The sequence below is a fragment of the Niveibacterium sp. 24ML genome, assembly GCF_026586805.1.
In the GTDB taxonomy this organism is placed as follows: Bacteria; Pseudomonadota; Gammaproteobacteria; order Burkholderiales; family Rhodocyclaceae; genus Niveibacterium.
Genome location: NZ_JAPFHA010000011.1, coordinates 1 through 115,343, shown reverse-complemented (window position 1 = coordinate 115,343; position 115,343 = coordinate 1). Strand labels below are relative to the sequence as shown.

Genomic DNA, 115,343 nt, shown 5'->3' with positions numbered 1-115,343 from the left:
CGGCTTCGCCAGTTGCGATGTTGCCGCCGATCACCTGCACTTGCGGGAAGTTCTTCTTGACCCAGTTCACCCGCTCCAGCACGCCTTGCGAATGGCCGTGTGCGGTATCCACGATCAAGACGTCAACGCCCGCCTCGACGAGGCATTCGGCGCGCTCTTCCGTGCCGGCGCCAACGCCAATCGCCGCGCCGACACGCAGGCGGCCCAGTTCATCCTTGGACGCAAGCGGATGCTCGGTGGACTTGAGGATGTCCTTGACGGTCATCAGCCCCACCATCTCACCGGCTTCATTCAGGACCAGCACGCGCTCCAGGCGGTGCTTGTGCATCAGCGCCTTGGCTTCGTCGACGCTTGCGCCTTCACGAACATAAACAAGACGCTCGCGCGGCGTCATGATCGCGGACACCGGTTGGTCGTACTGCATTTCGAAGCGCAGATCGCGGTTGGTCACGATGCCGACAACACGTTTGCCCTCAACGACCGGGAGGCCGGAGATCCGGTGCTGTCGTGTTACGGCAATCACTTCGCGCACGCTCATGCTTGGCGGCACGGTGATCGGATCCTTCAGTACACCAGACTCGAAACGCTTTACCTTGGCCACTTCAATGGCCTGGTCACGGGGCGTCAGGTTCTTATGAACAATCCCGATGCCGCCTTCTTGCGCAAGGGCAATGGCCAGACGAGCTTCGGTTACCGTGTCCATGGCTGCGGACACCAGAGGAATGTTCAATCGGATGTTGCGCGTCAGCTGGGTAGCAAGACTGACATCACGAGGCAGAACCGTGGAATGAGCGGGGACGAGAAGGACGTCGTCGAACGTCAGCGCTTTCCTGACGAGTCGCATGGCTGTCATCCTTTCGGGCAAATACGTATTATACCGGGATGCCGCTTTTGCCGGCAAATCAACGGTTTCCGGAGCGCTCGCATGAAGCATCTGACACTTGTAGTACTGGCCACCCTGCTCGCTCAGGGTTCCGCGATTTCGGCTGAGGTTTACACATGGAAAGACAAGAACGGTCGCGTTCATTACTCTGACCAGCCAAACGCCGACCCGAATGCAAAGAGCATTACCACTACCGAGTCAAGCGGCGGCGTCGGTCTGACCAGCAAGCAGACTGCCGAATCTGCCCGCGCGCTGAACGAGCAGCAAGCCAAGCGTGGCGACGCCGAGAAGACGGCGAGTGAGGAGGCCGCGCGCAAGGCGGCACGCGATGCTGCGTGCAACAGCCTGAAGGACCGGATTGCCTTGTTCGAGCAAGGCGGCCGCATCGTGACCAACAAGGGCGGTGAGCGCGAATACCTTTCCGATGAGCAGATTGCGTCCGAACTGAGCAAGATGAAGGGGCAGCAAAGCAAGGACTGCAAGTGAGTCCGCGAGCCGGCTGCGCGGAGGCTTGACACGAGCCTGAACGGACTACGAACACCCGAACGCTGACACCCTTGCAGGGGCTCATACTGCCCTTCCTTGAGCGGGTGCCGCCAGAGCAGCCCATATCGAGTCTTATCGGCAACAGACAGCATCCAGAAGAAAAAAGCGCCGGCATTGCCGGCGCTTTTGCTTGGGTATGCCGCCTTACAGCAAGTGCTCGTCGATCGCCATAGCCCCCACCGCGCCAGCGCACACCGTGTGTGAAAGCCCCGCCGCCTGTGACAGCACGTGGTCTGCGTAGAAGCGTGAGGTCAAAATCTTGGATCGGTAGAAGTCCGCATCCCCACTGCCCTCTGCAAGCTTGCGTTGCGCGGCAAGGCTTGCGCGAGCCATCTGCCAGCCGCCACACACGATACCCATGAGATTGAGCATCGGAACGGCGCCCACGTGGACCGCCTTGATATCCGTAGCAAAATTCGCCAGCACGTAGGACACCGCGCGCTCAACCGCCATGCCGCCTTCAGCCAGCGCCTTGCGCACCACTGCAACATGCTCGCCCAGCGTACCGGCCTCCGCTTCGGCAAGCTGGCTGTCCAGGGCCTTCATTGTGGCAATCAGCGCCTTGACGGTTACGCCACCTTCGCGCGCCATCTTGCGACCTATCAGGTCATTGGCCTGAATGCCGGTCGTCCCCTCGTAGATCGCCGAGATTCGGGCATCGCGAAGGTACTGCGCGGCCCCCGTCTCTTCGATGAAGCCCATGCCACCGTGCACCTGAATGCCCGTCGAGGCCATCTGGATCCCGGTTTCGGTGCACCAACCCTTGACGATCGGGATCATCAGATCGGTAAAGGCTTGGGCCTTCGCGCGCTCCTGCTCGTCGGCGTGGTGATGCGCGGTATCAATCGCAGCCGCTGTGACGTAGGCCAACGCACGCATTGCCTCGACATGCGCTTTCATCGACATCAACATGCGGCGCACATCCGGATGCTTGATGATTGCGACCTTGCCGCCGCCCTTCACGCCCAGCTCGGTGCCCTGCGTGCGTTCGCGCGCGTACTGCAATGCCTTCTGGTAGGCGCGTTCGCTGATTGCGAGGCCCTCCATGCCAACCGAAAAGCGGGCCTCATTCATCATGATGAACATGTACTCAAGGCCACGGTTTGCTTCACCGACGAGGTAACCGACCGCGCCGCCCTTGTCACCGAAGGACATGACGCAGGTCGGGCTGCCGTGGATGCCGAGCTTGTGTTCGATCGACACGCAATGCACATCGTTGCGGGCACCCAGTGTACCGTCGTCGTTGACCATGAATTTGGGCACAACGAACAGGGAGATACCCTTCACCCCTTCTGGCGCATCCGGCAAGCGCGCCAGGACGAGATGAACGATGTTCTCCGTCATGTCGTGTTCGCCGTAGGTAATGAAAATCTTCTGGCCTGAAATCAGATAGCTGCCGTCTGCCTGCGGAATGGCTTTGCTGCGAACCGCTGCGAGGTCTGAACCGGCTTGTGGCTCGGTCAGATTCATCGTCCCCGTCCAGATGCCGGCCACCATGTTGTTGAGATACCTGGCCTTGAGTTCGTCAGAGCCGCGCAAGACCAGTGCCTCGATTGCGCCCTGCGTGAGCATCGGCCCGAGCGAAAAGGCGAGGTTGGCGGATTTGAACATCTCCGAAACCGGAATCGACACGAGCTTTGGCAGGCCTTGCCCACCGAATTCGGTCGGGCAGCCGATCGCCGTCCAGCCAGACTCCGCGAACTGTTGGTAGGCTTCCTTCCAGCCGGGCGCAGTCGTGACCGCGCCCTGATCCCACTTGGCACCATGGCGGTCACCCACCCAGTTCAACGGGGCCAGCACGCCACTGGCGAACTTGCCGCCCTCTTCCATGATTGCGTCAACGAGATCCGGCGATGCTTCTTCGCAGCCGGGCATGTTGGCATGCTCGCCCAGCCCCGCGAGTTCGTTCAGAACGAATTGCATGTCGCGAATCGGTGCAACGTACTGGCTCATTTTCTCTCCCCCCAAAACACCGCGGCACGGTGCCGCGCGGATTACTTCTTCAACAGGTAGCGGCGATCATCGAAACTGCAGACCCAGCCCGGACAAAACACCACCAGCAAGGTGATCGCCATTCCGCTCAGCCATGCTTCGGCAAAGCTGAGCAACAGGAAATACGGCAGATACTCGTCAAGCAAGACATGTGGTGCCGAGCCCCCCAGCCACAGCACCAGCGTTGCTGCACTACCGACTGCCAGCATGCACACCGCAGCAAGCGCGCAGGCATTGGCAAAGATGAAAACAAAAATGTGCGTTGGTAGCCGTGCCTGAAGCTGCCGATTACAGAAGTCGCTCAGGTAAGCAGGCAACACACCCAGCAAGGCATAGTTGATCGGCCAAGATAGCAATTCCCCGCTCGTTCCAATCGTCGCAGCGAGACTGCCCAAGGCCACGGCGAGAAGCGCCCGGGCTCGGCCAAACGTCAGCACGAGCACCGTTACGCCCAGCAAGTGCAACCTGTAGCCGGGCGCCAAGTCAGCCTTGAGGCTCCAGAGCAGCATCAGAACAACCGATGCGCCCAGCAGCCGCCCCAGTTGCACACCATTGGCCAGGTCGCGCCAGCCGACTCGCTGTGACTCGTACCACAGCACAGCGAGGACCAGCGCCGCGCTGATCCAGACCAGTTCAGCGGGCAGGGATGCGATGCTGAAATCCACCTCCCCACCCCGCTCCGGTCAGTTCAGTGCCGCGGTCAGTTGTGGGACGAGCTCGAAAAGGTCACCCACCAGGCCGTAATCTGCCACCTGGAAGATCGGCGCATCGGGATCCTTGTTGATCGCAACGATCACTTTTGAATCCTTCATGCCGGCCAGGTGCTGGATCGCCCCTGAGATACCAATCGCCAGGTAGAGCTGCGGCGCGACCACCTTGCCGGTCTGCCCGACCTGATAATCGTTCGGCACATAACCGGCATCAACCGCTGCGCGCGACGCGCCCATCGCAGCGCCCAGCTTGTCGGCAAGCGGTTCGAGCACCTGGCGGTAATTGTCACCGCTTCCCAGGCCACGGCCACCCGAAACGATGATTCGCGCAGCGCCGAGTTCCGGGCGGGCGCTGATGGTCAGCTCGCGGCCCACGAGTTTGGAGAGCCCAAGGTCGGCAGCGGCAGGAATGCTCTCGATCACCGCCGCCCCGCCGAGCGCCGCGGCATCGAAGGCGGCTGTCCGCACGGTGACGACCTTGATCGGATCGCTGCTCTGCACCGTGGCGAGTGCGTTACCGGCAAAGATGGGGCGCACGAAGGTGTCTGCCGACTCCACCGCAATGATGTCGGAGACCTGCGCGACATCCAGCAGCGCAGCAACGCGAGGCATGAAATTCTTGCCAAAGGTCGTCGCCGGGGCCAGCACATGCCCGTAGGCGCCGGCCAAACCGACTACCAGGGCGGCAATGTTCTCGGCCAGATGATCAGCGTAATGCGCCGCGTCAGCATGCAGCACTTTCGCCACGCCACTCACCTCTGCGGCAGCCTTCGCCGCCGCAGCAGCGTTGTGCCCCGCGAGCAGAATGTGGATCTCACCGCCAATCGCCTTGGCAGCGCTGACTGCGTTGAGGGTCGAAGCCTTGAGGGTAGCGTTGTCGTGTTCAGCAATTACCAGAATCGTCATGCTCGTCTCCTCAGATGGCTTTGGCTTCGTTCTTGAGCTTGGCCACCAGCTCCTGCACATCGGCTACCTTGACGCCGCCGGCGCGCTTGGGCGGCTCGGTGACCTTCAGCGTCTTGAGGCGCGGCGCTGGATCAACGCCCAGGTCGCTCGGTTTGATGGTTTCGAGCGGCTTCTTCTTCGCCTTCATGATGTTCGGGAGAGTTGCGTAGCGCGGCTCGTTCAGACGCAGATCCGTCGTGATGATTGCCGGCAATGGGACATCTACTGTCTCAAGGCCGCCGTCGATTTCGCGCATCACAACGGCGCGGCCGCCCGCAACCTGAACCTTGGAGGCAAAGGTCGCCTGCGGCCAGCCAAGCAGGGCCGCCAGCATTTGTCCGACCTGGTTGGCATCATCGTCAATGGCTTGTTTGCCAAGAATCACCAGCTGCGGCTGCTCACGCTCCACGACTGCCTTGAGAAGCTTGGCCACGGCCAGCGGCTGGAGTTCAGCGTCGGTTTCGACGAGAATTGCACGGTCGACACCAATGGCCATGGCGGTGCGCAAGGTTTCCTGGCTGCTGGCTGCACCGCAGGAGACCGCGACGGTTTCGGTTGCGATGCCGCCTTCGCGCAGACGAACCGCTTCTTCGACAGCGATTTCGTCAAACGGATTCATCGACATTTTTACGTTCGCGAGCTCTACGCCGGTTCCGTCACTCTTGACGCGAACCTTCACGTTGTAATCGACGACTCGCTTTACGGGTACAAGGATCTTCAACTCGATCTCCTCCAAACGGACGTGGGATAGGCGTCATCAACGCTCACCCCTACATTATCGCGCCGGCCAGCCCAAACATTGACACTGCAGCCTAGTAGCCCGACAATCAGCCATACGTTTGCGTATGGCTATCCATACGGTATCGTATGGCTATCCCCCCTGTCAATTGCGGATGCAATGGAAAAGAAACCGACGACAAAGCCGCGAGCGAGTGCCGCAGCACGCCCTCCCCTTGACCGCAAAGCCTGGATCCAGGCCGCCACCGACGCGCTGGCCGAAGAGGGGCTGACGGGCCTGCGGGTCGAAGTGCTGGCTAAACGCTGCGGCGTGACCAAGGGCAGCTTCTACTGGCACTTTCGTGACAGGCAGGAGCTCCTTGATGAGGTTCTCAACCTCTGGAAAGACGGTCGCATCCGCGATGTCAGCAAACAAGCCAAGGGTGAGTCTGGCAAGCCGCTGGAGCAGATTGTCCGCGTGATCGATGTGTATTCGTCGTCGCGCAATCGGCGCGGCATCCAGATCGAGCTGGCCGTGCGTGATTGGGCGCGGCGCGACCCGAAAGCGGCCAAGGTTGTCGAAGAGGTCGATCAATGGCGCCTGAAAAGCGCCAAAGACCTGTTCATCGGTTCGGGCATGACCCCACAGGAAGCCGCCAGCCGATCGCTTTTGCTCTACGCGTATTCGTTCGGCTTGAGCCTCATGATCTACGAGCACTTTGATGGCGACGTGGTCGCCCTGCGCGCTCAGATCGCTGACTTTATTGCCCGCGGGGCAACGCCGGCCTGACGCGGGCGGCGAGTCCGGGAAGCGCATCGAGGGCGTTGCGGCTTGTCTGCAGCGCGACCGTGTCGACCGAAATGCCGCGCAACTCGGCCAACTCGGCCGCGTAGCGCGGCAGTTCGGCCGGCAAAGATGGGCCCTGCGGCCGCCATGCAGGCGCAATGTCTGGCCCGTCGGTTTCAAGCACGATGCACTCGAGCGGCAACTCGCGCGCCAGCGCGCGAATCCTGCTGGAGCCGGTGTAGGTCATCGCTCCCCCAAAACCCAGTTTGAAGCCAAGTGCGATGAAAGCGTCGGCTTGCTGGCGACTGCCGTTGAAGGCGTGTGCGATGCCGCCGCGGACCCGGATGCGTCGCAGATGCTTGAGGACGTCGTCCTGCGCGCGGCGCAGATGCAGCAGGACCGGGAGCTCGAATTCGCGCGCGAGTTTGAGTTGCGCGAGATACACCTGCTGCAAGCGCTCGCGATCGAGTCCCTCGACGTAGTAGTCGAGTCCGATCTCGCCAACCGCGACTGCGCCGCCTTGAGCAAGCTGTTGCCGCAACGCAAGCAGCGCGCCATCGTCGATTCGATCCACATACAGCGGATGGATCCCGTAGGCGGGCGCTACGTCGGCGTTTTCGCTCGCTAGCGCGGCGACAGCCGAGAAGTTGGCGGGCTCGACAGCAGGTAGCACAAATCCCGCGACACCAGCTTGCCGCGCCCGGGTCAGAACATCGGGCAGGCTGGTCCGGTACTCCTCGGCGTCAAGATGAATATGGGTGTCGATCAGCACCTTGCATGCGCTCAGGCGCCCTTCCAGACCGGCGGGCGTTTTTCGATGAATGCATCGATCCCCTCAGCCGCGTCGGGCGCCATCATGTTTGCCGCCATGGCTTCGCCGGCAAGCTGATACGCTGCCTCGATACCCATTTCAAGCTGGCGATAGAAGATCCGCTTGCCCGCAGCAATGACCGCCGGGCTCTTTGCGCAAATGGCCCGTGCAATCCGGCCAACTTCGGCGTCGAGTTGTTCAAGCGGCACGGCGCGGTTGATCAGGCCGGCTTGCGCCGCCTCCGTTGCGTCGACGAAGTCGCCTGTAACCAGCATTTCGAAGGCACGCTTGCGCCCAAGATTGCGTGATAGCGCCACCGCGGGCGTCGCGCAGAACAGGCCGACGTTGATGCCTGAAACCGAAAAACGGGCCGAATCGGCCGCAAGCGCAAGGTCGCACATCGCCACCAGTTGGCAACCCGCCGCGGTAGCAATGCCATGCACCCGGGCAATGACCGGTTGCGGCTGCGAAAGCAATTGCGCCATCAGCTTGTTCGCCCGTGCGAACAGATTGCGTTGAAACGCATGCGCCGGATTGGCGCGCATTTCTTTCAGGTCGTGCCCGGCACAGAATGCCTTGCCGGCGCCCGCAAGCACGATTACGCGAATCGAATCGTCGCTTGCCAGCTCGCGCAGCGCGGCGGTCAGCGCATCGAGCATGTCGATCGAAAGCGCATTGAACTGCGCCGGGCGATTGAGCGTCAGGCTTGCAACGCCATCCAGGTCGCTGCGGAGAACAAACGCTTGGGCCTCGTCGTCCATTCGCGCGCTCCGCTTCGCTCAGGGCTGGTTGCGTGCGGGCGAGGCATTCGCCGGCACATTGATCAAGGGTGCGATGTTTGAGCCTGCGGGCAGGATCACGGTGTTCGAATTGCCTTTTCGTGCAAACTCGACCAGCGCCTGGTTGGCTTCGTGCTGCAGATACTCACGCGTGAGCGATTGATTGATGATGCGGTTTGCCTCGGCGATGCCGTGTGCTTCGGTGATCTTTACCTCAGCCTCTTTCTTGGCAATCTCTGTCTGTACGGCCATGGCTTCCAGTTTCTTCTGGTTGGCCACGGCTTCCTGAATCGAGCGCTCGATCGATGGATCGGTAATCACTGAACGGACCACCACGCGCGTCACGTGAAAGGTGCCGGGATCGCTCTTGTCGAGCTCGGTCTGCATGTTGCGCTTGATGGCTGAAGCCAGTTCGTCGCGCTTGGTGTGCATGACCAGCGAATCGACCCGCGCCACTTCTTCGTAAGCGATGTTTCGCGCCACCCGCATCACAAGCTCGTAAGCCGGGAGCCAATAGCCCTGCTCCGAGCGGACAGACTGGCCGGCATACTTCGCCTGCAAGGCGGCTATCCGCGAATCCTGAGCGCGGTAGTAAATGGTGAGATCCATGTCGCGCAGGCTCAGGTTGTCTTTGGCCTTTGGCGTCAGATCCGATAGATCGATGTTGATCTCCTTGGCGGAGAACTCCTGCACCGTCGAGATGAAAGGCCACTTCACATAGATGCCGGGCGAGACCTCCCCGACACTGATCAGCCCAAGCGTGGTGCGAACGCCAACGTTGCCGGTGCCGATGGTGCCGGCGCTGGAAAACAGCGCGATCACCGCAATGATCACGATGACGACACTGCCGCTCAACAGGCGCCGCAGGCCTCCGCCAAGTCCGCCAAGCTCCATCACGAGTCTCCTTGTATCCGTCGCGCTCAGCTGGCCGTGCAGCGGCGCAGGTCGGTTGTATCGAGCCAGCGGGCAGCCTCAGCCGCCATGCTGGCGCTCACCTCCCGCAGCGCCAATGCGCCCCCGGCGGCATCGGCGCTTGGTGCGGGGCGTTTTAGCACGAAAGCCTGCTGCGCCAGCACTTCATCGGCCCGGTCGGCGAGCAAGCGGAAGCTGCCTGCTGCATAGCCAACACTGCTGCCGTTCTGCGCAAAAATCTGCACGAACTCATCGAGCCGCACTTGCAGTTTGCAATGGCCGCCTTTGCCATCGGCGATCAGCATGCGTGACAAGTGCGCTTCGAGCAATTGCTGCGGTGTCGCGCTCCAGCGGTTGTCTGCATAACTCAAGCGACGCGTGGATTGCTCGCCCTCGTAGCGATACTGCATCGCCAGGCCAGAGAGCACCGGCGCAGCGATCACCTCAACGCGGCGCAGGGCCAGCTTGGTCTGCGCGCTCCCGGCCACCGGTGGCAAGCCCAGATCGTGCTGGGTTGGCGCCGCACCGCTCGGCCCACGTGAGACACAAGCGGCAAGCAGGAAGATTGCTACAAACAGAATCGGGGATGGAGTTCGCATGTGTTGTCGCTCAATTGCGCGCAGGGGGTACGTAGCCTGATTCGCCGGGGCCGGGCTCGGCCTTTGGGCGCCCGAGCAGCAGTGATTGCGGGTTCCGCTCAAGCGTTGCGATCAGGGCAGACAACTCGGCGCTGGTACGCCGCAACTCTTCAAGCGTCCCGCCCAGTTGCCCACCGCCATCGCCAATCAGCCGTGTCTGGACATCGCTGCCGAGGGCTTCCCAGCGCGCAGTCAGGGTTTCAAGGCTCACCAGCGTGCTGCGCAGCGTTGCAAGCGTGGCCGGCAACTCGCGCGTGGTGCGGTCGACGTTGCTCAGCATGCTGTCGATCTTGTCGGTATCAAAGCGTGCGATCACGCTGTCGGCCTTGGCGATCAGCGCCGGCGCCTGGGCCAGCGTGGCATCAAGGTGCCGCGTACTTGCGGCCACATGCTCAAGGCTGGTCCGAAGGTTGCCTAGGTTCTGGTCGTCGAGCACCAGGGTCAGTCGATCTGCGACGTCCCTGATCCGGTTGAGTGCGTTGATCGCAGCCTCGGTGGTGTTGGTATTCGATTTTTCGAGCGGAAGGCGCGGCAACTCATCGCCCACGGTTTCAAGCGGCCGGGGATCGCTGCCGTCGTCTTCGAGTTGCACAAAGATGAAGCCGGTCAACCCCTGCGTGGCAAGACGGGCGCGGGTCGCGCGCGACAGCTGCAAGCTGGCATCGACCCGCAGGCGGATGAGGATTCGCCGCGGCGTTTCAGGGTCCAGGTCGATATCGGTCACCCGCCCGGCGCGGATTCCGCGAAACCGGACTGCCGCCTGTTCGTTGAGGCTGCCAACGCTGCCATCGGTGTAAAGCAGCACATCGTAAGTGCGTTCGGTTCGGCCGGAGAACCACCAGAACGAGGCGGCGGTCGCAAGCCCCACGACAATCGTGAAGATGCCCACGGCGAGCGCATAGGCGCGGTTTTCCATCAGTTTGTACCCATGCCGCGGCGCATCGCATGCAAGCTGCGCTCGCTTCTGAAAAAGCGTTCGATAAAGGGGTGATCAACGTTCACAACTTCGTCCAGCGTGCCGGTGGCGATGATCTGCCCTTCCGACAACACGGCGATCCGGTTGGCCAGTGCGGCCAGGGTATCGAGGTCGTGGGTGACAAAGACCACCGTGAGGTTCAGCGCCTCGTGCAGCGTCCGGATCAACTGCACAAAGGCCGCGCTGCGATCCGGATCGAGCCCGGCGGTAGGCTCATCAAGCAGCAGCAATTCCGGGTCCAGCGCCAGTGCCCGCGCCAGCGCAATGCGCTTGATCATGCCACCCGACAGCTCCGCTGGCATGCGCCAGGCGGCGTCCCGGTCGATCTCGACCATGCCCAGCTTCGTAAAGACCAGATCGCTGATTTCGTCTTCACGCAGGGTGCGAAGTTCCCGCAAGGGAAACGCGACGTTGTCGAATACGTTCAGTGCCGAAAACAGCGCACCGTGCTGAAAGAGCATGCCGAAACGCCTGCGGCGCGCCGCGCGCGCCTCGCGCCCGCCTTGCTGAAGCGGTTCGCCGAACAGGCTGACCTGGCCTTCGGTTGGTGTGAGCAGCCCGACAATCTGCCGCAGCAAAGTGGTCTTCCCGCTGCCCGACCCACCCACGAGGGCAAGCAGCGCACCCCGCGGCACCTGCAGGTTGATGCCGCGCAAGACCCAGCGAGGCCCAAAACGCGTGCCCAATCCTGTCAGTTCAACCGGCAAGGGCGCGCTCATCCGCGCCCCAGCCCGATGTTGCGGGTTGCCAGGGCGAACAAGGCGTCCAGCAGGATGACGAGGGTGATGGCCGTAACCACCGAACGGGTGGTGTTGCCCGACAGGCTCTCGGTGTTGGGTTGCACACGCAAGCCATAGTGGCACGCAACGATCGCGATCGACATTCCAAAAACGACGCCTTTGGCAATCGCGATCCAGAGGTTGGGCAGCGGGACAACCCGCGGCAGGTTGCTGATAAAGAACTGATAGTCGAGCCCGAGCTCGTAGTGGGCGGCCAACATGCCGCCAGCGAGGGCGATCATGCAGGTCCAGGCCACCAGCAATGGCATCGCGATGCCGAGCGCGACCACTTTCGGAAACACCAACCGCAGATGGCGCGGTACGCCCATCGTCGCCAAAGCATCGATCTCTTCTGTGACACGCATGGTGCCAAGCTGGGCCGTCATGGCCGAGCCGGATCGCCCCGCCACCAGCACCGCAACCAGCACCGGCCCCAATTCCCGGATGATGCCGATACCCAGCACATCGACAATGAAGGCTTCACCACCAAAGCGTTTGAGCTGCAGCGCAAACAAGTAGCTCAGCACGATACCGATCAGAAACGCGACCAGCGCGGCAACCGGCATTGCCCGCACCCCTGCCTTGTGCAGGTTGGCTGAAATTTCCAGCCAGGGAATCTGTCTTGGTGTTCGGAGCACATACGCCAGTTCGATCACCAGTTGCCCCACCAGCGTAACGAAACTCGCGATGTGAGACACGATCCCTTGCACACCCTGGCCCAGCGCGATAACCCACGCCAGCGGATCGCGTGGCGGACGATGGCTGGCCCCCGCGGCAACATGCATCTGCAAACGCGCAAAGAGCGCCTTGTATTCGTCAGGAACTTGCGCCGACGCTGGCAAGGCACGCCCCCAGGCACGCCAGAGCGTGACGGCGCCGTAGGTATCGAGCGACGCGAGTCCGCTCAAGTCCCAGGCGGTGTCGGCGGCATAAGCGCCAAGTCGATTGCGAAGGCTTGGTGCGGCCTTGGTCAGCGCAGCAAGCGTCCAGTGCCCGGAGAGATAGACGGTGCCGCCGGACTCACGCAAGGCGGGGGCGTCAGACTCAGCCATCCTGCTTACCGATCCGCAGGCGCATCGGCATGCCGCACGCTTCCCACTGGGCGCCCTCCTCCTGCAACAAGGCCATCGTGAGCGGACGGTTCTCGAACTCCTGCGGGCCGGCCATCACTTCGAAACCCTTGCGCGATGCTGTGACAGTGAGCGCAGGCACCGGCACATCGTCGCGAGTGCGATGCAGGATGACGGCAATGCGGATACACAGAATCAGCAGTAGATCGCCCGGATTGGGCGGCAAGGCCAGCACACGTTCGAGCTTGCCGCGGTGCCCCAGAGCGAGGCAGGCCAGGCGCGCCTGATCCTTGCGCGAAAAGCCTGGCATGTCGGCGTTGGCCAACACGTATGCGCTGTGCTTGTGATAGCTCGAATGCGCCACGCTCAGGCCCACTTCGTGCAGGCGCGCTGCCCACATCAGGAAGCGCCGATCAACATGATCCGGATCTGCCGCTGCCGGCATGGCCTGTGCCAACAAGGAAACCGCCGTGTTGGCAACGCGCGTGGCATGGGCCGCTTCAACTCCATGGCGGCGCATGAAGGTCTCGACGGTCGTGTCGCGCAGATCATGATGGGTTGCACGGCCAAGCAGGTCGTAGAGCACCCCTTGCCGGAGCGCAGCATCGCAGAAGTTCACCTGGTCAAGCCGCAGCGCTTCCATTGCGGCGGACAGGATTGCAAACCCACCCAGCAGAACGGGCAGGCGATCGGCGCGCGTGCCGACAAGATTGAGTCGATTGACGTTGCCGGCCTTGATCAGTTCATTGCGCAGGCGTGAGACACCGCTGCGGGTAATGCCGCCACTTGAAAACTGGTTCATTTCAAGGATTTCGGCGATCGCTTTTGCGCTGCCGCTCGATGCGATTGCCTGCTCCCAGCCGACCTCCCGATAGGTCGCCGCAATCGTTTCGAGCTCACGAATCGCAGCAAGCTCGGCCGCTCGCATGGCCGACTTGTCCACCCGCCCGTCGGGAAAGAAGCGCAGGCTGTAACTCACGCAGCCCATGTACAAAGACTCAAGGACGATGGGCTCCATACCCCGCCCGATGATGAACTCGGTGGAGCCTCCGCCGATATCGAAAACCAGTTGCTTGCGGGTCGCATCAGGCAAGGAGTGCGCCACGCCCAGGTAGATCAGGCGCGCTTCCTCGCGCCCGGCGATGACTTCGATCGGAAAACCAAGGGCGGCCTCGGCTTCGGTCAGGAAGCTGCCCGCGTTCTTTGCCACACGCAGCGTGTTCGTTGCAACCGCGCGCACCTCATCGGCGCGAAACCCGCGCAGGCGCTCGCCGAATTTGCGCAAGGCGGCCAGTGCGCGGGCCTGCGATGCGGCGTCCAGGTGCTTGTCGGGCGATAAACCGGCAGCCAGGCGCACGGACTCCTTGAGGTTATCTAGCGCAAAAATCTGCTCGCCAACCACCCTGCCGACGATCAGGCGAAAACTGTTTGAGCCAAGGTCTACCGCGGCAATCACTTCTTGTTTCATCAACTGGGCGTGTTCCAGGGCGGGATTGTGGTGCAATTGAAACGGCGCCGATTTTAGCCCGGAAGGCCGCCTGGGGGGCGAAAGGCTTCTTCCCGGGGGCTGACTGAAAAGGAAATCGGCCCACGTCAACGAACCGTAATCGAAATGTCACACAATAGCGGGATCGATTCGAACGGATTGCAAAGATGCGCGCAAATCAAATTCAACGCCAACACCCTGCAGACCACTACCTGAATCGCGAAATGTCGCTGCTCGCTTTTCAGCGCCGGGTTTTGGCGCAAGCCGCCGATCCTTCTGTACCGCTGCTTGAGCGCTTGAAGTTTCTTTGTATCGTCTCAAGCAATCTTGACGAGTTTTTCGAGATTCGCGTCGCAGGGGTGCGCGCCCAGACCGCGCTGAGCGCCGACTCAAGCGCGCCGGATGCGATGCCGCCGCGTGAGCTCTATTCGCGCATCTGTAGCGAAGTGCACGGCATCATCGCTGAGCAGTATGCCTTGCTGAACGATACGATTCTCCCCGCGCTTGCCGCCGAGGGAATCCGATTCCTTCGTCGCAGTGTATGGACCCCCGAGCAGCAGGACTGGATTCGCGACTTCTTCTATCGCGAAATGATGCCGGTGCTCACGCCGATCGGGCTTGACCCCGCCCATCCGTTCCCGCGGGTGCTTAACAAGAGCCTGAACTTTGCGGTTGAGCTGGAAGGCCGCGACGCCTTTGGCCGGGTATCGAATTCGGCCATCGTGCAGGCGCCGCGCGCCCTGCCGCGCGTGATCCACTTGCCGCCGGAACTTGGCGGCAGTCCCCACACATTCGTTTTCCTGTCTTCAATCCTGCACGCACATGTGGGCGTGTTGTTTGAAGGCATGACCGTGCTCGGTTGCTACCAGTTCCGGGTAACCCGCAACAGCGATCTCCTCTTTGATGAAGACGACGTCAAGGATCTGCGCACCACTCTGCAAGGCGAGTTGCAGCATCGGCACTTCGGCGACGAAGTGCGCCTGGAAGTGGCCGACAATTGCTCTGAGCGAATGGCCGACTTCTTGTTGCAACAGTTCGATCTGCGGCGTGAAGAGCTCTACCAGGTGCCCGGGATCGTGAACCTGGTGCGCCTGATGCAGGTGCCCGATTGGGTTGACCGCCCGGACCTGAAGTTCAAGCCCTTCAGCCCGGTGGTCCCCAAGGAACTTGAGTCGCGCAACGACATCTTCGCCGCAATTCGCAAGCGCGATCACTTGCTCCATCACCCCTTCCAGAGTTTTGCGCCAGTGATCGACTTTCTGCGCAAGGCAGCCGACGATCCGCAGGTGGTGGCGATCAAGATGACGGTGTATCGCACCGGCACCGACTCAGTTCTGATGGAGCACCTGATCCGCGCCGCACGCAAAGGCAAGGAAGTGACAGTCGTGGTGGAGCTCCTCGCACGCTTTGACGAGGAAGCCAACATCGGATGGGCGTCCTTGCTGGAAGAGGCTGGCGCGCATGTGGTTTACGGCGTCGTGGGGTACAAGACGCATGCAAAGATGCTGATGGTGGTTCGTCGGGAAGATAACGACGGCAGCAATCCTGGCGTTCTGCGCCGCTATGTGCATCTGGGCACCGGCAACTATCACCCCCGCACCACGCGCTTCTACACCGATTTCGGCCTGTTCACCGCGAATGAAGATATCGGCGCAGATGTGAGCGACATCTTCAAGCAATTGACCGGGCTGGGGCATCCGCGGGCACTGCGCTTCCTTTGGCAGGCCCCCTTCACCTTGCAACCGAGCGTGGTCGCCTTGATTCGCAACGAGGCCGACATTGCCCGTGCTGGCGGCAAGGGCCGCATCATTGCCAAGATGAACGCCCTGCTTGAATCTGAAACGATTGAGGCGCTCTACGATGCAGGCGCCGCCGGCGTCGAGATCGATCTGATCGTGCGTGGCCCATGCGCACTTCGCCCACAGGTGCCAGGTTTGTCAGAGAACATTCGCGTTCGTTCGGTGATCGGGCGCTTCCTTGAACACACGCGGGTGCTCTACTTCGGCGCGAACGGCGAAGACAAGGTCTACCTCTCCAGCGCCGACTGGATGCAGCGTAATTTCTTCCGGCGTATCGAAACCGCTTTCCCGGTGCTGGATCCAAAGCTCAAGCGCCGCGTCATCAAGGAGGGCCTGCGCCCATATCTTGGCGACAACTGCCAGGCGTGGGATCTGGATGGCACGACCGGCAGTTACCGTCGCAAACAAGGCCGAGCGATCCGGCGTTCAGCGCAGGAAATCCTGCTCGCGGAACTGGCTGGCGGAAAAACAGAAGGCTGATCAAGCCCGCCGCGCGCGTTCAACCCCTGAGACATCGCCGATCAGGGTGAGCGCGCGCTGCGCCTGGCTTGCGTTGCGCACTTCAATCGTGAAGCGCATGAAGGCGCGCCCGCTCTTGGACATCGTATTGACTGCAATCACGTTGAGTTTCTCGCGCGAAAGGATCTCTGAAATATCGCGCAGCAGGCCCTGCCGATCGTTCGCTTCGACCGCGATATCGATCGGATAGACGTCCGCCACATTTGCGGCCGCTTCGCTGGCGCCCCACGCAGCTGCCACAACCCGCTCGGGGTGACGAATCGCCAGATGTTTGAAGTCACGGCAATCGGCTCGATGAATCGATACACCCTTGCCCCGTGTCACGAAGCCGGTAATCGCGTCGGGCGGCGCCGGTTTGCAGCAGCGCCCCAGGTTGGTCAACAAGCGCCCTACCCCTACGATGAGGATCTTGTCGTCGGAGTTGCGCTTGCGACTCCGCCCAATCACGACATCGGGTGCCGGCTCTGGCGTGCTGCTGTCACCACGCAAGGCGAGCTGAATCTGGCGGGTGCCAACATCGCCCCGCCCAACAGCAATCAGGAACGCATCGGTATTCTTGAAGCCGAGGCGTGAGCCAAGATCATCCAGACTTGAATGGGCATGGCCCTCACGCTGCAGTTCCTTGAGCGCAATGGTGCGCCCTTGCGAAAGCGTTTCCGCTTCGTCCTGCAGCGTGAACCAACGGCGCACTTTCGAGCGCGCATTCGAGGTGGCCAGATACCCGAGCTGGGGATTGAGCCAGTCACGTGACGGGCCGCCCTGCTTGGCCGCAATGATGTCGACAACCTGCCCGTTCTCGAGCGCGGTGTTCAGCGAGACCATCTGGCCATTGACCTTCGCGCCACGGCAGCGGTGCCCCAGATCAGTGTGCACGCGGTAGGCGAAATCAATTGGCGTTGCCCCGCTCGTCAGGTCAACAACCCGGCCCTGCGGGGTCATCACGTAGATCGTATCGTCGAGCGACGCATTCTTGTAATGCGACTCCCATTGCGATGAATCGCTGATTTCGTCACGCCATGAGAGCAGTTGCCTGAGCAAGGCGATCTTTTCGTCGTACTCGCCCGTCTCACGCGAGCCTTCCTTGTAGCGCCAGTGTGCGGCGATACCCAGCTCGGCGTGTCGATGCATTTCCAGCGTGCGGATCTGCACCTCCAGCGCCCGCCCGTCGGCGGCGCGGACGGCAGTGTGAAGGCTTTGGTAGTTGTTGCCCTTGGGCTTGGAGATGTAGTCGTCGTACTCCCCGGCGATGGGCTGCCAGATCGAATGCACCAGGCCAAGTGCGGTGTAGCACTCGCGCACGTCATGCACCAGCACGCGCAAGGCACGTACGTCGTACACCTGAGAGAAATCGAGGTGCTTGGCCGCCATCTTGTTGTAGATGGAGTAGATGTGCTTCGGCCGGCCATAGACCTCGGCTTCCACGCCCGCTGCCGCAAGATCATTGCGCAAGCGGGTGGTTGCGTTCTCGATGAAGGCCTCGCGCTCAACGCGCCGCTCATCGAGCATCTTTGCGATGCGCTTGTATGTCTGCGGCTCAAGGAAGCGGAACGAGAGATCCTCAAGCTCCCACTTCAGTTGCCAAACGCCCAGGCGGTTTGCCAGCGGCGCATACAAAGCCATGCTCTCGCGCGCCAGTTCCTCGCGCGAGTCGCACTCGTGTTCGGTCAGGTAGCGCAGTGTCTGAGTCCGGCTGGCAAGGCGAAGCAAGACCACACGAATGTCTTCCACCATTGCGAGCAGCATCTTGCGCAGCACTTCGGTCTGCGCGCGAACATCCGGCGCCGTCGACTGCGCTGCCTGCCGGGTAATCAAACGCAAGCCACTGAGCCGGGCCATTCCATCGGTCAGCCGCGCCACGTCGCGACCGAAGCGGCGTTCGATTTCTTCGCCGGGTTGATCGACATACTCGACCACCGCGAACAGCATCGCCGCAAGTCGTGTTTCCAGATCAAGGCGCAATGACACCGTAATCAGCGTCATCCCAAGGGCGTGCCGCAGCACCGGCTCGCCGGTGTTGAGGGTGTGTTCGCCATAGAGCGGCACAATCCACTCAAGCGCAGCTTGCAAAGGCGCGGCCGCACCCTCCCCCAGGCCTTCAGCGAGCGATGCCGCCGACGGGAGTGCGGAGTCGGAATTGGCGAGAGAATGGGCAACTTGGACCATAGCCGCATTATTCCACAAGGCGCCGCGCACTCGCGCCCCGGGCCCGGCTGCTAGACTTTGCCGATGCATTGGCTAAGGCAAATTCTCAACCGAACACCTGCGCCTGAACTCGACAGCGCTGCCGCCTGGAGCGAGGCCGAGGGCCGCCTTCCATTCCTTGATCGACTGACGCCAGAGGCGCGGGGACGCCTGCGGATACTCGCGATCGAGTTTCTCGCGACAAAGGAATTCTTCGGAGCAGAAGGATTCAGCGTGAGCAATGCAATGCGGCTTGAGATCGCACTGCAGGCCTGCCTGCCAGTGCTCGAATTCGGGCTGGATGCCTATCGCGATTGGGTTGGGATTGTCGTGTATCAGGGCGAGTTCGTCGCCCGACGCCGCATTCTGGACGAGGACGGTATCGAGCACGAGTACGACGAAACCGCGATGGGTGAAGCCTCAAACTTCGGGCCGGTGGTCCTGGGCTGGTTCGACGATTTCGCTGAAGCCGATGGCGCGAATGTGGTGATTCACGAATTTGCGCACAAGCTGGACATGCTCAACGGGGATGCCGACGGCTGCCCGCCGCTGCACCGCGGCATGTCACTCGATTCATGGATTGAGGCATTCGACCTTGCCTTCAATGACTTCTGCGCGCGGGTCGACGCAGGCGAAGACACCTGGATTGATCCGTACGCATCAGAAGACCCGGCTGAGTTTTTCGCTGTCTGCAGTGAAGTCTTCTTCACCGGATCAGAAGTACTCAAGCGCGAGTATCCGGAGGTCTATCAACAGCTTGCGCTGTTCTACAAACAAGATCCTGCAAAGCAGGACGCGTGAGAAAAAGGGGCCGCAATGCGGCCCCTTTTTCTGATGCAAGAATCCCTGGAAAATCAGGGCAAAGGCTTGTCGGCCGGCCAGGTCGCCAGATGCGGCATCTTGTCCTGTCCCGTGCGGCCAGAGAGTGCGCAGAGCTCGGCCAGGCGGCGGCCGGCTTCAGGCCCCACGTAATCCCACTTGAAGCGCCATGTCCAGCATCCGACAAGACCCGGCGTATTCATGCGGTGGTAGCCGTCGAGTCCCAAGACGTCCTGGAACTGATAGATCGCCATTTTCGCAACCGACATCGCCGCGGCACGAATCATCACCCAATGGATGTCATGACCGTTGGTAGCCAGGTAATGCCGCGCGAAATCGCGCTCGCGTTCGGTACACGTCGCCCACCAGCCGCGAATAGTGTCGTTGTCGTGTGTCCCCGTGTACACAACCGTGTTTGCCACATAGTTGTGCGGTAGGAAGTTGTGATCGGGACCCGCCGCGAACGCGAACTCAAGGATGCGCATGCCGGGCAGATCAAAGCTGTCGCGCAGGTCTTCGACGTCAGGCGTAATGACGCCCAGATCTTCAGCAATGATTGGCAGCTTGCCGAGCGCCTTCTCGATCGCCGAGAACAACGCCTTGCCGGGGCCGGGAACCCAGCGACCGTGAATCGCAGTGGGCTCGGAAGCCGGGATTTCCCAGTAGCCAGCGAAACCACGGAAGTGGTCAATCCGGACAACGTCGGCCAGCGCCAATTGCCGCTTGATACGCTCAATCCACCATGCGTAGCCGTCCTTGTCCATCGCGGCCCAGTCGTACAGCGGGTTACCCCAACGCTGGCCGGTCGCAGAGAAGAAATCGGGCGGAACACCCGCGATGACCGTCGGCCACTTGTTTTCGTCCAGGTAGTACAGATCCGGGCGGGCCCAACAATCAGCGCTGTGGTGTGCAACAAAAATCGGCATGTCGCCAACAAGTTGAACGCCGCGAGAATTCGCGTATGCCTTGACCGCCTTCCACTGACGGTCGAAACACCACTGGACGAACTGCCAGAAGCTGATTGCATCCGCGTAGTCCTTGCGGGCCTTGGTCAGCGCCTTGGCGTCGCGTTTCGCAAGCGGCGCATCCCATTCCGGCCAGAGCTTGCCGGAAAAGCGCTCGTCCAGCGTCATGAACAGTGCGTAGTCATCAAGCCAGTTGGCTTCGGCTTTGCAGAACGCAGCGAAGGCTGCCTTGTCCTCCGCCGACGCAAGCTTCGAGAAGCCTGCAAAAGCGGCGCGCAGCTTGTCGTTACGGAAGGGGACTACTTTGGCGTAGTTGACTTCAGTGTCGCTGAACCCCTCGCGCTCGCTCGCAGTGATCGGCGCCAGCCAACCCTTTGACACCAGTTCTTCCAGATCGACCAGCAGCGGGTTTCCAGCAAATGCCGAAACGCTCATGTAGGGGGAGTCGGCGGGGCCAATCGGCATCAAGGGCAAAACTTGCCACAGCGATTGACCTGCACCCACCAGCCAATCAACGAAGTGGTAAGACGACGAACCTAGATCACCACAGCCATTCGGCCCGGGCAAGGATGTGGGATGCAGCAAAATGCCGCTGGTGCGTCTATCGAAGACCATCTGCGAGTCCTTTCAGTTTCGGGAGTAATGCAATGTTCGATCGGAAATCAGGGGGTCCCGATCGGAAGTGAAAACAGGGCGGCAACCGCGCGGCGCGCCAGCAGGTAGCGCCCACTGCAGCTGGCTGGTTGGAAGGGTTCTTCCAGATCAGTATCGAACACCCGCTGCCACGGGCCACTGGGCAGTTCAAAGTTGACTGCTTCCAAGTCGCCGTTCAGCAACAGGGCCAGGCGTGGGCCACGGGTGCCCGGAGCGGGCGTAAAGATGGCGCTGAAGCTGTGCTCGTGGCTTTGGTTCCAGTCTTCCGAGGTCATGATGCCGCCGTGCGGGTTGTACCAGACCAGGTCATACGGTGCGTGCGCGGCGTCCATGCGGCCGCCCCACATCGCGTTCGGCATGGCGCCGTGTACGCCCCGCAACCGAATTAGCAGCGCTACGAACTCACAAAGCTTGTCGTCAAACTTGGACCAGTCAAGCCACGTGATCTCGTTGTCCTGGCAGTACGCGTTGTTGTTCCCGCCTTGCGAACAACCGAACTCGTCACCCGCCAACAGCATCGGTGTTCCGCGCGAGAGCAGCAGCGTCGCAAGCAGGGCCCGCTTCAGGCGACGACGTTCAAGTAGCACCGCCGGTTTGTCCGAAGGCCCCTCTTCGCCGCAATTCGTCGTGAGGTTGTGCGAATGCCCGTCGCGGTTGTCTTCGCCGTTGGCTTCGTTGTGCTTCTCGGTGTAGCTGACGCAGTCTTCGAGCGTAAAACCGTCATGCGCAGTGATGAAATTGACGCTGCACAGAGGTGCCCGATGGGAGCCCTGGAAGATATCGCTTGACGCCATGATGCGACGAGCAAACTCGCCACGCCCGCGACTGCGCTGCAGCCAGAAGCTACGCGAGGTATCGCGATACTTGTCGTTCCACTCCATCCAGGCAGTGGGAAAGTGGCCGAGGCGATAACCATCGTGCCCAAGATCCCAAGGCTCAGCGATTCGCTTGACGGTTGAGAGGACGGGGTCCTGCTCGAATGCAACAAAGAAGGCTGCATCCGGGTCGAAACCATGCGCCCGCCGCCCGACAGCCGGCGCCAAGTCAAAGCGGAACCCATCGACGCCAAAGTTATTCACCCAGTACCTGAGTGAGTCGAGCACCAGTTGAGTAACGCGCGGGTGCGCAACGTTAACGGTGTTGCCACACCCGGTCAGGTTCTCGCAGTGCGCCGGATCGTTGGTCAGCAGTCGGTAATAGCTCTGATGATCGATCCCGCGATAGCTGAGGGTTGGGCCGGTCTCACCGGCCTCGGCGGTATGGTTGTACACCACGTCGATCACGACCTCGAGCCCCGCCGCATGGAGGGTATCAACCATCTCGCGGAACTCCGACTCCGGAGAAGGCGTGGTCCGCGACCAGTAGCGCGGCTCGACCGCAAAGTAGGCAAGCGGGTTGTAATTCCAGTAGTTCGTCATTCCGCGAGCAACGACGTGTTGCTCAGGAATGCCAAAATGCACCGGCAACAGTTCGATGGTCGTGACGCCAAGCTTGACCATGTGCTCGACCACGGCCGGATGACACACCCCCAGATAGGTGCCCCGGATCTCCTCCGGGACCTTCGGGTGCAGCATCGTCAAGCCTTTGACGTGTGCCTCATAAATCACCGTCTGTTCGGGCGGAACACGTGGCCGGATCTCGCCGGTCGATGGCAGATCGAGTACCACCCGCGCCTTCAGCGCCGTGCGGCCATTGTCCGTGGCGCTGAACGACCGATGGCCGTCCGGATGGCGCATCTCGAACCCGAAATGCTCGTTTCGCCAGCGGAACTCTCCAACGATCTCGCGCGCGTAGGGATCCAGCAAAAGCTTGTTCGGGTTGAAACGATGGCCGCGTTCAGGGGCGTAGGGACCATGCACCCGATACCCATACACAAGCCCCGGCCCAACCGACTCGAGGTAGCCATGCCACACGTCACCGGTCCGGGCAGGCATCGGGAAGCGCGTGATCTCGGTCGTGCCGTCGTGATTGAAGATGCACAGCTCGACTCGGGTCGCATTGGCCGAGAAGAGCGCGAAGTTTACGCCCTCCCCGTCGGCCGTTGCGCCCAGGGGCCAGGCACGCCCGTTTGCGAGTTGAGATGGCAAATGCATCAGCAAACCCGCTCAAGCACGATCGTCGCGAGCGGCGGCAAGGTGACAAGAATCGATTGCTCGTGACCGGCCCACGGGACGGGCTCGCTTTCAATCAACCCGACCCCATTACCGAGGTTCGAGCCACCATAGTGTTCGGAATCACTGTTGATCGCTTCGCGATAGCTCCCTGCACATGGCACTCCAATGCGATAGCCGAAGCGCGGTTCAGGGGTGAAGTTGCAGGCAGTGACTGCCAGCGCGTTCTCGTCACGCCCAAATCGGGCGAACACCAGCACCGACCAGTCTGCGTTATGCATATCCAGCCATGAAAAACCTGCATGCTCGCAGTCACGCTGGTGCAGCGCCGGCAGGCGCTTGTACATGGCATTCAGATCGCGGACGAAGCTTTGCACGCCGCGGTGCAACGGATGCTCAAGCAAATGCCAATCCAGGCTTCGGTCGTGGTTCCATTCGCGGCCTTGAGCAAACTCGCAGCCCATGAAGAGCAATTTCTTGCCCGGATGCGTCCACATGAATCCGTAATAGGCGCGCAGGTTCGCGAACTTCTGCCACGCATCGCCCGGCATCTTGTCGAGCAGCGAGCCCTTGCCATGCACGACCTCATCATGCGATAGCGGCAGCATGAAGTTCTCGTCAAACGCGTACACCAGACCGAAAGTGAGCTGGTCATGGTGGTAGCGGCGATGAACAGGCTCCCGCTTCATGTATTCGAGCGTGTCGTGCATCCAGCCCATGTTCCACTTGTAGTGAAAGCCCAGACCGCCGGCATACGTCGGCCGTGACACTGCTGGCCAGGCCGTCGACTCTTCGGCGGCCATGATCGCGCCCGGACAGTGCTCGCCGACCACTTCGTTTGCTCGCCGCAGGAAGCCGATCGCCTCCAGGTTTTCACGACCACCATAGGCGTTCGGAATCCACTCGCCGGCCTTGCGCGAATAGTCGCGATAGAGCATCGACGCCACAGCATCGACGCGCAGGCCGTCAGTACCCCAGCGCTCAATCCAGTAGAGCGCATTGCCGACCAGGTAGTTTTTCACCTCGGTACGGCCATAGTTGAAGATCAGCGTATTCCAGTCCGGGTGATAGCCCTCGCGCGGATCTTCATGCTCGTAAAGTGCGGTGCCGTCAAAACGACCAAGACCATGCGCGTCGGTCGGGAAGTGCCCTGGCACCCAGTCAAGCAGCACACCAAGACCCGCCGCATGGGCCGCTTCAATGAAACGCCCGAAGCCGTCGGGCGTGCCGAATCGAGCCGTCGGCGCGTACATCCCGACAGGCTGATAACCCCAGGAGCCATCGAACGGATGCTCGGAGATCGGCATCAGTTCCAAGTGGGTGAAGCCTAGATCTCGGGCATACGGAATCAGGTCCGCTGCCAGTTCGTCCCAGTTCAGGAAGCGATCACCTTCCTCGGGCACGCGCTTCCAGGAACCAAGATGTACCTCATATACGCTGACTGGCGCGTCAAGCGCATTGGCTTCGCGACGCCCTTCTGGCAGGGGCTTGCGAGGCGGCAATACCGCCACAGTGCTCGCCGTCCGCGGGCGTAGTTCGGATCCGAAGCCGCATGGGTCGGCTTTCACCATCAGTTCGCCGTGGTGGCTTCGCAACTCGAACTTGTAGAGCGTCCCCACCCCAACCGCCGGAATGAAGATCTCCCATACGCCGCATTCGCGGCGCAGGCGCATCGGATTGCGCCGTCCATCCCATTGGTTGAATTCACCTACGACCGACACGCGCTGCGCATTGGGCGCCCAAACCGCAAAAGCGGTTCCTTGCACACCTTCCATCTCTCGCAGGTGAGCACCAAGCACCTCAAAGGGCCTCAGATGCGTTCCCTCAGCAAGCAGCCAAGCGTCCGTTTCCCCCAGGATCGGCGGAAAGCGGTAGGGGTCGTCGAGTTCCGACACGACCCCGTCATGCCAGCTCACCCGAAAGCGATAGGCGAAGGTCTCCCGTCGCCGAGGAATGACTCCCTCGTAAAGACCGTCTGCGTGCAGGCAGTCAAGCGCAACAACATCGCGCCCGTCCGTTGCATCAACGCATACGACTTCCGTTGCGCCAGGAAAAAACGCTGACAGTCGCAAGCGACCGTCAGCGTCAGTGTGCATGCCGAGCACGGCGAATGGATCACCGTGCCTGGCTTCTAGTAGTGCCGCAATGTCGTCGGCTGTCAGCATGTCAGCGAGTCTTTATGCCCCAGATGTTTTTGCAGTACTCGCCGATCGTACGGTCTGAGGAGAACATACCCATACCGCTGATGTTATTGACAACCTTGGTCAGCCAAGCCGAGCGGTCGCGATAGGCAGCGTCCACCTGACGATGTGCTTCGACATAGGCAGCAAAGTCGGCGAGCAGGAAGTACTGGTCGCGGCCAAGCAGTGAATCGAAGACGGGCTGATAGCGATTCGGCTCTTCCGGAGTGAAATAGCCGCTGGCGATCATGTCGAGCACAGCCTTCAGATCTGCATTGCCGTCATACCAGGCACGAGGATTGTAGCCGTCTTGCGTCAGTTTCTCGACTTCTTCGGTACGCAGGCCGAAGACGAAGATATTGTCCAGACCAACGTTCTCGGCGATCTCGATGTTTGCACCGTCCCAGGTACCCACGGTAAGCGCGCCGTTGAGGGCGAACTTCATGTTGCCCGTACCGGATGCTTCAGTACCTGCGGTCGAGATCTGCTCGGAGATATCCGCAGCCGGGAAGATCTTCTCTGCCACCGAGACGCGGTAGTCAGGCAGGAACACAACCTTGAGGCGATCCTTGATCCGCGGGTCGTTGTTGACCGTGCGGGCGACGTCGTGAATCAGGCGGATGATCAGCTTCGCCATCTTGTAGGCCGAAGCAGCCTTGCCGGCGAAGATGTGCACACGCGGTTGCCAATCAGCTTCCGGGTTCGCGATCATTTCGCGATAGCGCTGGACCACGTGCAGGACGTTGAGCAACTGACGCTTGTACTCGTGAATCCGCTTGACCTGGATGTCGAACAGCGCATTCGGATCGACCACGATACCGGTTTCGCGCTTGATGTAAGCAGCCAGACGCTCCTTGTTTGCAAGCTTCACCTTCCCGACTTCGGCGCAGAAAGCCTCGTCGTTGGCAAACTTCTTGAGCTTGGAAAGCTGATCAAGATCGATCTGCCACTGACCGCGCAGTTTCTTGCTGATCAGCTTGGTCAAGCCGGGGTTGCACTGACCGAGCCAGCGACGCGGTGTCACACCGTTGGTCACGTTGGTGAAACGATCCGGGAAGATCTTCGCGAAGTCGGCAAAAATCGTCTGAACCATCAGATCGGAGTGCAGCTGCGCAACACCGTTGACCTTGGTCGAAGCCACGATCGACAGGTTGCCCATGCGAACGCGCTTCTCACCGTCTTCGGCAACGAGCGAAACGCGGCTCAGCAGAGCGGTGTCGCCGGGGAAGCGTGCTGCCACCATCGCCAGGAAGCGGCGGTTGATTTCGTAAATGATCTCAAGGTGACGCGGCAGCAGGTACTGCATGATGCCGACCGGCCAGGTTTCGATCGCTTCCGGCATCAGGGTATGGTTGGTGTAAGAGATGATGCGCGAGGTCTGGTACCAGGCGTCGTCCCAAGTCATGCCCTGCTCGTCCATCAGCAAACGCATCAGCTCCGGCACAGCAAGCGCCGGGTGCGTGTCGTTAAGCTGGATCGCTGCCTTCTCGTGCAGATTGTTCAGCGTGCTGTAAGCGCGGATGTGGCGCTGGATGATGTCCTGCAGCGACGCCGTAACGAAGAAGAATTCCTGACGCAGACGCAGCTCGCGACCTTGCGGCGTGCTGTCATCCGGGTAAAGCACCCACGAGATGTTCTCAGCCTTGCTGCGGGTTTCAGCAGCGCGGGCGTAGTCACCACGGGTGTGTGCCGACAGATCGAGCTCTTCAAGCGCAGTGGCCTTCCACAGGCGCAGGGTCGACACGCGCTCGGTGCCGTGACCGGGAATAACCATGTCGTAGGCGCGCGCCATGATGCGCTCGGACGGGGTCCAGACTGCACGGCCATTGACGTACTCAACCCAACCGCCAAACGGCACGATGTAGTGAATGTCACGGCGGGGGAATTCCCACGGGTTGCCATTGGCAAGCCAGTTGTCCGGCATTTCAACTTGCTTGCCGTCCTGGATGCGCTGGGTGAACATGCCAAACTCGTAGCGGATGCCGTAGCCAAAAGATGGCACGCCAAGCGTGGCCAGCGAGTCAAGGAAGCAGGCTGCAAGACGACCCAGGCCACCGTTACCCAGCGCGGCATCGGGCTCGGCTTCGAGAACGTCAGCCGGCTCCAGCTTGAGCTTCTTCATTTCCGCAGCGAAATCCTTGTCGAGGTTCAGTGCTGCGAGCGCGTTGCTCATTGCACGACCGATCAGGAATTCGGCGGACAGGTAGTAAGCGCGGCGTGCGCCTTCAGCATTATCGTCATGCTGGGTTTGCAGCCAGCGAGCGGCGAGACCTTCTCGAGCCGTCAATGCGGTGGCGCGCATCCAGTCTGCGGGGGTGGCCGTCGCCTGCGTGGCGCCGACTTCATTCTTGAGGTGACGTTCAACGGCAACGTCGAAAGTGATATCGAGACCGCCCTGATCGAGAGGTTCGGAGCCCATCTTGTTCATCACTGCTCCTTGAAAAGACAACAGGCCAAGAGTTCGGGGGGACATTGGTTTGACTCCTCAACGCATGCTGCGTATTTGCCAAACCGCTCCGGTGCTGCATGTACCAGTTAAATAGCACATTTGTCGCTCACGTGGCTGTCTGCCTGACGCAAGTGCAGCGGATATTGCCGGTGCGGTAACGTGGGGCGGAAGTTACCGGTCAGGGCAGCCCCCTTCTTGATCTGCATTGCTTGATAAATGCCCTTTATCGGGCCGGCGATGCGGCGCCTCAGGACGATGAGGCAGCGCAACGCACTGAAGGACGGCGCCACCTCATGAGATCCTTTTCCTTTATCAAACAAGGGTCTAGTCTGAGATTTCGTGCCGATTCGCACGGGTCTGACACCTGAGGAGGATTGTTATGTCGATTACATGGGTGCTCGTTGCCAACGCCCGTTCTGCCGCGCTTTACGAAAACCAGGGACCGAACAAAGGTTTGACTTTAGTCAAACAGATCGAGCCCGAGGCGGATGGCTTGGTCGAGGATCTGTCGATCGGCGCGATGGATCGAAGTGCGTGGCACGGGCCTGGAGACCTTCGACGAAACAGGGCGAAAGGCTTTGCGCACCGGCTCGCGGGCGAGCTTCGCAGCGGCCGCAATCGAAACAGCTTTGCGCGCGCGGTGTTGGTGGCGCCGCCGACCTTCATGGGGCTGCTCAACGCCGAACTCGATACACCCACCGCGCAGAAGGTCAGCGGGCGACTTGAAAAGGACTACACCCGCAACACGACCAGTGACCTGTGCGGGAAGCTCAGTGACTGTCTCTGCGCCTGATTGACGCCGACTCCTCACCCCCTGCGAGCGGCCAGCGCGCGATCAATTCATAGCGCGCACCGCTCGCTTCTTTTGCCGCTCTCGCCAACACGAACTCATTGCACTGCCAGCGCAGGGTCTGCTCGAGCGTGGCGGCAGCCGCCGCCTTTGCGCCGCGCAGCAAGGTAATGTGAGGCACCGTCAGCGCGGGGGCCTCCACGATGCCTTCAAGCGCCTCGCGCAGCCGCGCCAACAGTGAGGCCAATCCGGCCGCCGGGTCGCCCAGGCCGGCCCAGACAATGCGGTTATGCGGCCAGTAGTTCAGGCCAGCAGTCTCAAGCGGGAAACCCGGATGTGTGACGCGGCTCGCGCAGGCCAGTACTGCATCAAGTTGATCCGCGTCGAGCCGACCGAGGAAAGACAAGGTGCAGTGAAGCGAGCCCGTCGGCATTGCACGACCACCCACCTGCGCAAGCGCGGCATCACGGGTCAGTGCAAGGGCGTCGGCCACCCATGGGAGCGGCCATACGGCGAAGAAGACGCGCTGCGAATCGCCCGTCTCAGGGCTCACGACGAACCAGCAGCGCCACGGCCTCGGCGGCAATGCCTTCGCCCCGCCCGGTGAAGCCCAGCCGCTCGGTGGTTTTGCCCTTGAGGTTGACCGCGGCTTCGGCCACGCAGAGGTCTTGCGCGATGTTGGCGACCATCGCTTCGACGTAGGGCAGCACTTTGGGCGCCTGGGCGATGATGGTTGCGTCGATATTGCCCACCCGCCAGCCGGCTGCATGCACCGCTGCAACTGCCTCGCGCAGCAAGACACGGCTGTCCGCGCCGGCGTAGCGCCCATCAGTGTCGGGGAAATGCCTGCCGATGTCGCCCAGCCCTGCGCCGCCGAGCACGGCATCGGTGATCGCGTGCAGCAGCACATCGGCGTCGGAATGGCCCAGAAGGCCGCGATCAAACGGAATCGTGACGCCGCCCATGATGAGCTTGCGCCCGGGCACCAGTGCGTGGACGTCAAAGCCCTGTCCGATACGGTAGGGAATCATGCGTTTTCCTTGACTTGCGACCCCAGCAAGCGCGCGGCCATCGCGAGGTCTTGCGGAAAGGTCAATTTGAAATTGGTGGCGTCCGATTCGATCAGCCGGGGCTTAAGGCCAATGGCCTCGATGGCGCCGGCTTCATCGGTCACATCCGGGTGCGCCGCCAGCGCGGCACGAAGCATCCCGATCCTGAACATCTGCGGTGTCTGTGCCTGCCACAAACCCGCACGGGGAATAGTCTGCGCGACGCGGCCGTCAGCGCCGATGCGCTTGAGGGTATCGGCGACCGGCATGGCGAGCAGGCCACCGACCGGGTCATCGGCCAGGGTCTCGATCATTGCCGACACTTGTGCACTTGAAATGCACGCCCGCGCGGCATCGTGCACCAGCACCCAGCTGTCTGCCGAGGCGCTTTCAACAATTCGCGCAAGCCCGTTTGCCACGCTCGCGGCCCGTGAAGGGCCGCCCACCCGCAGAACTTTCAGGCGCGGATCGGCCGGCCAGACAAACTGATCCCAGTGTTCGTCTTCGGGCGAGAGCACCACCCAGACCGAGGCAAGGGCGGACACGCCCAGCAGTGCATCGATGGTGTGGCGGATCACCGGGCGGCCAAGCAGGTCGATGTACTGCTTGGGCTGTTCGTGGCCCATTCGGCTGCCGCTGCCAGCGGCGGGGATCAGCGCATGAAAGCGTTCGGGTGTGTGGATGGATGTCATGCCGCGATTTTAGCGTGGCGCGATGCCCCACCAGCCGCAACAAGTTTTATGCTCCGCCTTGCAAAGGGGGCATCGCGATGGAGTTCGCTCACACGCAGGTCTTGTCGAACATGCAGTTGCTGGTGATCAGCGCAGGCATCGGCTTCCTGATCGGCCTGGAACGAGAACGCAATCCCGCGGCAAGGGCCGGCGTGCGTACCTTCACGCTGGTCGCACTGTTCGGTGCCCTGGCCACCTTCATGGGGCAACTGACCGCAGCGCCGTGGATCACGGCCGTTGGCCTGCTTGCAGTGGCCGCGATGATCATCGCGGCCCACCTGCGTCACCCCGATCCGCTCGACGCCGGCACCACGTCGGTGGTGGCCGTGCTGACGTGCTACCTGCTGGGTGCGATGGTTTGGCTGGGGCAGACACCGCTGGCGGTGATCGTGGCGGTTGCGGTCACGGCACTGCTCTATTTCAAGACCGAGCTTTCGGGTATCGCCAGTCGCCTCACCCGCACCGAGTGGATCTCGATGCTGCAGTTCGCCACGCTCAGCCTGGTGGTGCTGCCGATACTGCCTGACAAGGGCTATGGCCCGTACGGCGCAATCAACCCCCACCAAGTGTGGTGGATGGTGGTGCTGATCTCGGGCGTGAGCCTGGCCGGCTATGCCGGTTTGCGGCTGTTCGGCGATCGCTATGGCACCTTGCTCGTCGGCTTGGCGGGGGGGCTTGTGTCGTCTACCGCCACCACCCTGATCTTTGCCCGCCATGCGCGCGGCGACATGCGCTTTGCGTCAACGGCGGGGCGGGTGATCCTGCTGGCCAACTTGGTGATGCTGGTCCGCCTGAGCCTGTTTGCCGCCGTGGTGGCGCCCTCTGCATTTATGCCGATCGCCACCAGCATGGCCGCCGGGCTGATTCCCGGCGCGCTGTTCCTGTTGCTTTCGTGGCGCCGCGATGCGAACACCGGCAGCTTGCCGCTGCCCCAGACGCGCAACCCGACCGAAGTGCGCGTTGCAATCGGCTTTGCCGTCATGTATGGCGCAGTGCTGCTGATCTCAACCTGGCTGACCGAAACCGTGGGGACCAGCGGCCTCTACGCCGTTGCACTTGCCTCGGGCCTGACCGATGTGGATGCGATCTCGCTGTCGAGTCTGCAACTGCAGGCATCGGGAAAACTCGCGCCTGCCGCTGCCGCCACCGCCGTCGTGCTGGCGGCCTTGTCCAACCTCGCCTTCAAGGCCGGCACAGCGCTGGTGATCGGTGGCCGGGAACTCGCCCGCCCGGTGGCCGCCGGGATGGGGCTGGTGGGCGGCGGCCTCGCATGCGCACTGGTCTTCCAGCAAAGCATGGGGTGATCGGCCCGCGGTTTCTATAATCAAAGAGCCCGCATCTCGCGACGCGTCAAGGAGCAGCGATGAATCAAGCCTGTATCCGCCAACCTGCCGTTGCCGGGGCCTTCTATCCCGGCGACGCGGCAAGCCTGAATGCAAACGTGGTCAGAATGCTCGGGCATGCCGCCGCGTCTGCACAGAAGGCACACGCAAGCTGCCCCAAATGCCTGATCGTGCCCCATGCCGGCTATGTGTACTCCGGCAACACGGCCGCACACGCCTACGCGCTTCTGAAGCCCTGGGCGCGGCAGATCCACCGTGTCGTGCTACTAGGGCCAAGTCACCGCGTGCCGCTGCATGGCATCGCGCTGCCGGATGTCGATGCCTTCGCCACGCCGCTGGGTTTGATCCCGCTCGATCAGGACGCAATCGCCCTGGTACGCACGATGCCCGGCATCTGCGTTTATGACGCGGCCCATGCGGCCGAGCACAGCCTCGAAGTGCAGCTGCCTTTCCTGCAAACGGTGCTGACGCAATTCACGCTGGTGCCGCTTTCTGTCGGCCACGCCGATGCGCAAACCGTGGCCGCTGTGATCAGCCAGCTATGGGGCGGGCCGGAGACACTGATCGTGCTCAGCACCGATCTCTCCCACTTCCACGCCTACCGTGAAGCGCAGGAACTTGATCACGACACGGTGGCGAACATCCTTGCACTTGCGCCCACCGTTACGCCTGAACAGGCTTGCGGCGCCTACCCCCTGAACGGCCTGCTCAAGGCGGCAGAGCGGCACCACCTGAGCACCGAACTGCTCGACCACTGCAATTCGGGCGACACCGCAGGCGACCACCGGCGGGTGGTCGGATACTGCGCGGTCGCCTTGTACGAGACCCCGGGCCATGTCGTCTGAGCCAGGCAAGACCTTGCTGGCGATTGCGCGCCATGCCATTGCACAGCGCCTGGGGGACGATGCGCCCGCACCTGATGCAGCCGCGTTCCAGAAGCCCGGCGCAAGCTTTGTCACCCTCACGCGATCAGGCCGCCTGCGCGGCTGCATCGGATCATTGAGCCCCACCCGCAGTCTGTGCGACGACGTCAAGGCCAACGCGCTGGCAGCCGCCTTCAAGGACCCGCGCTTCCCGCCGCTCGGCGCGCTGGAATGGCCAGACGTCAAGATCGAGGTGTCGGTGCTTGGCGCCACCGAATGGCGCAACTGCCCCAGTCTTGCTGACGCAATTGCGTGGCTGCGCCCGCATCGTGATGGCGCCATTCTGGAAGACGGGGGCCGTCGCGCAACCTTCCTGCCGCAAGTGTGGGAATCGCTTCCCGACCCGAACGACTTCCTCGCCGAACTCCGGCGCAAGGCAGGCATGCGCAGCGACACATGGCCCGAGACCATGAAAGTCGGCCGTTACCCGGTCTTGAAGTACCGTGAAACCTGAGTTCAGCGCGCCGGCACAGGACTATCCGGCACGCTGGTGGCATTGGCTGGACGATGGCCGCATCCAGTGCGATCTGTGCCCGCGCGAGTGCAGGCTGCATGCCGATCAGCGTGGCGCCTGCTTTGTTCGCGAGCGCCGTGGCAACACGATGGTGCTGAGCACCTACGGGCGCAGTTCCGGCTTCTGCATTGATCCGATCGAGAAGAAACCGCTCAACCATTTCTACCCTGGCAGCAGCGTGCTTTCCTTCGGCACGGCGGGCTGCAACCTGGCCTGCAAGTTCTGCCAGAACTGGGATATCTCCAAGTCGCGCGATATGGATCGGCTGATGGATCAGGCGCCGCCGCAGGCCATTGCCGAAGCCGCCGTGCGCCATGGCGCAGCAAGCGTCGCCTTCACGTACAACGATCCGGTGATCTTTGCCGAGTACGCCATCGACACCGCTGCGGCCTGCCACGAACGCGGCGTGCGCACCGTCGCGGTGACCGCCGGCTACATTTCGCCACCCGCACGGCGTGAGTTCTATGCCGGCATGGACGCGGCGAACGTCGACCTCAAGGCCTTTTCCGACGACTTCTACATCAAACTCACCGGCGGGCGGCTCGCGCCGGTGCTCGATACCCTGAGCTGGCTGCGGCACGAATCTCAGGTTTGGCTTGAAATCACGACCTTGCTGATCCCCGGTGCGAACGACAGCACCGAGGAAGTTGCCGCCATGAGCCAGTGGATCTACCGCGAGCTGGGGCCAGATGTCCCGCTGCATTTCACCGCCTTCCACCCCGACTACAAGCTGCGAGACCGGGCGGCCACCCCCGCGGCCACACTGACGCGCTCACGGCAGATCGCGCGCGACGCCGGCCTGCGCCACGTCTACACCGGCAATATTCACGACGAAGCAGGCGGAACAACCTATTGTTCCGCCTGTGGCGTGCCGTTAATCATTCGAGACTGGTACAACATTCGCGCCTACCGGCTTGATGAAGCCGGCGCGTGCCAGCACTGCGGCCATCGGCTTGCCGGGCATTTCGGCAAGTTCGGCACACCCTTCGGGGCAAGGCGGATTCCGATACGGCTCGGTGAGCGCGTTTGAAGCAAAGAACCAAAGAGAGCCTGCCGGCGTCATGCCTCGCTACATACATCGCCATACCGACTTGAGCATCCCCGCCCGCAATGCGTGGCTGGCCGCCCTGCTCTCGCACATCCCGGACGCCAAAGCCCTGGTGGTGCTGTTTTGCCCGGCACCCGCCGCGAACCGCAGTTCGCGCGAGTTCGTCTTTGCCAGCAGCTTTCAGGCCGAAGGCTATGCAACCCTGATTCTCGAAGGCTTGACCAGCTACGAAGAAAAGCGCGACCCCGACTCACGTTTTGATGTGCCCAAGCTCGCCGAACGGCTTGGCGCTGCACTCGAATGGGTGGCCCATCAACCGCTGCTGGCACAGCTGGGGGTGGCGATCTGCGCCTCGGGCACTGCGGCTGCGGCCATGGTGAAGGCGCCGGTGGCCGACGATACCTGCCTGTTTGCCATGGTCAGCCGGGCCGGCCGCCTCGACCTTGCAGGTGCTGCCCCGTTGCGGCGTAATCGCGTGCCGCTGCTGGCCATTGCCGGCGGCGCCGACGACGCGACACGCGGCCCGGCAACCCAGGCCTATGCCTTGATCGACGGCCCCAAGGCCTGGCAGGAAATCAGCAACGCCAGCGACCGATTCATCGAACCCGGCGCGCTCGACGCTGCGGCCAATGCAAGTCTGCAATGGATCGAACGCTGGCGCCCGGCGACGCTCGATTTGTCCGGCACCGGCTGAGTCCCCGCTTCGCACCCCAGCAAGCCGGCCGCCAGGCCGGCCTGAAACCCGGTCGTACCCTCGCCGCACAAGGCTTTCAGGGCTAGGCTTCCATGCAGGAGGCCCGCGATGCTCGGTGGCGTCGACGCGAGTTTTGTCAGCCAGACTTTCTCCGCCAAGGGGGCGGAATGGGCAAGCTCGCGCCAAAGACCAGCAGCCGCAGGCGGTAGCGCCAATGCCGCCGAGCGCGATCCGGAGGTCCAGCGCAAGATCGAGCAGTTCAAGGCGCGCGATGCCGAAGTGCGCGCCCATGAAGCGGCGCATGTGGCGGCGGGCGGCAATCTGGTGCAGGGCGGTGCGAGCTTCACCTACGTCACCGGGCCCGATGGCAAGCGCTACGCCAGCGGCGGCGAAGTCTCCATCGATGTCTCCAAGGGCCGCGATGCGCGCGAGACCTTGAGCAAGGCGGATCAGATCCGCCGCGCTGCACTCGCGCCCGCTGACCCGTCACCGCAGGACTACCAGGTTGCCGCCCAGGCCGCCCGCATGGCGCTGGAGGCCTCGGCCGAACTGGCCACCCAGGCGCGCGAAAAGGCGAACGCCGGCGATGGCCGCGCTAGTTCCAGCAGCGCGCTTGCCGCCTACCGCGATGCAGCCGACGCCTTCAGCGGATTTGTCGGTGGCTTGATCAGCGCCCGCGCCTGACCTCCGCTGCCCCGCCACGGCAGGCGCACGACGGTGGCGCGTATAATCGCGGCCCTCGCTCCCCTGCTACGCACCAATGACCCAGCCGCTCCCGCTACGTCTGTCCGCCATCGACGCAAGCCCGTTTCCAGCCGCTGGCCGGCGGCTTGATTTGCCGCGTTTGCACGGCTCGGCCGATGCGTTGGCGCTGGCCCAGCTGGCAGGCACCCACCCGCTGGTGGTGATCACCGCCAATCCGCTCGACGCGCAACGCCTGCGCGACGAAATCGCGTGGTTTGCGCCGGGTGTGCGGGTGCATCTGCTGCCAGACTGGGAAACCCTGCCCTACGACGCCTTCTCCCCACACCAGGATCTGGTGTCGGAGCGGCTCGCGACGCTCTACGCGATCCAGCGCGGCGAGGCGGACATCACGCTGGTGCCAGCCTCCACCGCGCTGTACCGGCTTTGCCCGCCCTCCTTTCTGGCTGCGCACACCTTCTTCATCAAGCAGGGCGACAAGCTCGATGCCGATGCATTGCGCAAGCAGATGGTGGTGGCGGGCTACGAGCATGTGACCCAGGTGGTGCGGCCGGGCGAGTTCTCGGTGCGCGGCGGCCTGATCGACCTGTTCCCGATGGGCTCGGCCCTTCCCTTCCGCATCGAACTGTTCGACGAAGACGTCGACACGATCCGCACCTTCGACCCGGACTCGCAGCGCACGGTGTATCCGACCAAGGAAATCCGTCTGCTGCCGGCGCGCGAGTTTCCGCTCGACGAGAAGGCGCGCGCAGCCTTCCGCGCCCGCTTCCGCGAAGTGTTCGAGGGCGACCCCTCGCGCAGCCCGATCTACAAGGATGTGTCGAACGGCCTCGCGCCCGCCGGTATCGAGTACTACCTGCCGTTGTTCTTCGAGAACACCGCTACGGTGCTCGACTACCTGCCCGACAACGCGGCGCTCACGCTGCATGGCAAGGTGCCGGCGGCGATCGACGACTTCTGGCGCGAGACCAACAGCCGCTTCAAGCTGATGGCGGGCGACCCGGCGCGGCCGCTGCTGCCGCCCGCGCAGTTGTTTTTGTCCGCCGAGCAGTTCTTCGTTTCGGCCGGCGAACGCCCGCGCATCGTCGTTGGCGAGAAATCGGACGTCGACGCCAGCAAGCCGCTGCCGGATCTGGCGGTTGAACGCCGTGCGGCCGACCCGCTGCACCGCCTCAAGCACTTCACCGAAAGCTTCGACGGCCGTGTGCTGGTCGTCGCCGAATCCGCCGGCCGCCAGCAAACCTTGCTGGAGTACTTCGCCGAGTACGGTTTGAAGGCCAGCGCAACGGCTGATCTGGCCGGCTTCGTCGCCTCGGATGCGCCGCTTGGCGTGCTCTACGGCCTGCTAGGCAGCGGCTTCATCCTGCCGCAAGCCAAGCTGGCAATCGTGACCGAGAACGAGCTGTACGTGACGCAGGCTCGCACCCGCTCACGCCGCGACAACCGCAAGGCCGCGACGATGGAAGGCTGGCTGCGCGACCTCTCGGAGCTGCGCGCGGGCGACCCGGTGGTGCACGTCTCGCACGGCATCGGCCGCTACCTTGGGCTGGTACACCTCGACCTTGGCGAGGGCGAAACCGAGTTCCTGCATCTTGAGTACAACGGCGGCGACAAGCTCTACGTGCCGGTGTCGCAGCTGCATGTGATCAGCCGCTATGCCGGCGCCGACCCCGAGAACGTCGACCTGCACCGGCTCGGCAGCGGCCAGTGGGAGAAAGCCAAGCGCAAGGCCGCCCAGCAGGTGCGCGACACCGCAGCCGAGCTGCTGGCGCTCTACGCCAAGCGCGCGGCGCGCGAAGGTCACCGTTTCGATTTCAAGCAACACGATCTGGAAGCCTTCGCCGAAGGCTTTGGCTTCGAAGAAACGCCGGACCAGCTCGCGGCGATCGAGGCTGTGGTGGCAGACATGCGATCCGGCCGGCCGATGGATCGCCTGGTGTGCGGTGATGTGGGCTTCGGCAAAACCGAAGTCGCGTTGCGCGCCGCCTTCATCGCAGTGGCCGATGGCAAACAGGTAGCGGTGCTCGCGCCCACCACCCTGCTCACCGAACAGCACTACCAGACCTTTGCCGACCGCTTCGCTGACTGGCCAGTCAAGGTGGCCGAGCTCTCGCGCTTCCGCAGCCAGAAGGAACAGGCCGAGGCGCTGAAGTTGCTGTCAGAAGGCAAGGTGGACATCCTCATCGGCACCCACCGCCTGCTGCAGAAAGACGTCGAATTCAAGCGACTCGGGCTGGTGATCATCGACGAAGAGCACCGTTTTGGCGTGCGCCAGAAAGAGGCGCTCAAGACCTTGCGGGCGGAAGTGGACATCCTCACGCTCACCGCCACGCCGATCCCCCGCACCTTGGGCCTGGCGATGGAAGGCCTGCGCGAGTTCTCGGTGATTGCCACCGCGCCGCAGAAGCGCTTGGCGATCAAGACCTTCGTGCAGAAGCACTCGAAGGGCGTGGTGCGCGAAGCCGTGCTGCGGGAGTTCAAGCGCGGCGGGCAGGTGTACTTCTTGCACAACGAAGTCGACACGATCGAGAACATCCGCCAGGAACTGACCGAGATGCTGCCAGAGGCGCGCATCGTGGTCGGCCACGGCCAGTTGCCGGAGCGCGAACTCGAACGCGTGATGCGCGATTTCACCGCACAGCGCGCCAACCTGCTGTTGTGCACCACGATCATCGAAACCGGCATCAACATCCCCACCGCCAACACGATCATCATCCACCGCGCCGATCGCTTCGGCCTTGCGCAGTTGCACCAGCTGCGCGGCCGCGTCGGGCGCTCGCACCACCAGGCTTACGCCTACCTGCTGACCGATCCGCACGCCAAGCCCACGCCGCATGCGCAGAAGCGGCTCGAAGCCATTTCGATGATGGAAGAACTCGGCTCGGGCTTCTACCTCGCAATGCACGACCTTGAAATCCGCGGTGCCGGCGAGGTGCTGGGCGAAAACCAGAGCGGCGAGATCCAGCAGATCGGCTTCTCGCTCTACAGCGAAATGCTCAAGCGTGCGGTGAAAGACCTGCAGAACGGCAAAGAGCCGGATCTGTCACAACCGCTCGACGTGACCTCTGAAATCAACCTGCACGCACCGGCATTGCTGACCAGCGACTACTGCAGCGACATCGGCGAGCGACTCACGCTCTACAAGCGCATGGCCAACGCCGAGGCGGCCGATGATTTGCAGGCGATCCAGGAAGAGTTGATCGACCGCTTCGGCGAGTTGCCACCGCAAACCCAGACCCTGCTCGATACCCACCGGCTGCGCATTGCCGCCAAGCCGCTGGGCATCATCAAGATCGACGCGTCGGAGACGCGCATCAACCTGCAGTTCGTGCCCAATCCGCCGATCGAACCGATCCGCATCATCCAGCTGATCCAGAAGAACCGCAGCTACAAGCTCGCCGGGCAGGACAAACTGACCGTGACAGCGGTCACCGAGACGCTGAAGGATCGCGTATTGAAGGTGCGTGAGGTGCTCAAGGCTCTGGCCGCCTGAAGGGCGTTCAGGCGCCAGACCGCAGGCCCCCGTTTGCTTGCCATGGCCGCTGCTTTGCCATGGCGCAAGCGCGACGAAGGAGTCCGGTGATAAGGTTCGGATTTCCCCAACCGCCCCCGAAAACGATGACCGAAGAAGCCATCGCTGCACAGCAAAGGCAGGCCGCAAAGCCGGCCCAACCAGGTATTCCGGACTACATGAACGAAGTGTACGACTGGGCCTATGTCGATCCGCGCTGGGTGCGCCGGCTCGACTGCAACGCCGTCGTCACCACTTTGCTCTTTGGCAACGCCCGCCGCCTGATGAACGCCTACCTGGCCAAGATTCATCCCGGCATGAAGGTTTGGCAGGTCGCCCACGTCTATGGCGATCTGGTTCAGCAAGTGGCCGCGAAAGTGGGCCCCTCCGGGCATTTCGATCTGACCGACGTGACGCCGATCCAGGTTGCCCAGGCGAAGAAGAAACTTGCTGGCACCGCACATGCGCGTGTGATCGAGCACGACGCGGCCACTTGGTCCGGCGGTGCCGACTACGACCTGGTTTGCAGTTTCTTCCTCCTGCACGAGGTACCCGACGATCTCAAGCGAGCGATCGTCGATCGCATGCTCACGCGCGTCGCGCCGGGCGGAAAACTGCTCTTCGTTGATTATCACCGCCCTGCCCTGCTGCACCCGGTTGGCTGGCTACTGCGTGTCGTTAACCACTACCTGGAACCGTTCGCCAACACCCTGTGGCGGATGGAGATCAGCGAGTTAGCCAGCAAGGCCAAGGAATTCAGCTGGCGCAAGCGCACCGTCTTCGGCGGCGTCTATCAGATCGTCGAAGCAGAGCGGATCGTGCCCTGAAGCTTGCGTGAGCCATTTCGCCGGTGCGACGCCGATGGTGCCGGCGAATTGTTGCTGCAGCGATGCCACACCCCTCAAGCATGTGAGCGGCAAGCCGTAAACAGGGGCAGGAGGATCACCACATCGTCATGTCGGAACCCGACTCCCATTACGTATCCCCCGAGCAGCTGAGAACCGGGCTTTTCGTTCACCTCGATCTGGGGTGGATGGATCATCCCTTCTCGTTCTCATCGTTCAAGATTCGCAATGACACGCAGCTTGCCCAGCTGCGCGCGCTTGGCTTGGCCCGCATTCGTTACTCGCCTGAGCGCAGCGACTGCGAGCCTTTGCCCAAGCCTGCGGAAAACGCCGTGGTGATCCCGCTCCACCCGGAGGCGCCCCCTGTACGCGACGAATCGTACGAAGACCCGGCGATTGCAGAAAAGCGCGCACGCGCCCAGCGCCTGAAGGCGCGAAGGGCCCTGTTTTCGCGCTGCGAACGCGAATTCCAGAAAACAACCCAGGCAGTCAAGCTGCTCAACCAGAACCTGAGCGCACGCCCGGACTGGGCGCGCGAAGAAGCCAAGGCCATGGTCGGGCAGCTGGTTGACTGCTTGAGTGCGGACGGCGATGTCGCGATCAACCTGATGGCAGACCGCATCGGCGCCGACGATGTCTACGTTCACTCCCTCAATGTGGCGGTGCTCTCGCTGATGCTGGCGCGTGAGCAAGGAATGGGGCACGACGAACTGGTCAGCCTGGGCCTGGGGGCCTTGATGCACGACATCGGAAAGATGGATGTGCCACCCAAGGTGCTGATGAAGCAGGATGCACTGACCAGCGCCGAGAACGCACTCCTCAAGGAACACGTGAGCTTTGGCGTGAAGAGCGCCGCACGGATTGGCCTGGCGCCTGACGTTCTGGCGGTGATTGCGCAGCATCATGAGCATGTGGACGGCAGCGGCTACCCGCGTGGTCTGACTGGCGACAAAATTTCGCTGCTCGCAAAGATCGTCGCCATCGCCAACACCTACGACAACCTGTGCAACCCGCAAAACCCCGCGCGGGGCATGACGCCGCACGAGGCGCTTGCGCTGATGTACGCGCAGCATCGCAACCGCTTCGAAGTGGCCCCTCTGAACACCTTCATTCGCTGTCTGGGCGTGTATCCGCCAGGTACGATCGTTGTACTCAACAACGACAATTTCGGACTGGTGGTTTCGGTGAACTCAAGCCGTCCGCTCAAGCCGGAAATCGTGCTCTACGACCCTGCGATTCCAAAGGAAGAGGCGATCATCCTCAGCCTTGAGAACGAGCCAGAGATCCAGATCGCACGCACCTTGCGGCCGGCACAGCTACCGCGCAGCATCTTTGACTACCTCTCACCGCGCAAGCGTGTGGCCTACTACTTTGAGGCGCATTCGTCCGACGACGGCAGTGCGGAAGGAAAGGCGGCCTGAGCGCCGATCCCGATCAAACGCGGGCGGGCGCAATTCCCGTAGAATCGGCCGCCTATGAGCCGACACATTCACCCCGCAAACACATCGCCCCTTCACCGCTTGCTTGCCGGCATCAAGGGCTGCCTCAACAGCATCATCATTGCGCTGAACACCATCATCATGTTCAGCATGATGATTCCCTTCGCGCTGCTCAAGGCAGCGCTTCGCGTCGCGCCGGTCAGGCGATTCGCCGATCGCTGCCTCAATGCGCTGGCAACCACCTGGGTGCGCATCAACGGTTGGTGGATCAGCGCGTCGCAGGATATCCGCTGGGATGTGGAAGGCATCGCATCGCTTGAGCCGCGCGGCTGGTACCTGGTGAGCAGCAACCACCAAAGCTGGGTGGATATTCTGGTGCTGCAGAAGGTGTTCATCGGCCATATCCCCTTCCTGAAGTTCTTTCTGAAACGCGAGCTGATCTACGTGCCGGTCATCGGCTTAGCCTGGTGGGCACTGGACTTCCCCTTCATGCAGCGCAAGGGCGGCATGAAGAGCGGCAAGACCGATCTCGCAACCACCCGCAAAGCCTGCGAGCGCTTCAAACTGATCCCGACCTCGGTGATGAACTTCCTCGAAGGCACCCGCTTCACCGACGCGAAGCACAAGACGCAGCGCTCGCCGTACAAGCATCTGCTCAAGCCCCGCGTCGGCGGCCTTTCGACTGCATTGGCCACGATGGGCGAAACCTTCGACTGCCTGCTCGATGTCACCATCGTTTATCCGCAAGGGGTTCCCACGTTCTGGGAGATCCTGGCGGGCGAAGTGCGGGAGGTCATCGTTCGCGTCCGCCAGGTCGAGATCCCCGCAGCGATGCTTGGCGGAGACTATGAGCGCGACGCCGCCTACCGCAGCAGTATCCAGGCCTGGGTCGGCGAGATGTGGGCATTCAAGGATGCACAAATCGGTCAGTTACTGGCCGATTCAGACGCCCGTAACGCGCCGCACAAGGGCTGATCGCGCCCGCCTGCCCGGTTAGTGCGGCTGACCGCACACCAACCGGGCCAGCACAAGGCTTCCTGCGCGCGACCCGGCCCTGCCGGATCGCGTAAAATCCTGCCTCCGCAGATCCGGACACACCGCCATGATTGCGCAAACCGAAAACCTCAACATCGCCGGGCTCGATCCGATGCCCTCGCCGGCCAACATCAAGGCGCTCGTGCCGCTTACCGAGAAGGCCGCGTCGACCGTGGTCGATGGTCGCCGCACGCTGATGCGCATTCTCGATCGCGAAGACCCGCGGCTGGTCGTGGTGGTGGGCCCCTGCTCCATCCATGATCCGCTCGCCGGCATCGACTATGCCAAGCGCCTCAAAGCGCTGGCCGACGAGGTGGCCGATACGCTCTACATCGTGATGCGTGTTTACTTCGAAAAGCCCCGTACGACCACTGGCTGGAAGGGCTTCATCAACGATCCGCACATGAACGATTCCTTCAACATCGTTGAAGGCATGCAGCGCGGCCGCCAGTTTCTGCGCGACGTGGCGGAACTGGGTCTGCCCGCGGCAACCGAGGCGCTCGACCCGATCGCGCCGCAGTACTACGGCGATCTGATCAGCTGGACAGCAATCGGCGCGCGCACATCCGAATCCCAGACCCACCGCGAGATGGCCTCGGGCCTGTCTACACCGGTGGGTTTCAAGAACGGCACCGACGGCTCCCTGGATGCAGCCATCAACGGCATTCTTTCCGCCGCGGCGCCGCACAGCTTTCTGGGCATGAACGAACGCGGCGAGGCGTCCATCATTCGAACCGGCGGTAACAAGTACGGCCATGTCGTGCTGCGGGGCGGTGGCGGGCGGCCGAACTACGACAGCGTTTCAATCAAGCTCGCGGAGCAGGCACTGGCAAAAGGTGGTCAGAAGCAGAATCTGATGGTCGATTGCTCGCATGCCAACTCCTGGAAGAAGCCCGAGTTTCAGCCCCTGGTGCTGCGCGATGTGGTGCACCAGATCCGCGAGGGCAACAGCTCCATCATCGGCGCCATGATCGAAAGCTTCATCGAAGCCGGCAACCAGGCGATTCCGAAGGACTTGGCCGAGTTGCGCTACGGCTGTTCGGTGACTGACGCTTGCGTGAGCTGGGAGACCACCGAAGAAATGTTGCGCCACGCCCGTGAGGTGCTGGCGCCCGTGATTTCTGCGCGAGGCCTTGGGTGAGTGAGTTTCTGGTCGTACAGGGGCGCGATATTGCTACCCCTGCACTCAAACGGATTGCTCACCTGACGGGCGCTGCCGGCATCGAGCAGATTCACACCGATGCGTTTCGCCTGCTCGGTGCGGCAAGGCATTCGGAACTGGCCGAGCACTGCGCCGCGGCGCAAGCGGACTTCGGATGGGTTCCTGCGGGCCGTCAGCTCGGCGATTACGGCCTCTTCGTCACCGACATGGATTCCACGCTGATCACGATCGAGTGCATCGACGAGATCGCAGACATGATCGGGGTCAAGCCGCAGGTGTCCGAAATCACCGAAGCAGCTATGCGCGGCGAGATCGATTTCGCCGAATCGCTGACGCGCCGGGTGAGCCTGCTTGCCGGGCTGGAAGAGTCTGCGCTGGATCGCGTCTACGCTGAGCGTCTGGCCCTGAACCCGGGCGCTGAAGCACTGATGAAGCGCCTGCAGGCTGCCGGCCTGCGTACCGTGCTGGTTTCCGGCGGTTTCACATTCTTTACCGATCGCCTGCGCACACGCCTCGGCTTCGATCACAGCTTTGCCAACGTGCTCGAAACCCATGGCGGGCGCCTGACCGGCCGGGTCGAAGGCCCGATCATCGACGCTGCTGCCAAGCGCAAGGCACTCGAAAGCCTGCGCGACCAGTACGGCATTGCACCAAGCGCCACGCTGGCAGCGGGCGACGGCGCCAACGATCTGGAAATGTTCTCGGCCGCAGGGCTGTCTTTTGCCTTCCGCGCAAAGCCGGTTGTCCGTGCGCAGGCCAGCTACGCGCTGGACTTTGCTGGCCTCGACGGCATCTTGCCTTTCGTCAGCGCCAACTGAAAAAGGCCCGGATCGCTCCGGGCCTTTTCGTTTCTGCCTGCGTTCTGCTCAGCTGGGCTTGCGGAAGGTGATCTTGCCGGCCTCGGCATCCACCACCACCGTATCCTTCGGGCCAAAGCGGCCTTCGAGAATCAGCTTGGCAAGCGGGTTCTCGATGTGCTCCTGGATTGCGCGCTTGAGCGGGCGCGCACCGAACACCGGGTCGAAGCCCGCTTTCGCCACATCGTCCAGAGCCGCATCCGATGTGGTCAAGCCAATCTCAAGCCGCGCGAGGCGCTTCTCGAGGTAGGCGAGCTGGATCTTCGCAATCGAGCGGATATGCGCGTTGGCCAGGGCATGGAAGACCACCACCTCGTCGATCCGGTTGATGAACTCGGGCCGGAAGTAGGTCTTGACCTCCTGCATCACCGCTTCCTTCACCGCCTCGTAGGTCTGCCCCGCCATCGCCTGGATCATCTGGCTGCCGAGGTTCGACGTCATGACGATCACGGTGTTCTTGAAGTCCACCGTGCGGCCCTGCCCGTCGGTCATGCGGCCGTCGTCCAGCACCTGCAGCAGTACGTTGAACACGTCCGGGTGCGCCTTTTCGACCTCATCGAACAGGATCACCGAGTACGGCTTGCGACGCACCTGCTCGGTGAGGTAGCCACCCTCCTCGTAGCCTACGTATCCCGGCGGCGCGCCGATCAGGCGTGCAACCGAGTGCTTCTCCATGAACTCGCTCATGTCGATGCGGATCAGGTGTTCCTCTGAATCGAACAGGAAGCCTGCCAGCGTTTTGCACAGCTCGGTCTTGCCGACGCCGGTCGGGCCGAGGAACAGGAAGGAGCCGTAAGGCCGGTTCTCTTCCGACAAACCGGCGCGCGAGCGGCGGATGGCGTCGGACACCCGTTGCACCGCCTCGTCCTGGCCAATCACTCGCTCGTGCAGCTTTGCCTCCATCTGCAGCAGCTTCTCGCGCTCGCCCTGCATCATCTTGCTGACCGGAATGCCGGTTGCGCGCGACACCACCTCGGCGATTTCTTCTGCCCCAACCTCGGTGCGCAAGAGCTTGTTCGGCGTAGCGTCGTTGCTGACGCCTTCGGAAGCCTTCAGCTGCGCCTCCAGCTTGGGCAACTCGCCGTATTGCAGTTCGCTCATCTTCTGCCAGTCGCCACGGCGCTTGGCGTCTTCCATCTGCACGCGCAGTTTGTCGATCGCCTCCTTGATGTGCTGGCTGCCGGCCACCTTGGCCTTCTCGGCTTTCCAGATCTCGTCGAGGTCGGCGTATTCCTTGTCCAGCCGCGCAATCTCTTCTTCGATCAGTCCGAAGCGGCGGATCGAGGCCTCATCCTTTTCCTTCTTCACCGCCTCGCGCTCAATCTTCAACTGGATCAGCCGGCGATCAAGCTTGTCCATCGACTCAGGCTTGGAGTCGATCTCCATCTTGATCCGTGCCGCGGCTTCGTCGATCAGGTCGATGGCCTTGTCAGGCAGGAAGCGGTCGGTGATGTAGCGGTGGGACAGCTCGGCAGCAGCAACGATCGCCGGGTCGGTGATGTTCACGCCGTGATGCAGCTCGTACTTCTCCTGCAGGCCGCGCAGGATCGCGATTGTCGATTCCACCGTAGGCTCGTCCACCAGCACCTTCTGGAAGCGGCGCTCAAGCGCGGCGTCTTTCTCGATGTACTTGCGGTATTCGTCCAGCGTGGTGGCGCCGATGCAGTGCAACTCGCCGCGCGCCAGCGCGGGCTTGAGCATGTTGCCGGCGTCGATCGCGCCTTCGGCCTTGCCCGCGCCCACCATGGTGTGGATCTCGTCGATGAAGACGATGATCTGCCCCTCTTCTTTGGCGATGTCGTTGAGCACCGCCTTCAGGCGCTCCTCAAACTCGCCGCGATACTTCGCGCCCGCAAGCAGGGCTGCCATGTCGAGCGACATCACGCGCTTGCCCTTGAGCGTTTCGGGCACTTCGCCATTCACGATGCGCTGCGCAAGCCCTTCCACGATCGCCGTTTTGCCCACGCCGGGCTCGCCGATCAGAACCGGGTTGTTCTTGGTGCGGCGTTGCAGAATCTGGATCGCGCGGCGGATCTCGTCGTCGCGGCCGATCACCGGATCCAGCTTGCCACTGCGGGCACGTTCGGTCAGATCAAGGCAGTACTTCTTTAACGATTCGCGCTGTGCTTCCGCGTCGGCCGACCCGACACTTGCGCCGCCACGGACCGCCTCGATAGCGGTTTCGAGCGCCTTGCGCTGCAGGCCGTATTCCTTGGCCATGCGGCCCGCTTCACCTTTGTCCTCGGTCAGCGCGAGCAGGAACATCTCGCTGGCGATGAACTGATCGCCGCGCTTCTGCGCTTCCTTGTCGGTGAGATTGAGCAGGTTGCCCAGATCACGGCCGATCTGCACCTCGCCACCACCGCCCTGAATCTTGGGCACGCGATCGAGTGCCTGTTCGAGCGCGCGCTTGAGCGGCGGCACATTGGCGCCGGCTCGTTGCAGTAGCGACACGGTGCTACCGTCGTCTTGATTGATCAGCGCCAGCAGCAAGTGCTGAGGCTCGATCGCCGGATTGTCGTTCCCCACCGCAATGCTCTGGGCATCGGCCAGGGCAGACTGGAACTTGGTCGTCAGCTTGTCGAAACGCATGATGGCATTCCTCCGATTGGTACTGTCTCGAAGATGGGGAGCGTGTCGAGGATTTCAATCAGGTGGCATCATCGCTTGACCACAATCAAGCGCCGAAAAGCATTTATTGCGGTGCAGCATTCGCGGTGCTAAGGTGAAGGCGTCCAACCAACCACACCGGGAGCGAACATGACGAACAAGGATATGGGCCTTCAGGCCATGCAGCAGCGCAATATGGAGCTGGCCTCACGCATGGCACAGATGTCGTTCGAGAACGCCCGCAAGATCATCGAGCTTCAGGTGAACCTGGCGCGTGAGCTTTTCGAAGACGGTCTGGCCAATGCCAAGGACACCACCGCTCTTACCGACCCGGCCGCGGCAATGGAAGCACGCACCCGCATGGCGCAGAAGACCGCTGAACGCATGATGGGTGCAACCCGTGAAATCGCCAGCATGACTGCCGAAGCGCAGGCGGAGATCGGCAAGATTGTTGGCCAGCAGCTGAGCGGCGGCACCGATATCACCGAGGCCATGCAACAGGCCTTCAAGGGCGCTGGCTTCAACCCGGCCGACGCGATGGCGGTGGCGCAAAACGCGTTTGACGCCGCGCGGGGCATGTACGAGCAGATCGCCAAGGTTTCGATGGGCGCCTTGAGCGGCGCCGCAGCACCGCGCAAGACCGGCAAGTAAGCCCTCAGGGCTGAACCGAACCGGGCCGGTCGAGCGCCGGCTCACACATCAGAACGCGCCGCTTGCCGGCGCGTTTTGCTCTGAGCAAGGCGCCGTCCGCCAGACTAAGCAAGGTTTCCTCGCGGCTGGCATGGGCCGGGTAGGCCGCCACACCGGCCGAGAAACCCAGCCCCGTCAGCACCTCGCCGCTCTCCAGCGCGAATTGGAGTTCAGCAAAGCAGGTCAGGATCGAGTCGATTCGCTCGCTTGCAATTGCAGCCTCGAGCCCCGGAAACACCACGCAGAATTCTTCACCGCCGTAGCGGCAGCAGTAGTCCGCCGCACGAGTGCAATCCTTAAGCAAGGCCGCCAGCCGGCGCAAGACTTCGTCGCCCAACGCATGCCCGTGACGATCGTTGACCTCCTTGAAGGCATCAACGTCGAGGATCACAAAGGAAAGCGCCGTACCGTCACGTTCGGCCCGCTCGATCTCGCGCGGCAGTACCTCGTTCAACAAGCGGCGATTGGACAGACCGGTCAGCGGGTCGGTCACCACCTGCTCCTGCAGCGCGCCTTGCAAAGACTGAATTTCCCCGAGGCGGTTGCGCAGGTTCTGGTTGAGCCGTTCAACGGTACTGCGCGCGGTTTCGGCCTCTTCGCGCTTGCGTCGCTGGAAGTCACGCTCTACCTGGCTGCGGTAAAGGTCGTAGCGGGCCTGCATCGAGAGCTTTTCTGCCCGCGCGGCCTGCTGCTGAGTGAGTTGGTAGCGATCGCGGTGACGGCGCTCGTAAGCGTAGGCACTGGCCCAATCTTCACGCGCCGCGAACAGCTCGGCTGCTTCCGAGAGCAGGCGCAGATAATTCGGATGCGAGCGAGTCAGCGCCGTATCGTTCTCGATTGCGCGCAAGGCGGTCAAGGCTTCTTCGAGGCGACCTTCGGCACGCAACTGGCAGAACTCACAGACCAGGCTCAGGGTCGCGAGTTGCGAAAAGAAATCTCGATCCGGCCCCGCCGTCGCGCGATCAAGCCATGCACGGGCTTCATCAGTGCGGCCCAACTGGTTGAGCGCCATGTTCATCACCAGGGCGTAGGAGCGCCGGTCATAAGGTGAATCCGCCTCCTCTGTCACCGTTTCCAGCAACGCGAGTGCGCCTTCCGGATCGCCCAGTTCAATTTTCGCTGAAGCGAGATTGGCGGCGAGGATCGTGTGACTGTCGGTCATCCCGATGCTCTGCGCAGCCTCGAGCGCCTCTTCGTAGAGCGACTGTGCGGTTGTAAAGTTGTACAGATCCGCCTGGGTTGCGCCCAGGTTCATCAGAGCGAACACCAGTTCCGGCCCCAACGGGCAGCGCCGCAGCATTTCGATGCTTTCGTATCGCATGCAGAAGCCTTCTTCGTCGCGCCCCTGCCGGATCAGCATGCCGCCCAGGGTGGAGCGGACCCAGGCGCGGTCTTGCTCGTAGACTTCGTTCGCGTCGGTTGCAAGCCAGATCCGCAAGGCTTCATAGGCGCTCTCAACCCCCACCATCATCTGATCGCGCGCGCCGTGCAGGTTTGCCAAAGCGCGCCAGCGTTCGTCGCCGGCCAGCGCGAAGACGCCACTGAGTGCGCCCGAATACTGCGCGCCCGTCCGCACGACCTGTTGCTCAAACTGCTCCAGCGACAGCAGGATCAGGTCGAAGCGCGCGGTATCCACCGCTTCGCCGCGCCGCATGGAACGCTCCCGCGCCGTCTGCGCCAGGCCCCGCACCAGGGCGGGCCAGCCCATGCGCGCGCGCCAGAGTCGATCGGCGATGCTGCGCCAGTCGCCCTCAAGCGCGCTGATGCGATCTAGCCCGAAGGGCAGCGGCGCTTGGGCGTGCAGGCTCATGCTTGCCCCTCGCGCGGCAGCTCACTGGCCTGGACGATGCGGTTCCGGCCCGCACGCTTGGCCGCATAAAGCGCGGCGTCGGCGCGCGCAATCAGCTGTTCAACCGCGCGCGGGTGCTGGTGAATGTCGGCCGTCAGTTCCGCTATGCCGCCCGAGAAGCTGACCTTGAAATCGGGCGAGATCGCCAGAATTTCGGGCTTGTTTGAAAAGTCGGCGCGCAGGCTTTCAAGCAGGGCCATCGACCGATGGCGGTCGAAATTGGGCAGGACAACGCAGAACTCTTCGCCACCGAAACGCGCCACAACGATGCCACTTGCCTCCAGCGCCAGCAGGCTGCCACCCAGGGCCTTGAGGACCGTGTCGCCCACCTGGTGGCCAAAACTGTCGTTGACGCGTTTGAAGTGGTCGGCGTCGATCAGGCACAGGCAGAAATCGCTGCCATCACGGGCGCAACGTGCCAGTTCGGCGGGCAGGAGTTCCTGCAGGAAGCGGCGGTTGTACACGCCGGTCAGCGGGTCCCGGATCGCCTGCTCGCGCAAGCTGCCCTGGAGCGCTTCGATTTCGGCGACTCGCGCTTCAAGTTGCGCATTGAGCTCGGCAATCTCGGCGTGGGCGGCCTCCGCCTCATGCCGCATGCGAACTTCGAAATCACGATCCACCAGAGTCTTGTGAACCTCGTAGCGGGTGTGCAAGGACATGAAATCCGCGCGCTGGAACTCGCGGTTCATTTCGATCGCGTACATGTGATGCTGGCGCGCGTAGCGGTAGGCTTCGCGATAGTCGCCCACCAATTCCATGATCTGCGCCGCCTCAAGCAGAAACTGCAGCTCATAGCCGGGGTCTTCGATGTGCATCGGATCGGCTTCGGCCTTGCGCAAGGCCGCCACGGCCTCATCAGCGCGCCCTTCGCGACGCATTTGCCGCATCCATGCAATACGCAGGTAATGCTTGTTCTGAAGGTCCATGCATTCCGGGCCGAGCGCTTCAACCTGCTCAAGACAGGCGCGCGATTCTGCCAGCCGGCCCAAGGCGCAAAGCGCTTCGGCACGAATCGTCAGGAAGAAGGCGTACTCACGCAGGTCGTAGTCACGCTGCACATCCGGCGCGAGCGCTTCGAGGAACTGGCAGGCCTCGTTCGCCCGGCCCAACTGCAGCAGATTGTTCCCCAGATTGCCGGCGCACACGTTGACCACGGCAGTGAGCCCCTGGCGCTGGATCAACTCGAAGGCTTCGCGCAGATGCGGCTCCGCTGCGGCAAAGTTGCCAAAGCGCATGTACATCACGCCAATGTTGAGCGTGACCATCGCAAAGACCGGCGTTGGCGCAATCGCGCTCAGGTGTTCAAGCGCCTCGTACCAGGCGGACACGGCTTCGGCGTGGCAGCCCTCGTCGACATGTATCGCGCCATATGAATTGAGCAGCCGCCCCAGATCGGGCGGACCAAGCAGCCTCCGCGCGGCGGGCAGACTTGCTTCGACCAGCGCAATCGCGTCGCGTCGCCGTTCGAGATCCGCCAGGGCGTTCGCTTCGATGACGATGCAGCGCGCTGCGTTGCCCTCGTCGCCGATCGCACCCAGGGCGGCGTGGATGCGGCGCGCTTCGTCGGCCACTTCGGCCGGGTCATGCGCCATCCGCGAACGCACGGCCAGGCTGAGCAACTCCCCCAGCAAGGTTGCGTGGGCGTCACCGGCAATGCGCCCTGCCCGCTCGATCTGCAGTGCAAGATCGTGGGCTTCCTTAGGCTCGCGCAACAGCAAGGCCCATACGCGTTCGAACTGCGCGTGCAGTTCGGCGGGTACCTCGTGAATGGGCGCTGTATCGGATGCGGACATGGCCTGCCTGAAGGCGAGTTGATCCCCGATATTACGGCATACGCAGCACGGCCTTGAATCTCAGGCGGAGGAATCCCAACGGCTGGCAGCGGTCTCGTCGGTCTCGCGGGCGTCAACCCAGCGCGCGCCGCTGGGGGTTTCTTCCTTCTTCCAGAACGGCGCGCGCGTCTTCAGGTAGTCCATGATGAACTCGCAGGCCGCGAAGGCCTCGCCCCGGTGGCTTGATGCAACCCCTACAAACACGATCTGTTCCCCCGGCAAGAGGCGCCCAACGCGGTGGATGATGCGCACCGCGGCGATCTTCCAGCGGGCGTGCGCCTCGGCTTCGATCTGCCCGAGGGCGCGCTCAGTCATGCCGGGGTAGTGTTCCAGCGTCATGGCGCTGACGCCATCACTCGCGCCCCGCACCAGCCCGACGAAGCTGGCCACCGCGCCGCAATCACTGCGGCCCTGCGTGAGTGCGGCGGTTTCACGCGCGAGGTCGAAGTCTTCGGTTTGTACGGATACGCTCATGGGCCGCCCTCAACCGCCGGTCACCGGCGGGAAGAACGCAAGTTCATCGCCATCTCGCAACACGTGCGATGCCGGCACCATGTCCTGATTCACTGCGGCCCGCACCGCGCGCCCCGGCCCAAGGGCGGCCCAATCCCCGCCACGCGCGGCCAGCGCCTCGCGTACAGCCCCAACGCTGGAACCTGCGGGTGCCAGATCGACGCTGATTTCGCCAACCCCAAGCGCTTCACGCAAGGAGGCAAAGAAAAGCACTTTCACGCTCATGACTCAGGTTAGCTCCTGCACGCTCAAGAATTGCACCTCATCACCGATCGCCACGGTCTGCGACGGCGCCAACACCACCAGGCCGTGGGCCCAGGCGCAGGAGGTCAGCACGCCGGAGCCTTGCTTCGGAAAAAGAACTGCCCGCCCGGCTTCGTCGATCTGCGCACGCAGAAACTCGCGGCGATCATCGGCGCGCGGCCATTCAAAACCGGCCTTGACCCGGCGCGGCGGCATGTTTGCGCCCCGCCGCCCCTGACGTTTGCGCAGAAACGGTTGCACCAGCGTCAGAAAGGTCACATAGGCCGAAACCGGATTGCCCGGCAAGCCGATGAAGTCCGCCTCGCCAACCCGGCCAAAGGCCAACGGCTTGCCCGGCTTGATCGCGATCTTCCAGAGTGACAACGCGCCTTCGGCCTCGACCGCCGCTTTGACATGGTCTTCCTCACCGACCGACACGCCGCCGCAGGTGATCACCACGTCGTGGCCCGCTGCCGCGCTGCGCAAGGCTTCGCGGGTTTTCGCGGCATCGTCGCGGACGATGCCCAGGTCCGTGACCTGGCATCCGAGTTGATCGAGCAAGGCGCGCAGGACGTAGCGATTCGAGTTGTAGATCGCGCCCGCGGGCAAAGCCTCGCCCGGTTCGCGCAGCTCGTCACCCGTGAAGAACACCGCCACCCGCAGGGGCCGGTGCACCAGAAGCTGCGTGGCGCCAACTGATGCGGCAAGCCCGATGTGCGCCGCACCCAACTGCCGGCCCGCCTCGATCACGACCGCGCCTTGCAAAATGTCTTCGCCCGCGCGGCGGATGTTCTGACCGAGCCGTGGCAACTCATCGACCCACACGCCATCGCCGTCCGCGCGGCAACGCTCCTGCATCACCACCGCATCGGCGCCGGGCGGGATGGGCGCGCCAGTGAAAATGCGTGCGGCCGTTCCCGCCTGCAAGGCGGACCCGGTGGCACCGGCAGCAATGCGCTGCGCCACCTGCAGGCGCGTGCCCGCTGCCGCCACATCGGCACAACGCAGCGCGTAGCCATCCATGGCCGAATTGTCGTGCGGCGGCACCGCGCAATCGGAAAGCAGCGGCGCGGCCAGGATCCGGCCCTGCGCCTGGAGCAAACCCACCATTTCGGTCTTGCCCTGCACCCGTGCGGCGTCAAGCAAACGTGTAAGCGCCGCTTCGTAACTAAGCAAGGGGTGTTTCATGACAGGCCCACCGTTTCGAGTATGAAGTTCGCAATCGCCGCCGGGTCGTTCAGGTCGAGCAGCGGCACGGGCACATCAAGTTTGACGTCGCTTGCAACAGCGATCACGTTCGGGAAGCGTGCGTGCAGCAGTTCGTGGCCGGCTGCGGGCCGGTAGACCTCGATTTTCGGAATCGGCGTGCCGCGAAAGCCCTCCACCAACACCAGATCCACCGCCGCAAGCCGCGCAAGCTGCTCGTCCAGCGTCGGTTCGGGTTCATCGCAGAGCTCGTGCATCAGCGCCCAGCGCTGCCCGCCGGCCAGCAGCACTTCACTGGCACCGGCTGCGCGAAAGCGGAACGAGTCCTTGCCCGGCTTATCGATATCGAAGCCGTGGTGAGTGTGCTTGATCAGTGATACGCGCAAGCCGCGCGCGCGGATCAAGGGAATCAGCGCTTCGATCAGCGTGGTCTTGCCTGAGCCGGAATAGCCGGCGAAACCGAATACCTTCATTGAAACCACACGCAACTGGAAAGCCGGCAAGGATCGCAGATGCCTGTTGTAAATGCCAAGCGTGCGAATCAAGGCAATCACCACGCACAGCTGCCGTGGCCAGCCAAGTCACTATACTGCGGCGTATGGAGACAGAACCATCAGGGAGCACACAATGGACACAGCAGCGCTGATCACCAGCGAGACCCAGGACCGCGTCTGCATCATCCGGATCAATCGCCCGGAAAAGAAGAATGCCTTGACGGCCGAAATGTACGAGGCACTGATTGCGGCATTCACGCAGGCCGAAGCCGACCCGCAGATTCGCGCAATGCTGATCACCGGCAGCGAGATCGCGTTCAGTGCCGGCAATGACATTGCCGACTTCATGGCCAACCCGCCGCTGGACGACAGCGCACCGGTCATGCGTTTGCTGCGCCTGCTCACCGAGCTGCGCAAACCGATGGTGGCTGCCGTGTGCGGGCCCGCCGTCGGGATCGGCACGACGCTTCTGCTCCACTGCGATCTGGTGGCCTGCGGCGAGCAGACGAGCTTTGCGGTGCCCTTTGTCAGCCTTGGCCTCTGCGCCGAGGGCGGCTCAAGCTTGTTGCTGGCACAGCGTGTGGGTGCCGCGCGCGCAAACGAGTGGCTGCTGCTGGGTGAGCCCTTCGACGCCCATACTGCCGCCGGCGCCGGCCTCGTGAACATCGTGTTGCCCAACGGGAAGGTCTTCGACCACGCCCTGGCCTGGGCCCACAAGCTTGCCAGCAAGCCGCCGCAAGCCTTGCTGGGTACCCGCGAACTGATTCGCCGCGCAAGCCAGAGCGCCGCACGCAGCACGATCGCCGCCGAGGCCGCACTCTTCAAGCAACTGCTCAAGTCAGAGGAAGCTGGCGAAGCATTCGCGGCCTTTGTTGAAAAGCGCAAACCGGATTTCTCCCGCTTCTGACTGGCGCGGGGCGGCTTGATCGGCTGCAAATCGGCCCCATCGTCATGAGACCGCAGAATAGGACGCCACATGACTGAATGCACCGAAGCCCAGCTCAAGGCACAAGGATCGCTCGCCGCATGGCTGAACCAGCGATGCGCGTGCGTGACGCTCGACCACGAGCGCTTGAAGCGCGAGTTGCGCGGTGATCCACTCGATGGCGCCTTGTTGGCAATGATCGAAGAAGCGCGCCTGCATCTGTTCTCGGACACCACCGTCTACGTGGCTGCGCACGACCTGGCACGCATGGCCGATTTCATTGCTGCCCATGAACGCATCGTTGCACTGCCCGGCTGGCAGGCCACAGCGCTGAACGGCACCTTGCCGAGCAACCAGATCGAGAGCCCTGCACGGGGCGTTTTCATGGGCTACGACTTCCACCTTGGCGAGGACGGCCCCCAGCTCATCGAAATCAACACCAACGCAGGCGGCGGTCTGCTCAACGCAGTGCTCGCCCGCGCCCAGCATGCCTGCTGCAACGCTGCCGACACCGCTGGCCGCGATGACGCCATCGAAACAGGCTTCGTTGCGATGTTCCGCAAGGAATGGGCCGCCGCACGAGGCGATGCGCCGCTCCGCCACATTGCCATCGTTGACGAGAACCCGGGCGAACAGTACTTGCTGCCCGAGTTCCTGCTCTTCCAGCGCCTGTTTGAACGGCACGGCATTCGCGCCAGCATCTGCGACCCACGCGATCTGCGCCACGAAAATGACCAGCTTTGGCTGGCGGATGCGGTGGTGGACCTCGTCTACAACCGCAGCACGGACTTCGCCTTTGAATCCGCAGCCAGCCATGCGCTGCTGCACGCATGGTTGAACGCCACGGCCGTCATCACGCCCCACCCGCGCGCACATGCCTTGTATGCCGACAAGCGCCACCTTGCGCGGCTGGGCGATACCGGGTACTTGCGGCGAATCGGCGCTGCCGAAGCCGATATCGCGCTGTGCCAGCGCGTGGTGCCGGAAACCCGGATCGTTAACGCAGACGATGCGGACGCGCTCTGGCAGGATCGCCGCCAGTGGTTTTTCAAGCCGGCAGCCGGTTTCGGCAGCAAAGCAACTTACCGCGGCGACAAACTGACGCGCCGCGTTTTCGAGGAAATCATCGCCGGCGACTATGTCGCGCAACGCCTCGTGGCGCCCGCGGCGCGGATCCGAAACCTCGACGGCGCCTCGGTCGAGCTCAAGAGCGATCTGCGCGCCTACGCCTACGCCGGTCAGGTGCAATTGTTCGCGGCTCGCCTCTACCGCGGCCAGACCACCAACTTCCGCACGCCCGGTGGCGGTTTCGCTGCGGTGGCGAGCATTGCCGCCCCCCGGCCGGCGGCTGAGGCAGACCGCAAGGTCTGAGTCGGCGCGCTGCCAAGCCGTGCGCGAACGCCGCACCGCCGGCGGCTACGGTGATCAGTCCTCGCGGCGCTCACCGTTGCGCCAGGCGCGCCGGCCCTCTGCATCGAAGAAGGTCCAGGCCACGAAGCGGCTCTTCTTTTGCCCTTGCGCCATCTCGACCGTGCGGTAGTCAGCTACCCGCGCCCGATCAAGGGCACGGTAGATCGCTGGCAGGTTGGATGACTTGGACACCAGCGTCGTGAACCAGAGGCAGCGGAAGCGGTAGTCCGCACTTTGCGCCACCATGCGGCGCACAATCCCCGATTCGCCGCCATGACAGTACAGCTCGCCCGCCTGCCCGCTGAAGTTGAGCACTGGCGCGGCGCCCTCGTCGCCCGCCCGCCCGAGGTTCTTCCACTTGCGGGTGGAGCCCGCGCGCGCCTCCGCTGGCGAGGCATGAAACGGCGGATTGCAGACCACCAGCTCGAACCAGTCGCGGTGCCCGAGCACATTCCTGAACAAGACTGAATCGAAGGGCTGAAGGCGCAGTTCGATCGCATCGCCAAAGCCCGGGTTGGCATCGAGCGTCTGCTGCGCGCAGGCCAGCGCATCGCGGTCGATGTCGCTGCCCACGAAGCGCCAGCCAAATTCGGCGTGCCCGATCAGCGGATAGATGCAGTTGGCGCCGACCCCCAGATCGAGCACGCTGATCATGTCGCCGCAAGGGATGACGCCATCATTGCATTCGGCCAGCAGTTCGGCGGCATGCAACAGATAGTCAGCGCGTCCGGGAATCGGCGGACAAAGGTACTGCGGCGGCAGCACCCAGCCGGTGATACCGTAGCTTTGCTTGAGCAAGGCACGATTGAGCGCCCGCACGGCATCCGGATCTGCGAAATCGATCGACGCGTCGCCGAACGCGTTGATTTCAACGAAATCGCCCAGCGGCGGATGCTGCGCAATCAACTGATCAAAGTCGTAGCGGGAACGGTGGGGGTTGGCCGGATGCAGGCCTGGCTTCGGCGAGGCACTTGGCACCGGGTTGTCGGCCCCTCGGCCGTGCGGTTGTTTTGACATGAGCTTCGATCTGCCCAAGGGGCAATGAATGTGATGAGGCAAGGCCGCATGGTAAACCCGAGCGGCCAACTCACGCCTGCGCCGTGTTCAGCGCCGCACCGACGAACCGTTGCCCGCTGCAGCGCGTCGCACATGCGTGCCATTGCGTCGCACGTGCGATTGCGCCGGAAAGCATTTATGCGGTGAAATCGCGCGTTACCCACCCTCACCGGCCCCGACATGAACAATCGCATCAGTCTGATTGGCGCACCCACCGATATCGGCGCAGGAAGCCGCGGCGCTTCGATGGGCCCAGAGGCCATGCGGGTCGCCGACATCGGCCCGATGCTGCAGCGCCACGACCTGGATGTGGAGGACTGCGGCAACATCGCCGGACCGAAGAACCCCTGGCTGCCGCCGGTCGATGGCTACCGCCACCTCGCCGAAGTGGTGGCCTGGAATCGCGCCGTGCATGAGGCGATTTATGCCGAACTGGTGCGGGGGCGGCTGCCGATCATGCTCGGCGGCGATCATTGCCTTGCAATCGGTTCGATCAGCGCGATCGCACGGCGCTGCCGCGAAACCGGCCGCAAGCTGCGCATTCTGTGGCTGGACGCCCATGCCGACTTCAACACCAGTGAAATCACGCCCAGCGGCAACATCCACGGCATGCCGGTCGCGTGCCTGTGCGGGCTGGGGCCGCAGTCGCTGATCGAAATCGGCGGCCACACACCGGCAATTGACCCCGAGTGGATCCGCCAGATCGGCATCCGCAGCGTCGATGAAGGCGAAAAGCGTCTGGTGCACACGAAAAACCTTGAGGTGTTCGACATGCGCTTCATCGATGAAGCCGGCATGCGCGCCGCGATGGAGCTGGCCCTCGACGACATGGACCCGGACACCCACCTGCATGTGAGCTTCGACGTCGACTTCCTGGACCCCGAGATTGCGCCCGGTGTTGGCACCACGGTGCGTGGCGGCCCCACCTACCGTGAAGCGCAACTGTGCATGGAGATGATTGCCGACACCGGCATGCTCAGCTCGCTCGACGTGGTCGAACTCAACCCCGCGCTGGACCACCAGAATCAGACCGCGCTGCTGGCCGTCGACCTGATCGAAAGCCTGTTTGGCAAATCGACGCTGATGCGCAAGCCGCGTCGCTGACGACCAGCCATCCAAACAAAAAAACGCCGGCGATTGCCGGCGTTTTCTTTCGGTGACGACACATCTGCTCAGGCGCGCGCATCGCCCCAGCGCAAGGGGCAGCGATCATCACCCACGTACATGGTCTCGCCCTTGCGATCAACGCAGTACTGCGGCGAGGCGATCATCTCGTCGAACACCATGTCTTCGCCCAGGCGGGTGTAGTCGAACAACACGCTGCGGATTACCTTGGCGCCGTGTCGCAGGTGGCAGCCATGATCGATCCAGGCCGGCCCGATCACGCTGCAACCCGGCTCGATCCGAACACCGGAGCCGATATACACCGGCCCAACAATCTGCACGCTGTCCCATGCGATCGAGGTGTTCAGGCCCACCCACACGCCCGGCGCGACTTCCTTGCCCGGCATGTCCATCTGCGCGATCTCGCCACGCAGCACGCGCATGAGCACCGAGTAGTAATCGGATACGCGGCCGATGTCGATCCAGTTGAAAAAGCGCTTCTGGGCGTAGAAGGGCAAGCCTTTCTCAACCAGCAAGGGGAACAGTTGGCTACCGATGTCGAACTCGGTATCCGGCGGAATCAGGTCGAGCACTTCCGGCTCGAAGATGTAGATGCCGGTCGAGGCCGCGGTCGACTTGGCGTCTTCCGGTTTCGGCTTCTCCTGGAAGGAGGTGATGCGCCCGGTTTCATCCGACACCACGATGCCGTAGTTCTTGGTCTCTTCGCGCGGGACGTCCAGCGTCACCACGCTGGCGATGGCGCCTTTGGTCTTGTGTTCGAAGATCGCCGCCTTCAGATCCAGATCGATGATCGCGTCGCCACACAACACGACGAAGGTATCGTCGAAGAACCCGCCAAAGTCCTGAATCTTGCGCATACCGCCGGCCGAGCCGACCGGCTTGCAAACCACTTCGCCGTTCTCGCGCACGCCTTCATACGAATAGCCCAGCTCTACCCCGAAGCGGCGGCCGTCGCCAAAATAATTCTCGATCTTCCAGTGCATGAAGGCCACGTTCACCATGATCTCCTTCACGCCGTAAGCGGCAAGGTGGTCGATCAGGTACTCCATCACCGGCTTGCCCAGAATCGGCACCATCGGCTTGGGTGTGTGCTTGGTCAAAGGTCTTACGCGCGTGCCCTGCCCGGCTGCAAGGATCAAAGCCTTGGCCATATTGGTCTCCCGAACGGATGATTCGTGAAGGCTAGCCGGCGCCCCCGACGCCGACTTGCCTCAACGCAGAACAATGGAATATTCAACTCGCCAATCAGGCGAAGGCGTCACAGTCCGCGAAGGCTTTGCCCTGCTGGTCCTTGGCTGAAAGCGAAGGAACGATATCCCCCAGCGGCCAGGCAACACCAACGGTGGGGTCATCCCATTTGAGCGCCCGTTCATGGGCCGGCGCGTAGTAGTCCGTCGTCTTGTACAAGAAGTCGGCACTTTCGGAGAGCACGACAAAGCCATGCGCAAAGCCTGCCGGCACCCAGAGCTGGCGGTTGTTCTCTTCGCTTAGCTCGACCCCCACCCACTTGCCGAAGTTCGGCGAGCTGCGGCGCATATCCACCGCCACGTCGAACACGCTGCCGCGTGCCACCCGTACCAGCTTGCCTTGCGGCTGCTGCAACTGGTAGTGCAGGCCACGCAGAACACCGCGGCTGGAACGCGAGTGGTTGTCTTGCACAAACTGAACATCCAGCCCGGTCGCCTCACGGAAGGTATTGGCGTTGAAGCTCTCCATGAAGAAGCCGCGTGTGTCGCCAAATACCTTGGGCTCAAGGATCAGAACTTCGGGCAAAGCCGTCGCTGTTACCTTCATCAGAACACCTTGTCTTCGAGAATGCGGGTGAGGTACTGGCCGTAACCGCTCTTGGCCAGCGGCTTTGCCAGTGCAGCCAGTTGCTGGTCGTCGATCCACTTCTGGCGCCAGACGATTTCTTCCGGGCAGCAAATCTTCAGGCCCTGCCGCTTTTCAAGCGTCTGGATGAACTGGCCAGCTTCGATCAGCGAATCGTGGGTGCCGGTATCCAGCCAGGCATCGCCACGGCCCATGACCTGCACATCCATCTGGTCGCGCTCAAGGTAGATCCGGTTCAGATCGGTGATTTCCAGCTCGCCGCGCGGCGACGGCTTGAGGTTGCGCGCAAACTCCACCACTTGCTGGTCATAGAAGTACAAACCGGTCACCGCATAACGGCTCTTGGGCGCCTTGGGCTTTTCTTCCAGGCTGATCGCATGGCCGGCGGCATCGAACTCCACCACCCCGTAGCGCTCTGGATCGGTCACCGGGTACGCAAACACGGTCGCCCCCTCGGTGCGTGCATCCGCCGCAACCAAGCGGCGTTGCAGATCGTGTCCGTAGAAAATGTTGTCGCCCAGCACCAGGGCCGACGGCGAATCGCCGACGAAATCGGCCCCGATGATGAAGGCCTGCGCCAGCCCGTCCGGGCTGGGCTGCACCGCGTAAGTGATATCGATGCCCCACTGGTGACCATTGCCCAGCAACTGCTCGAAGCGTGGCGTGTCTTGCGGGGTAGAGATGATCAGCACCTCGCGGATGCCGGCCAGCAGCAAAGCGCAGAGCGGGTAGTAAATCATCGGCTTGTCGTACACCGGCATGAGCTGTTTGCTCACCGCCAGCGTCACCGGATGCAAACGGGTGCCCGAGCCACCGGCCAGGATGATGCCTTTGCGTTGTTGAGTCATGGAGCCGTCCTATTTTTTTGAAGTACGCGCAAAAAGCTCGGGCTTGGTGGCCCGAGTCTTGATTGATTACTCGCCCAGAATCTCAGTCAGCATCCGCTCTACGCCCGACTGCCACTGCGGAATCACAAGATTGAAGGTGTCTTGCAGCTTCGTCGTCGCAAGCCGCGAATTCAACGGCCGCTTCGCCGGCGTCGGGAAGTTGGTGGTCGGCACAGGCGCGACCTCTTGTACCGCAAGCACCTCACCCGCTTTGCGCGCAAAGTCGATCACGAAACTGGCGTAGCCGTGCCAAGACGTTTCACCGCCGGCCACTAGGTGGTAAAGCCCGGACAAGTCCGGCCTGGCCCTTACGGTACGGATCGCGTGCGCAGTGATGTCGGCCAGCAGATCAGCGCCGGTCGGAGCCCCGATCTGGTCGTCGATGATTGTCAGGCGATCGCGTTCGCGTGCCAGCTTCAGCATCGTCTTCGCAAAATTGCCACCGCGTGCCGCATAGACCCAGCTGGTGCGGAAGATCAGATGCTTGCAACCACTTTGCTGGATCAACTGCTCGCCTTCGAGCTTGGTTGCCCCGTACACACTCAGCGGCCCAACCGTATCCGCTTCGCTGCGCGGTGCGTCACCGCTGCCGTCGAACACATAGTCGGTTGAGTAATGCACCAGCAAGGCACCGCTGCTTGCAGCCTCGCGGGCCAAAACGGCCGGTGCCAGTGCATTGATCGTGCGCGCCAGTTCCGGCTCGCTCTCTGCCTTATCCACTGCAGTATGCGCAGCGGCATTGACGATCACGTCCGGGCCGACGCGGCGAACGGTGTCCGCCAGGCCATCCAGATTCGTGAAGTCGCCGCAGTAGTCGGTCGAATCAAAATCAACCGCCACCAATTCGCCGATAGGTGCGAGGGCGCGCTGAAGCTCCCAGCCGACCTGCCCGCCCTTACCCAGTAGCAGGATCTTCATCACGCCACCACGCGATCGCCGTAATTCTTGGCGACCCAGTCACGGTAAGCACCGCTCAGCACGTTTTGCACCCAGGGCTGGTTGTCCAGGTACCACTGCACCGTCTTGCGAATGCCGGTTTCGAAGGTCTCGGCAGGCTTCCAGCCAAGCTCACGTTCGATCTTGCGGGCGTCGATGGCGTAACGGCGGTCATGGCCCGGGCGGTCAGTCACGTAGGTGATCAGGCGGGCATAGCTGCCTTCCGGGCTGGGTTTGAGTTCGTCGAGCAGCGCGATGATGGTCTTGACGATGTCGATGTTCGGCTTTTCGTTCCAGCCGCCCACGTTGTAGACCTCGCCAACCTTGCCCTTGGCGAGAATCGTGCGGATTGCGCTGCAATGGTCGGTCACGTACAGCCAGTCGCGAATCTGCTGGCCGTCGCCGTAAATCGGCAGCGGCTTGCCTGCCAGCGCGTTGGCGATCATCAGCGGGATCAGCTTTTCGGGGAAGTGATACGGGCCGTAGTTGTTCGAGCAATTGCTGGTCGTGACCGGCAGGCCGTAGGTGTGGTGCCACGCGCGTACCAGGTGGTCGCTGGCGGCCTTGCTCGCCGAATACGGGCTGTTGGGCTCGTAGGTGTTGGTCTCGGTGAAGGGCGGATCATTCGGGCCAAGTGAGCCGTACACTTCATCGGTCGACACATGGTGGAAGCGGAAGCCCGACTTCGCCTCGCCCTCCAGCCCGTTCCAGTAGGCGCGCGCCGCTTCGAGCAAGGTAAAGGTGCCTTCGACGTTGGTGCGGACAAATTCACCCGGGCCGTGGATCGAACGGTCGACATGCGACTCGGCCGCAAAGTGAACAATGGCCCGCGGCTTGTGCGTGGCGAACAGCGAGTCGATCAGCGCGCGATCACAGATGTCGCCCTGCACAAAGGTGTGGCGTGCATCACCGTCGAGCGACTTGAGCGTTTCCAGATTGCCCGCGTAGGTCAGCTTGTCGAGGTTAACCACCGGCTCGCCGGTCGTCGCGATCCAGTCCAGAACAAAGTTTCCGCCAATAAAGCCGGCGCCGCCGGTGACAAGAATAGTCATTCAAATGCTCCCAAAAATATCAAGCAAAGCCTGCACGGGCTTCCCATCAAGGCGATCACGCCGGTAGACCTCAAAGAACTGAAGAATCAAGCGTCGAGGCAGGCGTGCACGCGTCGCAGGCCTTCACGAACCAACTCCTCCGAGCGCGCCTGGCTCGCCGACTCCGCATAGCAACGAAGCTCCGGCGCGTTGCCCGATGGGCGGAAATGCACGATCTCATTGCCTTCGAGCGTGATCCGGAGGCCATCAGTCTGATCTTGCCGCAGCATCTTTCCGCACAGCCCAGAGAGCAAAGCATTCACCGCCTCTTGCGACTCCGCGAGGCCACCGATGATCTTGCGGCTCGCCTCGGTCGGGAACGACTGAATCCGATCGCTTGCCGTGAACCGGGCAGGCAAGTGCTTTGCCAGTTCCGATACCTTGATCGACTTCTCGCGTGCCATCGAAAGCAGGCACAGCATTGGCAACACGGCATCGCGGGTCATCAGGGGCGCCAGCACACGCCCGTCACGTTCGATCTGCGTGCCAACCAGGAAGCCGCCGTTGGGTTCGAAGCCCACCACACGCTCCACCCCCGATGCGATCAACTGCTCAATCCCCTCGATCACGTAGGGCGAACCAATCCGGGTACGCACCACCTTGTCGAAGGACTGACTCAACTCCACCGCGGTATTCGAACTCACCGTCGTCACCACACCCTGCGCACGCAAGTACTGTGCACAAAGAATGCCCACGATGTCGCCACGGAACCAGTTGCCGTTTTCGTCGCCAATCAAGGGACGATCGGCATCACCATCGGTCGAAAGGATTGCATCAAAACCGTGCTCCGCAGCCCACTTCTGGGCCTGCAGCACGTCTGCCTCACTCACAGCCTCGGTATCGATAGGAACGAACTTGTCGGTCCGACCAAGCGAGATCACCTTGGCGCCGAGTGCCTCAAGGATCGTAGTGAGCACCTCTCGCGCAACGCTTGAGTGCTCGTAAAAACCCAGCTTCATGCCAGCCAGGCAAGCCGCGGGGAAGAAGCTCACATAGCGGCTGACATAGGCATCAAACGCGCCACGATTCACAGCGGGCAGATCAATTGTCAAACCGCTTGCCGGAACAGCAACCTCTGCATTACTGATGCTGGCCTCATCCGCTTTGGTAATTTCGCCCTCGACGCGATAGAACTTGATGCCATTGCGGTCAAAGGGAATATGACTGCCCGTCACCATAATTCCGGGCAATCCCTTCTCCTGAGCATAAAAGGCCAACGCCGGTGTCGGAACAGCACCGCAGAAGTCCACTTCCAAGCCGGCGTATTCAATTGCAGCGCCGCATGCTGCTGAAATATCCAGGCTACTGGGCCGCATATCCATTGCCACCGCCACCGCGCCCTCTGAGGCGGAAACGGCTTGCAGAAACGCACTGGCATACGCAAAGCAGACTTCGCTGCTCATGTCGGCCACCAGTCCGCGCGTGCCGCTGGTACCAAACCGAACCCCGCTGGAGTTCATCAATTCCTGAATTGCAATCTTGCGTTCGTTGTTCTTCATTCGATCCATTCCCGATTTACGACTGGGCCTCAAGCCGTGGCTTGCGCGCGCTTTTGCGTACCGCTACCGCGTCTGATCCGGTGCGGTGACGGCGGTACAAAAAGCGGCAAGCGATGCTTCCGCCTGAAAACCCCCAAACTCTCAAGGTGCATGCGCCCGGCTTTGCTAAGTGCGCCCGACTGGCTTGCGCGCTGGTGGTCATGAATCAACACAGCACCCGGTACGCATTCCACTTTTGATCCAGACGCCCAAACCCGCGCACACAGATCAACATCCTCCATGTAGAGGAAATAGTCTTCGTCCATTCGCCCAATCGCCTCAAACAGCTCTCGGCGAATGATGAAACCCGTACCCATCACCCAATCCGCCTCGAATGGCGTGCCCGGCTTCCACGCGCTCAACATCATGTGCTGAGCGATCCGCCCCTGCAGCGGCCAATACTTCCCAAGCGGAGTACGTCGGCCAACGATATCCACAACGCTGTAGAAACGTCGTGCCGAATACTGCCGTTCGCCATTCGGGTAAGTCAGATCCAGACCAACCAGCCCGACTTCACTGTCTTTGAATCGATCCAGCGCTTTAGAAATGCTGGTATCGATAAAATAGGTATCGGGGTTCAGAACCAGCAAAAACGGCGCCGTCGCGTGAGCCGCCCCCACATTGATGCCAGACGAAAACCCACCGTTTCGCTCAGCCACCACCAGTTGAACGCCAGCTGGAAGCCCATCCCGCAAGCGAGCAGCTGAATCATCGGGCGAGGCATTCTCGACAACGATAATGTCCTCGGCGACTGAAACGCCCTTCTCTAGAATCGAACTCACGCATTTCAGGGTGAGCTCCGGCGTACGGTAGTTAACGATCAACGAATTAACACGCGGCATAGCCACCCCTTCACCAATGGTTTTCGACTTCACGCTGTCAGCGCCTGTTCAAGCTTGGGTTCAACCGCAAGGAGCGCCCGCTTCAGAATCTCGGCCGAGTTGTCCCATGTAAAGCCGGTCAGCACTCGTTCTGCCGCCTCTTTGCGCGCCGGCGAGTCCTTCAAGCCACTCGCCAGTTCACTGAATGCCAATGCCCACGACTTCTCGTCGCCCAAGCCGACAAACGAAGCCGCCTCGCCCAGAACCTCGCGATGCACAGGGATATCTGACGCGATGACCGGAACGCCGCAGGCCAAGGCCTCAAGCGGAGGAATTCCAAACCCCTCCCACTTCGACGGATAAACCAGCGCAGCACAGTTCTGATACAGAGCCTTCAGCTCGGCCCAACTCAGATAGTCGAGAAACTGCACCTTGGAAGACAAACCTCGTGCTTGCACCTCACGCTCAAGCGCAGCACGGTATTCACCGCTGCACGAGGTAACTTTCAGCACATACGTATCCGACCAAAGGTGCGCCATCCTTAGCACCTCATCCACATTCTTGTGTGAATAGCGCGCACCGACCATCAACAAGTACGGCGTAGCATTCGCTTCGCTTGACGGAGCAGGCCCAAACTCCGTTCGATCAACGCCGTTCGGCACCACGAAGATCCGATCACGCGGAAAACCATAAGTCTCCGCCACATCATTGCGCGTCGTTTCCGACACCGTGAATACGGCTTTGCAATTGCGAAGCAAGCGAGGAAGGCCGTACTTGAAGAACAAGTACTGCGGGCGGTGCTGGCTAGGGAACCGCAAACAAATCAAATCGTGAACAGTAATGATCTGATTCTTGCGTCCTGGCAAACCGTGGTGCGTTGGCGAGTAGACCAACGCGTTCTCGGGCAGGCGCAAACCGCGCATCCAGAACTGCCGACGAATGGCCGCCAGCTTTCCGCCACCAATAGCAACCGAAGCGGGAGCCCGAGCAATGATGTCTCCCGATGGCGCCACACCCTGACCAGCAAGAATAGACGTACGAAACCGATGCGAAACCGCCAATGCAGCTCGCTGAGAATAAACACCAAGCCCGGTAGGATTCGCGCCAAGCATAGACAAGTTTAAGATTAGACTATTCATCGAAATTACAAGTCCTTCGCTGTGCGATGCAGCTGCGCGGGTTTCTGTCGAGTTAATTCCCTCCTCGACAAACTTTGAGCGACCAAAAAAACGACCACAATCTCAACCAACTGGTGGAATATAATAGGCGCTGCGATTAGAGCCTGAAATCCAGACAGGGTAAACGCGCCAGCGTATAGCCCATAGAGCGCCAACCACAAATAACTCCGCCCCGATCTTGAATAAAAGAAACAAAGAACCGTCATATAGACAATCATCGGCAACCATACGCCAAACACTCCAAAATCCGAATAAAACGGAAACAGAGAGGTAGGCACATTCGCCGCACCGGAAACTGGCTCAAAACTGTCTGCCCCTTCGATCAGGGAGCCAAACCCGGGAATCCAATTCAATTTCAAGCCGAAAAACAACCAGCTGAGACTCATTGCCCCCCAAGTCTTCTTCCGGTATTTCGCTTGGTTAACGTAACGATCGAAATTTTCAAAGCTCAACGGCACATAACCGTAAGCTACGGCAAAAGCACCAGAAGGACCGGCTTCTGCAGGTTTCCAGCCGATGGCCTTTTCGTAACTAACCGAATAGGTTCCAAACCGATTGGTGCGCTGATTTCCAAGCTCGATTGCACCCAAAACAGAAGCACACCCAACGATAATCAACACAATTACATGAATACGCCTCAGTTTCCAAAGAGGTCGAACCCCATAGAGCACGGCAAGTCCCACAAAAGTCATAATTACATCAATTCTGGAAAGCCGGGTCATCGGGAGCAATATCATGCAGCCGAGCAATAGCAGATCAACGCGCCTCCGTCCGCCGAAATAACATAAATACAGTAGCAGCGCGGCGGCGGGGCCACCTCTAGCAAAGAAGCGTAGAGCCGGCGGAAACTCATTGTGCGCTCGATATAGCGCCTCGGGATCCCCAAAGAGTGGAATTAGGCTATGCGCCTGGACATAGTTGCTCGTTAGATAACCAACCAGAACAAGTACAGCCCAAATGCGAGCAGCTATTGCGAAATGCATCGATCGAACGACCGAATCTTCGGCAGCCAATCCGTTTGCAACATCAGATTTTCGCCCAATTCTCAAGGAGACGAGAACGCACAAAGGAAAGATGAGCCAAGCACCAACTGACTGCAAGAAAACCACAACGGTATCGTAGTCCCAACTATTTGACTGCAGAGCCGACAAGCGCATGCTCGCGAGCCACATCGGCACAAAGAAGGATGCGACCAAGATAATGACGGGATTCAAAATCCGCCTAGTCAACACAAACGACCCTGCAGCCGATGCAAAGAGCACGAAAAAAACAAAAACATTCAGCAAAGCGTCCACTAGAATTCGAGCCTCAATTGACGTCGACGTAGCGAAACTCCAAACCACCAGGGGCGCGCCCTTGCGACTCTCGTTCCACTTTGATAGATGGCGAAGCTGGTTTTAGTCTCCCGGATATCCCGACATCGAATTTGCTAGACGTATCGATTGCAATTCGACCCGTAACGACAGTGTTAGCAGGAACAGTAATTACCGATGATCCCACCGTTAAGCTAGTAGCTACTGGGCTAATTGCCCAATAGTAGACGCCTCCTTGGAATGCACGCACGCCAGCCTTTGCAATATCCCAAGACGGAAACCCGCTTTCAACAACAGCTGGCAGGCGCAACGGGTAGGCGAAAACTGCGCGCGCCTGGGTCGGTACTGGCAATTTCCCAGTTTTGAACCACTGATTGTAGAAAGCGAAGACACCCAATAACGCTCGCCCCTTATTTTCCGATGGAACTATGTCCGTATCTTCACCCAAGTCATTCCAGGAAACTACGTTCATTATCTTCACTCCAGCCGACATCGCCAATTTATACGTTCTGTGAATGCGATCAAAGTCTGGAGGAATAAATGTCCTTCGCCCTTGCATGTAATAGCCGGGACTAACACTCCAAATGAAGTTTGCATCTCGAGCGGCGGCAATCGACTGCAAACTATTCCAAACGTCCGTGGGAGCGCCAGGCGCAAACATGTAGCTACCACCTTTGGCAGACTTCAGCCCCTCCAATGGAAATCCATTTCGAACATCCGCGTAGAACGAAAAAGCTCCTGACTGACTTCGAACCTTAGCCAGTACCGATAGCCATCCACCGTCCCCGTCATTGGCTAACGGGTCCGGCTGAAAGCCGTAACTTGGATCCGTTCCAAAATGCAAAACGGCCGGCAATCCGCTCGGCCGCCAAAGCGCAGGATGGTCCTTAGTGCGATCCAACAATCCTGAGAGTACAGAAACCCACTCCTCACTGCTCAGACGCCGTCCATTCGGAAACTCAGCGGACTGATTCTGCACATCCGCAAGTGGAGCGACTTTCAAGCTCGCTGCTGATGCAACTTCCAACCACTCCCGAAACAAAGGAAATAGACAGAACGGCTCTTCAGTTCCAAGTACTCCAAAATTTGGATTAGGGAGCATATCGAAGGCAATGACATCAAAGCCGGATGCGCGAATTAGCGCAGCTTCTTCGACGATGGCACGGCGGTAGCTAGAAAGGAACTTTCCATCAATCGGAGTTGCTCCCACGCTCGGTCCAAACCCCGCGGGGACAATAGGTGAATTTCGCACGGTACCAAGAGACTTAGAAGCTGCGTATCCGGCACCTCCGGAACCCCAACTCTTACAACCATTTAACGGGCCAATTGGAGTATGCCAACTGATCATTGTCAATAGAGTGGTCGCGCCAAAAGTCGGCAGAGATATCACCGAGAGCAATACCACTAGCGTTGCTGCAAGCCCACGCTGCTGTGAATATCTCATTAGAGCCTCCGTGTTGGTCTCAACATCAACCCTAGGATCATCTTCGCTCTATCCGGCTGACTGCGCTGGAAACGCCGTATCACAGCCACCAGTAGTGCGAGATACAGCGTGGGCAAAAAGAGCGGGTAGAATCTGCTCGTAAAGAGTATTCGGCTACGAACGCCGTAGAATTCCGAGACCACACTTCTCGCTTTAGGCGTTCTCGCATTGGTTCCGATCGTAGCCCCCTCTTTATGATATACGACGCTACTATCAGCATATCCGAGTTGAAACCCCTTCTTCCGCGCCCTTTCCGCCCAGTCAAGCTCCTCGAAATATAGGAAATATCGCTCTTCCATAAGACCAACATCTTCGACCAATCGCCTAGAGACGAGCATTGAAGCCCCGGAAACGTAGTCGAGTTCTGGGCCACGACCCGACATATCCGACGAAACGATATCCTTTGCTCCAGGCTTCAGTTCTCGAGTTGTGCAGAAGACTCGGTTGTGAATTCCTCCTCCTAAAGCCTGCACCTCACTGCGTCCGTGCCAGTACACAAGCTTTGAACCGCAAATCCCAACGCCCGGCATGCGTCGAAATTCGTCCAATAGCTCACGAAGAGCCAACGGATCTACTTCGGTATCATTATTAAGGACCCAATAGAAATCGGGATCCCAAGCCTGCATCGCATATCGCATTCCCACGTTGTTGCCGCCAGCAAACCCAAGATTGCTCCGGTTATCGATTAGGGTAATCAGCCTCTCTTGAAATGGAGAGGAAACGGGATTCATTGCCGGGTCTTTTAGAATAACCAAGTTGAGATGATCAGCTGAAAATGCGTTTAGCAACTCATCCAACGATCCGTCGGTTGACCCGTTATCACATACGACAACATTAAACCGTTCATACTTGAGGTTGAATAGTGACCTGACGCATGCAGCTGTATCCTGCCATCCATTCCAGTTCAATACAACGATCGTTACCGATGGATCACTTTTCATGCGCAACCTCTGCAACGCCCGCCAACCAACGATTTGCGATGCTGCTAAGCTCGTAATCTCTCGCTGTTGCAACAGCCAATCGCCGCTGATGTTCAAGGACATCTCGATTGCCAGCGAGGATATTGATGAATGCGCTAGCCTGCTCTAGGAAATCGCCCTCGGAACACACGAGCCCTACGCCTGTTCCAGAGAGAATCTCAGTTGGCCCCCGATGATCAGTAGTTACTGGCACAACACCACATGCCATCGCCTCGATTATCGCCATGCCGAATAGCTCCTCCCATCCTGGAATTCGAATCGATGGAAGCAATAGCACATCACTGTTTCGCAACAAGTCCCCAAGATCCCGTCGATTGCCAACCTGACCGCACACCGAAATGTTGCCATATCGCTGCTCAGCCTTTTTTAGCTCTGGCAAAAGAGGACCATCGCCTATTACTGCGAAAGAGCATTCTGGAAATCGCTCAGCGAGGGCCAGCACGTGAAATAGTCCTTTTGATTTTTCCAACCGGCCAACAAAGACGAATCTAAGTCTCTGGGATTCACGTCGCGGATCACAATAAAATGCCACCTGATCATAGGCATGAGCGACTACCGATGTAGATGGGCCCGCAAACGAGGATTCATTAAAGTTTCGCTCGGCAAATCGGGTGACAAAGAAGACATGTTTAACGCGTTTCTTGCAGAAACTCTCCCACGACCGTAAAACAAAACGAAATCGCCACGGATGAGGTTGAAAGGACAAGTCCCAATAAGGCCAAGATGAGTGCATTAGAACGGTTGCGTTCCTGCAGATAATCCGAATCCAGATCACTCGTGGATTAAAAGGAGCCATTCCAATAACAATATTTTCGCCAGCTCCACCACTAATCAACAGGCGCGCCAGCGCAGCCGCATTTTTGCCAGCCCGTACTACCGCAGAATAGTTTCTAGACACTAATCCTTTCGCGAATTGGCGGAGTATGTGGAATTCCAAAAACGAAACCCCGGAAGAATGCGCCCCAGCGTTCAGTGCAACCTCAAGCCCACGATAGTGGGAAGGCGCTCCGCTCTCATGCAACACCGTCCAACGCTTCATTCCTACCTCCTTAACCATGCCAACATTACCGCGCCTGTGACCCAGCAGCGCACCCAGCCTGGCTGCAAAATACTGATGCAGGCGGTTGTCCACGAACGAATAGGAGAGACCTCCCAAAACTACGGTTGCCAACAATCCAACCGTGGGGTGTAAATGGTGCTTAGCAAAGTACGGCAATTAGCGGAGCAAGTTTCCGGCGCCGATCACAGAAAGGGCGTAGGGTTCAATCGACTCGGGGTACTTCACCACTAGAATTGGGGCTACGATCAACAAATACATCCAAGTAGAGGGAAATATTCGAGAAAACCGGCAACGACTGGTTGTCGCGAAACAGAATCCCCCCAATAAGATACCCCGACAAGGCGAAGAACAACTCAACTCCGACGCGACCAGCATTAACACCGTAAACTAGCGCATCGATCCCCAAACCGGGGACAAAGTGGCCAAGCAAAACCATCGCAATTGCAAGGCCACGCCAAGAATCAAGAAGCCCAACCCGAACCCGAGGCACCACTATTTATTCCGACTTTCTACCGATGCCGCGATAATCAAAACCCAGCGCAGAAATAACTACCGGATCGAAGATATTTCTACCGTCGATGATCAGCCTTCCCTTCATTCGATCTCGCAATTGCGATATATCCAAACTGCGGAACTCTTTCCATTCAGTGACCACAATGAGAGCGTCGGCGTCGTTCGCCGCCGAGTATGGATCAGCTGCAAATGTCAGGGCAGATGTTTCAGGAAGTACCCTCTGAGCTTCATGCACTGCGACGGGATCATAGGCAGTGATTTTCGCTCCGCGAGCCAGAAGCGCATTAATGATTACGCGACTTGGCGCCTCTCGCATATCGTCCGTATCGGGCTTGAATGCCAATCCCCATATTGCGACCCGCCGTTCACTCAAGTCCTCGCCAACCTCCTTTGTCAGTTTGTCGACGAGTAGCATTTTCTGTTCTTCGTTGACATCCTCAACCGCACTAAGTATGCGCATCCTAGTTCCAAGCGCCTTCTCAGCGGTGCTAATCAAAGCCTTTACATCTTTCGGAAAACAAGACCCACCGTAACCGCAACCGGCGTATAGAAAGCCAAACCCTATACGAGGATCTGAGCCGATACCCTTACGCACCAACTCGATATCTGCGTTCAACGCTTCGGCCAGACGAGAGAGCTCATTCATGAATGATATTCGGGTGGCCAGCATCGCATTGGCGGCATACTTTGTTAGCTCGGCACTGCGGATATCCATGACAACGAGCTTGTCATGATTTCTTTGAAACGGTTCATATATTGCACGCATGATCGCGAGAGCACGATCGCTCTCGACGCCGAGAACGATACGATCTGGCCTCGTGAAGTCCTCTATTGCGGCCCCTTCCTTTAGAAATTCCGGATTTGAGACCACGGCATAATCGATTGTGGCGCCTCTCTTGGCGAGCACTTCTGCAATTGCCCCGTTGACCTTGTCGGCCGTCCCCACGGGAACTGTCGACTTGTCGACGACGACTTTGTATCCATTCATATGCGTAGCAATTGTTCTCGCCGCCGCGAGGACATACTGCAGGTCCGCTGAGCCGTCCTCATCTGGCGGCGTACCGACGGCAATAAACTGCACATCACCATGTTCCGTGGCATATTTCGCGTCAGTGGTATACGAGATACGGCCCGCCGACTTATTGCGATGGAGAATTTTGTCGAGACCAGGCTCAAATATCGGAACATCGCCCGACTCAAGCCTTGCAATTTTGGCGGCATCTACGTCGAGACACACGACATTATTGCCGACGTCGGCGAGGCACGCCGCTGTAACCAGACCAACATAACCAGAACCGATTACGGTAATTCTCATTCTGATCTCCCAATAGAGGTTTGTGATTTAAGCTTCTTTAGACTATGTGCGCATACTGCGAGCATTACGGATGTCGAAAGCAGATGAGCAACGACCATACCGGCAACGCCATATACATGCATTCCGAGTAACGCCGCGGGGATCAGCACCACAGCTCCAGCTGCAATAGCGATCACACGGGAACGTTGAGCTCCTATTGCAAGTAGTTGCGCCCCTACATACGCATACAGATATCGAACAATGCAGAGCGCACCAAACAATGCAAAGATCGACTCGATCCCGACAAATGATTCATGTCGCAACCAAAGCGGCGCATAGACTCCAGCTCCGAGCAAGCCAACACCGCAGCCACATCCGAACACAAGATACGTTACCCTCATTGAGCTAGACGGCGGACTCAGATCAACATGAGCACGCGCCAGCTTGGGAACGAACACAGAATTCAGCACTGGCACAAACTGCATTGCACCCTGAAACAGACGAAATCCAATTTGAAAAACACCAACTGCATGTAGGCCGAGAAAGCTTCGTATCAAAATCAGGTCGACGTTTGTATAGGCGGTCCAAAGCCCACTTTCCAGTGCGTAGTTACCGTTAGCTCGGATTGTAGTTCTCATCGCAGAGACCCCTCCGAACGCGAGTCTTGGACGACCGAGTTTGTCGGAAAGTATTGCCATACTCAATAACATACCGATTAACCGCGCAACACAAAATGCTAGTGCCACATGTATTGGGCGACCATATCCGAAATGAACGCCTAACATCACGGCGAAGAACAGCGAAAGATTGACGGTACTGCTTATCACTGCGTCCAAAGCAAAGCTATCGATCGACCGCAATACTGCCGTATAGAAGTCCGAAAACCCCAATGCAACCGCTGCCACCGAGAGCGCGATCGCGATCTGAATCGCACCATCACCAAACCAACCCGTCAATGCAATGGCAGTGTTTCCAAGTACTACGACGAGCCCCAACGACAACTTGACACTGACTATTTCATCAACCAGAAAACGTGCTTCGTTCGTTGCAACTCTAGAGAATCGTTGCAACGCATGAGTGGAGAACCCGAATTCACTTAATAGACTGGACATCGTCGCGACACCAAATACGAACGCGAACTGCCCAAATCCTGTTGCTCCCCATTCCCGAGCGAGTACCGCAAACACGATTATGCTGCTTAGCGCGCGGGCAATGAGCGCCGTTAAACTAAGTGCAAGATTCGATTTCATTTCAATTTGACCCAACGCTTAGAGAGTCGGGCTTTCCAACAATAAGGTTTCGGAATTTTGAATCCACGTTTGAAACGAACTCACTTACGAACTGGTCTTGTAAGCGATAGGAAGAGTCTGAGTCGGTGGATATTTCTGATATACGAATCAGCAGACCATCCGGCACGACACCTTTCATTCCAAACTTGAGGCGTGCGGCGTTCTGTTCAAGTGAGCCCCGCACAATAGAATCACCGACACGAATCCAGTAAGTCACGGGCTCAACTCGCGCCCCCAAACGCGTCAACAGACGCATTGATGGAATGGATCCGTAGGGAGTCTTGATCTCCACCTTCTTTTGACCGAGCAATTCAAAACCTTGGGCTGGGTAGCAAACCTCGGGCTTGTGGACTTGGGTATCTCGCGACTGGTCTCCGCCATATGCGAGCGACAACATGATCCGCCGCCCCTCTTTATTGACGTAGACGCGACTGACCAATTGCGAGTAAAGGGTGTCGAGTAATGCTTTTTGCTGCGGGTTGACGACCGAGGTTGCAACCGCCGAATCCTCACGCCACTCACCAAATTGGGTAGGGATCAGCCTTGCATACTCAACCGCTGCGTTTTCTTGTGCCATGTAGCGGCTTGGCTTCATGGCAACGGCCAACCCGGCGCTGCCTGACAGCAAAACCGCGACCAGGGCTGCACGCAGAAGGTTTGTTCTTGCGTTGAGTGATGACATTGATTAGCTCTGAAGCGATGCGTTGGTGCCGAACTTGCGATTCCAGAGCGCTGCTGTCATTCGTGAAAGACCATCAACACCCATAATGAGCAATAGCGCTGCCACAAAGAGCACCATACCGGCGAAACCATGAACGAAACCTTGGCCGGCTTCGTCCCCAAAGTGGTAGGTGACCAATGTCAGCACGATGACGCGGATGACGTTGGCGGCAAAACTGATGGGGATGATCAATACAGCAAGCACCACATTCCGGAATAGCGAGGCATGCTTTACGACGTTCAGGTAGAGCAAGCCAAGGGCTTCAAGCGTGAAAAGGGTATGCAGCCCTGCACAGGCATCGGCGACTAGCAATTGATAAGGCCCGATTTGCAGGATTACGCCTGTACGGGCTATGGGGTAGCCCACCGCAAACAGAATGTGCTCGGCAACGTAGGACACAGCCATCTTCATGGGATGCGTTACGGCGTCGACGAATGTTCCGGGTAGCGGCACCATGAAGAGCATGAAGAACAGCGCGAAATAGATCGTTTTGAGTTGCTGCGGACCGCGTAGCAACAGCACGATGGCCACCACATTAACGATCAGTGAGCCAACTTCCAGCAGCAGCAGGCCTTGCGAACGGCCAACGGCGTAGAGCAAACAACCAAATACCAGGAGCGCCCAACCGATTACCGGGCGGGGGGCTGCGTTGCTGGAACCAAAGAGCTCAGATCTGCTCCGGTAGATAAGCCACGCCGATACGCCCATGACGATTGGGCCGTGGGCCTGTTCGTCGGTACTCCAAATGCCACGGAAGAGATCGTAGAAGCTTGGGCCATACATCGCTGCCAGCCCAAACAGGACTAGAAGCCAAGGGGCAAGATCAACGGAATCCTTGTGCAGGATAGGGGTGGGTTGCTCTAGCACGGCGGGCATCGAAGGCTTCAGAACGAGTTGAGAACCGAGCCCACGACGAGCGCGTTCGCACCGCTGAGGTCTTTGGTGAGAGCATGGATCTTTGGCGCCGGCGTGTGGTCGCGGCGCGCAACAACCAGGCTTGCGCCGGCGCGCGCAGCGACAACGTTGGCGTCGGCCGCGATGTCTGCCGCGGGGGTATCGATGATGACGACATCGAACGACTTGCTGACCTGCTCAATGAGCCGGACAAACTGTGGGCGTGCGAGCAGCTCTTGCGGATTCGGCGGCACAGCGCCGGCCGGAAGGACAGAGAGGCCGACCAACGAGGGGATGCGAATCAGCGCTTCGCCGTTTGCTCGCCCGGATAGCACCGACGAGAGCCCAGGCGTACGAGGATCGAGTTTGAAGTTCTTGTGCTGGCGTGGGTTACGCAAGTCTGCGTCGATCAAAAGCGTCCGCTCACCCAACTGGGAAAAGACTACAGCCAGATTGGCTGCGACAAAACTGCGGCCCTCGCCGCGCTCGGCGCTCACAACAGCCAAGGCTCTTCGTGTGGTGTCGTCGCTGAACCAGCGCACCATCAGCTGACTGCGCAAGGCTCGAAGTTGTTCAACCATTGGGCTTGCAGGCTTGTAGGCGGCAACCAGCGTGCTGCTCAGGGCGCCGTCGCCCGCGCTCAGGTAGGGGTAATCGAACTGGCGGGCGAGCGCGAAGTCGATGTCATCTTGTTTGAGCAGACCCAATCCGATAGCAGCGTCACCAAAGCGCAGGCCCTTGGCCTTTTGCTCGCGAATGATCTTTTCGGCGGCTTCAACCGAGAGTCGGCCTGCGTCGATCAGAATCGCGCCGATCGAGCGCTCACGTCCGGCATTGGCACTTGATCGGACGGCGGCTTCAATACTGGAGGGCTGGTTCATGTCCATGGTCCGGTTCTCTTTGCTTCGCTGACTTGCATTGGCACTTGCTCTTGACTGCACTGCTCACGGGAAAGGCGTGCGCGCTATGGGCAAGGCTTTAACGGCGTGTTCAAGCTTCGATCGGCCTTGGCGCTGCGGTGGCGTTGAAGGCCACCACAACGAAAAGGTGTGATCGCAAACCTAGGCTGGCTTTAGCGTCTTGCGGCCAAAGGGCATGCGGCGCCCTGGCGTCTCGGTCTCAAGCACGGCAAACACTGGAACACCAAGCGCTTCAACCAGGTCTTCAGCCGAGCGGATACGCCGATTACTCAGTTCGAGCAGCAGCGCTACGCCTACCCCAAGCAAGCCACCAAGAAAACATGCAAGCACTGTGTTCAGAACAATCTTCGGGCCCGAATGCTTGATCGGCGGTTCTGCCGGCGTCAGTACGACCAGGTTGGTCTGTTGCGCCTGACTTTCGAGGTTGGTTTGCGAGAGTCGCTGCCCCACCAGATCGTAGGCGCGCTGGGCGTTCTCAACATCCTTGAGCAGCACGGCTGCCTCATCCCGCAATGCGCGCAACTCCAGCACCTTGAGCTTCTGCGCTTCAAGCGCTGCGCGAAGCGCGGCCTCGCGCTGCTGGTTCACCGTGTTGGAAGTGCCGACCGACGATGCCACTTGCCGCATTTCGGAATCGAGCTTGGTCTTCAGCGCTTCGAGTTCCGCTTGGGTGCGCTGGTATTGCGGGTGGTTCTTGCCGAGCTGGCCTGCCATTTCCTGGAGCTTGGCTTCCTGGCGAGCAACGTCTGCGCGCAGGGATTGAATAACCGGGCTGTTGATGACGTCCGGCGAGGTGGACATCTGTCCGCTTGCCTGGCGTTGGCGCGAAGCAGAATCGGCGCGCTGAGCCTGGACATTGGTCAGTTGCGACGACAATTCGGCATAGCGGGCGTTCTCTACATCGAGCCGATCATCGGTGGCGACAATGCCTTTTTCGCGCTGAAAAGCGGAGAGGCGGGCTTGGGCGGCTTCAAGGTTGTCGCGCAATTGCTTGGAACGCTCGCCGAACCAGGCAGCGAACTCCTTCGCGGGCTCGACTTTGAGTTCGAGATTGGTATCGATGTACGCCCGCGCATAGGCATTGGCCACCGCCGCAGCAAACTTCGGATCGGTGCCGCTGAAACCGATGCTGATGACGCTCGATTCACGCGAGGGTTTGACATCAAGCTTCTTCTGCAGGGCTTCGGCAAAGAAACTGACCACGTTGCCCTTGCCTTGCCCCTCGTCCTGCCATTGCGCGATGGCCTCTGGGCTCTTGTCAAAGCCCAGCATCTTTACGACGCGCTGCGAGACACGATCACTGGTGATGATGTCGACCTGCGTTGCCATGTAGCCCGGCAGCATCTGAGCCTGCATCAGTCCGCCGTAGATCGGGTCGCTCGACTTGACGTCGACCAGCACCGAGGTTGCCGCCGAGTACTGCTTGGGCAGAACCAGACTGATCCCCACCGCCGTACCAACCACCACCGAGAAGATCAGAAGGATGATCTTCCAGCGCGCTTTGAGAATCAGGATGAACTGTTGAAAAGTCATGACGTCGCGGCTCTCAGAAGATGCTTTCTTTGACGTAGACAACGTCGTTTGCACGGATCAGCTCATCGAGGCCCGGCTCGAGAATCTGGGTTTTGCCATCGGCGCTGCGGCGATGGACGCGCAGCCCACGCTGGGTGCCCTTCTGGGTGAGACCGCCGCCACTGGCAAGCGCTTGCATGACGGTCATCTCGCGCTCAAGGCGGAACACGCCGGGGCGCTGGACTTCACCGTAGATGTAGAACACCGGCGCGCGATGCACGTAGAGGATGTCGCCCCCTTTGAGCGGAAGATCGTCCGCCGCATCGCCCTTCAGGAACATCTCAGTCACGTCGATTTCGCGACGGACCAGCTTGCCGTCACGCACGCCGGAGAAGATCACCAGGTCTGATCCGCTTGCGGCAATGCCGCCCGCTTGCGAGAGCAGATCGGTGAGCCGGGTGTTCGCGGTTTCAAGCGGGTAGCGGCCGGGGCGGTTGACCTGGCCCAGCACCGCCACCTGATTGCCGCGGATCTGGATGAGCAGAACAGAGACTTGCGGCTGAACGACGAAGCCGCCGTCTTTGAGCAGTTTTGCGATCTTGGCTTCAGCGGCAGAGAGCGACTGCCCGCCGACCGGAACGTTTCCGATCAGCGGGTAGGTGATGCTGCCATTCTCGGACACTCGGGTTTCAAGCGTGAGATCGGGGCTCTGGAAGACGCTGACCCGAATTACGTCGCCGGGGCCGAGCAGATATTCGGCGGACTTCTCGTTGGCGGCGGATGCGCTGCCAACGAAAACGAGCGTGCCTGCGAGTGCAATCAGCGCGGTGCGAAGCGCACCTTTAATCTTGCCCATTAGTTCAGTCGCCACGTTCATGCCAATCCAGTCTGTTCGAGTATCGATTGATTATGCGAAGCGTTACTTCAGGCCCTTGATGCCCTGCTCCATGCCTTCGACCGCGCCCGATTGCGTGGTTGCCGGGGCCTGCGCTTCAGGCGCCTTCGGTGCGGGTGCGTCTTTGGCAAAGTCGCCCATGTAGCTGATCTTGCCGGCCTCACGCAGGCGCTTGACTTCGGCCGCAACAGCTTCGGACTTGGCTTTGTTGGTCAGAAACTGTTCGATCGCGCCTTTGGCTTTGTCGAGACTCACTGGCTCGGTCTTCGATGCGGCGATCTGCAGGACGACAAGGCCTTCCTTGCGACGCATGATCGAGACTTGGCCATCTTTCAAGCCTTGCAGCTTGCGGGCTGCGTCGAGCGGGAGCTGCTCGGCGGGCTTGACGAAGGAATTCGCTGCAATGCGTGCATTCTCGGCACGCAATGAGGCAACGAGGTCTTCCATCGAACCGCCCTTTTCGAAGTGGGCTTGCACTGCTGCCTCGCGATCACCTCCATCAAGAATTGCGAGTTCGCGGAAGCTGTAGATGCGGCGCTCTGAGAAGAGCTCGGGGTGGTGATCGTAGTACTCGCGGATTGCGGCGTCGGCCGGCTTGGCTTGCGCACTGGCAATCTGTTCGAGATAGGCGCGGGCGATGACTTCACGCCGCGCGGCTTCGATTGCCTGAACCACGCGCGGGTCGCGATCGAGCTTGCGTTCTTTGGCTGCTTGAACCAGCAGCGATTCTTCCACCAGGCGGTCGAGCGCCTGTTTGCGGGTTGCTTCAACATCGCCGCCGGCCGGAATGTTGGCCTTCGAGAGCAACCCGTTGAGTTGATGAACGGTCACCTCTTCTTCGTTGACCTTTGCGGCAACCTGCGTCGCGCCCTGCTCTTTGGATTTGGAGCCACAGGCTGTAAGGGTGCAGACGACCAACAGGGCAAGCGCAGCTTGGCGAACGGAGACGAATTGCATCAGAACCTCGGTGATTTGGACCCGGCGCACGGGCGGATTGATCGGCAAAAAGGCCGAAGTTTCGCACGCTTACGGTTAAAACAAACGCGGCAGGCGACGCCCCTTGGGCCCTCACCTGCCGCGCTCTATTGCCAGCTTAGGCGCGGCGCGAACGGCGGCGTGCGATTGCACCCACCATACCGATACCGGCCAGCATCAGCGCCCACTGCTCAGGCTCGGGCACCGGCGCCGTCATGACGCTCAGCGAATAGGAATTGGCGTAGATCGATGCCGCGTGGTCATAGGCTGCTTCGGCGTAAAGACCGGACAATGTCATGAATTCGAACGACTGCGCGGTGGCGAATGCGGTGCCCTTGAAGTCGTATGTATTCTTCAGGCCGTACTTGTTGCCACCGATTTTGACTCCGGTCATTTCGAACACGTCGGCGTTCGCCTCGGTTGCGTTCGGATTGCCATCAATCCACACAGACGAGATCAGCGCGGCGCCGACTTCGCTACTCGTCTTCATCAGCGAGTACACGCCCGACTGCTTAAGTTCAAGCCCGGAAAAGGTGTAGCCCGCATCCCGCGTGATCGTCAATTGGGCAACGAACGATGCGATGTTTGCCTCATCCGACTTGAAAGCCACGGAAAATGCATCGGTGTCAAAGACAACCGCGGTGCGATCCGCAGAAAGGCTAATCAGTGAAGGAGAGAAGATGTCGGCGTCGAAGCTCAGGTCAAAGCCCTTGCCATCCAGCGTGGTGATGGCGGCTGACGCAGAAACCGATGCAATGGCCGCAATCGCCGCAACGATTGTTTTGATACCAATGGTGCTCATTCATGGACCTCTGTGTTGGGGGGGGGTGGTCACGCGTTTTCACATGCAATCGACGTGCCAGATTCCAAGCGAAGAAACGTGATCTCGCACCAGTCTGTGTGAAAAGTCCGCAAATCGAGGCTCAACACACATCCGGGTCAAATGCGAGCGCGGAGTCTAGCGAGCGAAGATTTGCACCGCAACATGACACTGGCGTTTCGCGAGACATATTTCCGCCTAAGCAGTGACCCTGGCTTATGGAGCGATAAGTGGTCGTTGAATGCGTCCACTCCGGGCGCCAACACCCCATCCGATGCCGCCAAGTCTCAGGCGCAAATCACGCCGCTAGAACCCCACCTGCACCGTTGCGATGCCCGTATGGTTGATGTAGTCGAGCCACATGCGGTTGGAATCGCGTGACTGGCCGCGGTAGCTTAGATCAAGCATCAGCCAGCGGAATGGGCTGTAGCTGGCGCCAAGACTCCAGGAACCGAAGTCGTCCACTCTGTCCTCGACAGACGCGTTAGCGGCACCGAGGTAGTCCCGACTTCCGGCCTCGACATAGGCTTTAAGGGTGATCTTCCCAGTTGCGCGCCAAACTGGTGCAAACCGCAGTGCAGTGGTTGTTGCAGTCAGGAACTCGTTATCCCCTGCGGCACCGGTCGTGCGGTAAACGCTCAGCTTGAAGGCGAGGCTGCTGCCCGGATCCCAGTCCCATGCGGCGCGAAAATTGGGCGCAGAGAAGTCGTTGCGTTCGAAATTCTCGTTCGTACGATCGATGTACCCAACATAGCCTTCCAGCCGGCTGGTGCCGGACACCGCCCACTGCAGGCGAAGCGAGTAAAGACGTTCGTCGTAACCCGAGATAAGCCACGGACGCGCGCTCCGCTCCGTGTAATCGGTAGATGTGTTCTGGGCGACGAGATCGATGCGATTGCCATAGTTGGTTACATAACGGACGCCTGCTTCGTAGCTGCGTCCGTCCAGATCGTTCACCTGATCTTCCTGATCGCTGTTGCGCGATTGATTTGCACCAAGTCCGCCGATCAAGTGCCAGTTCGCCACAACCGGCACGTCAAGGTCAAAGCGAAGCACATCGCGGGTAATCACGTTCCGCCGCACCACGAGGAAGTCGGCAAAGTTCGCGAGCTGCGCGCTGCGAGTCCAACTCAAAACAGTGCGGATCTCGTGTGGAAAATTACCTTCCCAGCCGACATTAATATCCTGTTTGTCATAGTCGAACTCAGAGAATCGGTTAAACTTCGCCGCCCCGACATTGAAGTTTCCATATAGCCGCTGCCGACTCAATGTGGTATCGAATCCGAGATACGCATAGCCGGTGGTGATGTTGTCGGACTGCACGCCGCCCGGCGAATCCTCGTCTCGCAAGAACAGGTTGGTATCCCGCTCAAAAGTTACGCCTGCACCGTATCGCAGCGGCGTGGCCTCTTCCGCACGGATGGGCGAGCTCAGCATTGCAACTGCCGCTGCGACCGTGAAGATTCGAGTTAGGGGCATTCCGGCCGAGTTCTTGCTTGAGGAGTTCATGAGACCTGTGGATCGATGTGGTTGATGTGAATCTTCGCGAGTGCGTGTCGCTCGAAAAAACGCAACACGGGTGCAGATAGTATGCCGCCCGGCTTTCAAATTTTGTGCCAACGGATTCTCGCTTCACGATGCTTGCCCGACTAGAAGCCCAACGTACCCCCCTGAAGAACAACGCGACGCTGTCCGGCATGGTCGAGACTTTTCTCGATCCGGTGATGGTGATCGTTACCCTGCTGGGACTGGCGATCGCGTTCGATGAAAAGATCGACGGCGACTACGTCATCCTCGCCCTGATCGCGTTCTCCTTGAGTTTTCCCGGCAATTCACTGTTGAGTGACCCGATGCGCTTTGTCGCCAGGGAGTCCTTCCTCAACACGATGATTCTGGCGGGGATTCTCTTGCTGCTTGGCTATGCGACCGGGTATTCCGCTTACTTTCCGACCGAGTTGCTGTTTACATGGTTTGCGTCGCTGCCCTTCGTGCTTTTCGCCTCGCACGCTGCGGCGCGCTTCACGATTCCGCGCGTTATCTCGATGTCCGATGCGGAAGTTTCGGCCGTGGTGTGCGGTTTCAACGACATAGGTGCGCAGCTTTCAAGTCACTTCTCGAACAACAAGTTTCTCGGCGTGAAGTTCCTGGGGTTTTTCGATGATCGCAGTCGCGAGCGGCTCGCTGCATCGGAAGACGCCCCCTTGCTCGGCGCCCTGAACCAGTTGGCCCAGTATGTGAAGACTCACCATGTCGACCGGATCTACCTTGCCCTGCCGATGGCAACGCAGCCGCGCATCCTTGCGCTGCTCGACGAGCTGAAGGACACCACCGCGTCGATCTACTTCGTGCCGGATATCTTCGTCACCGATCTGATTCAGGGCAGGACCGAATCAGTCGGCGGCATGCCTGTGGTGGCGGTGTGTGATACCCCGTTCTCGGGTTTCAACGGCATCGTCAAGCGCATGGAAGACATCGTGCTGTCGATCCTGATCCTGATGCTGATTTCACCAATCCTGCTTGTAGTGGCGATTGGCGTGTGGCGAAGTTCCCCCGGCCCGATCGTTTTCAAGCAGCGGCGCTACGGCCTTGATGGCAAGGAAATCACCGTCTACAAGTTCCGCTCCATGACCACGACCGACAACGGCGCAGTGGTCAAGCAGGCCACGCGCAACGACCAGCGGATCACCCCGTTCGGCGCCTACATCCGCAAGACGTCGCTCGACGAGTTGCCGCAGTTCATCAACGTACTGCAGGGGCGCATGAGCATTGTTGGCCCACGCCCGCACGCGGTGGCGCACAACGAGCAGTACCGCAAGCTGATCAAGGGCTACATGGTTCGCCACAAGGTCAAGCCGGGGATCACCGGCTGGGCGCAGGTCAACGGCTACCGCGGCGAGACCGAAACGGTGGACAAGATGCAGAAGCGCATCGAGTACGACCTTGAGTACCTGCGCAACTGGTCGCCGGGGCTGGATCTCTGGATCATCATCAAGACCGCCTTGCTGGTGGCGAAAGACGACACCGCATTCTGAGATTCGACCAGCACCTGACACGGGCACCCCGGACGACATCCGCGGTGCCCGTTTTCTTTGGCCGCTTGGCTACGATGCCTTGGCGACGTCGGTGTGCGCCTCGGTTAGACAATCAAGGAAGGTCTGCGTCACCCGGGAAGGGCGTGGTGCATGGCGCACCAGCGCGGCGAAGTTAACGTCGTAGGTGAGCAAGGCGGGCCGCAGTCGCCGCATCTGGCCGGCGCGCTCAAACGATTCGGCATAGTGATCGGGCAAGAAGCCGATGTAGCGGCCGGATTGAACCAGCATCGCCACCGCCTCCTGGTCGTACGCAGACGCAGCGCGCTTGAGCTTGGCCTCGTGGCTCATTTCCATGTTCGGCGAGTGGTAGCCAAGCCCGGCGTAGCGCTGCTGCCGCACGCAGGGCCAGTCCAAGGACTCGTCGCTGGCGTGGAACAGATCGTGCCCGCGCCCGCAGTAGAGGTACATGCGCTCCGGAAACAACTCCAGATAATCTAGGCTTGCCGACTGGCGATGCATCGGCGCAATCCCGACCTGGAACTGGCCATCCATCACGCCGCGCTCGATTGCGTTGAGGGGGGCCACATGCAGCTCGATGGCGACATCCGGTGCGCGCTCGGCGAATGCCCCCAGCGCCTCGCTGACATGCGCCGCCGGGTTCGTGGCGATCTTGTCGAACAATGCGATGGCGATCGAGCCGGTCATTCGTTGATGGATTTCCTCTACGCCCGAGCGGAAGGCATCGAGCGCAGCGAGCAGCCGCAGCGCATCGTCATAGACCTGCTGCCCCTCTGCGGTCAGTGCAAAGCCACCTCGGCCCCGGTGGCAAAGGATCAAGCCAAGGCGCTCTTCCAGATCCTTGATGTGACGGCTGACAGTCGACACGCCGATGTTCAGCTCCAGTTCGGCCGCCGCGAGTCCGCCGCATTCCGCAACCGTCTTGAAGACCCGCAACAAACGGATCTCCAGGTCGCTGATCTGCCCCAGCGCCATCTTTTTGCTCATCGAATAACTTTCACAGTTCAGCAAGTAAACATCGCCATATTGCAATTTATCGCAAGCATCGTTTTGCGGGAAGATCAGGGCATCCAAACATGTCAGCCTGCGTGGAGTAACGATGAAGATGGAAAGCCTCAATTGCGGCCTGAGCGCCGCGCAGCTTGAAGCCCACTGGATGCCCTTCACCGGGAATCGCGACTTCAAAAAGAACCCACGCCTGATCACTCGGGCAGAAGGCGCCTATCTGTATGACGCCGCTGGGCGACGCATCTTCGATGGGCTTTCCGGCCTTTGGTGCACCGGCCTGGGGCATTGCCGCCCCGAGATTACCGAGGCGATCCGTCGCCAGGCGGCGACACTCGATTACTCGCCGGCCTTCCAGTTCGGCCACCCCGCCTCGTTTGAACTCGCCCACCGCATCAAGGAGATGACGCCGGCCGGGCTGGACTATGTGTTCTTCACCGGCTCGGGGTCGGAATCGGCCGATACCGCGCTCAAGATGGCACGCGCCTACTGGCGGCAAAAGGGCAAGGCGAGCAAGACCCGCCTGATCGGGCGCGAGAAGGGTTACCACGGTGTGAACTTCGGCGGGATCAGCGTCGGCGGGATCGTCGGCAACCGCAAGCTGTTCGGCCAGGGCATCGAGGCCGATCACCTGCCGCATACGCAGCTCAAGCAGAACGCCTTCTCGCGCGGCATGCCGGAATACGGTGCGCATCTGGCCGACGAGCTACTTAATCTGATCACCCTGCACGACGCGTCGAACATTGCCGCGGTGATCGTCGAGCCCTTCTCGGGTTCCTCGGGGGTGGTGATTCCGCCCGTCGGCTACCTCAAGCGCCTGCGCGAGATCTGCACCCAGCACGACATCCTCTTGATTTTCGACGAGGTGATCACGGGATTCGGCCGTTCTGGCTCACTCTTCGGTACAACCGCCTTCGATGTGGTACCGGACATCCTCAACATCGCCAAGCAGATCACCAATGGCGCGATGCCGATGGGCGCAGTGATTGCGAAGGAGGAGATCTACCGCACCTTCATCGAGACCGGCGGGCCGGAGTACATGCTCGAGTTCCCGCATGGCTACACGTACTCGGCCCACCCGATCGCCTGCGCCGCGGCGATGGCAGCTCTGGATGTACTCGAGAAGGAGCAACTGGTTGCCCGCGTGGCCGAACTGGCTCCCTACTTCGAGAATGCGGTGCATAGCCTTAAAGGCAGCAAGTACATCACCGACATCCGCAACTACGGCCTTGCCGCCGGCTTCACTTTCGAAGCCTATCCGGGCGAGCCAGCGCGGCGGCCCTACGAGATCGCGATGAAGTGCTGGGAAAAAGGCTTCTACGTGCGCTACGGCGGCGACACGATCCAGATCGCCCCGCCCTTCATCGTCGAGCGCGAAGAGATTGACCGCCTGATCAACGCGCTGGGCGACGTGATCCAGTCGCTCGCCTGACCCTCTTTCAGAATCCGCAGACCCACCATGAATACCATCGCTCACCTCATCAACGGCGTGCTGGTCGCCGACAGCGCCCGCGTCCAGAACGTCTACAACCCTGCAACTGGCGAGGCGACGCGGCAGGTTGCACTCGCTTCAACTGAAACCGTGCAAGCGGCGGTGGCGGCGGCTCAAGCGGCCTTCCCAGCCTGGCGCGACACGCCACCGATCAAGCGCGCTCGGGTGATGTTCCGCTTCAAGCAACTGCTTGAGGAGAACGCCGACAAAATCTGCGCGCTGATCACCGATGAACACGGCAAGGTGCTCAACGATGCAATGGGCGAGTTGCAGCGCGGCATCGAGAATGTGGAATACGCCTGCTGCGCGCCCGAGTTGCTCAAGGGCGAGCACAGCAAGAACGTTGGCCCGGCGATTGATTCGTGGAGCGAGTTCCAGCCGCTGGGCGTTGCGGCGGGCATCACGCCCTTCAACTTCCCCTGCATGGTGCCGCTGTGGATGTGGCCGATGGCGGTGGTCTGCGGCAACACCTTCGTGCTTAAGCCCTCCGAGCGCGATCCGTCATCCACCTTGTTCATTGCCGAGTTGGCACAGCAAGCCGGCCTGCCACCGGGCGTGCTGAACGTGGTCAACGGCGACAAGGTGGCGGTCGACGCGCTGCTCACCGACCCGCGGGTGCAGGCGATCAGCTTCGTCGGCTCTACGCCGATCGCCGAGTACATCTACGCCACCGGCTGCGCCAACGGCAAGCGGGTGCAGGCCTTGGGCGGCGCGAAGAACCACGCGATCGTGATGCCCGATGCCGATCTCGATAACGCGGTCAGTGCCTTGATGGGCGCAGCCTACGGCTCGTGCGGCGAGCGCTGCATGGCAATTCCGGTCGTCGTGGCCGTGGGCGATGAAATCGGCGACGCGGTGGTCGCGCGCCTGAGCGCAGAACTGGCGAAGATGAAGGTCGGCCCAGGCACCGACAACCGCAATGACATGGGCCCCTTGGTGACCCACGAGCACTTCAACAAAGTGAAGGGCTACGTGGATCTGGGCGTTGAAGAAGGCGCCTCGCTGGTGGTCGATGGCCGCAGCCTCAAGGTGCCCGGCCATGAGACCGGCTACTTCCTTGGCGGCTGCCTGTTCGATCACGTTAGCCCGCAAATGAAGATCTACCGCGACGAGATCTTCGGCCCGGTGCTCTCGGTGGTGCGGGTGGCCAGTCTGCAAGCGGCGATGGATCTGATCGATGCTCACGAGTACGGCAACGGCACCTGCATCTTCACCCGAGATGGCGAGGCCGCTCGCTACTTCACCGACAACATCAAGGTCGGCATGGTCGGGGTGAACGTGCCGCTGCCGGTGCCTGTGGCGTACCACAGCTTCGGAGGCTGGAAGCGCTCGCTGTTTGGCGACCTCTCTGCCTACGGGCCGGATGCGGTGCGCTTCTACACGCGGCGCAAAACCATCACCCAACGCTGGCCGTCTGCCGGGCTGCGCGAAGGCGCGGTATTCAGCTTCCCGAGCAATCGCTGACGCGGCGGCCCGTGCAAGGCGGGCCGCAGTGTTCTTGCCAAAGGTCAAAGACTCCCTGACCCCGGCGCCCACAATTTGCCACGTCACTGCAGCCCAAACCGCTGCAGGGCATCCAGCAAGCGGACTACATCGACTCGGGGGAGACGCGATGTTCCAGGTACGCATTCATGGGCGCGGTGGTCAGGGGGTTGTATCGGCTGCCGAGATGCTTTCAATCGCAGCATTTCTCGATGGTGAATGGGCGCAGGCCTTTCCGAGCTTCGGCTCGGAGCGCACCGGCGCACCAGTCGTGGCCTTCTGCCGTATTGCACAGAAGGAAATCCGCTCACGCGAACCGGTGATGAAACCGGACGCCGTGATCGTGCAAGACCCGACCCTGCTCCATCAGGTGGATCTGTTCGCCGGGCTCAGCGACAACGGCTACATCCTGATCAATTCCAGCAAGGGCTTTGATGCGCTTGGGCTCGGCACGCTCGCCAGCCGCTTCCCAGCAGCACATCTGTGCTGCCTGCCCGCCACCGAGATCGCGATGCGTCATGTTGGCCGCGCGGTGCCGAACGTGCCGCTGCTCGCCGGTTTTGCGGCCATCACCGGGCTGGTGCGGCTCGAATCGATCCATGCCGCGATCAACGAGAAGTTCAAGGGCCGCACCGCCGAAACCAACATCGCCGCCGCCACCGACGCCTACGCGACGGCGCGCCAGCTCAAAACGCTGCCAGCCGCGGCAATCTGAACTGCCAGTCGCCCTACCGGGCTGCAAGGGAGTCACAAGTGCTCAAACAGATTGAAGGTTCTCGCGCCGTCGCGGAGGCGATCGCGCTATGCCGGCCCGAAGTGATCTGCGCCTACCCGATTTCGCCGCAGACCCATATCGTCGAAGCGCTCTCCGAGATGGTTCGTACCGGCGATATCACCCCCTGCGAGTACATCAACGTCGAGTCGGAATTCGCCGCGCTCTCGGTGGCGATCGGCGCATCAGCCGCCGGTGCGCGTGCCTACACCGCGACCGCATCGCAAGGCCTGCTGTTCATGGCCGAAGCGGTATTCAACGCGTCCGGGCTTGGCTTGCCGATCGTGATGACGATCGCCAACCGTGCGATCGGCGCGCCGATCAACATCTGGAACGACCATTCCGATTCGATGGCGCTGCGCGACAGCGGCTGGCTGCAACTCTTCGCCGAGAACAACCAGGAAGCGCTTGATCTGCACATCCAGGCCTTCAAACTCGCCGAGGCGCTTTCGCTGCCGGTGATGGTCTGCATGGATGGCTTCATCCTTACCCACGCCTACGAGCGGGTGGACATGCCCAGTCAAGCGCTGGTCGATAGCTTCCTGCCGCCTTACGAGCCGCGCCAGGTTCTCGACCCGGACGAGCCGGTTTCGATCGGCGCGATGGTCGGCCCTGAGGCCTTCACCGAGGTGCGCTACCTCGCCCATGCGCGGCAGTTGCAAGCACTCGAGTTGATCCCCGAGCTGTCGCTGGAGTTCAGCCAGTGCTTCGGCCGCGAAGCGGGCGGCTTGATATCCGAATACCACTGCGAAGGCACTGACACGGTGGTCGTTGCGCTCGGCTCGGTGCTCGGCACGATCAAGGATGTGGTCGATGAGATGCGCGCCAGCGGCGACTCGATCGGCGTGCTCGCCATAAAGACCTTCCGCCCCTTCCCGCTCGATGCGGTGCGTGAGGCGCTGGGCAAAGCCAAGCGCGTGGTGGTGATCGAACGCAGTTTCGCCATCGGCCAGGGCGGCATCGTGGCCGATTCGCTGCGCAAGGCGCTTGCGGGCCTGCACATCCCGACGCACACGGTTGTAGCTGGGCTCGGTGGCAGGCCGATCACCACGGTATCGCTCGAACGTCTGTTCCGGCGCGCACTCGCGGGCGAACTTGAGAACCTGAGCTTCCTCGATCTGGATCACGCCGCGGTGGACCGCGTGCTGGCCCATGAACGTGAAGTCCGCCGCAGCGGGCCGCTGGCCAACCGGCTGGTGCAGGAAGTCGCCCGCTCCAGCATCCGGATCGAGTAGGAGAAGACCATGAGCTTCCAACCCATCCGCTTCTACCAGACCGGCACCTTCACCGTTGGCAACCGACTGCTCGACGAGGCCCAGCGCACCGTGCAGGCCACAGTCGCCCGCGCGAACTCGCTGACATCCGGCCACCGCGCCTGCCAGGGCTGCGGAGAGGCCCTAGGTGCCCGCTACGCGATGGACGCTGCGATGCATGCAACCGAAGGCCAGATGGTGGTGGTCAACGCCACCGGATGCCTCGAGGTGTTCTCCACGCCCTACCCCGAAACTTCGTGGCAGGTGCCATGGATGCACTCGCTGTTCGGCAACGCGCCCTCGGTCGCCACCGGCGTTGCCGCTGCGCTGCGGGTGAAGGGTCGGCGCAAGGTCCGCGTGGTCGCCCAAGGCGGCGACGGCGGCACGACCGACATAGGCTTCGGCTGCCTTTCCGGCATGTTCGAACGTAACGACGACGTACTCTACATCTGCTACGACAACGAGGCCTACATGAACACCGGCGTGCAGCGCTCATCCGCCACGCCAGCCGCCGCGCGCACCGCCACCACGCCGGCCATGGGCAATGCGCCGGGCAACGAATTCGGCCAGGGCAAGTTCCTGCCCGAAATCGCGATGGCGCACCACATCCCCTACGTCGCCACGGCCTCGGTGGCCGATCTGCGCGATCTTGAAGCGAAGGTGGAGGAAGCCATCCACCTGCGCGGCGCGCGCTACATTCATGTGCTGGTGCCCTGCCCGCTTGGCTGGGGCTCGGCTTCGAACGACACGATCCGCCTTGCGCGGCTCGCCACCGAATCCGGCTTGTTCCCGATCTTCGAGGCCCGCTACGGCGAGCTGACCGCCTCCAAGCCGATCCGCCGCAAGGTTCAGGTGGATGAGTTCCTGCGCGCGCAGAAACGCTTTGCGCATCTGTTCGATCCGCAGCCGGATAGCGCACGCATCGCGCTGATCCAGGCACATGCGGACCGCAACATCCAGCGCTTTACCAAGCTCAGCTGAGCGGAGTGCGATCATGGACAAACCCTTTGCCATCACTCTCGACCCCGGCTCATCGCTCGCCAACCGCACCGGCTCCTGGCGCACGCTGCGCCCGGTTTACGTCGATCGCCTGCCGCCCTGCAACCAGGGCTGCCCGACCGGCGAGAACATCCAGGCCTGGCTCTACCACGCCGAGAGCGGTAGCTACGAGGCGGCCTGGCGCACGCTGGTGCAGGACAACCCGATGCCAGCCGTCACCGGCCGCGTCTGCTACCACCCTTGTGAGAGCGCCTGCAACCGCGGCCAGCTGGATGCGGCAGTCAGCATCCACGCGGTGGAGCGATTCCTCGGCGACGAAGCCATCGCGAAAGGCTGGCGGTTCGAGCGGGCGGCAGCGGCGAGCGGCAAGCGTGTGCTGGTGGTCGGCGCCGGCCCCTCCGGGCTCGCCGCCGCGTACCACCTCGCCCGGCTCGGCCACCAAGTCGAGATCCGTGAAGCCGGCCCGATGGCGGGCGGCATGATGCGCTTCGGCATCCCCAAGTACCGCCTGCCGCGTGAGGTGCTCGACGCCGAGGTGCGTCGCATCGAACAACTGGGCGTGACACTCAAACTCGGTTGCAAGGTCGAACACCTGCAACGCGCGCGGGACGAAGGCGGATTCGACGCGGCCTTCGTCGCCGTCGGCGCGCATCTTTCAAAGCGCGCCTGGGTGCCCGCCGGTGAAGCGGCGCGGATCATGGATGCGCTGAGCGTACTGCGCGATGTCGAGATGGGCGAGAAGCCCCTGCTAGGCCGCCGCGTGCTGGTCTACGGCGGCGGCAACACCGCGATCGACGTCGCACGCACCGCACGCCGCCTCGGTGCCGAAGAGGCGGTGATCATCTATCGCCGCACCCGCGACCGCATGCCGGCGCACGACTCGGAAGTGCAGGAAGCGATCGACGAAGGCGTGATGTTCCGCTGGCTTTCCACCATCAAGATGGCCCTGGACAGCCCTGCCGGCGAAACCTTCACAATCGAAAAAATGGCGCTCGACGAAAGCGGCTTCCCGCAAGCCACCGGCGAGTTCGAAACCATCGAAGCCGATTCGCTGCTGCTCGCACTCGGTCAGGAGGTTGACCTCTCGTTGCTCGACGACGTGAGCGGGCTGGTGCTCGACAATGGTGTCGTGAGGGTCGATGCCAACATGATGACTGACTGCCCCGGCATATTCGCCGGCGGCGACATGGTGCCCTCTGAACGCACCGTCACGGTTGCGCTGGGACACGGGAAAAAAGCCGCGCGCCACATCGATGCCTGGCTGCGAGGTCAAACGCTGGCACCGCAAGCCAAACACGCGCCGGCCAGCTTCGATCGACTCAATACCTGGTACTACACCGATGCGCCACGTGCGGTGCAGGCCGAGCTTGAGCGGGTACGGCGCGAATCGAGCTTTGATGAAGTGGTGAGCGGCCTGAACGCGGATACCGCCTTGTTCGAGGCGCGGCGCTGCCTTTCATGCGGCAACTGCTTCGAGTGCGATAACTGCTACGGCGTATGCCCGGACAACGCCGTCATCAAACTTGGCCCCGGCAAGCGCTTTGCAATCAACCTCGATTACTGCAAGGGTTGCGGGCTATGCGAGGCGGAATGCCCCTGCGGCGCAATCGAGATGGTGCCCGAACAGATCTGAGCGACTGCTGTTTCAGCCAAACACTCGCCGCGCGGCCGGAATGCGCGGCGAGTTGCGTTTCAAGCGCTCAGGATTTTCCGAACACTTCGTTGAGCTGCTGACTGACTCGGATGAAGGTGGTGCGCTTGGAAAGCTCCTTGAGCTTGCGCGCGCCCACATAGGTGCAGGCCGAACGCACCCCGCCGAGCAGATCCTGCAATGTGCCTTCGATTGGCCCCCGGTAATCGATCAGCACTTCCTTGCCTTCCGATGCGCGGTACTCGGCCACGCCGCCGGCGTACTTCTGCATCGCGACGCGCGAGCTCATGCCGTAGAAGCGCATCTTGCGCACCCCGTTGATCTCGACCACTTCGCCCGAACACTCGTCGTGGCCGGCCAGCATGCCGCCTAACATCACGAAATCGGCGCCGCCGCCGAAGGCCTTGGCGACATCACCCGGCGTAGTGCATCCGCCATCCGCGCAGATCAGGCCGCCCAAGCCGTGCGCTGCGTCGGCACATTCGATGATTGCTGACAGCTGCGGATAGCCCACGCCGGTCATCTTGCGGGTGGTGCAGACCGAACCCGGGCCGATGCCGACCTTCACCACATCTGCCCCGCCAAGGATCAGCTCTTCAGTCATTTCGCCGGTCACGACATTGCCCGCCATGATCGTCAGCGCGGGGAACTCCTCACGCAGCTTTTCGATGAAGCGCACGAACGCGTTCGTGTAACCGTTGGCCACGTCGATACACACCGCCGTGATTGCACTGCCAGCTCGCGCCATCACACGCCGGAACTTGGCCATGTCCGACGCGCCAATGCCCATCGAGTAAAACTGGGTTGCGCCCGCAGGCAGCGCTTCAAAATGCGCCACCAGCGCGTCGTCGCCATAGTGCTTATGCAGTGCCGTTGCCAGCCCCTGCGCAGAGAGCGCCCGCGCCATTTCGAAGGTGCCGGTGACATCCATGTTGGCGGCGATGATCGGCACGCCGTGGTAGCTGCGCTTGGAGTGCAGGAAAACATAGTCGCGCGAGATGTCGACCTCAGAGCGCGAAGTCAGGGTCGAGCGCTTCGGGCGAATCAGGACGTCTTTGAAGTCGAGTTTCAGGTCTTGCTCAATCCGCATGCGGGGCTCCAGAAGCGATTCAGAAAAGTGTCAATCGAGGACAAGGCGGCAGCTGGTGCCCCGCAACGCGGGCGCATCAACCCCGCTCAATATTGAGGCAAGCGTCGCGCTTGCAAGCCGCTTTGCGGCAACGGGCCAGATGGGTCGTCAAGCCGGCGTGCGCCAGGCACGGTGCTTGGCCGCTGCAGGCACCAATGGCGCGGCGCGCGGACGATGCTGCTCAATCCAGCTTAGCCAATCCGCCATGCCTTCGCCCGAAACGGACGATACGCGGATGATCTCGATCGCCGGATTCACCTGACGCGCAAACACGCAACAACGCTCAACGTCAAAACGCAGGTGCGGCAGCAGGTCGATCTTGGTAAGCAGCATCAGATCGGCCGCCGCAAACATGTCGGGGTACTTGAGTGGCTTGTCTTCGCCCTCGGTCACCGAGAGCACGACTACCTTGTGGGCTTCACCCAGATCAAAGCCTGACGGGCAGACAAGATTGCCCACGTTTTCGATGAACAGTACGCCATTGGCCGGCACGGGCAGTTTTTCGAGCGCACGTTCAATCATCGTCGCATCAAGATGACAGCCGCGCCCGGTGTTCACCTGAATGGCCGGGGCGCCGGTGGCACGAATGCGCTCGGCGTCGAAATCGGTTTGCTGGTCCCCCTCGATCACCGCCACGGGCTGGGCCCCCGCCAGCTTCGTCAGGGTTTCAACCAGCAAGGTCGTCTTGCCGGACCCGGGGCTTGAAACAAGGTTGAGCGCCAGGACGCCCGCGCCAGCAAAAGCCACACGGTTGCGCGCTGCGATCGAATCGTTGCGACCGAGAATGTCCTCCTGGATCTCGATCACCCGCGACTGTGAAAGCCCCGCGACTTCAACCCCCGCCGGGCCCATGCCAAAGTGCAATGTACCCGCCTTCGGCGCCACGGCCGGCGCAAGGCGGGCGCCCGGACGATAAGGATTTGCGCAGCCGCAGACTTCACACATGGGCGACTCTCAGTTCTGGACGACGCTCAAGGGTAGCGCAGGCGACTGCACGATGGAACGCACCCGCATCTCTGCCCCCTGGAGGATCTCAAGGCCTGCAGTGCCGCAGCACTCGCAAGGCTCGAAGCGGATTTCGATGGACTGTTCTGCGCCGCACTGCCGGCAGCGCGCACGCGCGGGCAAGGACAGGATATGCACCGTTGCACCAGCCGCACAGGTGGGTGCCAGCGCACTGCCCAGCGCGAAGTGCAGCGCTTCACATTCAACTCCCGCAAGCGCGCCGATCTCAAGCGTGATCGCCAGCACTTTCGCACCCGGCTCCGCACGCCGGACTACGATCGCCGCAATCTCTTCGGCGAGCGATGCCTCATGCACCCAGCACCTCTTCCGTCGCTCTTACCCCTTCGATCCAGCCCAGCAGACCATGCCACGCCGCATCCATCGCCCGGGCGGCGGCGGGCGTCAGCGGTGCGCCAAGCTCGAAGGATTCGCCCCGCACCGACAGGAGCTCTGCCTCGGGGGCCCTTCCACCGATCACTTTGGCGTGGACTTCAAGCAGGCCTTGCGGCGACACGGCATGCGTCGAGTAGCTTGCATCGGCACGCGCACACACGGCGTCGATGCGCGCACCGGCATCGCCCGAAGCCCTCGCGTCAACAAACAAGACCCGCCGGCGGCCGACCAGATCGAGCGCGTGCTCGATATTGAGCTGGAAATCGACGATCACTTCGACGTCTCGGGCGCCATCGGCCGCGAGCCGGGTTTCGAGTCGCTCGGCCAGCATGGGGCCCAGCGCATCGTCACCACGCCCCGGGTTGCCAAAGGCAAGCACGAGAATCGGTGCAACGCTCACGGCAATGCCTCACGGCTCAGTTCGCCGCTGCCGCTCTTGACGAGCCGGCTGACCAACTCGCCATCCGGCCCGATCGCTTCAATGCTCAAAGGCATCTTGCCAACCGCGTGGGTGGCACACGACAGGCACGGGTCGTAGGCCCGCACAGCAACTTCAATGCGGTTGAGCAAGCCTTCCGTGATCTCGCGGCCGTCGAAACATTCAGCAGCCACGGCACGCACCGACTCGTTCATGGCCGTGTTGTTGCTGGTCGTGGACACGATCAGGTTGGCCATGGTGATCAGATCGTTCGAATCGATCTTGTAATGGTGGAAGAGCGTGCCGCGCGGCGCTTCGATCACGCCGACGCCTTCACGCAGGGGCGTGCCGGAGCGCGACAGATCGGTGCCGGTGATTTCCGGATCGTCGAGCAGTTCGGCGATTGCCTCGGCACAGTGCAGCAGTTCGATCATGCGTGCCCAGTGGAAGGCGAGCGTTGCCTGTACAGGCTTGTCGCCACCATGGGCCATGAAGTCCACGCGGGCCGCTTCGGCGCGCGGCGTCGGGATATGGTCGCAGTTGTTCACCCGCGCCAGCGGCCCCACCCGGTACCAGCCCTGCTCACGCCCCAGCGCGGTCAGGTAGGGGAACTTCATGTAGCTCCAGTTCTTCACCTCTTCGTGGAGGATCGACGTGTAACCACGATAATCGTAGTGATCCAGAACGATGCCGCCGTCCGCATCCTTGACGCGAATGCCGCCGTGGTACAGCTCCAACCCACCGTCTGGCGCCACCAGCGAGAGGAAATTCGAACGCGCCGCCGCAAAACCCTGATTGGCCGCTTCCTCTGCCAGGTAGAGCTGGCGCGCGATCGACATGCCGTGCGAGGCCCAGCCCAGCACGGTGATCATGTCCTGCTTGAGGTAGTCGCGCTCTTCGTTCGACAGCGGCTTGTTGAACCCGCCCGGCACCGAACCCGTGCCGTGCACCCGCTTGCCGGTGAGCACACGGATCACTTCCTGCCCGTACTTGCGCAGCTTCACGCCGATCAGGCCGATTTCGGGATGATCCTGCAAGACGCCGACTACGTTACGGTGCGCAACGGCATCGTCGTAGCCGAACAGCAGATCCGGCGAAGCCAGATGGAAGAAATGCAGCGCATGCGACTGCAAGACCTGCCCGAAATGCAGCAAGCGCCGCAGCTTGGTTGCGGTGGGCGAGATCGGTACGTTGCCGGCAACGAAAAAGTCCGTTGCTTTGGATGCAGCCAGCAGGTGACTCACCGGGCAAATACCGCACAGGCGCTGCACCAGCGTGGGCACTTCCCAGTACGGCCGGCCCTGGATGAACTTCTCGAAGCCACGGAATTCCACCACATGCAGGCGCGCCTGCTTGACCCGACGGTTTTCGTCCAGCAAGAGCGTGACCTTGCCGTGCCCTTCCACGCGGCTGATCGGCTCGATCGCCATGCGCTCAAGGCCAATGGTTTCGCTGGCGGTTTCAAGATTCTCGTACATGCGTACTGCTCCAGTTCAGCGCTTGAACGCGCCCAGAAATTCGATCGGGTGGTTCAGTCGAAGCGGCGGTGTTCGTAGGCAAGCTCGGGCTCGCGGCCGGCAATCAGCGCCGTCAGCAGTTCCCAGAAGGCTTCGGCCGGCGGCGGGCAGCCCGGCAGCACATAGTCGACCCGCACCACCTCATGGATCGGCCGCACCTTGTTGAGCAAGAGCGGGATTTCCGGATCGCAGGGGATGTGCGGATTGTCGATGCCCGGCGCATCGATGTAGGCCTCACGCAGGCAGGATTCCAACGTGAATTTGTTGCGCACCGCCGGCACGCCGCCGGTAATCGCGCAGGACCCCACCGCAACCAGGTAGCGGCAACTGGCGCGAAACTCGCGCAGCACTTCAACATTCTCGACATTGCACAGGCCGCCTTCGATCAAGCCGACGTCAACCCGCTCGGAGCAGTGCTTCACGTCGGTCAAGGGGCTGCGGTCGAAGGTCACCAACTGCGCAAGCTCAACGATGCGTTCATCCACATCGAGAAAAGACATGTGGCAGCCAAAACAGCCGGCAAGCGAACAGGTCGCAACGGTCAGGCGGGCGGGTTGTTCCGTGGGGGCGTTCATGGATGGGCCTGTTGATCAGTACTTGGATTCGAATTCGCACTCGATCGCTTGCGCATCGAAGCGCCGCTCACCGATCGGTTGTTCGTAGCCACGGCGTTTGACCAGCAAGGCACCGGTCGGGCACACCTGGATCGCGCGATCGTTGGCATCGATGTTGGTGTCCTTGAGAAGGCCGGTCGACGAATTGACCACCAGATGCGTGTCGATACCGCGCCCCGAGAGGCCGAACAGATCCTTGCCATCGGCGTCGCGGCTGGCCCGCACGCAAAGCGAACAGTTGATGCAGCGATCGCGATCCAGCACGACATCGGGGTGCGAGGCATCCATCGCGCGGCTCGGGAAACGGTGCGGCAGAGAGGTGTCTTCCATCCCCAGGTGGTAGGCCACCGCCTGCAACTGGCAGTTGCCGCTCTTTACACAGAAGGGGCAGAAGTGGTTGCCCTCGATGAACAGCATCTGCACGATGCGGCGCCGTGCTTCCTGGATGTCTGGCGCTTCGCTTTCAACCTTGGCGCCGGCGCTTGCCGGCGTGGTGCAGCTGGCGCTCAACCATCCGTTGACGCGCACGGTGCACACCTTGCAACTGCCGTGCGGCTTGAATTCCCGGTGATGACACAGGTGCGGAATGTAATGGCCGGCCGCCAGGGCCGCATTCATGATCGTCTGGCCCGCTTCGAAAACGACGGGCTGGCCGTCCAGCGTGAAGGTGTTCTTGGTTTCGCTCATCGGTCGCTCTCAGTCGCTATGAACCTGGTCAAGTTGATCCTGGCGCCCGGTCAGCGCACGCGATTCGGTCACCGACGCGTCCAGATCGAAGTCCGGCACGAAGTCAGCCTCTGCCAGCAGGCGGCTGGTGTACTCCTCCGGAAAGCGCTTGATCGTGTCGAGCAGAGTGTTGGGCGCCGTCTCGCCCAGGCCGCAATGGGAGTAGCCCTTGACGAACTCGCCGATGGACTTGACCTGTTCGAGGTCACGCTGTGTCCCCTGACCATCCGCAATCTTGTCGGCATAGTGCTTGAGCATCTGGGTGCCGACACGGCACGGGGTGCAGAAGCCGCAGGACTCATGGGCGAAGAAGTGCGCGAACTGGCGCGCCACGTCCACCATGTCGCGCAAGTCGTTGAACACCATGATGCTGCCACCGGTTGCAAGGTCGGCGTAGCTCACCCGCCGGTCGAACTCATCGCGCCCGACGCAGGTCCCAGCCGGCCCGCCCACCTGTACCGCCTTGGCATTCTCTCCGCCGCAGCGCGCCAGCACTTCGCGGACGGTGATGCCAAGCGGCAACTCGTAGATGCCGGGGCGCTGGCAATCGCCGGCGATCGACAGGAGTTTGGTGCCACGGGATTTGGTTTCGCCATGATCAGAGAACCACTCGGCCCCCTTCCATGCAATCTGCGCGGCCTGCACGAAGGACTCGACGTTGTTGTTGATCGTCGATTGGCCAAACAGGCCAATCTTCACCGCTGACGGTGGGCGCACACGCGGGATGCCGCGCTTGCCTTCAAGCGATTCGAGCAGCGCTGATTGCTCACCGCAAACGTAGGCGCCCGCCCCGAGATGGATGCGCAAATCGAAATCCAGCCCGCTTTCGCAGATGTTCTCACCCAGCAGGCCGGCGGCACGGCGCTCTTCGAGCACGGTCTGCAGGCCTTCCATCATGTATTCGTACTCGCCACGCATGTAGACGTAGCCCTTCTTGGCACCCACCAGCAACCCTGCGATGGTCATGCCTTCAAACAGCTCATCAGCGTACTTGGCCAGCAGCACACGATCCTTGAAGGTTCCCGGCTCGCCTTCATCGGCGTTGCAGGTAATGTAGTGGGCGCCCTTCGTTTCATAGGCACCACGCCACTTGCGCCCAACCGGAAAGCCCGCACCGCCGCGCCCCTGCAGGCCGGAGCGTTCCACTTCATCAAGCGTCGCGGGCAATCCCCGCGCCAGGGCCGTGCGGATGGCCTCACCGGGCGGAATGAAGGTTTCGAGCGTGATGCCACGCTCGCGAATGCCGTCATCGACATGGAACCACTCGGCGGGCCACTCGCTGACCGGCACCCCGTGCTCGATCAGCGATGCCATCTTTTCAATGCGCGCTTCGGTCATCCGCGTGAAGACTCGGCCGTTCGCCAGGCCTGCCGGCGCCTGCTCGCAGTGCCCGGTGCAAGAGGTCATGGATACCGTCACGCGCCCGTCGGCACGCGGTTGGCCGAGCGTGACACCGAGGCGATCGGCAAGGCGCTTGGCGACAATCTCGCTGCCGGCCATCCGGTCAGTCACGGAATCGCTGAAATACACATCGAACTGCCCGCGCGGGGTGGTGTGCAGGAAGCTGTAGAACTCCACGCATCCGCGCACATGCGCGATCGGCAGATTGAGTACGTGAGCGAAGAACTGGATTGCCTCTTCCGGCACGTAGGAGCGGCTTGCTTGAACTTCGCGCAGCATCTGCAGCAAGCGGTGCCGCGCATGAAGGTGACGCGCAGCAATGTCATGCAGCGTGACGGACTGACCGAGGGGGGATGCCATGTCGTGTCCCAGAAGGAGTTTTCGCCAAGCGAATTGATACGCCTGCGGCAACCCGATTCTCTTGTCCGGGATCAAGCGCGAATACCGGCGCCCCCTGCTTTCTTACTCACCCTTGTCGGCAATGGGGGTGAGGCTGCTCTCTTCGCCGATATCGTGTTTGTCATAGCGCCGCATGCCAATGGGGGTCGTGAAGGCCTGCCGCTTGGGCAGAATCGCCCCGACCGGGCAAACATGGGCGGCGGCATCCGTCAGGGCGAAGTTCGAGTCCCCCAGCAGTCCGCTTGGACTGTTAACCACAAGCCGCGCTTGCAGCCCGCGACCGGCCACGCCGAAGACCTCTTTGCGGTCAAGATCGCGGCTGGCACGAACGCATAACTCGCACAAGATGCAACGATCGTGATCGATCATCGCATCGGGGTGGGAGGCGTCCAGCTTCCGTTGCGGATACTGGTGCGCGTAGTGGGTGTCCTCCATCCCGAGGTGGTAGGCCACGGCCTGCAACTGGCAGTTGCCGCTCTTCTCGCAGAATGCGCAGTAGTGGTTGCCTTCGGCGAAGAGCATCTGTACCACCCGCTTCCGGTAGCCCTGGATCTCGTCAGTTTCGCTTTCTACCTTCATCCCTTCGGTCACCGGCTCGAAACACGCAGAGGTGAAGCGGCCGTTGGCCTTGACCGAACACAGCTTGCAGGAGCCATGCGGCGGAAACTCCGGGCGATAGCACAAATGCGGAATGTAGTGCCCCGCCTCGGCCGCCGCCTGCATGATCGTCTGGCCAGCGCGAAATGGCGTCGGCTTGCCATCAATGAGAAATTGCCCGCTCTCAGCCATGCTGTCCCTCCTTGAGGCTCTCGTCCGAGATCTTCCTCGCCTCGCTCAGTTCCGCGTCGAGATCGAAGCCGGGGCCATCGGTGCCGCCAAGGAGCTTCGCCTCAAGAACTGGCCGGAAGCGCTTGAGGCCGTCGAGCACCGGGTTGGGCGCGGTCTGGCCCAGACCACAGTGGCTCAGCGAGCGGGTGACCATGCCGCACGCTTCGAGTTCGTCCAGATCGGCCGCGCTGGCGTGCCCGCTCGCGACTTTGTCGATGAGTTGTCTCAGTACGGTCGTTCCGACCCGGCACGGCGTACAGAAGCCGCATGACTCATGCTGGAAGAAGCGCGAGAAGTTCTGCACCACCCCCACCACATCGCGGCTCCAGTCGAACACCATGAGCGAGCCGGTTGTAGGCAAATCCTCGAACGCGATTCGCCGCTCGAAATCCGCCGCACCAATCAGGTGGCCGGACGGCCCGCCAATCTGGATCGCCTGTACCGCACCGGCGCCACAGTCGGCCAGCACCTCTTTGACAGTGACGCCAAATGGATACTCGTACACGCCACGGCGAGCCACGTCACCCGAGATCGACAACAACACCGTGCCTCGCGATTTTTCGGTGCCCTGTTCGGCGAACCATGCGCTGCCCATGGCGGAAATCTGGGCCGCCTGGATGAAGGTTTGCACATTGTTCACTACCGTGGGCTTGTCGGCATACCCGCGGATGGCCGGGAATGGCGGGCGCACCCGCGCTTGCCCGCGTTTGCCTTCGAGCGATTCGATCAGGGCCGATTCCTCGCCGCAAATGTAGGCGCCCGCACCAAGGTGGATCGAGATATCAAACCCCACCCTCGACCCCAGCAGATTGCCGCCGAGCAGGCCCTCTTCGCGGCGCCGCTCCAGCACTGACTCCAGATGCGGCAGCAAGTACTCGTACTCGCCCCGCAGGTAGAGGAAGCCCTCGCGGGCGCCGACAACAAATCCCGCGAGGGCCATGCCCTCGAACAAGGCATCGGCATAGCGGGTCAGCAGGACGCGGTCTTTGAAGGTGCCGGGTTCGCCCTCGTCGGCATTGCAGACGATGAAGCGCTCCATCCCGGGCGCTTCCAGGCAGAAGCGCCACTTGTGCGCGGTGAGGTAGCCCGCCCCGCCGCGCCCGCGCAAGCCTGAGCGCGCCAGTTCCGCCAGGGTGCTCGACGCCCCGCGGGCCACCGCCGCCTCAAGCGCCGCACCGGGGGCCATCTGCAGATCCAGCATCGGGCCGCTCCGGCGGATGTGATCGCGCACGGCGAACCAATCCCTTGGCCACGCTTCCAGCGCGATGCCCGCATCAATCAGATCGGCCATCTCGTCGATTCGCCCCACATCAAGCCGGGTCACTGCCAGGCCATTGACCAGCGCTGCCGGCCCCTGATCGCTCATGCCGGTGCAGGAGGTGTAGTCCACCGTCACCTTGCCATCGGCGCGCGGCTGGCCCGGCGTCAGCTCAAGATGTTGGCAAAGGCGTTCGCACAGCCCGCGCGAGCCGAGCATCTGATCGGTGATGTTGTCAGAAAATCGGACGTCGTAGCGGCCACGCGGCGTCTCGTGCAGGAAGGCGTAGAACTCGACCACGCCTTGCACCTGCGAGAGTGGCACGCCAAGGTGTCGCGCCAGAAACTGCATTGCCGACTGTGGCACATGCGAATACGAGGCTTGCACCGCTCGCAGCATCTGCAGCAACTGATAGGGCTCGTCACGGTAGCGCGCGGAAATGCGGGTCAGCACCCGCTCCAGACTCGATGACTGCGGCATCGCACACCCTCCCCAAGGCGTTGCTGGCCCCGTGCAGACGCATGGCGCCGATTTCATTCTAGGCCCGGCAACTGGCGGTTTCTTGCGCAGTGTCAGTGATGATGAGTGACTTGCCGGCACGCTTGCCCCGACAATGCGCCCTTCCCTCCTTTGCGCAGACTCAATGGCCAAACGCACCCCCACCCTGACCCGCTTGCGACTGGACGTAACCGGACTGGTGCAGGGCGTTGGCTTCCGCCCCTTTGTCGCTCGCCTAGCCATGCAGCACCGGCTGGCAGGCTCGGTGAGGAATATTGCAGGCTCGGTCCAGATCGAAGTCGAGGGGAGCGAGGACGCCCTTGGCACGTTCGAAACCGGGTTGGCAAGCCTGCTGCCCGCGCCCGCTCGCATTGATTACATCGAGCGCCGCGAGCTGGCCGCGATCGGTCAGCACGGTTTTGCAATCGAGGCGAGCACCGGCGGCAACGCCGGCACGCCGACTCTGCTGCCCGACACGGTGACCTGCCCGGAATGCCAGGCCGAAATGCGCAACCCGGCCAACCGTCGCTATCGCTACCCCTTCATCAGTTGCGCCACCTGCGGGCCGCGCTACAGCATTGTCGAAGCGCAGCCCTTCGACCGCGCGCGGACGGCGCTGCGGGACTTCCCGATGTGCGCCGCCTGCGCAGCCGAATATCGCAATCCGTCGGATCGGCGCTTTCATGCACAGACGATCAGCTGCCATGCGTGTGGCCCGCGGCTGAGCATGCGCAACAGCGCGGGGAGCATCGTCGCGGCGGACGACGCCTGCATCGCGGCGGCCGCCGATGCGCTGCGCAGCGGGCAGATCCTGGCGCTCAAGGGCATCGGCGGCTTTCAACTGCTGGTGGATGCGGCCAACGAGGCCGCCGTGGCACGCTTGCGCGTACGCAAGCACCGGCCGGCCAAGCCGCTTGCCGTGATGCTCAGCAGCATGGCCGCCGCCGAACGGGTAGCCGAGCTATGCGCTGCAGGCCGCGCCCTGCTCAGCGACCGCGCTGGCCCCATCGTACTGGCGCAGCGCTGCGGCCATACGATTGCCGCCAACGTGGCGCCGGACAGCCCAATGATCGGCCTGATGCTGCCCTCCAGCGGTTTGCACACCCTCTTGCTCGATGCGTTCGGCGGCCCCTTGGTCGTTACCAGCGGCAACTGTTCGGATCTACCGATCGCGATCGACAATGATGAAGCCATGCTGGCGCTCGGCGGCATCGCGGATCTGTTTCTGATGCACGACCGCCGCATCACCAACCGGCTCGATGATTCGCTCGCGCAGATCGTCCTGCACAGCCCGCAGTTGCTGCGGCGCGCGCGCGGCTATGTGCCGCAGACGCTGCCCCTGAAGGCTGAACGTGGAACCCTCGCCTTTGGCGCGCAGCAGAAGAACACGCTGGCCCTTGCGCTGGGCGAGCTTGCGGTGCTCAGCCAGCACGGCGGCGATCTGGACACCGTTGAAGCGCGCGCGCAGCACGAGACCATGGCAAGCACCCTGCTCGCCTTGCTGGACGATGGCCCCTCCCGGGTGGTTGTCGACGCCAACGCCGACTACGCCAGCAGCATTGCCGGCCACGCGCTGGCGGCCCGCATCGGCACCCCCGCGCTTGCGGTCTGGCACCACCTGGCGCATGTGCACGCGTGCATCGCCGAGCACGGTCTGACCCTGCCCTGCAGCGGCATTGCGTGGGATGGCAGTGGCATCGGTGGCGGCGCCGTGGTGCGCGGCGGCGAATGCTTTTCGCTCAGTGAAGCAGGCGCGGTGCGTATCGCCAGCCTTCACCCTTTTCCATTGCCCGGCGGGGATCGCGCGGCAGAAGAACCCCGCCGCGCGGCCCTGGGCCTGATGTACGCATTCGAAGGGAAGGCCGCGCTCGAACGGCCCGAGATCCTGCGGGCTTTCTCGGCAAGTGAGCGCGCGACGCTGGGCAGCATGCTCGAACGCGAGGTGCGGTGCCCGCCGTGCACCAGCGTGGGCCGCCTCTTCGACGCGGTTGCATTCCTGCTTGGGCTCCGAGATCGCAGCCACTTCGAGGGCGACGCAGCCATGCAAGTGCAGTTCGCCGCCGAACGCGCTGAGCCCGGGCCGCCATTCGCGATGCCTTTGACCGAGCGCGCGCTTGACTGGCGGCCGATGCTCGCAGAACTGCTCGCCGCATTGGAATCGGGCGCATCCCGCGACACCCTCGCCGCCCGCTTCCATGCCACGCTGGCCCGCGCGGCCGTTGACCTTGCAAGGCTTGCTGGGCACCCGCAAGTGGTGCTCAGCGGCGGATGCTTCCAGAACCGGCTTCTGCTCACGCTGACCGTCAACCACCTGCGAAATGCCGGCTTCACCCCTTACTGGCCCAAGGCCGTGCCCCCCAACGACGGGGGATTGGCGCTGGGTCAACTCGCCGCGGCCCGCTTAGGGCATCTTGTCGCCACCGAAGCACCCCTTGAGGACGCCTGAACATGTGCCTGGCCGTACCTGGTGAAATCGTCGCAATCGATCAGAGCGATCCGCTACACCCCATGGGGCGCATCGATTTCGGCGGCGTGATACGCGGCGTCAGCCTTGCCTACCTGCCTGAAGCCGTGGTGGGCGATTGGGTGGTGGTGCACGCTGGATTCGCGATCAGTTTGCTGGATCGGGACGAAGCACAAGCAAGCCTGGCCGCATTCAAGGCGCTGGACGCGACCGAATGAAGTACGTCGATGAGTTCCGCGACGGCGCCCTGGTGCGCGACTGGGCCGAACGAATCGCCCGCACCATGACGCGCCCCTGGACGCTGATGGAAATTTGCGGCGGCCAGACCCACGCGATCGTGAAGTACGGCATCGATGCTTTGCTACCAGCGGGCCTGGAACTGGTGCACGGCCCCGGCTGCCCGGTGTGCGTCACGCCGGAGTCCAGTATCGAGTCCGCACTTGAACTCGCGGCAAGGCCGAACGTCACCTTCTGTTCCTTCGGCGACATGCTCCGCGTGCCGGGTGCGCGCCAGAACCTCTTGATGGTGAAGGCCGACGGCGGCGACGTGCGTACCGTTTATTCGCCGCTGGACGCGCTGGAGATCGCAGCGGCCAACCCGCAACGCGAGGTCGTGTTCTTCGCAATCGGGTTCGAGACCACCTCGCAGGCCAACGCGATGGCGGTCTTTGAGGCACGCCGCCGAGGGATCGAGAACTTCTCGATGCTGGTTTCGCAGGTCAGGGTCCCCCCGGCGATCGAGGCAATCCTCTCCGACCCGGATAACCGGATCCAGGGCTTTCTTGCTGCGGGGCATGTGTGTGCCGTGATGGGCACCGCCGAATACCCGGAACTCGCTGCGCGCTTTCGCACCCCGATCGTGGTAACCGGCTTTGAACCGCTCGACCTGATGCAGGGTATCCATGCTTGCGTTGCCCAACTGGAGAGCGGCCGTCACGAAGTCGAAATCCAGTATCGGCGCGCCGTGCGGCCGGAGGGCAACCGCGCCGCGCAGGCGATGCTCGCGCAAGTCTTCGAGACTATCGACAAAGACTGGCGCGGCTTGGGCGTGATCCCCTCAAGCGGGCTCGGCCTGCGGCCGGCGTTCGCCCGCTTCGACGCCGAGAAGCGCTTCGATCTGAAGCCGCAAGCGCCGGCAACCGACCGCGGCTGCCGTGCCGGTGACGTGCTGCGCGGCCTGCTCAAACCAAGCCAGTGCCCGGCCTTCGGCCAGCAATGCACCCCGGAACACCCGCTGGGCGCGACCATGGTTTCGTCCGAAGGCGCGTGCGCCGCCTACTACCGCTTCCGCCGCCACGAACTGACAGGCTCAACATGAACGGACCCACCTGCCCCTTGCCGATTAGCGATTACCCGCGCGTGCTGCTGGCCCACGGCGGCGGTGGCCGCCTGATGCAGGATCTGTTGAATCGGCATGTACTGCCCGGCGTATCAGGCTCCGTCATCGGCGAGACAGACTCGGCGATGCTCGGCCTCGGACGCGAGCGCATCGCCTTCACCACCGATTCCTACGTGGTGCGCCCGCTTTTCTTCCCCGGCGGCGACATCGGTACGCTGGCCGTATGTGGAACGGTGAACGACCTCGCGATGGTCGGCGCAACGCCGATGTTCCTTTCGCTCTCACTGATCCTGGAAGAAGGCTTCCCGATTGCGGATCTCGATCGCATCCTGGCAACAATCCGGCGCACCGCGGAGGCGGCCGGGGTGGCCATCGTCACCGGCGACACCAAGGTGGTTGATCGCGGCAAGGGCGATGGCGTGTTCCTGAATACGGCGGGCGTCGGACTGCTGCGCGATGGCCCGCCCATTGCCCCTGCCAGCGTTCGCCCCGGCGACGCCGTGATCGTCTCCGGCGATCTGGGGCGCCACGGCATCGCGGTGATGGCGGCGCGCGAAGGCATCGCGTTCGAAACCGCCATCGAAAGCGATGTTGCATGCCTGCACCGTGCGGTTGCAAGCCTGCTCGATGAGGGCATCGAGGTGCACTGCATGCGCGACCTGACGCGCGGCGGCCTTGTCAGCGCACTGACCGAAATCTCGTCGGGCGCTGGGCTCGCCATCGAGATTGACGAGGCCAGGATTCCGGTTGCCGCGCCGGTCGAAGCCGCCTGCGAAGTGCTTGGCCTTGACCCGCTCTACATCGCCAACGAGGGCCGCTTTGCCCTGTTTGTGCCTCAGGCCCAAGCCGAAGCCGCGAGCGCGTGCCTGAAACAGCACACGCCGTGCGAAGGTGCAGTGCAGATCGGACAGGTGGTGGCGTCCCAAAGAAGTGGTTTGTCGCTCACTACCCGTATCGGCGTGCGCCGCCCCCTCGATCTGCTTAGTGGCGAGCAATTGCCAAGAATCTGCTGAACGGCACTGGCGACTAGGGGCCATCCCCAATGTTGCAGCGCAATGCTTGCATGGTACTCATCACCGTCTAGCCAGTGCTTCGGGGGAATGCACCGGCTTGCAATGGGCGACGACACACATCAAACGATAAGGGGAGATCGACGATGGAACGGGTTACGCTGACGCAGTACCTGCTGGAACAACAACGCGAACATCAGGTCATCACCGGCGATCTTCGCCTGCTCATCGAAGTGGTCGCGCGCGCGCTGCGCGCCATCAGTGTCAATGTCGGCAAGGCCAACATCCCGCAGACCGTAGGCTCCGGCTATGGCCATGAGGCCGACCCGCCCGCCCCGGCCGACCCGATCCACCAGGTCGCCAACGAAATACTCCTGATGTCGAATGAGTGGGGCGGCCATCTCGCCGCGATGGCCTCAGACACGATGACTGAGCCCTACCTCATCCCGAACCGCTACCCGAAAGGTGAATACCTCCTGGTTTTCAATCCGCTGGATGCAACCAATAACCTTGAGTACAACGTTTCGGTCGGCACCATTTTCTCGGTGCTGCACTGCCCCGAGGGCCAAGCCCCGGATACCGAGGCCTTCCTGCAACCCGGCGCGAAGCAGCATGCGGCCGGCTACGCACTCTACGGCCCGCAGACGCTGCTGGTGCTGACGGTGGGCTCCGGCGTGGTGTGCTTCACGCTGGATCGCGAGTTCGGCACCTGGTTCCTGACCCAGCGAAACATGCAGATCCCGGCGGACACGAAAGAGTTCGCGATCAACCACTCCAACAAACGCCTGTGGGATGCCCCCATCACCCGCTACATCGACGAACTCCTCGCTGGCAAAGATGGGCCGCGCGGCAAGGACTTCAACATGCGCTGGGTGGCCTCGATGGTTGCCGACATGCACCGGCTGATCACCCGTGGCGGCATCTTCATCTACCCGAAAGACAAACGTGACCCCAGCAAACCCGGCCGCCTGCGTTTGCTCTATGAAGCCAACCCGATGGCGATGATCGTGGAGCAGGCCGGTGGTGTCGCATCGACGGGCACCGGGCGTATCCTTGATGTGAAACCGGGCGCGCTCGATCAGCGCACCCCGGTTGTCATGGGTTCGCGCAATGAGGTCGAGCGCCTTGTGAGCTACTACCGCGAGACGGACTCACGCGACTGAGCAGTAAAATCTGTTTTTGCCCAAACGTGACCCTGTTGCCTTGACACCATTCGGGGCTCAGCTAACGTGCAATCAAGCCCCCCAACTCTTGCAGGAACAAACATGACCCGCTTTCGTGCACCGCTCATTTCAGCACTGTTAATCGGCGCGCTCGGCTACCTCCCGCAGGCATCGGCGGAAGACGTCGTTGACCTCGGCACCAAGGTGCCCGACGCAAAAACTGTTTCTGAAGGGCTCTTCCCGGAAGACTCATGCAAAGAACTTGAAGCTAGCGGGTTCAAGTGCATGGGCTTCAAGCCCGCGGTGCGTTTCTCGCTGCCCGGCGCGTCGTTTGCACGTGGCTCCGCAGAGCTGAGCGATCAACTGCGCAATCAGCTTGATGCCTTTGCCGAAGTGCTCAAGACGCGCACTGACTCAAGCTACAAGATCGTGATCGAAGGGCATACCGACATTACCGGCCCGGACGACTTGAACGAAAAGCTCTCTTACCGCCGCGCCCAGGCGGTCAAGAACTATCTCGTAGCCAAGGGCGCCTCGCCGGCACAACTTGAAGCGGCCGGCATGGGATCGAAGAAGCTCCGTAACCCGAAAGACCCGGAAGGCGGCGAAAACCGGCGTGTCGAAATCGGGCGCCAGAAATAAGCGCTACTTGCGCGAGTTATCCAGCGTGGGCGGCGGCGTGAAGCCAAGCGCCCGCGCCCGCGCTTCATAGCGCGACGCCAAGTGCGGCTGGTCGGTCGCCAGGTAATGCAGCGCCAGCTCGTAGCTGGCAATTCCGTTGCCCAACTCGACGGAATATTGCAGCCAGCCTTCCCAACGTTTCAGATCCTTTGCAAGCTGATGCATGCCTTCGCGGTACATGCGTCCGATCCGCGCTGCAGCATCCTTGTCGCCGCGCGCGGCTTTTCGAAGCTCACTGCGGTACTCCTCATCGCCCATGTCGGCAGCGAATGAACTGCGGTAGAGGCGCACCTCGCGCGAACCAAGCGCCGCAATCGCCTCACGCGCTCCATCGCGCACCACCGCAGCGCTCGCAGCAAAGCGGCCATCGGGAAACGCTCGCAGATAGGCCTCTGCGTGCGCAAGGACTTCGGCCGGCCAATACAGCTTGTCGACCTTGCCCCAGGCTTCGGAGTCATCGGTGCTGATCGCGATTTCGGTCCCAAGGCCCAACCGAATGCGTTCCTGCGTGTTTTCAGCGATGAACGGAATCTGTGCGATCTGGCGTATCGCCCGCACCGGGTGGTTCTCCATCGTTCGGGTCACATCGGCCTTCACCAGGCGGAAGAACTCCGAGAATGAGACGTCGTCAGGCGCCTGGTTGAGCACCCGGACGAACGAACCGGTGTAAAAAGTATTCTGGGCCGGATCCACCGGCGCAATCGCGGGCTTGCCTGCCCCGGTTGCGAATGAGATCAGTGCGCCCGGCGGGGGTTCGATCTGGTTAAGTCCATCGCGATCCCGATTCACCGACGTAATCGACGTTCGGCAAGCATCGATGACCGCCATTGTCAGGCCGCTCGGACGCTTGGTTAACGGATCCAGCACATCGCGCCGCAATCGAATCGCCTGACCGAGAAGCTCGCGCGGCAAACCAGCGGGGTTCATGCCCGCAGATAGCAGGAGGTTCTCGGCCTCCGCCTGAACGCCGTGGCCAGAAAAGAAGAACATCGCAATCGCGCCGGGCCCCGCTGCGCGCACCCGCGCAGCGAATTCGCCCATCACGCCCTGAAAGGCTGCCGTCACCAGATCCGCAGCCGTAGTGACCTGAAAGCCGCGGCGCTCGAGTGCCTCACTGACATCGCGCACGTTCTTCGGGATTGGCGGCAGGTCGAACGGATCCGGATAGACCCGGTTACCCACAACCAAGGCCAACCGGTTCTGCCCTGCGCTTGCCCCAAGACATGTCGCCGCAGCCAAGAGCGGGAGCGCCAGAAACTGTCGGCGCGAGAATGAACCTCGGTTTGCAGGCTTTGCCATGTCGTTAATTCCGTTGCAAGTAGAAGGGCACGAGGGACTCCGCTCCGCGGTGCCGGGCGAAAGCTACCAGACACCTCAACCACGAGCGCACTCCACTGCCTAGGCCGTCACCGGCATGCATTTTGATTTTGGTAGATATTGCATGCCCGAGAGCTCATGATCACCCAGACGCGCACGAAAATCGCGCTGCATTCGTGATGAATTGAACGCTGAGCTCGCACACAAGCACCCAAGATGCACGGCTGGCCGCCGTAACCATTCACTGCAGAGGATTCGGGTTGCAACAAGGATTGAAGCGATCGTCAATACTCAGCCCCGGAGCTTGCGCCAAGCGCAAGGCGCCGCCTCAGGCGATCAAGATTCTGTTGCTGAGCCCCTTGTTCGCATCGGCCTTCGCCCTTGCGCAAACGCCGCGCGTTGTGCCCCACGTTGACGAGCTCAAGCGCGAGATCGAAGAAGCAAAACCGGCGCAGCTTCCGTCCGAGCAACCGCCCGCCCCGCCCAAACCTGCTCCGCCCGAACTCGGCAAACCCGCTGACGATATCCGCATCGACGTCCAGGGTTTTCGCATCATCGGCCTAAGTGAATCGGACCCGGCGCCGCTTGAAGCCATGCTGCAGCGTTTCGCAGGCACGGGCCGCAGCTACGAAGACCTATCGAACGCTGCCGCCGCAGCGACCGAGTACCTGCAAAGCGAACTCGGCTATTACCTGGGCTACGCCTACTTGCCCGCTCAGGCGTCGCGCGATGGGATCATTGAAATCGCGGTGATGGAAGGTCGGCTCGATCGCATTGATCTGGATTGGAACCCTGCCAGCCTGATCCGCCGCAGTGTCATCGAAGACCACCTGTCGGTAATTAAACCCGGCGAAATACTGAGAGTGCGCGATGTTGAGCGCATGGTGTTCCTGCTCAACGATCTGCTGGGCGGTAACGCCCGCTTCGAGGTCAAGGCAGGCAGTCGCCCTGGCACCGCCACACTCGTCGTCACCCCCCTGCCCGACCCAAGATTTGGTGGTCAGGTCACGGCAGACAACATCGGCTCCCGCTACTCCGGCGAGTACCGGATCGGCGTGGGCGCGTCGATGATGAGTCCGCTGGGCATTGGTGACGGGCTCTCGCTCAACGGGGTGATATCGCAAACCGGCGGCCTAGCCTTTGCGCTGGCGAACTACACGGCGCCGCTGACCCGATACGGGCTCAAGCTTGGCGTATCGCTTTCCCATCTTCGCTACAAGCTCGATGAAGACGACTTTCCACTTGGGCTGGAAGGCACAACCGACGCATTCTCGGCTTTTGCGGTCTACCCGCTGGTGAGAACCCGCAACCTGAACCTTTTCGCCCAGATTGGTGGCGACCAGAAGGATTTTGTCGACTCGCAGATCGCGCTGAACATCGAGAACCGCAAACAGACTCGCCTTGGGTGGATCGGGATGGTCGGCGACGCGCGCGACCGTCTTCTCGGCGGCGGCATCAACTCTTTTTCAGCCCTGTACAGCAACGGAGAAGTGGTCCCCGAAAACCCTGCGCTTGGTCTGGACAATGCGCGGGCCTTCTCGAAACTCGCGCTATCCGCGTCCAGACTACAGGCCATCCTTGCCAACCGCTTGCTGCTGTTTGCCCGCTATACCGGACAAATCGCCTTTGCCAATCTGGATTCAACCGAGCGCTTCAGCCTTGGCGGCGAGGGCGGCGTTCGCGCATATGCCCCGGGTGAGGGCTCTGGTGATAGCGGACATGTAGGCACCCTTGAGCTACGTTTCCTTCCGCCCACCCGGTGGTTCGATATGGCCCGTGAATTTTCCCTATCGGCCTTTGGTGACTGGGGCTACGCTCAGGTCCGGCATGACCCGTCCCGGCAACCCAAGGATTTCGACAACTCGATCTATCTGGCGGGGGGCGGTCTGGGCTTGGTTTGGGAACGGCCCCAGCGGTTCAACATGCGCCTCTCGGTGGCATGGCGAGCGACCGACGCAGGCGTGAGCGACCCGGCCGACCGATTGCCCCGCGTGTACTTCGTTGCAAGCCAGGCGTTTTGAAAGAGCGGATTGAGCGGACAGACCGTCAGATGACCAGCCATCAAGCACACCGCTTTCCTCCCACTCGGCGCCGCCATTCAACGCTTGCCACGGCCGTCGCGCTTGCACTTCTGGGTGGCCCCGCTGCCTATGCACTTCCGACCGACCCGGTCGTCGTGAGCGGCCAGGCGAACGTCGGCTCGCCGGCACCGAATGCGCTCCTCGTAAATCAGTCGAGCGATCGCGCGATCATCAACTGGAATAGCTTTGGCATCGGCGCGGGCGAACGCGTGGAGTTCGCTCAGCCGTCATCAAGCTCGATTGTGCTGAACCGCGTGCTCGGCATGGATCCGAGCCACCTGCTTGGCGACATGAAGGCCAATGGCCGCGTCTTTCTGGTCAACCCGAACGGCATTGTGTTCGGACGAAATGCCCGCGTTGATGTGGGCGGCCTGGTGGGTTCGACGCTATCGCTTTCGAACGATGACTTCCTCGCAAACCGCCTTCGCTTTCAATCAAACGGCGGCGCGGGTTCGATCCGCAACGAAGGCAACATCAACGCAGGTGCAGGAGGCTTGGTGCTCCTGGCGCCCCAGGTCAGCAACCTGGGCACATTGCGGGCCGACGGCGCACAGGTCGGTCTGATTGCCGCGGATTCGGTACTGGTCGACGTCGAGGGCGACGGCCTGATGGTCTTCCGGGTCGAAGAAGGCGCGCTGGCGCCTCGGGTCGAACAACTCGGACGAATTGAGGCCGACGGTGGGCACGTCAACCTGCAGGCGCGCGCCCGAGGCACCTTTGCAGACACCGTGCTTAACATGGAAGGGGTTGTTCAGGCCCGTTCAATCGCTGGGCACGGCGGCCAGATCATCCTCGACGGCGGCCCTCAAGGCATCACAAGAATTTCCGGCTCGGTCGATGTCGGATCGGTCGATTCAACCGGCGGGCGCATTGCCGTAACAGGCGAAAAAGTCCTTCTCGATACCGGCGCTCGGCTTGATGCGACCGGCGCCGACGGAGGGACGATCCTCATCGGTGGTGGGGCACATGGTGCCGATACATCGATCTCGAATGCCCGTCAGCTGCATATGAACAGCGGCGCCACCGCAGTTGCCGATGGCAACTCAAGCGGCAAAGGCGGATCGATCATCCTGTGGTCTGACATGAACACCTTTGTGGCTGGCTCGCTCAGCACGCAGGGTGGCATCGGTGGATTCATCGAGACTTCGGCGGCCGGCAGCCTTTCGTTGATGAGCACGCCGAATGCCGGTCTGGCTGGGACCTGGCTGATTGACCCCTACAACATCTCAATCATATCCGGCAATACTTCTAGTAACGTCACAGGATCGACACCGTTTTCGCCCACGGACACCGGCGCAACGCTGGGCGTCCAGCAGATCGAGACTGCACTGCTAGCTGGCGCAACGGTAACCGTTCAAACAACAGCGGGCAGCGGTTCCGACCCAGGAAACATCACTCTTTCAACCGACCTCAGTTATAACAAAACCGGCACCAGCTCTCTTGTTTTGAACGCAGTCGGGAGCATTTTCCTGAACGGTCGAATTCTGAAAAGCGGCTTGGCCGACGGTCTGAACCTGACGCTCCAAGCAGGCGCAGGCAACGAAATCGTGTTCAACAGTACCGATATCAACCTGGGTACTGGCTCGCTGACGGCACTGACGCCGGCTCGACTTACCGAAAACGTCGCATTGACGGCAAACGGCGGCGCAACGTTCCACACCGTCGAAGGTCCGAAGAACCTCACGATCAGTTCCACGGGAGCGATCTCGTTAACCGAATCGATCGGCGCCACCACTCCGATCGGAAACCTGACGATCACCGGCAGCTCAGTCAGCGCTTTCCACTCAGTCAGGTCCGGCGGCGCCGTCGCCCTCACAGCAACAACAATCTCCACCGTTGGCATTGATGCTGCCAGTGGCGTGACCTTGATTGGCGCTTCGACACTCAAAGGGGACTACGCCACCAACAACGCAGCGTTCAGCGTCAGCGGGACAACAACGCTTTCCGACACCACGACCATCAGCACCGGCACCGGCGCGATCAGTTTCAGCAACACCGTCAACGGTGGCGCCGCGCTCACCACCACGAACACCGGCACCACCAGCTTCAGCGGCGCAGTCGGCAACTCGGCGGCCCTGAGCGCGCTCACCGCCAGCAGTGGCACTTTCAGCGCAGCGTCGACCATCAAGACCACCGGTGCG

101 protein-coding genes (1 of these 101 running past the window's edge) are annotated in these 115,343 nt (G+C 61.5%); 36 read left to right on the top strand and 65 right to left on the bottom strand.

The genetic code is table 11. From position 1 onward, the window contains the following. Positions 1 to 844: the 5' portion of an IMP dehydrogenase gene (gene guaB, locus OPU71_RS11385; RefSeq protein ID WP_267728095.1), read on the bottom strand. Its footprint begins 617 nt before the window's first position; 844 of the gene's 1,461 nt are visible here — the first part of the coding sequence; its start codon is at positions 842 to 844; the stop codon falls past the left edge of the window. Positions 845 to 925: 81 nt separating this feature from the next. Between guaB and OPU71_RS11380 the strand changes: the two genes are divergently transcribed. Then, the gene (locus OPU71_RS11380) at positions 926 to 1,369 is read left to right on the top strand and encodes a DUF4124 domain-containing protein (RefSeq protein WP_267728094.1); all 444 of its coding nucleotides are present in this window, start codon (positions 926 to 928) and stop codon (positions 1,367 to 1,369) included. 204 nt (positions 1,370 to 1,573) lie between these two features. On the opposite strand, the gene OPU71_RS11375 is transcribed toward OPU71_RS11380, so the two are convergent. Genes OPU71_RS11375 through OPU71_RS11360 form a run of 4 tightly spaced genes read right to left on the bottom strand, consistent with a single transcriptional unit; the run spans position 1,574 to position 5,797 of the window. Further along, complete coding sequence (locus OPU71_RS11375) at positions 1,574 to 3,382, bottom strand: acyl-CoA dehydrogenase (RefSeq protein WP_267728093.1); 1,809 nt, start codon at positions 3,380 to 3,382, stop codon at positions 1,574 to 1,576. A 41-nt stretch (positions 3,383 to 3,423) separates the two neighbouring features. Beyond that, the gene (locus OPU71_RS11370) at positions 3,424 to 4,086 is read right to left on the bottom strand and encodes an energy-coupling factor ABC transporter permease (protein ID WP_267728092.1); all 663 of its coding nucleotides are present in this window, start codon (positions 4,084 to 4,086) and stop codon (positions 3,424 to 3,426) included. An 18-nt stretch (positions 4,087 to 4,104) separates the two neighbouring features. After that, positions 4,105 to 5,037, bottom strand: a complete 933-nt coding sequence (locus OPU71_RS11365; protein WP_267728091.1) for an electron transfer flavoprotein subunit alpha/FixB family protein — start codon at positions 5,035 to 5,037, stop codon at positions 4,105 to 4,107. A 10-nt stretch (positions 5,038 to 5,047) separates the two neighbouring features. Next, on the bottom strand, positions 5,048 to 5,797 hold the full coding sequence (locus OPU71_RS11360; protein ID WP_267728090.1) for an electron transfer flavoprotein subunit beta/FixA family protein: 750 nt from the start codon (positions 5,795 to 5,797) through the stop codon (positions 5,048 to 5,050). Positions 5,798 to 5,974: 177 nt separating this feature from the next. On the opposite strand from OPU71_RS11360, the gene OPU71_RS11355 reads away from it, so the two are divergent. Then, a complete protein-coding gene (locus OPU71_RS11355; RefSeq protein WP_267728089.1) occupies positions 5,975 to 6,583 on the top strand; it encodes a TetR/AcrR family transcriptional regulator in 609 nt (202 codons plus the stop codon). Here the strand turns inward: OPU71_RS11355 and OPU71_RS11350 are convergent. From OPU71_RS11350 to ppx, 8 genes are read right to left on the bottom strand one after another with little or no spacing between them, the layout of a single operon-like run. Then, positions 6,555 to 7,352 carry a TatD family hydrolase gene (locus tag OPU71_RS11350; RefSeq protein WP_267728088.1) on the bottom strand — a complete coding sequence of 266 codons (798 nt, stop codon included), beginning with the start codon at positions 7,350 to 7,352 and terminating at the stop codon, positions 6,555 to 6,557. The genes OPU71_RS11355 and OPU71_RS11350 overlap by 29 nt on opposite strands. Before the next feature lie 11 nt (positions 7,353 to 7,363). Continuing rightward, the gene (locus tag OPU71_RS11345; protein WP_267728087.1) at positions 7,364 to 8,152 is read right to left on the bottom strand and encodes an enoyl-CoA hydratase; all 789 of its coding nucleotides are present in this window, start codon (positions 8,150 to 8,152) and stop codon (positions 7,364 to 7,366) included. A gap of 18 nt (positions 8,153 to 8,170) precedes the next feature. Next, positions 8,171 to 9,064, bottom strand: coding sequence for an SPFH domain-containing protein (locus OPU71_RS11340; protein ID WP_267728086.1), 894 nt, complete (start codon positions 9,062 to 9,064; stop codon positions 8,171 to 8,173). Between the two features lie 26 nt (positions 9,065 to 9,090). Next, positions 9,091 to 9,681 carry an ABC-type transport auxiliary lipoprotein family protein gene (locus tag OPU71_RS11335; protein ID WP_267728085.1) on the bottom strand — a complete coding sequence of 197 codons (591 nt, stop codon included), beginning with the start codon at positions 9,679 to 9,681 and terminating at the stop codon, positions 9,091 to 9,093. Between the two features lie 10 nt (positions 9,682 to 9,691). Next, the gene (locus OPU71_RS11330) at positions 9,692 to 10,636 is read right to left on the bottom strand and encodes an MlaD family protein (RefSeq protein ID WP_267728084.1); all 945 of its coding nucleotides are present in this window, start codon (positions 10,634 to 10,636) and stop codon (positions 9,692 to 9,694) included. After that, positions 10,636 to 11,415, bottom strand: coding sequence for an ABC transporter ATP-binding protein (locus tag OPU71_RS11325; RefSeq protein WP_267728083.1), 780 nt, complete (start codon positions 11,413 to 11,415; stop codon positions 10,636 to 10,638). The genes OPU71_RS11330 and OPU71_RS11325 overlap by 1 nt, the downstream gene beginning before the upstream one ends. After that, positions 11,412 to 12,527: an MlaE family ABC transporter permease gene (locus tag OPU71_RS11320; protein WP_267728082.1), complete on the bottom strand. Its 1,116-nt coding sequence runs from the start codon at positions 12,525 to 12,527 to the stop codon at positions 11,412 to 11,414. The genes OPU71_RS11325 and OPU71_RS11320 overlap by 4 nt, the downstream gene beginning before the upstream one ends. Then, the gene (gene ppx, locus OPU71_RS11315) at positions 12,520 to 14,013 is read right to left on the bottom strand and encodes an exopolyphosphatase (RefSeq protein WP_267728081.1); all 1,494 of its coding nucleotides are present in this window, start codon (positions 14,011 to 14,013) and stop codon (positions 12,520 to 12,522) included. Before ppx ends, OPU71_RS11320 begins: the two co-directional genes overlap by 8 nt. Before the next feature lie 185 nt (positions 14,014 to 14,198). Here ppx and ppk1 point away from each other — a divergent pair, with 185 nt between their 5' ends. Further along, complete coding sequence (ppk1, locus tag OPU71_RS11310; protein WP_267728080.1) at positions 14,199 to 16,310, top strand: polyphosphate kinase 1; 2,112 nt, start codon at positions 14,199 to 14,201, stop codon at positions 16,308 to 16,310. Here ppk1 and OPU71_RS11305 read toward each other — a convergent pair whose 3' ends face one another. After that, on the bottom strand, positions 16,311 to 18,512 hold the full coding sequence (locus OPU71_RS11305) for a RelA/SpoT family protein (protein ID WP_267728079.1): 2,202 nt from the start codon (positions 18,510 to 18,512) through the stop codon (positions 16,311 to 16,313). It lies immediately after the preceding gene. A 63-nt stretch (positions 18,513 to 18,575) separates the two neighbouring features. Here OPU71_RS11305 and OPU71_RS11300 point away from each other — a divergent pair, with 63 nt between their 5' ends. After that, entirely contained in the window at positions 18,576 to 19,331 is a 756-nt protein-coding gene (locus tag OPU71_RS11300) for a zinc-dependent peptidase (RefSeq protein ID WP_267728078.1), read from the top strand. 53 nt (positions 19,332 to 19,384) lie between these two features. Here OPU71_RS11300 and malQ read toward each other — a convergent pair whose 3' ends face one another. From malQ to OPU71_RS11275, 5 genes are all read right to left on the bottom strand, one after another. Next, entirely contained in the window at positions 19,385 to 20,929 is a 1,545-nt protein-coding gene (gene malQ / locus OPU71_RS11295; protein WP_267728077.1) for a 4-alpha-glucanotransferase, read from the bottom strand. Positions 20,930 to 20,976: 47 nt separating this feature from the next. Next, positions 20,977 to 23,061 carry a glycogen debranching protein GlgX gene (gene glgX, locus OPU71_RS11290; RefSeq protein ID WP_267728076.1) on the bottom strand — a complete coding sequence of 695 codons (2,085 nt, stop codon included), beginning with the start codon at positions 23,059 to 23,061 and terminating at the stop codon, positions 20,977 to 20,979. Next, entirely contained in the window at positions 23,061 to 25,244 is a 2,184-nt protein-coding gene (gene glgB, locus OPU71_RS11285) for a 1,4-alpha-glucan branching protein GlgB (RefSeq protein WP_267728075.1), read from the bottom strand. Before glgB ends, glgX begins: the two co-directional genes overlap by 1 nt. Before the next feature lies 1 nt (position 25,245). Continuing rightward, the gene (locus tag OPU71_RS11280; protein WP_267728074.1) at positions 25,246 to 27,687 is read right to left on the bottom strand and encodes a glycogen/starch/alpha-glucan phosphorylase; all 2,442 of its coding nucleotides are present in this window, start codon (positions 27,685 to 27,687) and stop codon (positions 25,246 to 25,248) included. Between the two features lie 107 nt (positions 27,688 to 27,794). Beyond that, the gene (locus tag OPU71_RS11275; RefSeq protein ID WP_267728073.1) at positions 27,795 to 28,028 is read right to left on the bottom strand and encodes a hypothetical protein; all 234 of its coding nucleotides are present in this window, start codon (positions 28,026 to 28,028) and stop codon (positions 27,795 to 27,797) included. A gap of 74 nt (positions 28,029 to 28,102) precedes the next feature. On the opposite strand from OPU71_RS11275, the gene OPU71_RS11270 reads away from it, so the two are divergent. After that, positions 28,103 to 28,501, top strand: coding sequence for a host attachment protein (locus OPU71_RS11270; protein WP_324256058.1), 399 nt, complete (start codon positions 28,103 to 28,105; stop codon positions 28,499 to 28,501). Here OPU71_RS11270 and thpR read toward each other — a convergent pair. The 3 genes from thpR to ispD are packed head-to-tail and all read right to left on the bottom strand — an operon-like array spanning position 28,479 to position 30,239. Next, positions 28,479 to 29,051: an RNA 2',3'-cyclic phosphodiesterase gene (gene thpR / locus OPU71_RS11265; protein WP_267728071.1), complete on the bottom strand. Its 573-nt coding sequence runs from the start codon at positions 29,049 to 29,051 to the stop codon at positions 28,479 to 28,481. The two genes, OPU71_RS11270 and thpR, sit on opposite strands and share 23 nt — an antisense overlap. Next, a complete protein-coding gene (gene ispF, locus OPU71_RS11260; protein WP_267728070.1) occupies positions 29,041 to 29,529 on the bottom strand; it encodes a 2-C-methyl-D-erythritol 2,4-cyclodiphosphate synthase in 489 nt (162 codons plus the stop codon). The genes thpR and ispF overlap by 11 nt, the downstream gene beginning before the upstream one ends. After that, the gene (ispD, locus tag OPU71_RS11255) at positions 29,526 to 30,239 is read right to left on the bottom strand and encodes a 2-C-methyl-D-erythritol 4-phosphate cytidylyltransferase (RefSeq protein ID WP_267728069.1); all 714 of its coding nucleotides are present in this window, start codon (positions 30,237 to 30,239) and stop codon (positions 29,526 to 29,528) included. The genes ispF and ispD overlap by 4 nt, the downstream gene beginning before the upstream one ends. A gap of 77 nt (positions 30,240 to 30,316) precedes the next feature. Between ispD and OPU71_RS11250 the strand changes: the two genes are divergently transcribed. The 12 genes from OPU71_RS11250 to serB all read left to right on the top strand — a co-directional run bounded on the left by OPU71_RS11250 (position 30,317) and on the right by serB (position 44,312). Next, on the top strand, positions 30,317 to 31,582 hold the full coding sequence (locus OPU71_RS11250) for an MgtC/SapB family protein (protein ID WP_267728068.1): 1,266 nt from the start codon (positions 30,317 to 30,319) through the stop codon (positions 31,580 to 31,582). 59 nt (positions 31,583 to 31,641) lie between these two features. Beyond that, positions 31,642 to 32,466 carry an AmmeMemoRadiSam system protein B gene (gene amrB, locus OPU71_RS11245; protein ID WP_267728067.1) on the top strand — a complete coding sequence of 275 codons (825 nt, stop codon included), beginning with the start codon at positions 31,642 to 31,644 and terminating at the stop codon, positions 32,464 to 32,466. Next, positions 32,456 to 32,998, top strand: coding sequence for an AmmeMemoRadiSam system protein A (gene amrA, locus OPU71_RS11240; protein ID WP_267728066.1), 543 nt, complete (start codon positions 32,456 to 32,458; stop codon positions 32,996 to 32,998). Before amrB ends, amrA begins: the two co-directional genes overlap by 11 nt. After that, positions 32,988 to 34,088 (top strand): AmmeMemoRadiSam system radical SAM enzyme, encoded by a 1,101-nt coding sequence (gene amrS, locus OPU71_RS11235; RefSeq protein ID WP_267728065.1) that lies wholly within the window; start codon positions 32,988 to 32,990, stop codon positions 34,086 to 34,088. The genes amrA and amrS overlap by 11 nt, the downstream gene beginning before the upstream one ends. Before the next feature lie 31 nt (positions 34,089 to 34,119). Further along, positions 34,120 to 34,800 carry an alpha/beta hydrolase gene (locus tag OPU71_RS11230; protein WP_267728064.1) on the top strand — a complete coding sequence of 227 codons (681 nt, stop codon included), beginning with the start codon at positions 34,120 to 34,122 and terminating at the stop codon, positions 34,798 to 34,800. A gap of 108 nt (positions 34,801 to 34,908) precedes the next feature. After that, a complete protein-coding gene (locus OPU71_RS11225) occupies positions 34,909 to 35,484 on the top strand; it encodes a putative metalloprotease CJM1_0395 family protein (protein WP_267728063.1) in 576 nt (191 codons plus the stop codon). 76 nt (positions 35,485 to 35,560) lie between these two features. Continuing rightward, positions 35,561 to 38,995: a transcription-repair coupling factor gene (mfd, locus tag OPU71_RS11220; protein WP_267728062.1), complete on the top strand. Its 3,435-nt coding sequence runs from the start codon at positions 35,561 to 35,563 to the stop codon at positions 38,993 to 38,995. Between the two features lie 125 nt (positions 38,996 to 39,120). After that, positions 39,121 to 39,840 (top strand): rhodoquinone biosynthesis methyltransferase RquA, encoded by a 720-nt coding sequence (rquA, locus tag OPU71_RS11215; protein WP_267728061.1) that lies wholly within the window; start codon positions 39,121 to 39,123, stop codon positions 39,838 to 39,840. Between the two features lie 128 nt (positions 39,841 to 39,968). Continuing rightward, a complete protein-coding gene (locus tag OPU71_RS11210; RefSeq protein ID WP_267728060.1) occupies positions 39,969 to 41,279 on the top strand; it encodes an HD-GYP domain-containing protein in 1,311 nt (436 codons plus the stop codon). Positions 41,280 to 41,333: 54 nt separating this feature from the next. Continuing rightward, the gene (locus OPU71_RS11205; protein ID WP_267728059.1) at positions 41,334 to 42,272 is read left to right on the top strand and encodes an acyltransferase; all 939 of its coding nucleotides are present in this window, start codon (positions 41,334 to 41,336) and stop codon (positions 42,270 to 42,272) included. A 127-nt stretch (positions 42,273 to 42,399) separates the two neighbouring features. Then, positions 42,400 to 43,473 (top strand): 3-deoxy-7-phosphoheptulonate synthase, encoded by a 1,074-nt coding sequence (locus tag OPU71_RS11200; RefSeq protein ID WP_267728058.1) that lies wholly within the window; start codon positions 42,400 to 42,402, stop codon positions 43,471 to 43,473. Then, positions 43,470 to 44,312 carry a phosphoserine phosphatase SerB gene (gene serB / locus OPU71_RS11195; protein ID WP_267728057.1) on the top strand — a complete coding sequence of 281 codons (843 nt, stop codon included), beginning with the start codon at positions 43,470 to 43,472 and terminating at the stop codon, positions 44,310 to 44,312. Before OPU71_RS11200 ends, serB begins: the two co-directional genes overlap by 4 nt. A 48-nt stretch (positions 44,313 to 44,360) precedes the next feature. Here serB and clpB read toward each other — a convergent pair whose 3' ends face one another. After that, positions 44,361 to 46,943 carry an ATP-dependent chaperone ClpB gene (gene clpB, locus OPU71_RS11190; RefSeq protein WP_267728056.1) on the bottom strand — a complete coding sequence of 861 codons (2,583 nt, stop codon included), beginning with the start codon at positions 46,941 to 46,943 and terminating at the stop codon, positions 44,361 to 44,363. A 168-nt stretch (positions 46,944 to 47,111) separates the two neighbouring features. On the opposite strand from clpB, the gene OPU71_RS11185 reads away from it, so the two are divergent. Continuing rightward, positions 47,112 to 47,612, top strand: coding sequence for a phasin family protein (locus OPU71_RS11185; protein WP_267728055.1), 501 nt, complete (start codon positions 47,112 to 47,114; stop codon positions 47,610 to 47,612). 4 nt (positions 47,613 to 47,616) lie between these two features. Here the strand turns inward: OPU71_RS11185 and OPU71_RS11180 are convergent, their stop codons facing one another. The 6 genes from OPU71_RS11180 to mobB are packed head-to-tail and all read right to left on the bottom strand — an operon-like array spanning position 47,617 to position 53,767. After that, complete coding sequence (locus tag OPU71_RS11180) at positions 47,617 to 49,461, bottom strand: sensor domain-containing diguanylate cyclase (protein WP_267728054.1); 1,845 nt, start codon at positions 49,459 to 49,461, stop codon at positions 47,617 to 47,619. Further along, positions 49,458 to 51,293: a GGDEF domain-containing protein gene (locus OPU71_RS11175; protein ID WP_267728053.1), complete on the bottom strand. Its 1,836-nt coding sequence runs from the start codon at positions 51,291 to 51,293 to the stop codon at positions 49,458 to 49,460. Before OPU71_RS11175 ends, OPU71_RS11180 begins: the two co-directional genes overlap by 4 nt. A gap of 60 nt (positions 51,294 to 51,353) precedes the next feature. After that, positions 51,354 to 51,806, bottom strand: a complete 453-nt coding sequence (moaE, locus tag OPU71_RS11170; protein WP_267728052.1) for a molybdopterin synthase catalytic subunit MoaE — start codon at positions 51,804 to 51,806, stop codon at positions 51,354 to 51,356. Positions 51,807 to 51,815: 9 nt separating this feature from the next. Continuing rightward, a complete protein-coding gene (gene moaD / locus OPU71_RS11165; protein ID WP_267728051.1) occupies positions 51,816 to 52,070 on the bottom strand; it encodes a molybdopterin converting factor subunit 1 in 255 nt (84 codons plus the stop codon). Between the two features lie 3 nt (positions 52,071 to 52,073). Further along, positions 52,074 to 53,276, bottom strand: coding sequence for a gephyrin-like molybdotransferase Glp (glp, locus tag OPU71_RS11160; protein ID WP_267728050.1), 1,203 nt, complete (start codon positions 53,274 to 53,276; stop codon positions 52,074 to 52,076). Continuing rightward, positions 53,273 to 53,767 carry a molybdopterin-guanine dinucleotide biosynthesis protein B gene (gene mobB / locus OPU71_RS11155; RefSeq protein ID WP_267728130.1) on the bottom strand — a complete coding sequence of 165 codons (495 nt, stop codon included), beginning with the start codon at positions 53,765 to 53,767 and terminating at the stop codon, positions 53,273 to 53,275. The genes glp and mobB overlap by 4 nt, the downstream gene beginning before the upstream one ends. Before the next feature lie 154 nt (positions 53,768 to 53,921). Between mobB and OPU71_RS11150 the strand changes: the two genes are divergently transcribed. Both OPU71_RS11150 and OPU71_RS11145 read left to right on the top strand, forming a co-directional pair. Next, entirely contained in the window at positions 53,922 to 54,695 is a 774-nt protein-coding gene (locus tag OPU71_RS11150; RefSeq protein WP_267728049.1) for an enoyl-CoA hydratase, read from the top strand. Positions 54,696 to 54,764: 69 nt separating this feature from the next. Next, positions 54,765 to 56,084 carry a hypothetical protein gene (locus OPU71_RS11145; protein ID WP_267728048.1) on the top strand — a complete coding sequence of 440 codons (1,320 nt, stop codon included), beginning with the start codon at positions 54,765 to 54,767 and terminating at the stop codon, positions 56,082 to 56,084. 54 nt (positions 56,085 to 56,138) lie between these two features. On the opposite strand, the gene rlmF is transcribed toward OPU71_RS11145, so the two are convergent. After that, positions 56,139 to 57,140 (bottom strand): 23S rRNA (adenine(1618)-N(6))-methyltransferase RlmF, encoded by a 1,002-nt coding sequence (gene rlmF, locus OPU71_RS11140; protein ID WP_267728047.1) that lies wholly within the window; start codon positions 57,138 to 57,140, stop codon positions 56,139 to 56,141. A 219-nt stretch (positions 57,141 to 57,359) separates the two neighbouring features. Between rlmF and rocF the strand changes: the two genes are divergently transcribed. Next, positions 57,360 to 58,283: an arginase gene (gene rocF, locus OPU71_RS11135; RefSeq protein ID WP_267728046.1), complete on the top strand. Its 924-nt coding sequence runs from the start codon at positions 57,360 to 57,362 to the stop codon at positions 58,281 to 58,283. Between the two features lie 68 nt (positions 58,284 to 58,351). On the opposite strand, the gene OPU71_RS11130 is transcribed toward rocF, so the two are convergent. The 23 genes from OPU71_RS11130 to OPU71_RS11025 form a co-directional block, all read right to left on the bottom strand. Then, complete coding sequence (locus tag OPU71_RS11130) at positions 58,352 to 59,455, bottom strand: NDP-sugar synthase (protein WP_267728045.1); 1,104 nt, start codon at positions 59,453 to 59,455, stop codon at positions 58,352 to 58,354. A 94-nt stretch (positions 59,456 to 59,549) separates the two neighbouring features. Further along, on the bottom strand, positions 59,550 to 60,098 hold the full coding sequence (gene rfbC, locus OPU71_RS11125) for a dTDP-4-dehydrorhamnose 3,5-epimerase (RefSeq protein ID WP_267728044.1): 549 nt from the start codon (positions 60,096 to 60,098) through the stop codon (positions 59,550 to 59,552). Further along, a complete protein-coding gene (rfbA, locus tag OPU71_RS11120; RefSeq protein ID WP_267728043.1) occupies positions 60,098 to 60,985 on the bottom strand; it encodes a glucose-1-phosphate thymidylyltransferase RfbA in 888 nt (295 codons plus the stop codon). The genes rfbC and rfbA overlap by 1 nt, the downstream gene beginning before the upstream one ends. A 66-nt stretch (positions 60,986 to 61,051) precedes the next feature. Then, entirely contained in the window at positions 61,052 to 61,942 is an 891-nt protein-coding gene (gene rfbD / locus OPU71_RS11115) for a dTDP-4-dehydrorhamnose reductase (RefSeq protein ID WP_267728042.1), read from the bottom strand. Next, a complete protein-coding gene (gene rfbB, locus OPU71_RS11110) occupies positions 61,942 to 63,012 on the bottom strand; it encodes a dTDP-glucose 4,6-dehydratase (RefSeq protein ID WP_267728041.1) in 1,071 nt (356 codons plus the stop codon). The genes rfbD and rfbB overlap by 1 nt, the downstream gene beginning before the upstream one ends. Positions 63,013 to 63,098: 86 nt before the next feature. Then, on the bottom strand, positions 63,099 to 64,550 hold the full coding sequence (locus OPU71_RS11105; RefSeq protein ID WP_267728040.1) for a phosphomannomutase: 1,452 nt from the start codon (positions 64,548 to 64,550) through the stop codon (positions 63,099 to 63,101). Between the two features lie 29 nt (positions 64,551 to 64,579). Continuing rightward, complete coding sequence (locus tag OPU71_RS11100) at positions 64,580 to 65,464, bottom strand: glycosyltransferase family 2 protein (RefSeq protein WP_267728039.1); 885 nt, start codon at positions 65,462 to 65,464, stop codon at positions 64,580 to 64,582. Next, positions 65,461 to 66,549: a glycosyltransferase family 4 protein gene (locus tag OPU71_RS11095; RefSeq protein WP_267728038.1), complete on the bottom strand. Its 1,089-nt coding sequence runs from the start codon at positions 66,547 to 66,549 to the stop codon at positions 65,461 to 65,463. Before OPU71_RS11095 ends, OPU71_RS11100 begins: the two co-directional genes overlap by 4 nt. Positions 66,550 to 66,554: 5 nt before the next feature. After that, on the bottom strand, positions 66,555 to 67,883 hold the full coding sequence (locus tag OPU71_RS11090; protein WP_267728037.1) for an O-antigen polymerase: 1,329 nt from the start codon (positions 67,881 to 67,883) through the stop codon (positions 66,555 to 66,557). 13 nt (positions 67,884 to 67,896) lie between these two features. Then, positions 67,897 to 69,345 (bottom strand): hypothetical protein, encoded by a 1,449-nt coding sequence (locus tag OPU71_RS11085; protein WP_267728036.1) that lies wholly within the window; start codon positions 69,343 to 69,345, stop codon positions 67,897 to 67,899. Continuing rightward, entirely contained in the window at positions 69,345 to 70,325 is a 981-nt protein-coding gene (locus tag OPU71_RS11080) for a glycosyltransferase family 2 protein (protein WP_267728035.1), read from the bottom strand. The genes OPU71_RS11085 and OPU71_RS11080 overlap by 1 nt, the downstream gene beginning before the upstream one ends. Beyond that, the gene (locus OPU71_RS11075) at positions 70,315 to 71,403 is read right to left on the bottom strand and encodes a glycosyltransferase family 4 protein (protein ID WP_267728034.1); all 1,089 of its coding nucleotides are present in this window, start codon (positions 71,401 to 71,403) and stop codon (positions 70,315 to 70,317) included. The genes OPU71_RS11080 and OPU71_RS11075 overlap by 11 nt, the downstream gene beginning before the upstream one ends. A 223-nt stretch (positions 71,404 to 71,626) precedes the next feature. Further along, on the bottom strand, positions 71,627 to 71,914 hold the full coding sequence (locus OPU71_RS21360; RefSeq protein ID WP_420712373.1) for an acyltransferase family protein: 288 nt from the start codon (positions 71,912 to 71,914) through the stop codon (positions 71,627 to 71,629). Positions 71,915 to 71,920: 6 nt separating this feature from the next. Continuing rightward, the gene (locus OPU71_RS11070; RefSeq protein ID WP_267728033.1) at positions 71,921 to 73,252 is read right to left on the bottom strand and encodes a UDP-glucose dehydrogenase family protein; all 1,332 of its coding nucleotides are present in this window, start codon (positions 73,250 to 73,252) and stop codon (positions 71,921 to 71,923) included. After that, a complete protein-coding gene (locus OPU71_RS11065) occupies positions 73,249 to 74,481 on the bottom strand; it encodes a lipopolysaccharide biosynthesis protein (RefSeq protein ID WP_267728032.1) in 1,233 nt (410 codons plus the stop codon). The genes OPU71_RS11070 and OPU71_RS11065 overlap by 4 nt, the downstream gene beginning before the upstream one ends. A 1-nt stretch (position 74,482) precedes the next feature. Further along, a complete protein-coding gene (gene epsI, locus OPU71_RS11060) occupies positions 74,483 to 75,202 on the bottom strand; it encodes an exosortase-associated protein EpsI, B-type (protein ID WP_267728031.1) in 720 nt (239 codons plus the stop codon). A gap of 3 nt (positions 75,203 to 75,205) precedes the next feature. Then, positions 75,206 to 76,117, bottom strand: coding sequence for an exosortase B (gene xrtB / locus OPU71_RS11055; protein ID WP_267728030.1), 912 nt, complete (start codon positions 76,115 to 76,117; stop codon positions 75,206 to 75,208). A gap of 8 nt (positions 76,118 to 76,125) precedes the next feature. After that, a complete protein-coding gene (gene epsG / locus OPU71_RS11050) occupies positions 76,126 to 77,022 on the bottom strand; it encodes a chain length determinant protein tyrosine kinase EpsG (RefSeq protein WP_267728029.1) in 897 nt (298 codons plus the stop codon). A 174-nt stretch (positions 77,023 to 77,196) separates the two neighbouring features. Then, entirely contained in the window at positions 77,197 to 78,588 is a 1,392-nt protein-coding gene (gene epsF / locus OPU71_RS11045) for a chain length determinant protein EpsF (RefSeq protein WP_267728028.1), read from the bottom strand. Positions 78,589 to 78,601: 13 nt separating this feature from the next. Continuing rightward, positions 78,602 to 79,444, bottom strand: a complete 843-nt coding sequence (epsE, locus tag OPU71_RS11040; RefSeq protein WP_420712372.1) for a polysaccharide export protein EpsE — start codon at positions 79,442 to 79,444, stop codon at positions 78,602 to 78,604. A gap of 42 nt (positions 79,445 to 79,486) precedes the next feature. Beyond that, positions 79,487 to 80,419 (bottom strand): EpsD family peptidyl-prolyl cis-trans isomerase, encoded by a 933-nt coding sequence (locus OPU71_RS11035; protein WP_267728026.1) that lies wholly within the window; start codon positions 80,417 to 80,419, stop codon positions 79,487 to 79,489. 136 nt (positions 80,420 to 80,555) lie between these two features. Further along, positions 80,556 to 81,239, bottom strand: coding sequence for a PEPxxWA-CTERM sorting domain-containing protein (locus OPU71_RS11030; protein WP_267728025.1), 684 nt, complete (start codon positions 81,237 to 81,239; stop codon positions 80,556 to 80,558). 324 nt (positions 81,240 to 81,563) lie between these two features. After that, a complete protein-coding gene (locus tag OPU71_RS11025) occupies positions 81,564 to 82,766 on the bottom strand; it encodes an outer membrane beta-barrel protein (protein ID WP_267728024.1) in 1,203 nt (400 codons plus the stop codon). Positions 82,767 to 82,894: 128 nt separating this feature from the next. Here OPU71_RS11025 and OPU71_RS11020 point away from each other — a divergent pair, with 128 nt between their 5' ends. Further along, on the top strand, positions 82,895 to 84,289 hold the full coding sequence (locus OPU71_RS11020) for an undecaprenyl-phosphate glucose phosphotransferase (RefSeq protein WP_267728023.1): 1,395 nt from the start codon (positions 82,895 to 82,897) through the stop codon (positions 84,287 to 84,289). Positions 84,290 to 84,358: 69 nt separating this feature from the next. Here the strand turns inward: OPU71_RS11020 and OPU71_RS11015 are convergent, their stop codons facing one another. After that, positions 84,359 to 85,294, bottom strand: a complete 936-nt coding sequence (locus OPU71_RS11015; protein ID WP_267728022.1) for a LysR family transcriptional regulator — start codon at positions 85,292 to 85,294, stop codon at positions 84,359 to 84,361. Between the two features lie 112 nt (positions 85,295 to 85,406). On the opposite strand from OPU71_RS11015, the gene OPU71_RS11010 reads away from it, so the two are divergent. The 6 genes from OPU71_RS11010 to OPU71_RS10985 all read left to right on the top strand — a co-directional run bounded on the left by OPU71_RS11010 (position 85,407) and on the right by OPU71_RS10985 (position 92,943). Next, positions 85,407 to 86,744: an aspartate aminotransferase family protein gene (locus OPU71_RS11010; protein ID WP_267728021.1), complete on the top strand. Its 1,338-nt coding sequence runs from the start codon at positions 85,407 to 85,409 to the stop codon at positions 86,742 to 86,744. A 27-nt stretch (positions 86,745 to 86,771) separates the two neighbouring features. After that, positions 86,772 to 88,268, top strand: a complete 1,497-nt coding sequence (locus tag OPU71_RS11005; RefSeq protein ID WP_267728020.1) for a CoA-acylating methylmalonate-semialdehyde dehydrogenase — start codon at positions 86,772 to 86,774, stop codon at positions 88,266 to 88,268. A 148-nt stretch (positions 88,269 to 88,416) separates the two neighbouring features. Continuing rightward, positions 88,417 to 89,001 (top strand): 2-oxoacid:acceptor oxidoreductase family protein, encoded by a 585-nt coding sequence (locus OPU71_RS11000; RefSeq protein WP_267728019.1) that lies wholly within the window; start codon positions 88,417 to 88,419, stop codon positions 88,999 to 89,001. Between the two features lie 38 nt (positions 89,002 to 89,039). Then, complete coding sequence (locus OPU71_RS10995) at positions 89,040 to 90,293, top strand: transketolase C-terminal domain-containing protein (RefSeq protein ID WP_267728018.1); 1,254 nt, start codon at positions 89,040 to 89,042, stop codon at positions 90,291 to 90,293. 9 nt (positions 90,294 to 90,302) lie between these two features. Beyond that, positions 90,303 to 91,292, top strand: a complete 990-nt coding sequence (locus tag OPU71_RS10990) for a thiamine pyrophosphate-dependent enzyme (RefSeq protein ID WP_267728017.1) — start codon at positions 90,303 to 90,305, stop codon at positions 91,290 to 91,292. A 13-nt stretch (positions 91,293 to 91,305) separates the two neighbouring features. After that, entirely contained in the window at positions 91,306 to 92,943 is a 1,638-nt protein-coding gene (locus OPU71_RS10985; RefSeq protein ID WP_267728016.1) for an NAD(P)-binding protein, read from the top strand. Positions 92,944 to 93,010: 67 nt separating this feature from the next. Here OPU71_RS10985 and OPU71_RS10980 read toward each other — a convergent pair whose 3' ends face one another. The 10 genes from OPU71_RS10980 to OPU71_RS10935 form a co-directional block, all read right to left on the bottom strand. Then, a complete protein-coding gene (locus OPU71_RS10980) occupies positions 93,011 to 94,051 on the bottom strand; it encodes a GMP reductase (RefSeq protein WP_267728015.1) in 1,041 nt (346 codons plus the stop codon). 147 nt (positions 94,052 to 94,198) lie between these two features. Then, positions 94,199 to 95,035 carry a hydrogenase nickel incorporation protein HypB gene (gene hypB / locus OPU71_RS10975; protein WP_267728014.1) on the bottom strand — a complete coding sequence of 279 codons (837 nt, stop codon included), beginning with the start codon at positions 95,033 to 95,035 and terminating at the stop codon, positions 94,199 to 94,201. A gap of 9 nt (positions 95,036 to 95,044) precedes the next feature. Beyond that, complete coding sequence (locus OPU71_RS10970; RefSeq protein WP_267728013.1) at positions 95,045 to 95,410, bottom strand: hydrogenase maturation nickel metallochaperone HypA; 366 nt, start codon at positions 95,408 to 95,410, stop codon at positions 95,045 to 95,047. Beyond that, positions 95,403 to 95,888, bottom strand: coding sequence for a hydrogenase maturation protease (locus tag OPU71_RS10965; protein ID WP_267728012.1), 486 nt, complete (start codon positions 95,886 to 95,888; stop codon positions 95,403 to 95,405). The genes OPU71_RS10970 and OPU71_RS10965 overlap by 8 nt, the downstream gene beginning before the upstream one ends. Next, positions 95,885 to 97,384 (bottom strand): Ni/Fe hydrogenase subunit alpha, encoded by a 1,500-nt coding sequence (locus OPU71_RS10960; RefSeq protein WP_267728011.1) that lies wholly within the window; start codon positions 97,382 to 97,384, stop codon positions 95,885 to 95,887. The genes OPU71_RS10965 and OPU71_RS10960 overlap by 4 nt, the downstream gene beginning before the upstream one ends. Before the next feature lie 53 nt (positions 97,385 to 97,437). Beyond that, positions 97,438 to 97,998, bottom strand: a complete 561-nt coding sequence (locus tag OPU71_RS10955) for an NADP oxidoreductase (RefSeq protein WP_267728010.1) — start codon at positions 97,996 to 97,998, stop codon at positions 97,438 to 97,440. 15 nt (positions 97,999 to 98,013) lie between these two features. Further along, complete coding sequence (locus OPU71_RS10950; protein ID WP_267728009.1) at positions 98,014 to 98,724, bottom strand: 2Fe-2S iron-sulfur cluster-binding protein; 711 nt, start codon at positions 98,722 to 98,724, stop codon at positions 98,014 to 98,016. A gap of 9 nt (positions 98,725 to 98,733) precedes the next feature. After that, the gene (locus OPU71_RS10945) at positions 98,734 to 100,524 is read right to left on the bottom strand and encodes an NAD(P)H-dependent oxidoreductase subunit E (protein ID WP_267728008.1); all 1,791 of its coding nucleotides are present in this window, start codon (positions 100,522 to 100,524) and stop codon (positions 98,734 to 98,736) included. Between the two features lie 102 nt (positions 100,525 to 100,626). Further along, positions 100,627 to 101,352, bottom strand: coding sequence for a 2Fe-2S iron-sulfur cluster-binding protein (locus OPU71_RS10940; RefSeq protein WP_267728007.1), 726 nt, complete (start codon positions 101,350 to 101,352; stop codon positions 100,627 to 100,629). Continuing rightward, positions 101,345 to 103,129, bottom strand: coding sequence for an NAD(P)H-dependent oxidoreductase subunit E (locus OPU71_RS10935; protein WP_267728006.1), 1,785 nt, complete (start codon positions 103,127 to 103,129; stop codon positions 101,345 to 101,347). Before OPU71_RS10935 ends, OPU71_RS10940 begins: the two co-directional genes overlap by 8 nt. A gap of 163 nt (positions 103,130 to 103,292) precedes the next feature. Between OPU71_RS10935 and hypF the strand changes: the two genes are divergently transcribed. From hypF to OPU71_RS10905, 6 genes are all read left to right on the top strand, one after another. Continuing rightward, the gene (hypF, locus tag OPU71_RS10930) at positions 103,293 to 105,593 is read left to right on the top strand and encodes a carbamoyltransferase HypF (RefSeq protein ID WP_267728005.1); all 2,301 of its coding nucleotides are present in this window, start codon (positions 103,293 to 103,295) and stop codon (positions 105,591 to 105,593) included. 2 nt (positions 105,594 to 105,595) lie between these two features. Next, complete coding sequence (locus OPU71_RS10925) at positions 105,596 to 105,829, top strand: HypC/HybG/HupF family hydrogenase formation chaperone (protein WP_267728004.1); 234 nt, start codon at positions 105,596 to 105,598, stop codon at positions 105,827 to 105,829. Next, positions 105,826 to 106,929, top strand: a complete 1,104-nt coding sequence (hypD, locus tag OPU71_RS10920) for a hydrogenase formation protein HypD (protein ID WP_267728003.1) — start codon at positions 105,826 to 105,828, stop codon at positions 106,927 to 106,929. Before OPU71_RS10925 ends, hypD begins: the two co-directional genes overlap by 4 nt. Continuing rightward, positions 106,926 to 107,963, top strand: coding sequence for a hydrogenase expression/formation protein HypE (gene hypE / locus OPU71_RS10915; protein WP_267728002.1), 1,038 nt, complete (start codon positions 106,926 to 106,928; stop codon positions 107,961 to 107,963). The genes hypD and hypE overlap by 4 nt, the downstream gene beginning before the upstream one ends. Positions 107,964 to 108,106: 143 nt before the next feature. Continuing rightward, positions 108,107 to 109,123, top strand: coding sequence for a class 1 fructose-bisphosphatase (locus OPU71_RS10910; RefSeq protein ID WP_267728001.1), 1,017 nt, complete (start codon positions 108,107 to 108,109; stop codon positions 109,121 to 109,123). 102 nt (positions 109,124 to 109,225) lie between these two features. Continuing rightward, positions 109,226 to 109,765: an OmpA family protein gene (locus OPU71_RS10905; RefSeq protein WP_267728000.1), complete on the top strand. Its 540-nt coding sequence runs from the start codon at positions 109,226 to 109,228 to the stop codon at positions 109,763 to 109,765. Between the two features lie 3 nt (positions 109,766 to 109,768). On the opposite strand, the gene OPU71_RS10900 is transcribed toward OPU71_RS10905, so the two are convergent. Next, the gene (locus tag OPU71_RS10900) at positions 109,769 to 111,103 is read right to left on the bottom strand and encodes a caspase family protein (protein WP_267727999.1); all 1,335 of its coding nucleotides are present in this window, start codon (positions 111,101 to 111,103) and stop codon (positions 109,769 to 109,771) included. A gap of 365 nt (positions 111,104 to 111,468) precedes the next feature. Here OPU71_RS10900 and OPU71_RS10895 point away from each other — a divergent pair, with 365 nt between their 5' ends. Continuing rightward, on the top strand, positions 111,469 to 113,142 hold the full coding sequence (locus tag OPU71_RS10895; RefSeq protein WP_267727998.1) for a ShlB/FhaC/HecB family hemolysin secretion/activation protein: 1,674 nt from the start codon (positions 111,469 to 111,471) through the stop codon (positions 113,140 to 113,142). Further along, on the top strand, positions 113,061 to 115,343 hold a 2,283-nt coding region (locus OPU71_RS10890; protein ID WP_324256057.1), incomplete at its 3' end, for a filamentous hemagglutinin N-terminal domain-containing protein. The genes OPU71_RS10895 and OPU71_RS10890, both read left to right, overlap by 82 nt.

Bases quoted from the DNA above. Each gene is read 5' to 3' on its own strand.
- OPU71_RS11380 (WP_267728094.1), top strand. From the start codon at position 926: ATGAAGCATCTGACACTTGTAGTACTGGCCACCCTGCTCGCTCAGGGT.
- OPU71_RS11375 (WP_267728093.1), bottom strand. From the start codon at position 3,382: ATGAGCCAGTACGTTGCACCGATTCGCGACATGCAATTCGTTCTGAAC.
- OPU71_RS11365 (WP_267728091.1), bottom strand. From the start codon at position 5,037: ATGACGATTCTGGTAATTGCTGAACACGACAACGCTACCCTCAAGGCT.
- OPU71_RS11355 (WP_267728089.1), top strand. From the start codon at position 5,975: ATGGAAAAGAAACCGACGACAAAGCCGCGAGCGAGTGCCGCAGCACGC.
- OPU71_RS11345 (WP_267728087.1), bottom strand. From the start codon at position 8,152: ATGGACGACGAGGCCCAAGCGTTTGTTCTCCGCAGCGACCTGGATGGC.
- OPU71_RS11340 (WP_267728086.1), bottom strand. From the start codon at position 9,064: ATGGAGCTTGGCGGACTTGGCGGAGGCCTGCGGCGCCTGTTGAGCGGC.
- OPU71_RS11335 (WP_267728085.1), bottom strand. From the start codon at position 9,681: ATGCGAACTCCATCCCCGATTCTGTTTGTAGCAATCTTCCTGCTTGCC.
- OPU71_RS11330 (WP_267728084.1), bottom strand. From the start codon at position 10,636: ATGGAAAACCGCGCCTATGCGCTCGCCGTGGGCATCTTCACGATTGTC.
- OPU71_RS11325 (WP_267728083.1), bottom strand. From the start codon at position 11,415: ATGAGCGCGCCCTTGCCGGTTGAACTGACAGGATTGGGCACGCGTTTT.
- OPU71_RS11320 (WP_267728082.1), bottom strand. From the start codon at position 12,527: ATGGCTGAGTCTGACGCCCCCGCCTTGCGTGAGTCCGGCGGCACCGTC.
- ppx (WP_267728081.1), bottom strand. From the start codon at position 14,013: ATGAAACAAGAAGTGATTGCCGCGGTAGACCTTGGCTCAAACAGTTTT.
- ppk1 (WP_267728080.1), top strand. From the start codon at position 14,199: ATGCGCGCAAATCAAATTCAACGCCAACACCCTGCAGACCACTACCTG.
- OPU71_RS11305 (WP_267728079.1), bottom strand. From the start codon at position 18,512: ATGGTCCAAGTTGCCCATTCTCTCGCCAATTCCGACTCCGCACTCCCG.
- OPU71_RS11300 (WP_267728078.1), top strand. From the start codon at position 18,576: ATGCATTGGCTAAGGCAAATTCTCAACCGAACACCTGCGCCTGAACTC.
- malQ (WP_267728077.1), bottom strand. From the start codon at position 20,929: ATGGTCTTCGATAGACGCACCAGCGGCATTTTGCTGCATCCCACATCC.
- glgX (WP_267728076.1), bottom strand. From the start codon at position 23,061: ATGCATTTGCCATCTCAACTCGCAAACGGGCGTGCCTGGCCCCTGGGC.
- glgB (WP_267728075.1), bottom strand. From the start codon at position 25,244: ATGCTGACAGCCGACGACATTGCGGCACTACTAGAAGCCAGGCACGGT.
- OPU71_RS11280 (WP_267728074.1), bottom strand. From the start codon at position 27,687: ATGAACAAGATGGGCTCCGAACCTCTCGATCAGGGCGGTCTCGATATC.
- ispF (WP_267728070.1), bottom strand. From the start codon at position 29,529: ATGATTCCCTACCGTATCGGACAGGGCTTTGACGTCCACGCACTGGTG.
- ispD (WP_267728069.1), bottom strand. From the start codon at position 30,239: ATGACATCCATCCACACACCCGAACGCTTTCATGCGCTGATCCCCGCC.
- OPU71_RS11250 (WP_267728068.1), top strand. From the start codon at position 30,317: ATGGAGTTCGCTCACACGCAGGTCTTGTCGAACATGCAGTTGCTGGTG.
- amrB (WP_267728067.1), top strand. From the start codon at position 31,642: ATGAATCAAGCCTGTATCCGCCAACCTGCCGTTGCCGGGGCCTTCTAT.
- amrA (WP_267728066.1), top strand. From the start codon at position 32,456: ATGTCGTCTGAGCCAGGCAAGACCTTGCTGGCGATTGCGCGCCATGCC.
- OPU71_RS11230 (WP_267728064.1), top strand. From the start codon at position 34,120: ATGCCTCGCTACATACATCGCCATACCGACTTGAGCATCCCCGCCCGC.
- OPU71_RS11225 (WP_267728063.1), top strand. From the start codon at position 34,909: ATGCTCGGTGGCGTCGACGCGAGTTTTGTCAGCCAGACTTTCTCCGCC.
- mfd (WP_267728062.1), top strand. From the start codon at position 35,561: ATGACCCAGCCGCTCCCGCTACGTCTGTCCGCCATCGACGCAAGCCCG.
- rquA (WP_267728061.1), top strand. From the start codon at position 39,121: ATGACCGAAGAAGCCATCGCTGCACAGCAAAGGCAGGCCGCAAAGCCG.
- OPU71_RS11210 (WP_267728060.1), top strand. From the start codon at position 39,969: ATGTCGGAACCCGACTCCCATTACGTATCCCCCGAGCAGCTGAGAACC.
- OPU71_RS11205 (WP_267728059.1), top strand. From the start codon at position 41,334: ATGAGCCGACACATTCACCCCGCAAACACATCGCCCCTTCACCGCTTG.
- OPU71_RS11200 (WP_267728058.1), top strand. From the start codon at position 42,400: ATGATTGCGCAAACCGAAAACCTCAACATCGCCGGGCTCGATCCGATG.
- clpB (WP_267728056.1), bottom strand. From the start codon at position 46,943: ATGCGTTTCGACAAGCTGACGACCAAGTTCCAGTCTGCCCTGGCCGAT.
- OPU71_RS11185 (WP_267728055.1), top strand. From the start codon at position 47,112: ATGACGAACAAGGATATGGGCCTTCAGGCCATGCAGCAGCGCAATATG.
- OPU71_RS11180 (WP_267728054.1), bottom strand. From the start codon at position 49,461: ATGAGCCTGCACGCCCAAGCGCCGCTGCCCTTCGGGCTAGATCGCATC.
- OPU71_RS11175 (WP_267728053.1), bottom strand. From the start codon at position 51,293: ATGTCCGCATCCGATACAGCGCCCATTCACGAGGTACCCGCCGAACTG.
- moaE (WP_267728052.1), bottom strand. From the start codon at position 51,806: ATGAGCGTATCCGTACAAACCGAAGACTTCGACCTCGCGCGTGAAACC.
- moaD (WP_267728051.1), bottom strand. From the start codon at position 52,070: ATGAGCGTGAAAGTGCTTTTCTTTGCCTCCTTGCGTGAAGCGCTTGGG.
- glp (WP_267728050.1), bottom strand. From the start codon at position 53,276: ATGAAACACCCCTTGCTTAGTTACGAAGCGGCGCTTACACGTTTGCTT.
- mobB (WP_267728130.1), bottom strand. From the start codon at position 53,767: ATGAAGGTATTCGGTTTCGCCGGCTATTCCGGCTCAGGCAAGACCACG.
- OPU71_RS11150 (WP_267728049.1), top strand. From the start codon at position 53,922: ATGGACACAGCAGCGCTGATCACCAGCGAGACCCAGGACCGCGTCTGC.
- OPU71_RS11145 (WP_267728048.1), top strand. From the start codon at position 54,765: ATGACTGAATGCACCGAAGCCCAGCTCAAGGCACAAGGATCGCTCGCC.
- rlmF (WP_267728047.1), bottom strand. From the start codon at position 57,140: ATGTCAAAACAACCGCACGGCCGAGGGGCCGACAACCCGGTGCCAAGT.
- rocF (WP_267728046.1), top strand. From the start codon at position 57,360: ATGAACAATCGCATCAGTCTGATTGGCGCACCCACCGATATCGGCGCA.
- OPU71_RS11130 (WP_267728045.1), bottom strand. From the start codon at position 59,455: ATGGCCAAGGCTTTGATCCTTGCAGCCGGGCAGGGCACGCGCGTAAGA.
- rfbC (WP_267728044.1), bottom strand. From the start codon at position 60,098: ATGAAGGTAACAGCGACGGCTTTGCCCGAAGTTCTGATCCTTGAGCCC.
- rfbA (WP_267728043.1), bottom strand. From the start codon at position 60,985: ATGACTCAACAACGCAAAGGCATCATCCTGGCCGGTGGCTCGGGCACC.
- rfbD (WP_267728042.1), bottom strand. From the start codon at position 61,942: ATGAAGATCCTGCTACTGGGTAAGGGCGGGCAGGTCGGCTGGGAGCTT.
- rfbB (WP_267728041.1), bottom strand. From the start codon at position 63,012: ATGACTATTCTTGTCACCGGCGGCGCCGGCTTTATTGGCGGAAACTTT.
- OPU71_RS11105 (WP_267728040.1), bottom strand. From the start codon at position 64,550: ATGAAGAACAACGAACGCAAGATTGCAATTCAGGAATTGATGAACTCC.
- OPU71_RS11095 (WP_267728038.1), bottom strand. From the start codon at position 66,549: ATGAATAGTCTAATCTTAAACTTGTCTATGCTTGGCGCGAATCCTACC.
- OPU71_RS11085 (WP_267728036.1), bottom strand. From the start codon at position 69,345: ATGAGATATTCACAGCAGCGTGGGCTTGCAGCAACGCTAGTGGTATTG.
- OPU71_RS11080 (WP_267728035.1), bottom strand. From the start codon at position 70,325: ATGAAAAGTGATCCATCGGTAACGATCGTTGTATTGAACTGGAATGGA.
- OPU71_RS11075 (WP_267728034.1), bottom strand. From the start codon at position 71,403: ATGAAGCGTTGGACGGTGTTGCATGAGAGCGGAGCGCCTTCCCACTAT.
- OPU71_RS11070 (WP_267728033.1), bottom strand. From the start codon at position 73,252: ATGAGAATTACCGTAATCGGTTCTGGTTATGTTGGTCTGGTTACAGCG.
- OPU71_RS11065 (WP_267728032.1), bottom strand. From the start codon at position 74,481: ATGAAATCGAATCTTGCACTTAGTTTAACGGCGCTCATTGCCCGCGCG.
- epsI (WP_267728031.1), bottom strand. From the start codon at position 75,202: ATGTCATCACTCAACGCAAGAACAAACCTTCTGCGTGCAGCCCTGGTC.
- xrtB (WP_267728030.1), bottom strand. From the start codon at position 76,117: ATGCCCGCCGTGCTAGAGCAACCCACCCCTATCCTGCACAAGGATTCC.
- epsG (WP_267728029.1), bottom strand. From the start codon at position 77,022: ATGGACATGAACCAGCCCTCCAGTATTGAAGCCGCCGTCCGATCAAGT.
- epsF (WP_267728028.1), bottom strand. From the start codon at position 78,588: ATGACTTTTCAACAGTTCATCCTGATTCTCAAAGCGCGCTGGAAGATC.
- epsE (WP_420712372.1), bottom strand. From the start codon at position 79,444: ATGAACGTGGCGACTGAACTAATGGGCAAGATTAAAGGTGCGCTTCGC.
- OPU71_RS11035 (WP_267728026.1), bottom strand. From the start codon at position 80,419: ATGCAATTCGTCTCCGTTCGCCAAGCTGCGCTTGCCCTGTTGGTCGTC.
- OPU71_RS11030 (WP_267728025.1), bottom strand. From the start codon at position 81,239: ATGAGCACCATTGGTATCAAAACAATCGTTGCGGCGATTGCGGCCATT.
- OPU71_RS11025 (WP_267728024.1), bottom strand. From the start codon at position 82,766: ATGAACTCCTCAAGCAAGAACTCGGCCGGAATGCCCCTAACTCGAATC.
- OPU71_RS11020 (WP_267728023.1), top strand. From the start codon at position 82,895: ATGCTTGCCCGACTAGAAGCCCAACGTACCCCCCTGAAGAACAACGCG.
- OPU71_RS11015 (WP_267728022.1), bottom strand. From the start codon at position 85,294: ATGAGCAAAAAGATGGCGCTGGGGCAGATCAGCGACCTGGAGATCCGT.
- OPU71_RS11010 (WP_267728021.1), top strand. From the start codon at position 85,407: ATGAAGATGGAAAGCCTCAATTGCGGCCTGAGCGCCGCGCAGCTTGAA.
- OPU71_RS11005 (WP_267728020.1), top strand. From the start codon at position 86,772: ATGAATACCATCGCTCACCTCATCAACGGCGTGCTGGTCGCCGACAGC.
- OPU71_RS11000 (WP_267728019.1), top strand. From the start codon at position 88,417: ATGTTCCAGGTACGCATTCATGGGCGCGGTGGTCAGGGGGTTGTATCG.
- OPU71_RS10990 (WP_267728017.1), top strand. From the start codon at position 90,303: ATGAGCTTCCAACCCATCCGCTTCTACCAGACCGGCACCTTCACCGTT.
- OPU71_RS10985 (WP_267728016.1), top strand. From the start codon at position 91,306: ATGGACAAACCCTTTGCCATCACTCTCGACCCCGGCTCATCGCTCGCC.
- OPU71_RS10980 (WP_267728015.1), bottom strand. From the start codon at position 94,051: ATGCGGATTGAGCAAGACCTGAAACTCGACTTCAAAGACGTCCTGATT.
- hypB (WP_267728014.1), bottom strand. From the start codon at position 95,035: ATGTGTGAAGTCTGCGGCTGCGCAAATCCTTATCGTCCGGGCGCCCGC.
- OPU71_RS10960 (WP_267728011.1), bottom strand. From the start codon at position 97,384: ATGTACGAGAATCTTGAAACCGCCAGCGAAACCATTGGCCTTGAGCGC.
- OPU71_RS10955 (WP_267728010.1), bottom strand. From the start codon at position 97,998: ATGAACGCCCCCACGGAACAACCCGCCCGCCTGACCGTTGCGACCTGT.
- OPU71_RS10950 (WP_267728009.1), bottom strand. From the start codon at position 98,724: ATGAGCGAAACCAAGAACACCTTCACGCTGGACGGCCAGCCCGTCGTT.
- OPU71_RS10945 (WP_267728008.1), bottom strand. From the start codon at position 100,524: ATGGCATCCCCCCTCGGTCAGTCCGTCACGCTGCATGACATTGCTGCG.
- OPU71_RS10940 (WP_267728007.1), bottom strand. From the start codon at position 101,352: ATGGCTGAGAGCGGGCAATTTCTCATTGATGGCAAGCCGACGCCATTT.
- OPU71_RS10935 (WP_267728006.1), bottom strand. From the start codon at position 103,129: ATGCCGCAGTCATCGAGTCTGGAGCGGGTGCTGACCCGCATTTCCGCG.
- hypF (WP_267728005.1), top strand. From the start codon at position 103,293: ATGGCCAAACGCACCCCCACCCTGACCCGCTTGCGACTGGACGTAACC.
- OPU71_RS10925 (WP_267728004.1), top strand. From the start codon at position 105,596: ATGTGCCTGGCCGTACCTGGTGAAATCGTCGCAATCGATCAGAGCGAT.
- hypD (WP_267728003.1), top strand. From the start codon at position 105,826: ATGAAGTACGTCGATGAGTTCCGCGACGGCGCCCTGGTGCGCGACTGG.
- hypE (WP_267728002.1), top strand. From the start codon at position 106,926: ATGAACGGACCCACCTGCCCCTTGCCGATTAGCGATTACCCGCGCGTG.
- OPU71_RS10910 (WP_267728001.1), top strand. From the start codon at position 108,107: ATGGAACGGGTTACGCTGACGCAGTACCTGCTGGAACAACAACGCGAA.
- OPU71_RS10905 (WP_267728000.1), top strand. From the start codon at position 109,226: ATGACCCGCTTTCGTGCACCGCTCATTTCAGCACTGTTAATCGGCGCG.
- OPU71_RS10900 (WP_267727999.1), bottom strand. From the start codon at position 111,103: ATGGCAAAGCCTGCAAACCGAGGTTCATTCTCGCGCCGACAGTTTCTG.